Source organism: Paracoccus sigandri (assembly GCF_003709565.1).
GTDB classification, from domain to species: domain Bacteria; phylum Pseudomonadota; class Alphaproteobacteria; order Rhodobacterales; family Rhodobacteraceae; genus Paracoccus; species Paracoccus siganidrum.
In genome coordinates, this window is sequence record NZ_QNRC01000007.1 from 56,484 (window position 1) to 166,757 (window position 110,274).

Annotated in this window: 110 protein-coding genes (2 of these 110 running past the window's edge); 58 read left to right on the forward strand and 52 right to left on the reverse strand. The window is 68.1% G+C overall.

Annotation, left to right across the window (positions count from 1 at the left end):
- Both gyrB and C9E82_RS08175 read left to right on the forward strand, forming a co-directional pair.
- Positions 1–368, forward strand: the final stretch of a protein-coding gene (gene gyrB / locus C9E82_RS08170; RefSeq protein WP_119898804.1) for a DNA topoisomerase (ATP-hydrolyzing) subunit B. 2,071 nt of this gene lie to the left of the window's left edge; 368 of the gene's 2,439 nt are visible here — the last part of the coding sequence; its start codon lies off the left edge, out of view; it ends in the stop codon at positions 366–368.
- Between the two features lie 201 nt (positions 369–569).
- Entirely contained in the window at positions 570–1,262 is a 693-nt protein-coding gene (locus tag C9E82_RS08175) for an outer membrane protein (RefSeq protein WP_119898805.1), read from the forward strand.
- A gap of 181 nt (positions 1,263–1,443) precedes the next feature.
- Here C9E82_RS08175 and C9E82_RS08180 read toward each other — a convergent pair whose 3' ends face one another.
- Positions 1,444–2,154, reverse strand: a complete 711-nt coding sequence (locus C9E82_RS08180; protein ID WP_119898806.1) for a helix-turn-helix transcriptional regulator — start codon at positions 2,152–2,154, stop codon at positions 1,444–1,446.
- A gap of 64 nt (positions 2,155–2,218) precedes the next feature.
- Between C9E82_RS08180 and C9E82_RS08185 the strand changes: the two genes are divergently transcribed.
- Entirely contained in the window at positions 2,219–2,839 is a 621-nt protein-coding gene (locus C9E82_RS08185; RefSeq protein WP_119898807.1) for a glutathione S-transferase family protein, read from the forward strand.
- Here C9E82_RS08185 and C9E82_RS08190 read toward each other — a convergent pair.
- The 3 genes from C9E82_RS08190 to C9E82_RS08200 form a co-directional block, all read right to left on the reverse strand.
- Positions 2,817–3,713 carry a DMT family transporter gene (locus C9E82_RS08190; protein ID WP_119898808.1) on the reverse strand — a complete coding sequence of 299 codons (897 nt, stop codon included), beginning with the start codon at positions 3,711–3,713 and terminating at the stop codon, positions 2,817–2,819. The genes C9E82_RS08185 and C9E82_RS08190 overlap by 23 nt on opposite strands.
- 134 nt (positions 3,714–3,847) lie before the next feature.
- The gene (locus C9E82_RS08195; RefSeq protein ID WP_119898809.1) at positions 3,848–4,147 is read right to left on the reverse strand and encodes an HU family DNA-binding protein; all 300 of its coding nucleotides are present in this window, start codon (positions 4,145–4,147) and stop codon (positions 3,848–3,850) included.
- Between the two features lie 157 nt (positions 4,148–4,304).
- Positions 4,305–5,789, reverse strand: a complete 1,485-nt coding sequence (locus tag C9E82_RS08200; RefSeq protein ID WP_119898810.1) for an AMP nucleosidase — start codon at positions 5,787–5,789, stop codon at positions 4,305–4,307.
- 94 nt (positions 5,790–5,883) lie between these two features.
- On the opposite strand from C9E82_RS08200, the gene C9E82_RS08205 reads away from it, so the two are divergent.
- The 6 genes from C9E82_RS08205 (at position 5,884) to C9E82_RS08230 (ending at position 11,779) form a co-directional block, all read left to right on the forward strand.
- Complete coding sequence (locus C9E82_RS08205; RefSeq protein ID WP_119898811.1) at positions 5,884–6,762, forward strand: SDR family oxidoreductase; 879 nt, start codon at positions 5,884–5,886, stop codon at positions 6,760–6,762.
- Positions 6,763–6,863: 101 nt separating this feature from the next.
- Positions 6,864–8,087: an FAD-dependent monooxygenase gene (locus C9E82_RS08210; RefSeq protein ID WP_119898821.1), complete on the forward strand. Its 1,224-nt coding sequence runs from the start codon at positions 6,864–6,866 to the stop codon at positions 8,085–8,087.
- A 102-nt stretch (positions 8,088–8,189) separates the two neighbouring features.
- A complete protein-coding gene (locus tag C9E82_RS08215; protein WP_119898822.1) occupies positions 8,190–8,783 on the forward strand; it encodes a LolA family protein in 594 nt (197 codons plus the stop codon).
- A gap of 129 nt (positions 8,784–8,912) precedes the next feature.
- Complete coding sequence (locus C9E82_RS08220) at positions 8,913–10,154, forward strand: MFS transporter (protein WP_119898812.1); 1,242 nt, start codon at positions 8,913–8,915, stop codon at positions 10,152–10,154.
- Between the two features lie 82 nt (positions 10,155–10,236).
- Positions 10,237–11,019 carry a 5'-nucleotidase, lipoprotein e(P4) family gene (locus tag C9E82_RS08225; protein ID WP_183154055.1) on the forward strand — a complete coding sequence of 261 codons (783 nt, stop codon included), beginning with the start codon at positions 10,237–10,239 and terminating at the stop codon, positions 11,017–11,019.
- 64 nt (positions 11,020–11,083) lie between these two features.
- The gene (locus tag C9E82_RS08230; protein WP_170162105.1) at positions 11,084–11,779 is read left to right on the forward strand and encodes a 5'-nucleotidase, lipoprotein e(P4) family; all 696 of its coding nucleotides are present in this window, start codon (positions 11,084–11,086) and stop codon (positions 11,777–11,779) included.
- Between the two features lie 6 nt (positions 11,780–11,785).
- Here C9E82_RS08230 and C9E82_RS08235 read toward each other — a convergent pair whose 3' ends face one another.
- The 3 genes from C9E82_RS08235 to C9E82_RS08245 all read right to left on the reverse strand — a co-directional run bounded on the left by C9E82_RS08235 (position 11,786) and on the right by C9E82_RS08245 (position 15,496).
- Complete coding sequence (locus C9E82_RS08235; RefSeq protein WP_119898814.1) at positions 11,786–12,694, reverse strand: glycosyltransferase family 2 protein; 909 nt, start codon at positions 12,692–12,694, stop codon at positions 11,786–11,788.
- Between the two features lies 1 nt (position 12,695).
- Entirely contained in the window at positions 12,696–14,318 is a 1,623-nt protein-coding gene (locus C9E82_RS08240; protein ID WP_119898815.1) for a glycosyltransferase, read from the reverse strand.
- Positions 14,319–14,407: 89 nt separating this feature from the next.
- Entirely contained in the window at positions 14,408–15,496 is a 1,089-nt protein-coding gene (locus tag C9E82_RS08245; RefSeq protein WP_147393104.1) for a hypothetical protein, read from the reverse strand.
- Between the two features lie 316 nt (positions 15,497–15,812).
- Between C9E82_RS08245 and C9E82_RS08250 the strand changes: the two genes are divergently transcribed.
- From C9E82_RS08250 to glf, 4 genes are all read left to right on the forward strand, one after another.
- Positions 15,813–16,637 carry a hypothetical protein gene (locus C9E82_RS08250; RefSeq protein WP_122449241.1) on the forward strand — a complete coding sequence of 275 codons (825 nt, stop codon included), beginning with the start codon at positions 15,813–15,815 and terminating at the stop codon, positions 16,635–16,637.
- Between the two features lie 60 nt (positions 16,638–16,697).
- Positions 16,698–17,924 (forward strand): polysaccharide pyruvyl transferase family protein, encoded by a 1,227-nt coding sequence (locus C9E82_RS08255; protein WP_170162106.1) that lies wholly within the window; start codon positions 16,698–16,700, stop codon positions 17,922–17,924.
- Positions 17,924–18,910: a glycosyltransferase gene (locus tag C9E82_RS08260; RefSeq protein WP_122449242.1), complete on the forward strand. Its 987-nt coding sequence runs from the start codon at positions 17,924–17,926 to the stop codon at positions 18,908–18,910. The genes C9E82_RS08255 and C9E82_RS08260 overlap by 1 nt, the downstream gene beginning before the upstream one ends.
- Before the next feature lie 106 nt (positions 18,911–19,016).
- Complete coding sequence (glf, locus tag C9E82_RS08265) at positions 19,017–20,162, forward strand: UDP-galactopyranose mutase (protein ID WP_119896478.1); 1,146 nt, start codon at positions 19,017–19,019, stop codon at positions 20,160–20,162.
- A gap of 61 nt (positions 20,163–20,223) precedes the next feature.
- Here the strand turns inward: glf and fghA are convergent, their stop codons facing one another.
- The 7 genes from fghA to hrcA all read right to left on the reverse strand — a co-directional run bounded on the left by fghA (position 20,224) and on the right by hrcA (position 25,803).
- The gene (gene fghA, locus C9E82_RS08270) at positions 20,224–21,063 is read right to left on the reverse strand and encodes an S-formylglutathione hydrolase (RefSeq protein ID WP_119896477.1); all 840 of its coding nucleotides are present in this window, start codon (positions 21,061–21,063) and stop codon (positions 20,224–20,226) included.
- Entirely contained in the window at positions 21,060–21,575 is a 516-nt protein-coding gene (locus C9E82_RS08275) for a GNAT family N-acetyltransferase (protein ID WP_119896476.1), read from the reverse strand. Before C9E82_RS08275 ends, fghA begins: the two co-directional genes overlap by 4 nt.
- On the reverse strand, positions 21,572–22,207 hold the full coding sequence (locus tag C9E82_RS08280) for an ATP-dependent Clp protease proteolytic subunit (protein WP_119896475.1): 636 nt from the start codon (positions 22,205–22,207) through the stop codon (positions 21,572–21,574). Before C9E82_RS08280 ends, C9E82_RS08275 begins: the two co-directional genes overlap by 4 nt.
- A 77-nt stretch (positions 22,208–22,284) precedes the next feature.
- Positions 22,285–23,412 carry an S-(hydroxymethyl)glutathione dehydrogenase/class III alcohol dehydrogenase gene (locus tag C9E82_RS08285; protein ID WP_119896474.1) on the reverse strand — a complete coding sequence of 376 codons (1,128 nt, stop codon included), beginning with the start codon at positions 23,410–23,412 and terminating at the stop codon, positions 22,285–22,287.
- 101 nt (positions 23,413–23,513) lie between these two features.
- Entirely contained in the window at positions 23,514–24,098 is a 585-nt protein-coding gene (gfa, locus tag C9E82_RS08290; RefSeq protein ID WP_119896473.1) for an S-(hydroxymethyl)glutathione synthase, read from the reverse strand.
- 112 nt (positions 24,099–24,210) lie between these two features.
- Positions 24,211–24,741 (reverse strand): nucleotide exchange factor GrpE, encoded by a 531-nt coding sequence (locus tag C9E82_RS08295; RefSeq protein WP_119896472.1) that lies wholly within the window; start codon positions 24,739–24,741, stop codon positions 24,211–24,213.
- 6 nt (positions 24,742–24,747) lie between these two features.
- Positions 24,748–25,803, reverse strand: a complete 1,056-nt coding sequence (gene hrcA, locus C9E82_RS08300; RefSeq protein WP_119896471.1) for a heat-inducible transcriptional repressor HrcA — start codon at positions 25,801–25,803, stop codon at positions 24,748–24,750.
- A gap of 72 nt (positions 25,804–25,875) precedes the next feature.
- On the opposite strand from hrcA, the gene rph reads away from it, so the two are divergent.
- Genes rph through C9E82_RS08325 form a run of 5 tightly spaced genes read left to right on the forward strand, consistent with a single transcriptional unit; the run spans position 25,876 to position 29,103 of the window.
- The gene (gene rph / locus C9E82_RS08305; protein WP_119896470.1) at positions 25,876–26,589 is read left to right on the forward strand and encodes a ribonuclease PH; all 714 of its coding nucleotides are present in this window, start codon (positions 25,876–25,878) and stop codon (positions 26,587–26,589) included.
- The gene (gene rdgB / locus C9E82_RS08310) at positions 26,586–27,197 is read left to right on the forward strand and encodes an RdgB/HAM1 family non-canonical purine NTP pyrophosphatase (RefSeq protein WP_119896469.1); all 612 of its coding nucleotides are present in this window, start codon (positions 26,586–26,588) and stop codon (positions 27,195–27,197) included. The genes rph and rdgB overlap by 4 nt, the downstream gene beginning before the upstream one ends.
- The gene (locus C9E82_RS08315) at positions 27,190–27,564 is read left to right on the forward strand and encodes a RidA family protein (RefSeq protein ID WP_119896468.1); all 375 of its coding nucleotides are present in this window, start codon (positions 27,190–27,192) and stop codon (positions 27,562–27,564) included. The genes rdgB and C9E82_RS08315 overlap by 8 nt, the downstream gene beginning before the upstream one ends.
- Positions 27,561–28,748 (forward strand): radical SAM family heme chaperone HemW, encoded by a 1,188-nt coding sequence (gene hemW, locus C9E82_RS08320; protein ID WP_119896467.1) that lies wholly within the window; start codon positions 27,561–27,563, stop codon positions 28,746–28,748. The genes C9E82_RS08315 and hemW overlap by 4 nt, the downstream gene beginning before the upstream one ends.
- 1 nt (position 28,749) lies before the next feature.
- Positions 28,750–29,103 (forward strand): YbaN family protein, encoded by a 354-nt coding sequence (locus tag C9E82_RS08325; RefSeq protein WP_119896466.1) that lies wholly within the window; start codon positions 28,750–28,752, stop codon positions 29,101–29,103.
- Between the two features lie 18 nt (positions 29,104–29,121).
- Here the strand turns inward: C9E82_RS08325 and C9E82_RS08330 are convergent, their stop codons facing one another.
- The 7 genes from C9E82_RS08330 to hemJ all read right to left on the reverse strand — a co-directional run bounded on the left by C9E82_RS08330 (position 29,122) and on the right by hemJ (position 36,357).
- Entirely contained in the window at positions 29,122–30,009 is an 888-nt protein-coding gene (locus tag C9E82_RS08330) for a ParB/RepB/Spo0J family partition protein (RefSeq protein ID WP_119896465.1), read from the reverse strand.
- Positions 30,009–30,794, reverse strand: coding sequence for a ParA family protein (locus tag C9E82_RS08335; RefSeq protein ID WP_119896464.1), 786 nt, complete (start codon positions 30,792–30,794; stop codon positions 30,009–30,011). The genes C9E82_RS08330 and C9E82_RS08335 overlap by 1 nt, the downstream gene beginning before the upstream one ends.
- Entirely contained in the window at positions 30,787–31,377 is a 591-nt protein-coding gene (gene rsmG, locus C9E82_RS08340) for a 16S rRNA (guanine(527)-N(7))-methyltransferase RsmG (protein ID WP_119896463.1), read from the reverse strand. Before rsmG ends, C9E82_RS08335 begins: the two co-directional genes overlap by 8 nt.
- On the reverse strand, positions 31,374–33,233 hold the full coding sequence (mnmG, locus tag C9E82_RS08345) for a tRNA uridine-5-carboxymethylaminomethyl(34) synthesis enzyme MnmG (protein ID WP_119896486.1): 1,860 nt from the start codon (positions 33,231–33,233) through the stop codon (positions 31,374–31,376). The genes rsmG and mnmG overlap by 4 nt, the downstream gene beginning before the upstream one ends.
- A 12-nt stretch (positions 33,234–33,245) precedes the next feature.
- Positions 33,246–34,511, reverse strand: a complete 1,266-nt coding sequence (gene mnmE, locus C9E82_RS08350) for a tRNA uridine-5-carboxymethylaminomethyl(34) synthesis GTPase MnmE (protein ID WP_119896462.1) — start codon at positions 34,509–34,511, stop codon at positions 33,246–33,248.
- 10 nt (positions 34,512–34,521) lie between these two features.
- Positions 34,522–35,793, reverse strand: a complete 1,272-nt coding sequence (gene rho, locus C9E82_RS08355) for a transcription termination factor Rho (RefSeq protein ID WP_119896485.1) — start codon at positions 35,791–35,793, stop codon at positions 34,522–34,524.
- 117 nt (positions 35,794–35,910) lie between these two features.
- Positions 35,911–36,357 (reverse strand): protoporphyrinogen oxidase HemJ, encoded by a 447-nt coding sequence (gene hemJ / locus C9E82_RS08360; RefSeq protein ID WP_119896461.1) that lies wholly within the window; start codon positions 36,355–36,357, stop codon positions 35,911–35,913.
- Between the two features lie 479 nt (positions 36,358–36,836).
- Here hemJ and C9E82_RS08365 point away from each other — a divergent pair, with 479 nt between their 5' ends.
- The 4 genes from C9E82_RS08365 to C9E82_RS08380 are packed head-to-tail and all read left to right on the forward strand — an operon-like array spanning position 36,837 to position 39,882.
- Positions 36,837–37,682 carry a shikimate dehydrogenase gene (locus C9E82_RS08365; protein WP_119896460.1) on the forward strand — a complete coding sequence of 282 codons (846 nt, stop codon included), beginning with the start codon at positions 36,837–36,839 and terminating at the stop codon, positions 37,680–37,682.
- Entirely contained in the window at positions 37,679–38,266 is a 588-nt protein-coding gene (coaE, locus tag C9E82_RS08370) for a dephospho-CoA kinase (protein WP_119896459.1), read from the forward strand. Before C9E82_RS08365 ends, coaE begins: the two co-directional genes overlap by 4 nt.
- On the forward strand, positions 38,259–38,963 hold the full coding sequence (gene dnaQ / locus C9E82_RS08375) for a DNA polymerase III subunit epsilon (RefSeq protein WP_119896458.1): 705 nt from the start codon (positions 38,259–38,261) through the stop codon (positions 38,961–38,963). The genes coaE and dnaQ overlap by 8 nt, the downstream gene beginning before the upstream one ends.
- A 40-nt stretch (positions 38,964–39,003) precedes the next feature.
- On the forward strand, positions 39,004–39,882 hold the full coding sequence (locus C9E82_RS08380) for a YihY/virulence factor BrkB family protein (protein WP_119896457.1): 879 nt from the start codon (positions 39,004–39,006) through the stop codon (positions 39,880–39,882).
- On the opposite strand, the gene C9E82_RS08385 is transcribed toward C9E82_RS08380, so the two are convergent.
- Positions 39,879–40,682 carry a response regulator gene (locus tag C9E82_RS08385; protein ID WP_119896456.1) on the reverse strand — a complete coding sequence of 268 codons (804 nt, stop codon included), beginning with the start codon at positions 40,680–40,682 and terminating at the stop codon, positions 39,879–39,881. The genes C9E82_RS08380 and C9E82_RS08385 overlap by 4 nt on opposite strands.
- 95 nt (positions 40,683–40,777) lie before the next feature.
- Here C9E82_RS08385 and C9E82_RS08390 point away from each other — a divergent pair, with 95 nt between their 5' ends.
- From C9E82_RS08390 to C9E82_RS08420, 7 genes are read left to right on the forward strand one after another with little or no spacing between them, the layout of a single operon-like run.
- Complete coding sequence (locus C9E82_RS08390; protein ID WP_119896455.1) at positions 40,778–40,924, forward strand: NepR family anti-sigma factor; 147 nt, start codon at positions 40,778–40,780, stop codon at positions 40,922–40,924.
- Positions 40,925–40,928: 4 nt separating this feature from the next.
- Positions 40,929–41,528, forward strand: coding sequence for an RNA polymerase sigma factor (locus C9E82_RS08395; protein WP_119896454.1), 600 nt, complete (start codon positions 40,929–40,931; stop codon positions 41,526–41,528).
- A 30-nt stretch (positions 41,529–41,558) separates the two neighbouring features.
- A complete protein-coding gene (locus C9E82_RS08400; RefSeq protein WP_119896453.1) occupies positions 41,559–43,352 on the forward strand; it encodes a sensor histidine kinase in 1,794 nt (597 codons plus the stop codon).
- A gap of 60 nt (positions 43,353–43,412) precedes the next feature.
- A complete protein-coding gene (locus C9E82_RS08405; RefSeq protein ID WP_119896484.1) occupies positions 43,413–44,090 on the forward strand; it encodes a paraquat-inducible protein A in 678 nt (225 codons plus the stop codon).
- Complete coding sequence (locus C9E82_RS08410) at positions 44,087–44,764, forward strand: paraquat-inducible protein A (protein WP_240643397.1); 678 nt, start codon at positions 44,087–44,089, stop codon at positions 44,762–44,764. The genes C9E82_RS08405 and C9E82_RS08410 overlap by 4 nt, the downstream gene beginning before the upstream one ends.
- A 49-nt stretch (positions 44,765–44,813) precedes the next feature.
- Positions 44,814–46,865 carry a PqiB family protein gene (locus tag C9E82_RS08415; RefSeq protein WP_119896451.1) on the forward strand — a complete coding sequence of 684 codons (2,052 nt, stop codon included), beginning with the start codon at positions 44,814–44,816 and terminating at the stop codon, positions 46,863–46,865.
- Positions 46,866–46,868: 3 nt separating this feature from the next.
- Entirely contained in the window at positions 46,869–47,504 is a 636-nt protein-coding gene (locus C9E82_RS08420; RefSeq protein WP_119896450.1) for a PqiC family protein, read from the forward strand.
- A gap of 73 nt (positions 47,505–47,577) precedes the next feature.
- Here the strand turns inward: C9E82_RS08420 and C9E82_RS08425 are convergent, their stop codons facing one another.
- The 4 genes from C9E82_RS08425 to C9E82_RS08440 form a co-directional block, all read right to left on the reverse strand.
- A complete protein-coding gene (locus tag C9E82_RS08425) occupies positions 47,578–48,030 on the reverse strand; it encodes a hypothetical protein (protein ID WP_147393027.1) in 453 nt (150 codons plus the stop codon).
- 174 nt (positions 48,031–48,204) lie between these two features.
- Positions 48,205–48,987: an inositol monophosphatase family protein gene (locus tag C9E82_RS08430; RefSeq protein ID WP_119896448.1), complete on the reverse strand. Its 783-nt coding sequence runs from the start codon at positions 48,985–48,987 to the stop codon at positions 48,205–48,207.
- On the reverse strand, positions 48,974–50,347 hold the full coding sequence (locus C9E82_RS08435) for a TldD/PmbA family protein (RefSeq protein ID WP_119896447.1): 1,374 nt from the start codon (positions 50,345–50,347) through the stop codon (positions 48,974–48,976). The genes C9E82_RS08430 and C9E82_RS08435 overlap by 14 nt, the downstream gene beginning before the upstream one ends.
- A gap of 99 nt (positions 50,348–50,446) precedes the next feature.
- On the reverse strand, positions 50,447–51,997 hold the full coding sequence (locus tag C9E82_RS08440) for a DUF2125 domain-containing protein (RefSeq protein WP_119896446.1): 1,551 nt from the start codon (positions 51,995–51,997) through the stop codon (positions 50,447–50,449).
- 76 nt (positions 51,998–52,073) lie between these two features.
- Between C9E82_RS08440 and C9E82_RS08445 the strand changes: the two genes are divergently transcribed.
- Positions 52,074–52,700 carry an enoyl-CoA hydratase/isomerase family protein gene (locus C9E82_RS08445; RefSeq protein WP_119896445.1) on the forward strand — a complete coding sequence of 209 codons (627 nt, stop codon included), beginning with the start codon at positions 52,074–52,076 and terminating at the stop codon, positions 52,698–52,700.
- Between the two features lie 15 nt (positions 52,701–52,715).
- Here C9E82_RS08445 and C9E82_RS08450 read toward each other — a convergent pair whose 3' ends face one another.
- The 4 genes from C9E82_RS08450 to C9E82_RS08465 form a co-directional block, all read right to left on the reverse strand.
- Positions 52,716–53,057 carry a DUF2853 family protein gene (locus C9E82_RS08450; RefSeq protein WP_119896444.1) on the reverse strand — a complete coding sequence of 114 codons (342 nt, stop codon included), beginning with the start codon at positions 53,055–53,057 and terminating at the stop codon, positions 52,716–52,718.
- A 120-nt stretch (positions 53,058–53,177) separates the two neighbouring features.
- Positions 53,178–54,377, reverse strand: coding sequence for a 3-oxoadipyl-CoA thiolase (pcaF, locus tag C9E82_RS08455; RefSeq protein ID WP_119896443.1), 1,200 nt, complete (start codon positions 54,375–54,377; stop codon positions 53,178–53,180).
- Between the two features lies 1 nt (position 54,378).
- Positions 54,379–55,050, reverse strand: coding sequence for a CoA transferase subunit B (locus tag C9E82_RS08460; RefSeq protein ID WP_119896442.1), 672 nt, complete (start codon positions 55,048–55,050; stop codon positions 54,379–54,381).
- Positions 55,047–55,781, reverse strand: coding sequence for a 3-oxoacid CoA-transferase subunit A (locus C9E82_RS08465; RefSeq protein ID WP_119896441.1), 735 nt, complete (start codon positions 55,779–55,781; stop codon positions 55,047–55,049). Before C9E82_RS08465 ends, C9E82_RS08460 begins: the two co-directional genes overlap by 4 nt.
- Before the next feature lie 151 nt (positions 55,782–55,932).
- Here C9E82_RS08465 and C9E82_RS08470 point away from each other — a divergent pair, with 151 nt between their 5' ends.
- Positions 55,933–56,670 carry an IclR family transcriptional regulator gene (locus tag C9E82_RS08470; protein ID WP_119896483.1) on the forward strand — a complete coding sequence of 246 codons (738 nt, stop codon included), beginning with the start codon at positions 55,933–55,935 and terminating at the stop codon, positions 56,668–56,670.
- Between the two features lie 6 nt (positions 56,671–56,676).
- Here C9E82_RS08470 and C9E82_RS08475 read toward each other — a convergent pair whose 3' ends face one another.
- From C9E82_RS08475 to pcaD, 6 genes are all read right to left on the reverse strand, one after another.
- Positions 56,677–57,990, reverse strand: a complete 1,314-nt coding sequence (locus C9E82_RS08475; RefSeq protein WP_119896440.1) for a class-II fumarase/aspartase family protein — start codon at positions 57,988–57,990, stop codon at positions 56,677–56,679.
- A gap of 122 nt (positions 57,991–58,112) precedes the next feature.
- The gene (locus C9E82_RS08480) at positions 58,113–58,946 is read right to left on the reverse strand and encodes a 3-oxoadipate:acetyl-CoA acetyltransferase (protein ID WP_119896439.1); all 834 of its coding nucleotides are present in this window, start codon (positions 58,944–58,946) and stop codon (positions 58,113–58,115) included.
- Positions 58,947–58,953: 7 nt separating this feature from the next.
- Positions 58,954–59,559 (reverse strand): protocatechuate 3,4-dioxygenase subunit alpha, encoded by a 606-nt coding sequence (pcaG, locus tag C9E82_RS08485; RefSeq protein WP_119896438.1) that lies wholly within the window; start codon positions 59,557–59,559, stop codon positions 58,954–58,956.
- Complete coding sequence (gene pcaH, locus C9E82_RS08490) at positions 59,559–60,311, reverse strand: protocatechuate 3,4-dioxygenase subunit beta (protein ID WP_119896437.1); 753 nt, start codon at positions 60,309–60,311, stop codon at positions 59,559–59,561. The genes pcaG and pcaH overlap by 1 nt, the downstream gene beginning before the upstream one ends.
- Positions 60,308–60,688, reverse strand: coding sequence for a 4-carboxymuconolactone decarboxylase (pcaC, locus tag C9E82_RS08495; protein WP_119896436.1), 381 nt, complete (start codon positions 60,686–60,688; stop codon positions 60,308–60,310). The genes pcaH and pcaC overlap by 4 nt, the downstream gene beginning before the upstream one ends.
- Positions 60,685–61,464 (reverse strand): 3-oxoadipate enol-lactonase, encoded by a 780-nt coding sequence (gene pcaD, locus C9E82_RS08500; protein ID WP_119896482.1) that lies wholly within the window; start codon positions 61,462–61,464, stop codon positions 60,685–60,687. The genes pcaC and pcaD overlap by 4 nt, the downstream gene beginning before the upstream one ends.
- Positions 61,465–61,530: 66 nt before the next feature.
- Between pcaD and C9E82_RS08505 the strand changes: the two genes are divergently transcribed.
- Complete coding sequence (locus C9E82_RS08505) at positions 61,531–62,484, forward strand: LysR substrate-binding domain-containing protein (protein ID WP_170161968.1); 954 nt, start codon at positions 61,531–61,533, stop codon at positions 62,482–62,484.
- Here the strand turns inward: C9E82_RS08505 and C9E82_RS08510 are convergent.
- Entirely contained in the window at positions 62,460–62,891 is a 432-nt protein-coding gene (locus C9E82_RS08510) for a hypothetical protein (RefSeq protein WP_119896434.1), read from the reverse strand. The two genes, C9E82_RS08505 and C9E82_RS08510, sit on opposite strands and share 25 nt — an antisense overlap.
- A 166-nt stretch (positions 62,892–63,057) precedes the next feature.
- Here C9E82_RS08510 and C9E82_RS08515 point away from each other — a divergent pair, with 166 nt between their 5' ends.
- From C9E82_RS08515 to C9E82_RS08525, 3 genes are all read left to right on the forward strand, one after another.
- Positions 63,058–63,984 (forward strand): glucokinase, encoded by a 927-nt coding sequence (locus C9E82_RS08515; protein ID WP_119896433.1) that lies wholly within the window; start codon positions 63,058–63,060, stop codon positions 63,982–63,984.
- Between the two features lie 118 nt (positions 63,985–64,102).
- Complete coding sequence (locus C9E82_RS08520) at positions 64,103–65,959, forward strand: autotransporter assembly complex protein TamA (protein WP_119896432.1); 1,857 nt, start codon at positions 64,103–64,105, stop codon at positions 65,957–65,959.
- The gene (locus C9E82_RS08525; protein ID WP_119896431.1) at positions 65,959–70,434 is read left to right on the forward strand and encodes a translocation/assembly module TamB domain-containing protein; all 4,476 of its coding nucleotides are present in this window, start codon (positions 65,959–65,961) and stop codon (positions 70,432–70,434) included. The genes C9E82_RS08520 and C9E82_RS08525 overlap by 1 nt, the downstream gene beginning before the upstream one ends.
- Positions 70,435–70,492: 58 nt before the next feature.
- Here C9E82_RS08525 and C9E82_RS08530 read toward each other — a convergent pair whose 3' ends face one another.
- Entirely contained in the window at positions 70,493–72,094 is a 1,602-nt protein-coding gene (locus C9E82_RS08530; protein WP_240643396.1) for a PAS-domain containing protein, read from the reverse strand.
- Positions 72,095–72,167: 73 nt separating this feature from the next.
- Positions 72,168–73,490: an ActS/PrrB/RegB family redox-sensitive histidine kinase gene (locus tag C9E82_RS08535; protein ID WP_240643395.1), complete on the reverse strand. Its 1,323-nt coding sequence runs from the start codon at positions 73,488–73,490 to the stop codon at positions 72,168–72,170.
- An 88-nt stretch (positions 73,491–73,578) separates the two neighbouring features.
- Between C9E82_RS08535 and C9E82_RS08540 the strand changes: the two genes are divergently transcribed.
- From C9E82_RS08540 to C9E82_RS08550, 3 genes are all read left to right on the forward strand, one after another.
- Entirely contained in the window at positions 73,579–74,208 is a 630-nt protein-coding gene (locus C9E82_RS08540; protein WP_119896429.1) for an SCO family protein, read from the forward strand.
- Positions 74,209–74,262: 54 nt separating this feature from the next.
- Positions 74,263–74,817, forward strand: a complete 555-nt coding sequence (locus C9E82_RS08545; protein WP_119896428.1) for an ActR/PrrA/RegA family redox response regulator transcription factor — start codon at positions 74,263–74,265, stop codon at positions 74,815–74,817.
- Between the two features lie 80 nt (positions 74,818–74,897).
- Positions 74,898–75,209 (forward strand): H-NS histone family protein, encoded by a 312-nt coding sequence (locus C9E82_RS08550; protein ID WP_119896427.1) that lies wholly within the window; start codon positions 74,898–74,900, stop codon positions 75,207–75,209.
- A gap of 56 nt (positions 75,210–75,265) precedes the next feature.
- Here C9E82_RS08550 and C9E82_RS08555 read toward each other — a convergent pair whose 3' ends face one another.
- Genes C9E82_RS08555 through C9E82_RS08565 form a run of 3 tightly spaced genes read right to left on the reverse strand, consistent with a single transcriptional unit; the run spans position 75,266 to position 77,020 of the window.
- The gene (locus C9E82_RS08555; protein ID WP_119896426.1) at positions 75,266–75,877 is read right to left on the reverse strand and encodes an HD domain-containing protein; all 612 of its coding nucleotides are present in this window, start codon (positions 75,875–75,877) and stop codon (positions 75,266–75,268) included.
- A gap of 9 nt (positions 75,878–75,886) precedes the next feature.
- On the reverse strand, positions 75,887–76,420 hold the full coding sequence (secB, locus tag C9E82_RS08560) for a protein-export chaperone SecB (RefSeq protein ID WP_119896425.1): 534 nt from the start codon (positions 76,418–76,420) through the stop codon (positions 75,887–75,889).
- A gap of 57 nt (positions 76,421–76,477) precedes the next feature.
- Positions 76,478–77,020: an FxsA family protein gene (locus C9E82_RS08565; protein WP_119896424.1), complete on the reverse strand. Its 543-nt coding sequence runs from the start codon at positions 77,018–77,020 to the stop codon at positions 76,478–76,480.
- Between the two features lie 111 nt (positions 77,021–77,131).
- On the opposite strand from C9E82_RS08565, the gene C9E82_RS08570 reads away from it, so the two are divergent.
- A complete protein-coding gene (locus C9E82_RS08570; RefSeq protein WP_119896423.1) occupies positions 77,132–77,788 on the forward strand; it encodes a Tim44/TimA family putative adaptor protein in 657 nt (218 codons plus the stop codon).
- Positions 77,788–78,381 carry a Smr/MutS family protein gene (locus C9E82_RS08575; RefSeq protein ID WP_119896422.1) on the forward strand — a complete coding sequence of 198 codons (594 nt, stop codon included), beginning with the start codon at positions 77,788–77,790 and terminating at the stop codon, positions 78,379–78,381. The genes C9E82_RS08570 and C9E82_RS08575 overlap by 1 nt, the downstream gene beginning before the upstream one ends.
- A 4-nt stretch (positions 78,382–78,385) precedes the next feature.
- Here the strand turns inward: C9E82_RS08575 and C9E82_RS08580 are convergent, their stop codons facing one another.
- The 3 genes from C9E82_RS08580 to hslV all read right to left on the reverse strand — a co-directional run bounded on the left by C9E82_RS08580 (position 78,386) and on the right by hslV (position 80,581).
- The gene (locus C9E82_RS08580; RefSeq protein ID WP_119896421.1) at positions 78,386–78,565 is read right to left on the reverse strand and encodes a PLD nuclease N-terminal domain-containing protein; all 180 of its coding nucleotides are present in this window, start codon (positions 78,563–78,565) and stop codon (positions 78,386–78,388) included.
- Positions 78,566–78,619: 54 nt separating this feature from the next.
- Positions 78,620–79,927 carry an ATP-dependent protease ATPase subunit HslU gene (gene hslU / locus C9E82_RS08585; RefSeq protein ID WP_119896420.1) on the reverse strand — a complete coding sequence of 436 codons (1,308 nt, stop codon included), beginning with the start codon at positions 79,925–79,927 and terminating at the stop codon, positions 78,620–78,622.
- Between the two features lie 81 nt (positions 79,928–80,008).
- Positions 80,009–80,581 carry an ATP-dependent protease subunit HslV gene (gene hslV / locus C9E82_RS08590; protein WP_119896480.1) on the reverse strand — a complete coding sequence of 191 codons (573 nt, stop codon included), beginning with the start codon at positions 80,579–80,581 and terminating at the stop codon, positions 80,009–80,011.
- 90 nt (positions 80,582–80,671) lie between these two features.
- On the opposite strand from hslV, the gene C9E82_RS08595 reads away from it, so the two are divergent.
- The gene (locus C9E82_RS08595; protein WP_119896419.1) at positions 80,672–81,574 is read left to right on the forward strand and encodes a hypothetical protein; all 903 of its coding nucleotides are present in this window, start codon (positions 80,672–80,674) and stop codon (positions 81,572–81,574) included.
- A 33-nt stretch (positions 81,575–81,607) separates the two neighbouring features.
- Here the strand turns inward: C9E82_RS08595 and trxA are convergent, their stop codons facing one another.
- From trxA to tsaE, 5 genes are all read right to left on the reverse strand, one after another.
- Entirely contained in the window at positions 81,608–81,928 is a 321-nt protein-coding gene (gene trxA, locus C9E82_RS08600; RefSeq protein WP_119896418.1) for a thioredoxin, read from the reverse strand.
- A 62-nt stretch (positions 81,929–81,990) separates the two neighbouring features.
- On the reverse strand, positions 81,991–85,371 hold the full coding sequence (gene addA, locus C9E82_RS08605; protein WP_119896417.1) for a double-strand break repair helicase AddA: 3,381 nt from the start codon (positions 85,369–85,371) through the stop codon (positions 81,991–81,993).
- Positions 85,364–88,327, reverse strand: coding sequence for a double-strand break repair protein AddB (gene addB / locus C9E82_RS08610; RefSeq protein WP_244936006.1), 2,964 nt, complete (start codon positions 88,325–88,327; stop codon positions 85,364–85,366). The genes addA and addB overlap by 8 nt, the downstream gene beginning before the upstream one ends.
- Complete coding sequence (locus tag C9E82_RS08615; RefSeq protein WP_119898501.1) at positions 88,320–88,994, reverse strand: nucleotidyltransferase family protein; 675 nt, start codon at positions 88,992–88,994, stop codon at positions 88,320–88,322. The genes addB and C9E82_RS08615 overlap by 8 nt, the downstream gene beginning before the upstream one ends.
- Complete coding sequence (gene tsaE, locus C9E82_RS08620; RefSeq protein WP_119898495.1) at positions 88,994–90,454, reverse strand: tRNA (adenosine(37)-N6)-threonylcarbamoyltransferase complex ATPase subunit type 1 TsaE; 1,461 nt, start codon at positions 90,452–90,454, stop codon at positions 88,994–88,996. Before tsaE ends, C9E82_RS08615 begins: the two co-directional genes overlap by 1 nt.
- 109 nt (positions 90,455–90,563) lie before the next feature.
- Between tsaE and C9E82_RS08625 the strand changes: the two genes are divergently transcribed.
- Entirely contained in the window at positions 90,564–91,163 is a 600-nt protein-coding gene (locus C9E82_RS08625) for a COG3650 family protein (protein ID WP_119898494.1), read from the forward strand.
- A 3-nt stretch (positions 91,164–91,166) separates the two neighbouring features.
- Here C9E82_RS08625 and C9E82_RS08630 read toward each other — a convergent pair whose 3' ends face one another.
- Positions 91,167–91,958 carry an IclR family transcriptional regulator gene (locus C9E82_RS08630; protein ID WP_119898493.1) on the reverse strand — a complete coding sequence of 264 codons (792 nt, stop codon included), beginning with the start codon at positions 91,956–91,958 and terminating at the stop codon, positions 91,167–91,169.
- 80 nt (positions 91,959–92,038) lie between these two features.
- Here C9E82_RS08630 and C9E82_RS08635 point away from each other — a divergent pair, with 80 nt between their 5' ends.
- The 13 genes from C9E82_RS08635 to C9E82_RS08695 all read left to right on the forward strand — a co-directional run bounded on the left by C9E82_RS08635 (position 92,039) and on the right by C9E82_RS08695 (position 107,670).
- Positions 92,039–93,577: a M81 family metallopeptidase gene (locus C9E82_RS08635; RefSeq protein WP_119898492.1), complete on the forward strand. Its 1,539-nt coding sequence runs from the start codon at positions 92,039–92,041 to the stop codon at positions 93,575–93,577.
- Between the two features lie 42 nt (positions 93,578–93,619).
- Entirely contained in the window at positions 93,620–95,185 is a 1,566-nt protein-coding gene (locus tag C9E82_RS08640; RefSeq protein WP_119898491.1) for an ABC transporter substrate-binding protein, read from the forward strand.
- A 67-nt stretch (positions 95,186–95,252) separates the two neighbouring features.
- Positions 95,253–96,194, forward strand: a complete 942-nt coding sequence (locus C9E82_RS08645) for an ABC transporter permease (protein ID WP_119898490.1) — start codon at positions 95,253–95,255, stop codon at positions 96,192–96,194.
- The gene (locus tag C9E82_RS08650) at positions 96,194–97,069 is read left to right on the forward strand and encodes an ABC transporter permease (RefSeq protein WP_119898489.1); all 876 of its coding nucleotides are present in this window, start codon (positions 96,194–96,196) and stop codon (positions 97,067–97,069) included. Before C9E82_RS08645 ends, C9E82_RS08650 begins: the two co-directional genes overlap by 1 nt.
- A gap of 4 nt (positions 97,070–97,073) precedes the next feature.
- Positions 97,074–98,747, forward strand: a complete 1,674-nt coding sequence (locus C9E82_RS08655; protein WP_119898488.1) for an ABC transporter ATP-binding protein — start codon at positions 97,074–97,076, stop codon at positions 98,745–98,747.
- Complete coding sequence (locus C9E82_RS08660) at positions 98,731–99,903, forward strand: M20 aminoacylase family protein (RefSeq protein ID WP_119898487.1); 1,173 nt, start codon at positions 98,731–98,733, stop codon at positions 99,901–99,903. Before C9E82_RS08655 ends, C9E82_RS08660 begins: the two co-directional genes overlap by 17 nt.
- On the forward strand, positions 99,900–101,030 hold the full coding sequence (locus tag C9E82_RS08665; RefSeq protein ID WP_119898486.1) for a M20/M25/M40 family metallo-hydrolase: 1,131 nt from the start codon (positions 99,900–99,902) through the stop codon (positions 101,028–101,030). The genes C9E82_RS08660 and C9E82_RS08665 overlap by 4 nt, the downstream gene beginning before the upstream one ends.
- Positions 101,031–101,569: 539 nt before the next feature.
- Entirely contained in the window at positions 101,570–102,871 is a 1,302-nt protein-coding gene (gene exbB / locus C9E82_RS08670; RefSeq protein ID WP_119898485.1) for a tonB-system energizer ExbB, read from the forward strand.
- A gap of 6 nt (positions 102,872–102,877) precedes the next feature.
- A complete protein-coding gene (exbD, locus tag C9E82_RS08675) occupies positions 102,878–103,369 on the forward strand; it encodes a TonB system transport protein ExbD (protein ID WP_119898484.1) in 492 nt (163 codons plus the stop codon).
- Complete coding sequence (locus tag C9E82_RS08680) at positions 103,366–104,292, forward strand: energy transducer TonB (RefSeq protein WP_119898483.1); 927 nt, start codon at positions 103,366–103,368, stop codon at positions 104,290–104,292. The genes exbD and C9E82_RS08680 overlap by 4 nt, the downstream gene beginning before the upstream one ends.
- Positions 104,293–104,546: 254 nt before the next feature.
- Entirely contained in the window at positions 104,547–105,560 is a 1,014-nt protein-coding gene (locus C9E82_RS08685) for a TerC family protein (protein WP_119898482.1), read from the forward strand.
- A gap of 115 nt (positions 105,561–105,675) precedes the next feature.
- Positions 105,676–106,335, forward strand: a complete 660-nt coding sequence (locus C9E82_RS08690; protein ID WP_119898481.1) for an exopolysaccharide biosynthesis protein — start codon at positions 105,676–105,678, stop codon at positions 106,333–106,335.
- Positions 106,336–106,380: 45 nt separating this feature from the next.
- Positions 106,381–107,670 (forward strand): hemolysin family protein, encoded by a 1,290-nt coding sequence (locus tag C9E82_RS08695; RefSeq protein ID WP_119898480.1) that lies wholly within the window; start codon positions 106,381–106,383, stop codon positions 107,668–107,670.
- 34 nt (positions 107,671–107,704) lie between these two features.
- On the opposite strand, the gene dapB is transcribed toward C9E82_RS08695, so the two are convergent.
- The gene (dapB, locus tag C9E82_RS08700; RefSeq protein ID WP_420849831.1) at positions 107,705–108,517 is read right to left on the reverse strand and encodes a 4-hydroxy-tetrahydrodipicolinate reductase; all 813 of its coding nucleotides are present in this window, start codon (positions 108,515–108,517) and stop codon (positions 107,705–107,707) included.
- A gap of 95 nt (positions 108,518–108,612) precedes the next feature.
- On the opposite strand from dapB, the gene rbfA reads away from it, so the two are divergent.
- The 3 genes from rbfA to truB all read left to right on the forward strand — a co-directional run.
- On the forward strand, positions 108,613–109,029 hold the full coding sequence (rbfA, locus tag C9E82_RS08705) for a 30S ribosome-binding factor RbfA (protein ID WP_119898479.1): 417 nt from the start codon (positions 108,613–108,615) through the stop codon (positions 109,027–109,029).
- Positions 109,019–109,777 carry a phosphodiester glycosidase family protein gene (locus C9E82_RS08710; protein WP_119898478.1) on the forward strand — a complete coding sequence of 253 codons (759 nt, stop codon included), beginning with the start codon at positions 109,019–109,021 and terminating at the stop codon, positions 109,775–109,777. Before rbfA ends, C9E82_RS08710 begins: the two co-directional genes overlap by 11 nt.
- Before the next feature lie 91 nt (positions 109,778–109,868).
- On the forward strand, positions 109,869–110,274 hold the 5' end (the start) of the coding sequence (gene truB / locus C9E82_RS08715) for a tRNA pseudouridine(55) synthase TruB (protein WP_119898499.1). The gene runs 488 nt beyond the window's last position; only the first 406 of its 894 coding nucleotides appear in the window; the start codon lies at positions 109,869–109,871; its stop codon lies off the right edge, out of view.

Sequence of the window (110,274 nt, forward strand, 5' to 3'; positions counted from 1 at the left end):
GCAGCGGCGAAAGCCGCCGCCTGGGCGAGATGACCGCCTCGCTGCAAGAGGTTTATGGCAGCCCCGCCCGGCTGGTCCGCAAGGACCGCGAGGTCCCGATCTACGGCCCGCTGAGCCTGCTGGCGGCGATCTTCCTGGAGGGCGAGAAGGGCCTGTCGCTGCAACGCTACAAGGGCCTGGGCGAGATGAATCCCGAACAGCTGTGGGAAACCACGCTGGACCCGGTGGCGCGCACCATGCTGCAGGTCCGCATCGAGGACGTGGCCGAGGCCGAGGACCTGTTCACCAAGCTGATGGGCGACGTGGTCGAGCCGCGCCGCGAATTCATCCAGCAGAACGCGCTGAGCGTCGAGAACCTGGACATCTGACCGGACTGAACCGCTTGTGAATCCGCTGTTGTAGATTTGCCGCTATTCCGGCTGGAAATGGTGTAGTGTCAATGCTATCTGATGCTGCGCGTTGCCTGATTGACGCGAAAAGTTTAATTAGTCTACATCATGTTACATGTCGGGCTCTGGGTGATTCTGGGAGGAATGCCGGGCCGGGACATCGATCCCAAGGAGTGACACATGCCGTTCACGAAAACCCTCACCGCTTCCGCCGCAGCCATTGTCGCCATGGCCGGTGCCTCCTTCGCAGGCGGCTTTGTCGCTCCGGTCACCGAACCGCCGGTGATCGTCGCCCCCGAAGCCCCCGTGGCCAACTGGGCGGGCGGCTATGTCGGCGGCTCGGTCGGCTATGCCTTCGGCGGCGATGACGAGATCGGGCTGAACGATTCCTCCGCCCTGGGCCAGGTCGATGTGAAGGGCGTCAATGCCGGCCTGCACGCCGGCTATCGCTGGCAGCGCAACAACTGGGTCTTCGGTCCCGAACTGTGGGTCGAGGGCGGCAGCGTCGACGCCACTGATACCGTCACCTTCGCTGGCGCAAGCCGCGAAGTCGCGTCCGAGGTCAACTATCTCGTCGGCCTGCAGCTCAAGACCGGCTATATCGTGAACCCGCAGACGATGGTCTACGGCACCGCCGGCTTCGTGCGCGGCGACTTCGACTATTCGCTGGACGACGACACCCAGGGCTATAGCGATAACGGCTATTCGCTAGGTCTGGGCGTCGAGCGCAAGCTGCGCGAGAACCTGGCGCTGTTCGCCGAATGGCAGTATCGCAACTTCGGCAAGACCGACATCACCTTCGGCGACGGCACGACCACCCGCGCCACGCCCGAGCATCACAACATCAAGGTCGGTGTGAACTTCAGCTTCTGATCTTCGGATCCACGCCAGACCGGGCCGGCCGCCTCGCGCGCGCCGGCCTTTTTGCTGTGCCGCTGCATCCCTGCGCTGCGGGCGGCGGCCGGTTCCGAGGCGACCGGCCGCAGGGCCGGGTCCCACCGTCGTCGCAGATGTTGTTTTCTATGCACCGCACCTAAACAAGATCTTGTGGCAATCACCGCAGCCGGGGCTCATGGAGTTCCTGGTGCCGCCGCGACTGCGCATATTCGCGCACCAGCGGCACGCGATGCGGCCGGAAGCTATCGCCGGTCCGCTCCAGCGCCTCGATCCGGTTGACGTGAAAGACCCGGAAATCCATCCGCAGCCGGCAATGGGCCAGCAGCATCAGCGTATGTTCGGAATAGGACAGGCCCAGGGGCCAGATCACCCGTCGCGTGCGCGCGCCCTTCAGGTCGTGATAGTCGATCCGCAGCGCCTCCTCGTCCCAGCAGGCCTGCCGGATCGCGCCCAGGTCCACGCGCGGCGGCGCCCGGTCCGGTCCCAGCTGGAAGCTGCGCATGATGGCGTGCAGCGCCTGGCGCGACTGCCGTTCCGGCAGCGTCGCCACGATCCGCGCCAGCGCGTCGCGCCCGGCCTCGGTCAGTTCGTCGTCGCCGATCCGCCCCAGCGCCTCGACCGCCAGCCGCAGCGCCTCAATCTCCAGGCGCGAGAAGCTCTGCGGCGGCAGGGCCGGATCCTCGGTCAGCGTATAGCCCAGCCCGGCCTCGCCATCGATCAGCGCCCCGCCCGCCCGCAGCGTGGCGATGTCGCGGTAGAGCTGGCGCTGCGAGACGCCGGTTTCCTCGGCCAGCCGGGCGGCGGTGACCGGGGCGGGCAGGCGGCGCATCGCGTCCATCAGGCGCATCAGGCGGTCGGTGCGGGACATGCTGTCTCTTTCTGTCAGCAGGCTGGCGCTAGACCTTGGCCATCCGCAGCCAAGGAGGCAAGCCATGCTGACGCTTTACCACGCACCGATGAGCCGCTCGACCACGGTGGCGCAACTGATCGAGGAAATGGGAATCGGCGACAAGGTCGAGATCGTCGAGGTCCAGATCCCCCGGCAGGACGGGTCGGGCGGCCGCGATCCCCGCAACCCGCATCCCGAGGGCAAGGTGCCCTACCTGGTCGATGGCGATGACCTGGTCCGCGAACGCGGCGCGATCATCCTCTATCTGACCGATCGCTTCCCCGAAAGCGGGCTGGGCCGCCCGGTCGGCGATCCGCAGCGCGGACGCTATCTGTCCTGGCTGTCCTGGTACCAGGGCGTGTTCGAGCCGGTGGCGATCCTCGGCTGGGCGCAGGTCGATCATCCCGCCATCCAGGCCTCGCTGCGCGACTACGACACCGCGATCCAGCGCCTGGACGAGGTGCTGCGCCGGCAGCCCTATCTGCTGGGCGACACGTTCAGCGCCGCCGACCTGCTGTGTTCCAGCCCCTTCGCCTGGTTCGGCGACCAGCTGCCCGCGACCGAGGCCATCAAGGCATGGGTGGCGCGCTGCCAGGATCGCGAGGCCGTGCGCAAGCTGCACGCCGCCGAACAGCGGCAGCTCAGCTCGGCGGCGGACGCTTGACCGGCGCGGCGGGGGCCTTGGACAGCTGCACCGCAAGGATCCCCGCCATGATGATGCCGACCCCGATCACGTCGCCGGCGCCAAGCCGTTCGCCCAGCAGCAACGCGCCGGTGGCGACGCCGAAGAACGGTGTCAGGAAGTGGAAGGTCGCGGCCCGGACCGCGCCGATGCGGCCGACCAGCAGGAACCAGACCCAGGTCGCCGCGATCCCCGGCACCAGCACCGTATAGAGGAAGGCCCAGAAAAGGCGCGGGCTGGGCGTGACCTGCCAGGTTTCCAGGAAGGGCGCGACGATGCCGAGGGTCAGCGAGCCGACCAGCATCTGCAGCCCGACCACCATCATGACGTTTCCGCCCGAACTGGCCCCGCGCACGGTCAGCGTCGCGACCGCCAAGGCCAGCGCTGCGACGAAGCACAGCGCGATGCCCAGGGGATCGCTGCCGCCCTGCAGCCGCGCGCCCATGATGATGGCGACGCCGACAAGGCCCAGGAACAGTCCCGCGACGCCCATGCGGCGCAGCCTTTCGCCCATGAAGATCCAGCCCAGGAAGGCCACCATCAGCGGCATGGTCGCGGCGATGATCGAGGCCAGCCCGGCCTCGATCCACTGCATCGCGACCCAGTTCAGCCCCAGGTAAAGCGCGTTCTGGCACAGGCCCAGCATGACCACCGCGCGCCACTGGCTGCTGGTCAGGTTGCGCCATGTCTGGCCCATGGCCAGCGCGATGGCCACCCCGATCCCGCCCGACAGCGCGAAGCGCAGCGCCAGCGACATCAGCGGCGGCGCCTCGGTCACGATCATCCGCGTCGAGGTGAAGGCCGAGGCCCACATGACCGCGAAAAGCAGCCCCATCAGGATCGCGCGAATATCCATGCCCCGGCCCCAGATTGCAGAGAATGCAAGACGGCTAGCAGAGCCGTGCCGCGGCGAAAAGCGCCTTGCGCGCGGTTTCAGCAAAAAGGCCGCACCCGAGGGCGCGGCCTTTCATGCCCGAGGAACCTCGGGGATCAGCTGTTGACGCTGTCCTTCAGTGCCTTGGCAACGGTCACCTTGACCTGCTTGTCGGCAGGCTTGGTCATCATTTCCTGGGTTTGCGGGTTGCGCACCTGACGCTCGGGGCGCGCGCGGCAGGCGATCTTGCCGATGCCGGGCAGGGTCACCGCGCCGCCATTGGCGACTTCGCGGGTGACGACGGCGGCGATCGCATCCAGAGCCGCAGAGGCCGATTTCTTGTCCGAGCCCAGTTCTTCGGCCAGCGTGGCGACGAGTTGGGTCTTGGTCATCGGTTTGGCGGAAGCCGTAGCCATGTTCTGTCTCCTCTTGCCCTTATCCTTGGGGCCCACAAATTGCGCCTTTTGCGGCATAACGCCTGCTACACACGGTTTTGACCGACGAATCAAGCCTTTTTCGCGGATTGCGCGAAAACCGGCATCACCGGGGCGGTTGACGTAGGGTTAAATGGGGTCAAAGGAAGGCCGTTTCGCTGAAAGAACGCAGTTTTCGCGAGTGAATCCGCTCCAGCGGCATCTCGCGCAGCTTCTCCATCGCGCGGATGCCGATCAGCAGGTGATTGGCGACCTGCGTGCGATAGAAATCCGTCGCCATGCCGGGCAGCTTCAATTCGCCGTGCAGCGGCTTGTCGGACACGCACAGAAGCGTGCCATAGGGCACCCGGAAGCGGAAACCGTTGGCGGCGATGGTGGCGCTTTCCATGTCCAGCGCGACGGCGCGCGACAGCGACAGGCGATGCACCGGGCCGGACTGGTCGCGCAATTCCCAGTTGCGGTTGTCGATGGTGGCGACGGTGCCGGTGCGCATGATCCGCTTCAGCTCGTAGCCGTCCAGCTGCGTGACCTCGGCCACGGCCTCCTGCAGGGCCACCTGGACCTCGGCCAGCGGCGGGATCGGCACCCAGACCGGCAGGTCGTCGTCCAGGACGTGATCCTCGCGCAGATAGGCATGCGCCAGGACGAAATCGCCAAGGCTCTGGCTGTTTCTCAGCCCCGCGCAATGGCCGACCATCAGCCAGGCATGGGGGCGCAGCACCGCGATATGGTCGGTCGCCGTCTTCGCGTTCGAGGGCCCGACGCCGATATTGACCAGCGTGATCCCCTGCCCGTTGGCGCGTTTCAGGTGATAGGCGGGCATCTGCGGCATCTTCGACAGCGCCACGATCCGGCCGTCCGAGGTGGTGATCTCCTGGTTGCCGGGCGCCACGAAAGAGCTGTAGCCCAGGGCCGGCTCGGCCAGCGCGCGGCGGGCGAAGGCCTCGAACTCGTCGACATAGAACTGATAGTTGGTGAACAGGACGAAATTCTGGAAATGCTCGGCGGCGGTGGCGGTGTAATGGGCCAGCCGCGCCAGCGAGTAATCGATGCGCTGCGCCGTGAAGGCCGCCAGGTGCTGCGTGCCGTCGGGCAGCGGCACGGCCATGCCGTTGACGATGTCGTCGTTCACCGTGTTCAGGTCCGGCACGTCGAAGACGTCGCGCAGCGAGAAATCCAGCACGCCTTCCTGCGGCACGGCCAGGTCGCTTTGCGCGGCGACGGCGAAATGCACCGGCATCGGGGTTTCGCTGACCCCCACCGTCAGCGGCACGCCGTGGTTCTTCACCAGAAGGCCGATCTGCTCGATCAGGTAATTCTCGAACAGGTCGGGCCGGGTGATGGTCGCGGCATAGCTGCCGGGGCTGGCCACATGGCCGAAGGACAGGCGCGAATCGATCTTGGTATGGCTGGCGATGGTCAGCCGCAGCTCGGGGTAGAAGGCGCGATAGCGCGCGCGCGGCTTTTCCCCCTTCAGCAGCCGGGTGAAATGATGCAGCAGGAAATCCGCCGCCTCGTCATAGAGGCTGCGCAGCCGGGCCACGGCCTCGGCGGGATCGGTGAACTGCTCCCTTGCCGCCGTCGGGGGCGATTCGACCGGCAGGAAGCGGGAATGTTGGGTCATGCTGTGGTCCTTGTTCGTCGATCCGAAAGTGGCACCCCGCCGCAGATCAGGCAAGCGTCTGGCATGTCCGCGCGGGCGCGACTAGGTTGCCCGCATGGAGATGCTTGTTTTCGGTCATGGCTATTCCGCCGGCTGGCTGACGCCCCTGTTGCGGGCCGAGGGCTGGCGCGTCACCGGCACCACCCGCGACCATCCCGACCGGGTCCGCGCGGCCGGGGCCACGCCGCTGATCTGGCCGGGCGAGGAGGATCGCGTCCGCCAGGCCATCGCGCGGGCGGATGCGATCCTGGTCTCGGTCGCGCCGGACGCATCGGGCGATCCGGTGCTGGCCGCCTTCGCCGAGGATATCGGCCGGGCCGCGCCGCGCTGGCTGGGCTATCTGTCCACGACCGGGATCTATGGCGACCGCCAGGGCGGCTGGGTGGACGAGGACAGCCCGCTGGACCCCTCGACCCGGCGCGGCCAGGCGCGGGTCGCCGCCGAGGCCGCCTGGCAGGCGCTGGCGGAGGCGCGGGACCTGCCCCTGCACATCTTCCGGCTGGCCGGGATCTATGGCCCCGGCCGCGGCCCCTTCCGCAAGCTGCGCGAGGGCAGCGCGCGGCGGATCGTCAAGCCGGGCCAGGTCTTCTCGCGCATCCATGTCGAGGATATCGCCCAGGCGCTTCTGGCCTCGATCGACGCGCCCAAGCCGGGGGCGATCTACAACCTGTGCGACAACGAACCGGCGCCGCCGCAGGACGTGATCGCGCTGGCCGCCCGGATGCTGGGCGTGCCCGCCCCGCCGGTCGAGGATTTCGACCAGGCAGAGATGACCCCGATGGCCCGGTCCTTCTATGCCGACAGCAAGCGGGTCTCGAACCGGCGGATGCTCCGGGATCTGGGCGTGACCCTGCGCCATCCCGACCTGCAGAGCGGGCTGGCGGCGATCCTTGCCGCCGAGATTGCCGCCGAGATCGCCGACCGCGACCGCTGAGGCCGCGCGCCGCATTGCCTTTGGCGCGCCCCCCCGGCATGATCGCGGCCATGACCAGCCAGGAAGCCAATCAGGAAGCCAGCCATGAAGGACGGGGGCCGATGAAACCGGATGTCGATGTCCTGATCGCGGGCGGCGGGCTAAACGGCCCCACGCTGGCCCTGGCGCTGGCCGGTGCCGGGTTGTCGGTGGCCGTCGCCGATGCCCAGCCCGCCCGGACGCGCGCGGGCGACGATTTCGACGGCCGCGCCTATGCGCTGGCGCTGGCCTCGCAGCGGCTGCTGAAAGCGCTGGGGCTGTGGGAGGAGCTGGCCCCCGAAAGCCAGCCGATCCTGGAGGTCAAGGCCTCGCAGGGGCGGCCCGGCGAAGGCGCCGCGCCCTGTTTCCTGCATTTCGACAGCGCCGAGATCGAGGAAGGCCCGGTCGGCTGGATGCTGGAGGACCGTTTCCTCTATCGGGCGCTGCTGGCGGCGATGGCCGACCGGGTGCGGCATCTGCCGGGGCTGGCGGTGACGGCGCAGGAACCGGGGCCGGCGGGCATCACCGCGACCCTCTCCGACGGCCAGCGGATCACCGCGCGGCTGCTGGTCGGCGCGGACGGGCGCGGGTCGGGTGTGGCGGCGCGGGCGGGGATCGAGCGGCGCGGCTGGGATTACGGCCAGACGGCGCTGGTCGCCTCGATCGACCACGACCTGCCGCATCACGGCATCGCGCATCAGTATTTCATGGCCACCGGCCCGCTGGCGATCCTGCCCCTGCGCGGCAATCGCAGCAATATCGTCTGGTCCGAGACCCATGACAACGCCCAGGCCATCGCCGCCCTGGACGACGCCGCCTTCCTCGAGGTGCTGCGCCCCCGCTTCGGCGATTTCCTGGGCGGGATCCGGCTGGCCGGCCCGCGCTTCTCCTATCCGCTGTCGCTGAGCCTGGCCGAAAGCTATGTCGCGCCGCGCGTGGCGCTGGTGGGCGACGCGGCGCATGGGGTGCATCCGATCGCGGGCCAGGGGCTGAACCTGGGGCTGCGCGACGTGGCCGCGCTGGCCGAGGTTCTGGTCGAGGCCGCCCGCCGGGGCGAGGATATCGGTTCCGATCTGGTGCTGGAACGCTATCAGATCTGGCGGCGCTTCGATTCGACCAGCCTGGCCCTGGGAATGGACACGGTGAACCGGCTTTTCGCCAGCGACAATCCGCTGCTGGCCGGTGCGCGCGGCCTGGGCATGGGCATCGTCAGCGCCATCCCGGCGCTGCGGCGCGGCTTCATGCGGCAGGCGGCGGGACTGTCGCTGGACCCGATGCCGCGGCTGCTGGCGGGCCGGCCGCTGTAACGTCACGTCGCCGGAACCGTCACGGCAATGCGAGCGTTGGCCGCCCTGATCGTCCGCTGCTTGTGATGTGCATGACGGCATGAAACCGCTATGATCGGAGCCATGAACATACGCTCTCTCGCCCTTGCGCCCGCCCTGCTCATCAGCCTCGCCCTGCCGGCGCTGGCCGAAAAGATCTCGCTGAACGAGATCTCGCGCTATCTCAACAGCCTGACCACCGTCACCTCGGCCTTCACGCAGGTGAACCCGGACGGCACGATCTCGACCGGGACGGTCTATATCCAGCGGCCCGGACGGGTCCGCTTCGAATATGCCAACGACAATACGCTGGTCATGGCCTCGGGCGGCAATGTCGCCATCTTCGACGGCAAGTCCAGCGGCGGGCCGCAGCAATATCCGCTGTCGCAGACGCCGCTGTCGATCATCCTGGCCCCCAATGTCGACCTGGGCCGCGCCAACATGGTCACCGCCCATACCGAGACGCAGAACGCCACCGTCGTGACCGCGCAGGACCCGCAGCATCCCGAATACGGCAATATCCAGATGGTCTTCACCTCGCCGACGGAACTGCGGCAATGGGTCGTGACCGACGACAGCGGCCAGAAGACGACCGTGATCCTGGGCGAGATGCAGAAGGGCGGCTCGATCCCCTCGTCGCGCTTCTCGATCAACAACGAGATCTCGCGCCGCAACTGATCGCGGGGACTGAAGGAAGCCCCGCCTTCCATCAACGCGGCTGATGCGTTCCATCACCAGAACCGGGCTTGATCCCCAGGCCCGGCCTTGCCAATGCTGGCGGCGAGATATTTCCGCACAGGTCCCGCCATGCAGTCCCATGCCCGCCTCTTCACCCCGATCCTGATCGGGGGCTCTCTGATCCTGCTGATCAATTTCGCGCTGCGGGCCAGCTTTGGCGTGTTCCAGATCCCGATCGCCCAGGAATTCGGCTGGCCGCGGGCCGAGTTCAGCCTGGCCATCGCGATCCAGAACCTTGCTTGGGGCATCGGCCAGCCGATCTTCGGCGCCCTGGCGGAACGCTGGGGCGACAGGTGGGCGATCATCCTGGGGGCGATCCTCTATTCCGCCGGGCTGGTCCTGACCGCCTTCGCCACCAGCCCGGCCACGATGCAACTCTTGGAGGTGATGGTCGGCTTCGGCATCGCCGGGACCGGCTTCGGCGTCATCCTGGCCGTGGTCGGCCGCGCCGCCAGCGACGAGAACCGCAGCCTGGCCTTGGGGATCGCCACCGCCGCCGGTTCCGCCGGGCAGGTCTTCGGCGCCCCCCTGGCCGAGATCCTGCTGGGCTTCTACAGCTGGCAGGCGGTGTTCATCATCTTCGGCGTGATCGTGCTGGCCTGCCTGGCCTTCCTGCCGATGCTGGGCTCGGGCAAGCCGGTCCGCCCCAGCGTGCTGGAGGAAAGCATGGGCAGCGTGTTGTCGCGCGCCTTCCGCGATCCGTCCTTCATGATGATCTTCATGGGCTTCTTTTCCTGCGGCTATCAGCTGGGTTTCATCACCGCGCATTTCCCCGCGATGATCACCGAGATGTGCGGCCCGATCAATCCGGTGGGCACCCTGGCCGCGCTGGGGATCACCACGACCTCGGCGCTGGGGGCGGTCGCGATATCGCTGATCGGGCTGGCCAATATCGCCGGGTCGATCCTCGCGGGCTGGCTGGGCAAGCGCTATACCAAGAAATACCTGCTGGCCGGGATCTATACGCTGCGCACCGTCGCCTCGGCCGCCTTCATCCTGATGCCGATCACCCCGGCCTCGGTGGTGGTCTTCTCGCTGGTGATGGGCGGGCTGTGGCTGGCCACGGTGCCGCTGACCTCGGGGCTGGTCGCCTATATCTACGGGCTGCGCTACATGGGCACGCTTTACGGCTTCGTCTTCCTGTCGCACCAGATCGGCTCTTTCCTGGGCGTCTGGCTGGGCGGCAGGCTGTATGACGCGCATGGCGACTACATGCTGGTCTGGTGGGTCGGCGTGGGCGTCGGCGCCTTCAGCGCCTTGATCCACCTGCCGGTGCGCGAGGCGCCGTCGCGGCTGCCGGTGGCGGCCTGATTTTGTTTGACGGATCAATCAACCCTTTCTAGCCTCGGCAGGCGGGCGCCAATCCGCCAATCCGCAGAACAGGGAGAATTCCATGACAAGATGTCTTCGTCCCGGCCCGGTCCTGCTGGGGCTTGCCGCCTCGGCGATGATCGCGCCGGCCGCGCTGGCGCAGGAGGCCGAGGCCGCCACCGACTGCCCGGTGGCCGAATTCGCCATGGGCCTGCGCTTCCAGCAGCAATCGGCCGAGATCCGGGCGCTGCAATTGCAGGCCTACAACATCGCCACCGAGAAGCTGGATGCCGCCGTCGCGGCGGCCGAGGATCCCTCGAAACTGGCCGTCGTCACCGACCTGGACGAGACGGTGATCGACAACACCGCCCTGCTGGCGCGCGACCTGGCCAATTGCCATGTCTATGACGCCTGGGACACCTGGCTTCCGTGGGAACGCGACGGCAAGCCCGCGCTGATCCCCGGCGCGAAGGAATTCCTGGACCACGCCGACAGCCTTGGCGTGGCGATCCGCTATGTCTCGGACCGGGCGGACGAACAGAAGGATCACACGCTGGCCACGCTGACCGATCTGGGCCTGCCGCAGGTCAGCCCGGAAACCGTGTTGCTGCTGGGCCCGCCCAAGGTCGAACGGCGCGAGATCGTCGCTGCCGACCACCAGATCGTCCTGCTGCTGGGCGATACGCTGCATGATTTCGACGGCCGTTTCCGCAACACCCCGCTGGACGACCAGAAGGCCACCGTCGCCGAGGAAGCCGCGAAATGGGGCACCGAATGGATCGTCTTCCCCAATGCCAGCTACGGCACCTGGTCCGAGGCGCCGCTGACCGCCTGGGATGCCGAAACCGTCATCGAGGAATGGTGATCCCGCCCGTTTGACCTTGCCCCGCGCGGGCCCTAGCTTGCGGCCTGCGCGAAGGGGAAAATCCATGACCGACCAGAACAGCCGCAACCGGGAACATGCGGTGGCGATCCGTTACCAGCAACGCTCGGCCGAGGTGGGCGCGCTGCAGCGTCAATGCTATGCGCTGGCCACGCTGCGGCTGCGCGACGCGGTCAAGGTCAATGGCGGCGGAGAGGGGCTGGCAGTGGTCTCGGACATCGACGAGACGATCCTGGACAATACCGCGATCATGGCCCATGTGATGGCGGAAGGTCATGATTTCACGGATATTTCCCACTGGAAACGCTGGGAACGCGAAGGCGAGCCGGGCCTGATCCCCGGCGCCGTGGATTTCTTCACGCTGGCCGACCGGCTGGGGGTGACGATCTTCTACGTCTCGGACCGCTTCGACGAGAACAAGTTCGCCACCATCGCCACCTTGTCGCGGCTGGGCCTGCCGCAGGTCGTTGCCGACCAGGTGATGCTGTTCGGCCCGCCCAAGGCCGAGCGCCGCGCCGCCATCGCCAGCCGCTTCCGCATCATCCTGCAACTGGGCGACACGCTGCACGATTTCGACGGCGCCTTCGCCGGCCAGTCGCTGGAAAACCAGCACCGGCTGGCCGCCGACCATGCGGACCGCTTCGGCGAGGACTGGATCGTCTTTCCCAACGCCGCCCACGGCACCTGGCTGCAGGCGGACCTGCGCCCCTGGCAGCTGCCGCTGACCGCCGACCGGATCTAGCCCCCCTCAGCCGGCCGGGGCCTTCGGGATGGCGGGGCGGAAGCTCCAGCCGCGCAGGATCGCCTGGTAGATCTGGCGGCGGATCGACCAGGGGACGTTGCCGGCCTTCATCTGCGCGCGCACCCCCCAGGCGAAGCTCAGCACGCCCACCAGCCCCTGTTCGCGGCTGCGGAACGAGGTCTCGTTGCGGGCGCCATACTTGAACTTCCACAGGCTTTTCGAGGTCACGAGGCTGTAGTTCACGCCCTTGTTTTCCGGCGTGTCGTGGATGACGCGGCTTTCGGGCACGAAGATGCCGGGATAGGACTTCGCCAGCCGCCGCGTATATTCGGCATCGTCGAACCAGATGAAGTAATCCGAGATCGGCAGCCCGTGCTTCTCGATCGCCCATCGCGGCACCAGCACCGAGACGAAGGAACAGGAATCGACCAGCGCCCAGGCCTTTCCGGGCTGCACGAACCGCGCCCAGTCCCAGACCGGGCGGGGGGTGTTCATCTCGCATAGCGAGCCGTCGATCCATTCCACCCGCGAACAGGCGAAGCTGGGGCGCCAGACGTTCTCGGCCTCGAATTGCTGGATCGCGTCCAGCAGCCGCTCCAGCGCGTCGGGCTGCGGATAGGCGTCGTCGTCCGAGATCCACAGATAGTTCGCCCCCGCCGCATAGGCGACCTTCATGCCCTCGTGGAACCCCCCGGCCCCGCCGACATTCTTCGGCAGCCGCACATAGCGCAGGCTGGGCATCTGCGCCGCGCGGGTCTGGACCAGCGCCTGCGTGTCGTCGGTCGAGGCATTGTCGACCACGAAGACCAGGTCGGGTTTCTGCGTCTGCTGGTCCAGCGCGTCCAGGACGCGCATCAGCTTGTCCGAGCGGTTGAAGGTGACAATGACCGCGGCAGTCGTCGTAAGGGCAGTCATGTCAGGCGGTCTCGCCTTCGGCAGCGGCGCGATAGATCGGCATCAGGATGTCCTCGGCAGTCGGATCGGAAGCGATGTGTCGGAACCGTTCATGCAATTCCGTCTGCTGACGTGCAAGGAAGCCGGGGTCGCGCCACAGGCGGTCGACCGCCGAAACCGCATCCCGGACCGAGCCGAAGGGCTCCAGCCTCAGCAGCAGGTCGGGGGGCACGAGTTCCGCCTGAGAGCCCACATCGGTCGACAGCGGGATGCAGCCATGCTGGATCGCCTCGTAGCAGACCAGCGCCAGGCCCTCATTGTTCGAGGGCAGAAGCAGGATGTCGGAATTTCCCAGCAGCCCCGGAATGTCGGCATTGGCGGCTTCCAGCGTGACCTGGTCGGCAAGGCCGCGGCGCTTGACCAGCCCGGCCACGGTGTCGGCGAAGGGCCCCTCGCCCACCACGGTCGCCTTGAACTCGATCCCGTTGCGGCCCGCCCAGCGGGCCAGGGCGCGCAGCGTCTCGACCATCACGACCGGGCGCTTCTGGTAATACATCCGGCCGATGAAGGCCACGCGCAGCTGCTTCTGGCCGGGCTTCATGTTCAGCGCCGGCAGTTCCAACTGGTCCGCGCGCGGCAGCATCCGGCCCAGTACGACCTTGTGCATGACGTGGAACACGTCGCGATAATAGTCCACCAGTTCGCGGCTGATGACGTGGTGATGGTCGATATAGTTCGACCAGACCCCCGAGACGCGCGGATAGCCGCCATCGGGATGTTCGACGATATGGGTCGAATCCACGACCTTCAGCCAGGGCGCCGTCACCCGCAGATGCGCCAGCGCGGCATAGAGCGGCACGCAATGATGGACGTGGATCAGGCGGATGTTTTCGGCCCGCGCCAGCCGCTCGATGAATTGCGGCCACAGGTCATGCGCCAGATAGCGGTCCAGCCGGATGAAGCTGACGTCGGGATGATCCGGCAGCCGGTCGGCCAGCCGCTGCAGCGAGGGCACCGAGGCCACGACGATCACCCGCAGCCCGGCGGCCAGCGCCCAGTCCACGCAGTCGAAGGCCAGCTTCTCGGCGCCGCCGACCTCCAGCCAGTGAAAGCCGATCAGGATCGCCGGGCGCCTGGAGGTATCGGGGCCGCCCTCGTCGGGCGGCGGCAGCGCGACCGACCCCGCGCCGCGCGCCAGCGACTGGTGGCTGTGGCGCTGGCGGCACAGCCGCTTGCGCCGCATCTCCGCCTGGTAGCGGATATGTTCATAGGCCATCGGCCAGGCGTTGAACAGCGGCCCCAGCCTGCGCACCGGCTGCCAGGGCGCGTCGGCATTCCTGACCTCGCCCGGCGTCGGCGCCCGCGGGATCGAGATGTTGATCGTGCGGAACCGCGCCCCCGCCTGCCCCGAGGAAAGGCGCAGCCTGCCCAGGTATTCGGGCGACAGGTGATGGGGATGGAAGGTCATCCGTCCGTCGCGGACCGATGGCGCCGACCAGACCGGACTGTCGCATTGCCAGAACACGATCTCCAGGTCGTCGTCGGGAAACAGGCGGCGATAGATCGAGACGATCTCTGCCTGCTCGCGTTCCAGCCGCTTGATTTCCGTCTCGGCGACCGGACGGGCGGATGCGGGTGCTGTCATGACCGATGTCATCCTCGAGTCAGATAAACAATACAAATACGTCCAACCACGGCAACCAGCTACCACTGAAATTCAACGTCGGCACGGGGTTACGGGTTCACCCCCAGCTTCGCGCGATATTCCTCGAGCCGCGCCTTGATCCGCTTGCCGTCGGGCCGCAGCATATGCGCGGTTTCCATCAGTTCCCGCGCCAGCAGGGGATCGCGCTCTTCCACAGCGAAGGCCATGTCGCGCAGGTTGTCCACCTCCTTCTGGTTCACGCGGCCGTCGGGCAGCAGCGGCGCCAGCAGGCGGGCATAATGCGCGATCACCGCGGCAGAGGTCAGCTTGCTGCGAACCGCAAGGCCCGCCCTGCCCGCGACCTCGTCGAAATCGCGCGAGATCCGCGCGGCCTTTTCCTGAAACGCCCCGATATCCTTGATGTGGGAAAAGCTGGCCATGCCGAAATCCACCGCCGCCTTGGCCAGCCGGCGTCTTTCCAGCGTCTCGATGGGCTGGGCAGCCTGCACCAGTTCCTGCGGCTGGGCTGGCTCATGCGCACAGCCGACGGCTTTCAGAAAGCCCTCGATATGGGCCAGGCCGACCTCGCCATAGGACAGGGTAATCATGTTCTCGTGACCGAAGACATCGGCAAACCGCGTCCAGATCGCCTGCTGCGACAGGAAATTCTCATTCATCCCATTGAAGAAGCTTGGAAAGTTCCGCGTGCCGACCGGCCCCTTGTTGACCTCGTTATACCAGGATTTCAGCAGCGACAGCGGCTCGCGCAGGTAGAAGACGATCCGCGTGTCCCAGGCCGACAACCGCCGCGCAAGATCGCCAATCGCGGCGGCGGGGTCCTTGCGAAGGGCAAGCTGGACGAATTCCTCGCTGGAGATGACGATCTTCGTCTCGGGCGCGGCCTCGATCTCGGCGGCAAGCGCGGCATAGGCGTCGTCGGCCGCGACATCCTCGCCATACCAGGGCGGGGGCACGAAACCGTGCTGCCGCGCGACCGACAGCGACAGGTGCCCGTGATTGGTCGGATTGCGCAAGGGCCTGCCAGCGTCGGGATACAGATAGCCCTGCTGCCGCAGATCGTCGGCATGGCGGCTGCAATAGTCCTGAAGCGCGGATGAGCCGGTCTTGTAATGGCCGATATGCAGATAGAGGGTCTTCGTCGCGTCCAAGTCAGCCACCGGCACAGTCAGGAAATCCCGCCTCGTCTAGCGCGGGCTGGTCGGGGGCGTCAAGCGAGGGGTCCATCCAGACGAGCCATGAGTGGCAACTGGCCAAGATCGAAGCTTTGGGCTAGGTACGGGCATCACGAGAAGTTCTCGATACCGACCAGCATTTTGTCCATCTACGCAATGTGAGCGCATGAAAACATGCTATCTTCATCTGGGAATGCCTAAGACTGGGTCAAGCTCGATCCAGGAGGCGTTCCAAGGATATGAGGCGCCAAGCCTCGCCTATGCAAAGCTGCGGAGCAGTAATCATGGACCCGCCCTGTGCATGGCCTTTTCGAACAGCCCCGAGTCCCTGCCTGAATTGAAATGGCGCAACAAGAAGAAAAGGTTACTGCAACACGACCCGATCTCGCAAGCCAAGCGGCAAGTCAGCAAGGCGCTGGCCTGCAACAGCAGCCTGATACTGTCGGGCGAGATCATGATCGATCGCCTGAATGAGGCGGAGTTCGCTCAGATGGTTGCTGCGCTGCGAGACACCTTCGACCGTGTCGTCGCCATCGCCTATGTCCGTCCCCTCGCCTCGCTGGCCGCAAGCCAGTTCCAGCAACGCATCAAGACCGGGCAGCGACGCTTCGTGATTCCTGCGCCGGACTATCGCAAGCGGTTCGAAAAGGTCCGGAACCTGTTCGGGCCCGAGGATATCGTCTGGCGGCGCTTCGATCGCAAAGATCTGAAAAACGGGGATATCGTATCAGATTTCGCCGCTGTCCTAGGCGTCGACAGGCCAGGGCGGCCGGTCAAGATGAAGAATGAGTCGCTGACCGCAGAAGTACTTGCTGCAGTCTACGCCTTCAATCGCTTCACTGCACCGTTGCTGCCCCCGGCCATGCAGCATCGTATGCGGGCTGAACTTCTTACGAAGCTGCAGGGCAAGGGCGACACGAAGTTCGGATTTTCCCCGGAGTTGATCGAGCGGCATCTGGAACGCCATGAAGAGGATATCGACTGGATGGAATCGATTTGCGGTTTTGATGTGCGCGGCAACGTCGGGAAGGTCGCGACTCCGATTGCCGACCAGAAGCAGCTACTGGATCTGGCAGGCAAGATCGGCGATAGGGCGCAGACTGCCACAATAAGTGGCTCAGCCTGACATCTTCCGAAATCAAGAAGTGCTATGGGCGCTCACACTCCATGTCAAAGGTCTCAACTCATGCAATCAGATCTGCCAAAGCAGAACACGCGGATCCTTTTCCATGCGCCGGGGCTTGCGGCTCATCGGCCCGCGATGGATCTTCCGCATGTGCTTGGCGTTCAGCCAGCCACCATGCACAGCATCCAGGGCCTGTTGACTTCGCATGAGCTGACCGGAAACCGGGGCAACATCATCCATGCCGAGGCACCGGCCAAGCTGTTCAAACGCGATCCGCTGGGATCGGCCTATGGCAATATCGGAAAGCTTCACAAGCACTTGGGCGACGCCTTTGCCGATCGCATGGCCGAGCTGTTTGACATGATTGTCATCTCGATGGCGAATTTCATCCGGCCGGACCACAGTGTCGAGAATCTGGGGCACGCTCTTGTCGCCCTGGACGGGCGGGTTCCCTTCATCGTGCTGGGCGCCGGATTGCAGGGACGGCACGAACTGTCTGCGATCCGCAGAGGCAGTGTCGATACGATCGGCGTCATCAACGAGCGAGCCGCTCTCTTTGGTGTCCGCGGCGAGGAAACCTGCGGCTGGCTGCACAAGCACGGCTTCAAGAAGGCCGAGGTGCTGGGCTGCCCCAGCCTTTATGTCTATCCGCAATCCATCATGCTTCTCGACCCCACGGCCGCGCGCCAAAAGGGTGCTAATGCCAGCGTGATGACTGCGGGTCATCTTGCCATCAAGCAAGGCAATATCGTGCGCCGCGGCACAGATCTGGTGAGGGCCCTCGCCGGCACGGACGCATCCTACGTGATGCAGGATGAGTTCATCAGATACCCCGGCTTGAGGCATAGACCCTGCATCTACAGCGACGGAAATTCGCAGTTCGACAGTGGGTTCATGAATGCGTGGCTTACAGAACGCTACAAGAGGCCTGTGTCGTTCCGCAACTATTATTATTTCAACGAATCTGGAGCCTGGAGGCAGAGCGCATTGCGCCACGATGTCTTTATCGGCGACCGTTTCCACGGGGGGGTTGCCGCATTGCAAGCAGGCCTTCCGACGATATTCCTGAAGGAAGACAATCGCGTAGGCGAATTGACCGATTATTTCGCACTTCCCGCATTATCGATCAGCCAGTTCACAGAACTCGGTCTGGCAAAAACGCTGGAAAAAATGCTGGATGACGGCAAGATCACCCTGATGAAAACCAGATATCGTCAACGCTTCCGGCATTTCCGCAAGAGGATGAAAGAACAGGGGCTGACTGTCGTGTCGCGCTTGCCTGACTAATGGCGGCCATTGCGCATGGTGATGACGATCTGCATATCGCTGCCATCGTCGTAACCCATAACCGGCTGGAGCAGCTGCGGCTGACGGTGGCCCGGCTTCTGGACGAGCCGGTCGATCACATCTTCGTTTTCGACAATGCCTCGGATGACGGCACGGCGGAATGGCTGTCGGCGCAGGCGGGGCCGCGCCTGTCCTTTCGCCGCAGCGCGCAGAACCTGGGCGGGGCGGGCGGGTTCTCCCATGCCCTGCAAGAGGTCGGCCAGCGGCTGGACCCCGACTGGATGGTGGTGATGGACGATGACGGCCGCCCGGCAACGGGCGCGCTGGCTGCTTTCCGGGCGATGGATCGCGCGGAATGGGACGCGGTGGGGGCGGCGGTCTTCACCCCCTCGGGTGAGATCTGCGAGATGAACCGCCCCTATCGCAACCCCTTCTGGCACCTGCGCGAATTCGCCCGCACGCTGCGCGGCAAGGGGCGGGGCGGCTTCCACCTGCAAGACCAGGCCTATCGCCCCGACGCGCCGGTGACCGAGGTGGACATGTCCTCTTTCGTCGGGCTGTTCCTGTCGCGGAAGGCGGTCCGCCGCGCCGGCCTGCCGGACGAGCGGCTGTTCATCTATGGCGACGACCAGCTCTATACGCTGACCATGCGGCGGCGGGGGCTGCGGATCGCCTTCGCGCCCAAGGTCCGGTTCGAACATGACACCCAGGCGCGGCAGGCGGCCGGCGGGCTGGTTCTGCGGCCGCTGTGGAAGGTCTATTACATGTATCGCAACGCGCTGATCGCCTATCGCGTCGCGGCGGGGCCGTGGTTCTGGCCGCTGGTGCCGCTGCTGCTGGTGAAATGGCGCCGCAAGGCGCGCGACTATGGCAGCGACGCGGCCCGGTTCCGCCACCTTCTGGACCTTGCCATCCGCGACGGCCTGGCGCGGCGGCTGGACCGGAGCCATGCGGAAGTGCTGAAAATCGCCGAAAACGGCCAATAGGGACCGGGCGGGCCGCCTTCGTCTTGTGCAAGTCGCAAGGCTGTGGCTAGGGTCCCGCGACAATGAGGACGGGGCCCGGCGGGCCGCAGATATCGGGCAGAAGCTGATGCAATTTCTCTTGGTGGGGGCCGGGCTTTCCGGCGCGGTAATCGGACGCAAGCTGGCCGAGGCGGGCCATCGCTGCCGCATCATCGACGCGCGCGACCATATCGGCGGCAATTGCCACACGCGGCGGGACGAGGAGACCGGCGTGATGATGCATGTCTATGGCCCGCATATCTTCCATACCGACGACGAGGAAGTCTGGTCCTATGTGAACGGTTTCACCGAGTTCCTGCCCTTCCAGAACCGCGTCAAGACCACGGCGCGGGGCGCGGTCTATTCGCTGCCCATCAACCTGCTGACGATCAACCAGTTCTTCGGCACGACCATGCGCCCCGACGAGGCCCGCGACTTCATCGCCGACCAGGCCGACACCAGCATCACCGACCCGCAAAGCTTCGAGGAGCAGGCGCTGCGCTTCGTCGGCCGCGATCTCTACGAGGCCTTCTTCAAGGGCTATACCGAGAAGCAATGGGGCTGTTCGCCCACCGAGCTGCCGGCCTCGATCCTGAAGCGGCTGCCGGTGCGCTTCAACTATGACGACAACTATTTCTTCCACCGGTTCCAGGGGATGCCGCGCGACGGCTATACCCCGATGATCGAGGCGATCCTGGACCATCCCGGCATCACGGTGGAGCTGAACACGCCCTATCGCCCCGAGATGCGCGAGGCCGCGGACCATGTCTTCTGGTCGGGCCCGCTGGACGGGTTCTTCGACTATCAGCTGGGCCGGCTGGGCTATCGCACGCTGGATTTCGAGCGTTTCACCTATGAGGGCGACTATCAGGGCTGCGCGGTGATGAATTACGGCGACCGCGACGTGCCCTGGACCCGCATCACCGAGCACAAGCATTTCAGCCCCTGGGAAGATCACGAGGACAGCGTCTGCTATCGCGAATACAGCCGCGAGGCGGGGCCGGACGACATCCCCTATTACCCGATCCGGCTGGTGCGCGAGAAGGCGCTGCTGGAGGACTATATCGCGCTGGCCGAGACGACCGAGGGCGTGACCTTCGTCGGCCGGCTGGGCACCTATCGCTATCTGGACATGGACGTGACCATCCGCGAGGCGCTGGACACGGCCGCGACCTTCCTGGGCTGCCTGGCCGAGGGCAAGCCGGTGCGCGCCTTCATCAAGTCGCCGCGCTGAGGCGCGGCGATTTTTCGGGTATTTGGGCAACGAAGAAGCCCGGTCGCGGGATGGGGGGCGGTCAGGCCAGCCGTTCGGCGTGCCACATCACATGGTCGCCCATGAAGGTCTGCACGAAGAAATAGCTGTGGTCATAGCCCGGCTGCATCCGGAACTGGCCGGGCTGGCGGCGCTCCATCATCGCATGGGCCAGCGATTCGGGCTTCAGCAGGTCCAGGAACTGGTCCTTGCTGCCCTGGTCGATCAGCACCTCGCCCGGATAGCCGCGTTCACGCATCAGCAGCGTCGAATCATGGGCCGTCCAGGCCGCGCGATCCTCGCCCAGATAGGCACCCAGCTGCTTGCGGCCCCAGTCCGATTCGCTGGGATGGGCGATCGGGGAAAAGGCCGAGACCGAGCGATAGCGCTCGGGGTGGGTCATGGCGATGGTCAGCGCGCCGTGGCCGCCCATCGAATGGCCGGTGATGCCCATCGCGTCGCGGTCGATGGCGAAATTGTCGCCGATCAGCTCGGGCAGTTCGTGGACGATATAGTGCCACATCTGGAAATGCGGCTTCCACGGGTCCTGCGTGGCATCGACATAGAAGCCGGCGCCCTGCCCCAGGTCATAGGCGTCGTCGTCGGCCACGCCCTCGCCGCGGGGCGAGGTGTCGGGGAAGACGATGGCGATGCCCGCCTCGGCGCACCATTCCTGCGCGCCGGCCTTGGTCATGGCGTTTTCATGCGTGCAGGTCAGGCCGGACAGATACCACAGCACCGGCACGCGGCCATGCTGCGCCGCTTCGGGCAGGAAGATCGCGAAGGTCATGTCGGTCCCCGTCGCCTGCGAGCGGTGGCGATAGACGCCCTGCGTGCCGCCGAAGCTGCGATTTTCGGAAACGGTTTCATAGCTTTGCGTCATTCGGAATCCCTCCTGGTCAGATCGGTAAACATGACCAGCGCATCGACCGGCCCGTGTTCGGGGTGATCAAAGGCAGCCGGCAGGCGGCCGACAATGGCAAATCCGGCTTTCTGCCACAAATGGACGGCATCCTCGTTGGTCGAGACGACGAAATTGAACTGCATCGCCCGGAAACCCTGGCCGCGCGCCCAGCTTTTCGCATGCTCGACCAGCGCCCGTGCCACGCCGCGCCCCCGCGCCTGCACATGGGTCGCGAAAGAGGCGTTGGCGACATGCGAGCCCCCCGCCGGGCGATTCGCGCCGACATGGCTGGTTCCCAGGACCCGGCCGCCGATCTCTGCCACGAACACCGTGAAGGGACGCGCGAACCAGTCCGCCAGGGCCTCGTCCCGCGTGATGTCGCGCGGGATGCAATAGGTCTGCCCCGCGCGATAGACCGGCTGGAGGATCTTCCAGATCGCGTCGTGATCACCGGCGGTCGCGGGGCGAATCACCACCCCGCCAGCCGTCATTTCAGCTCATCCACGGAGCGGATGACCTTGCCCAGCAGGCCGTAATCCAGGGCCTCTTGCGTATTCAGCCAGAAGTCGCGCTGGGTGTCCTGCTCGATCCGCTCGACCGTCTGGCCGGTGGCCTCGGCGAAGATCTGGTTCAGCCGGTCGCGCATCAGCCGCACCTGTTCCGCCTGGATCATCATGTCGGAGGAGGTGCCGCCGATCCCGCCCGAGGGCTGGTGGATCAGGAAGCGGGTATTGGGCAGGCAGAAGCGGTTCTCCTTCTCGGCGCCGATGAAGATCAGCGCGCCCGCCGAGGCCACCCAGCCCGAGCCGATGGTGCGCACGGTCGGGCGGATGAACTTGATCACGTCATGGATCATGTCGCCGGATTCGACATGGCCGCCGGGCGAGGAGATCAGCATGTTGATCGGCGCGTCGCTGTCCTCGGCCAGGGCCAGCAGATGGGCCACGGTGCGCTGCGCCAGCTTGTCGGTGATGGCGCCGGCGACGATCACCGTGCGCGACTTGAAATAGAGCTTGCCGATCTTGTCGCCTTCGGGAAGGCCCAGCCCGCCATCCTTGTCGCCCTTCTGCGGACGGTCGTCATCATCGTCGTCGTCATCGTCGTCCAGCCAGTGATGGCGCATGCCCTGCTCTCCTTCTTCTCATGGCGACGGCGGAGCCCGCGGCCCCGCCGTTCTTTTACCTAAGCAGCCATGAAGGATCAGTAAAGGACGACCGAGCGGATGGATTCGCCGTGATGCATCAGGTCGAACCCCTTGTTGATGTCGTCCAGGGGCATGGTGTGGGTGATCATCGGGTCGATCTCGATCTTGCCCTCCATGTACCAGTCGACGATCTTCGGAACGTCGGTGCGCCCGCGCGCGCCGCCGAAGGCGGTGCCCTTCCAGACCCGGCCGGTCACCAGCTGGAACGGGCGGGTGCTGATCTCGGCCCCCGCCGCCGCCACGCCGATGATCACCGACTGGCCCCAGCCGCGATGGGTGCATTCCAGCGCGTCGCGCATCACCTTGGTGCTGCCGGTCGCGTCGAAGCTGTAATCCGCGCCGCCGATCTGGTCGAAGGGGGTCTTCGTCATCTCGACGATTTCCTGGACGACATTCTCGACATTCTTCGGATTGATGAAATGGGTCATGCCGAAATGCTCGGCCATCGGCTTCTTGTCGTCGTTCAGGTCCACGCCGATGATCATGTCGGCGCCCGCCAGGCGCAGGCCCTGGATCACGTTCAGGCCGATCCCGCCCAGGCCGAAGACCACCGCCTTCGCGCCGATTTCCACCTTCGCGGTGTTGATGACGGCACCAATCCCTGTGGTCACGCCGCAGCCGATATAGCAGATCTTGTCGAAGGGCGCGTCCTCGCGGACCTTGGCCACGGCGATTTCCGGCAGCACGGTGAAGTTCGAGAACGTGGAGCAGCCCATGTAGTGATGGATCGGCGTGCCGTCGGGCAGGCTGAAGCGGCTGGTCCCGTCGGGCATCAGCCCGGCGCCTTGCGTGGCGCGGATCCGGGTGCAGAGATTGGTTTTGCCCGACAGGCAGGAGGCGCATTCGCGGCATTCCGGCGTATAGAGCGGGATCACGTGATCGCCCGGCTTGACGCTGGTGACGCCGGGGCCGACCTCGACCACCACGCCGGCGCCCTCATGGCCCAGGATCGCGGGGAACAGGCCCTCGGGATCGGCGCCCGAGCGGGTGAATTCGTCCGTGTGGCAGATGCCAGTGGCCTTGATCTCGACCATGACCTCGCCGGCCTTCGGGCCGTCAAGGTTGACCTCCATCACTTCCAGCGGTTTGCCGGCCTCGAGGGCCACGGCGGCGCGGGTTCTCATCGTTACTCTCCTGTCCTTCCGATCGGGCTTCAATGATGGCCGAAGGGGCCGAATTCAACGGCCCCCCGGCAGGTTCTTCAGCGTCAATACGCCGCCGCCCCTCAGGCGGCCAGCGCGCCGGATTTCTTCGCCACATGGGTGGCGATGGCATCCATCAGCGGTGGCGACAGGGCGTCATAGGGTTCCAGCCCAAGCTCGCGCAGGCGCGACCGGATACCGTCCATCCGCGACGGATCGACGCCGGATTCGATGATCGAGCTGACGAAGGCCGCGAATTCCGGCGCTGACCAGCCATCCTCGGACGACAGTTCGGTATGCACGAAATCCAGCCCGTAGAACGGATGGTCCTTGTTCTCGATCCGGCCGTACATATGCACGCCGCAGCCCGTGCAGCGATAGCGCTGGATCGGCGCCTCGCGGTTCACGATCTCCAGCTTGTCGCCATTTTCCAGCACCTCGATCGCGTCGCGGGACACGACAGCGACCTGGCTGAAGATGGCCCCATCGGGCTTCCAGCACTTGGTGCAGCCGCAGACATGGTTATGGGCGGTCTGGGCACCGACGCGAACCTTGACCGGATCCGACGCGCAATGACAGGTCAGGACCCCGCCGGTGAAACTCGGATTGCCCGCTTTGATGCCGTTATCGACGGCGGGGTGAATCTTCACCCCATCTGTATTCGCCATGGTCCCTTCCTCCGATAGACCGAACGGAAACAAGCGTCGCGCGGACGGGGCCGGGGAACAAGTCAGCGGAAGGTTGTAGCGCCCCGCCGGCACGGTGGGGCGCCGGGACGGCTCAGGCCGCCGGAGTCGAGGAAACGCCCACTTTTGCTGGGCGCAGCAGGCGGTCATGCAGGCGGAAGCCGTTCTCCATCACCTGGATGATTTCGCCCGCGACGGTGCCGGGAACGGCCGCTTCGAACATCGCCTCGTGGAATTGCGGATCGAACTTGTCGCCCTGCTGCGGCCGGATGACGGTGATTCCATGCTTGCCGAAGACGTTCGACAGCTCTCGCAGGGTCAGCTCGACCCCCTCGATCAGCGCGGCGGCGGTGGTGCGCTGCTCCTCTCCGGCGGCATCCAGGGCGCGGGTCAGCGCATCATGGACGGGCAGCAGGTCGCGGGCCAGGCGCGAGCCGCCATATTGCTCGGCGTCGCGGCGGTCCTTTTCGGCACGCTTGCGGGCGTTTTCGGCATCGGCCAGCGCGCGCATGAACTTGTCGCGAAACTCGTCGCGCTCGGCGCTGATGCGGGCGATCTCGTCCTCGGGATCCGCCAGCGGGTCCTCCAGGAATTCCTCGATCGGCTGTTCGTTCTGCTCGGTCATCTCAACTCATCCTTTCCGGCCGGACAGCACCCGCCCGACCAGCTGCGCCGTGTAGTCGACGATCGGCACGATCCGCCCATAGTTCAGGCGCGTCGGTCCGATGACGCCCACCGCGCCAACAATCTTCCGGTCGGCATTCATATAGGGTGAAACCACCAGAGCGGAACCCGAAAGTGAAAAAAGCTTGTTTTCGGAACCGATAAAGATCCGCACGCCCTCGCCCTGCTCGGCCAGTTCCAGGAATTCGACGATGTCGCGCTTGCGTTCCAGGTCGTCGAACAGCACGCGGATGCGGTCCAGGTCGGCGGCCTCGCTGTCCAGAAGGTTCGCCCGCCCGCGCACGATCAGGCGCGGATCGGTCTGGCCGTCGTCCCACAGCGCCAGCCCGGATTCGACCAGGTCGGCGGCCAGCGCGTCCAGCTCGGCCCGGCGGGCGGCCATCTCGCGGCTGATATGGCCGCGCAGCTCGGCCAGGGTGCGGCCCTCGGCCATGGCGTTGAGGAAGTTCCCCGCCTCGCGCATCGAGGAAGGCGTCTGGCCCGGCGGCGGGGTGAACAGGCGATTCTCGACATGGCCATCGGCGAAGACCAGCACCACCAGCGCCCGGTCGGGGGCAAGGCTGACGAATTCGATATGGCGCACGGGCGCCTCGTGCTTGGGCATCAGCACCAGCGAGGCGCCATGCGTGATCGAACTGAGCGCGGTGCTGATCCGGTCCAGAAGCGCGCTCGTGTCGCGGCTGTCATTGCCGACGGTCTGGTCGATCATCTCGCGGTCGGTGGGCGCGACCGCGTCGATCTCCATCATCCCGTCCACGAACAGCCGCAGCCCCAGCTGCGAGGGCAGCCGCCCGGCCGAGATATGCGGGCTGTCCAGAAGCCCCATGAATTCGAGGTCCTGCATCACGTTGCGCACGGTGGCCGCGCTGACGCGTTCCGAGAGCGCCCGCGTCAGGGTCCGCGAGCCGACAGGCTCTCCGGTTTCCAGATAGGTTTCGACGACGCGGCGAAAGACTTCGCGGGATCGGTCGTTCAGCTCTGACAGCAGCGATTCCTGGCTCATGTCCCTCGCGGGGTTGCGTGTTGGGGCGGCGGGCCTGTATTTGGCAGCCAATCTTCAGCGAAAGGATCGACCATGCGCCCTTCAGGCAGGAATTTAAGCCAAATGCGCCCGATTTCAATTGAAACCGGGGTGATGGGCCATGCGGAAGGCTCTTGCCTGATCCGTTGCGGCAACACCCATGTGCTGTGCAGCGCCACCATCGAGGAAAACCCGCCGCGCTTCCTGAAGGGAACCGGGCTGGGCTGGGTCACGGCGGAATACGGAATGCTGCCGCGCGCCACCAATACCCGCAACCGGCGCGAGGCCGCGCAGGGTCGCCAGTCGGGCCGCACCCAGGAAATCCAGCGCCTGATCGGCCGCAGCCTGCGCGCCGGCGTCGACCGGGTGGCCCTGGGCGAGCGGCAGATCACCATCGATTGCGACGTGATCCAGGCCGATGGCGGCACGCGCTGCGCGGCGATCACCGGCGGCTGGGTGGCGCTGCGCCTGGCCGTCGGCAAGCTGCTGAAGGCGGGCATCGTGACCAGCGACCCGATCCTGGATCACGTCGCGGCGGTCAGCTGCGGCATCTATGCCGGCCAGCCTGTGCTGGACCTGGACTATGCCGAGGACAGCGAGGCCGGCACCGACGGGAACTTCGTCCTGACCGGCGCCGGGCGGCTGATCGAGGTGCAGATGTCGGCCGAGGGCGCGACCTTCTCGCGCGAGGAGATGGCGAAGCTGCTGGACCTGGCCGAGGCGGGCATGGCCGAGCTGGTCGCCGCGCAGAAGGCGGCCGTGGCATGAGGCGGCGCTTTGCCGACAAGCGGCTGCTGGTCGCCACCCATAACGCCGGCAAGCTGTCCGAGATGCGCGCCCTGCTGGCCCCTTATGGCGTCGATGTGATCGGCGCCGCCGAGGCCGGATTGGCGGAACCCGTTGAAACGGAAGACAACTTCCTTGGAAATGCGCGGATCAAGGCGCGCGCCGCGGTGGCCGCGACGGGCCTGCCGGTGCTGGCCGATGACAGCGGCATCTCGGTCGATGCGCTGGGTGGCGCGCCGGGCGTCTATACCGCCGACTGGGCCGAGACCGGCAATGGCCGCGATTTCGGCATGGCGATGGAGCGCACCTGGCGCGAGCTGGAGGAACGGGCCGCGCCCGAGCCGCGCAGCGCCCAGTTCCGCTGCACGCTGGTGCTGATGTGGCCCGACGGCCATGACGAGGTCTTCGAGGGCGTGCTGCCCGGCCGCGTCGTCTGGCCTCCGCGCGGGGCGGAAGGCCATGGCTACGACCCGATCTTCATGCCCGACGGCCATCAGCTGACGCTGGGCGAAATGCCGGCCGCGATGAAGAACTCGCTCAGCCACCGGGCGCTGGCCGTGGCGAAACTGATCGAGGGCTGCTTTGCGTAGGATATCGACCGGATCGCCCTTCGAGGCGGCGATGGGCTATAGCCGGGCCGTGGTGAAGGGCAACTGGTGCTTCGTCTCGGGCGTGACCGGCTATGACTATGCCAGCATGACCATGCCCGAGGACGTGGCCCGGCAGGCGCGGAACTGTTTCGCGACGATCTTCGCGGTGCTGGATCAGGCCGGCTTCGGGCCTGACGACATCGTGCGGGTGCAATATACCGTCACCGACCCCATCTATGTCGAGGCGATCACCCCGGTTCTGGGCGAGGCGCTGGGAGAGGTCAGGCCCGCCGCGACGATGGTGGTGGCCGGGCTGATCCGCCCCGAGATGAAGGTCGAGATCGAAGTCACAGCGATGCGGGAATGACCGGCACCAATCTGGCAATCGAGGACGTGGCGGCGGACTGGCGCCAGGGCGGCTTCGGGCTTTACGTCCATTGGCCGTTCTGCGCGGCCAAATGCCCCTATTGCGACTTCAACAGCCATGTGGTCGCCACGGTGGACCAGCCGCGTTGGGCCGCCGCGCTGAGCGCCGAGATCGCCCGGCTGGGCGCGGAACTGCCCGGCCGCCACCTGGGCAGCATCTTCTTCGGCGGCGGCACCCCGTCGCTGATGGCGCCCGAGACGGTGGACCAGGTCCTGCGCGCGGCGCGGGCGGCCTGGGGCTTTGCGAATGACATCGAGATCACGCTGGAGGCGAACCCGACCAGCGTCGAACAGGGCCGGTTTCGCGCCTATGCCGATGCCGGGATCAACCGGCTGTCGATGGGCGTGCAGGCGCTGAAGGACGAGGACCTGCGGCGGCTGGGACGGATGCATTCCGTGGCCGAGGCGCGGGCGGCATTCGACGTGGCGCGCAGTTGTTTCGACCGCGTCAGCTTCGACCTGATCTATGCGCGCCAGGGGCAAACGGCCGGCGACTGGCGCAATGAGCTGCGCGAGGCCCTGAACATGGCGGTCGATCACCTGTCGCTCTACCAGCTGACGATCGAGCCGGAGACGGCCTTCGGCGCCCGCGCCGCCGCCGGCAAGCTGCGCGACCTGCCGGACGAAGATGTCTCTGCGGATATGTATCTGGAAACACAGGATATTTGTGCCGGTTTCGGAATGGCGGGCTATGAGATCTCGAACCACGCGCGGCCGGGAAGCGAGAGCCGCCACAACCTGGTCTATTGGCGCCAGGGGGATTGGACGGCGGTCGGTCCCGGCGCCCATGGGCGCATGACCCTGCCGGAAGGCCGCGTCGCGACCGAAGCATATCGCGCGCCCGGCGCCTGGCTGGAGGCGGTCGAGCGCAAGGGAAGCGGCGAATCGCTGCGCGACGTCCTAGCGCAGGACGAGATGGCGACGGAATATCTGCTGATGTCGATGCGGCTGAGCGAGGGCATGGACGAGGCGCGCTATGCACGGCTGGCGGGCCTGGGACCGGACCGAGAAAAAATGACGGAACTTGAAGAACTTGGCATGATCCGGCGCCGCGACGGGCGCATTATCGCCACCGACAGCGGCCGCCCGCTGCTGAATGCCATCCTGCGCGAGCTGGCGGCCTGACATGCGGCTTGTCCTTTATCTTGTCGGCTCCGCCTCGCTTGTCCTTGGCATCATCGGTGCCTTCCTGCCGGTCATGCCCACGGTCCCCTTCCTGCTGGTCGCGGCCTGGGCCTTCGCGCGCTCTTCCCCGCAACTGCGGCAGAGGATCCTGGATCACCCGGTCTATGGCCATCACGTCCGCGAATGGCAGGAACGCGGCGCGGTCAGCCGCCTGGCGAAGGTCTGGGCCGTCAGTGCCATGAGCGTTGGCGTCGCCCTGGCCCTGTGGCTTGGCATCGCCCCGTGGATCGTGGCCGTGCAGGCCGGGATCTGCGCCGCCGTCGCCGTCTTCCTGGTCACCCGGCCCGAGACCTGAGCGCCCTGCCCGGTGCCCTCAGCGGTCGCCGCCGAGGATCTGGCACAGCCGGTCCAGCTGATCCAGGTCCTTGTAGGTGATCGTCAGGTGGCCGCCATCGGTCCCGACATGGCTGATGCTGACCTTCATCCGCAGATGGGCCGAAAGGTCGGCCTCCAATGCCCGCGTATCGGCATCCTTCTCGCTGCTGCGGCTGCTGGATTTCGGCCGCGCGGCTTCCGGCTGCGCCTGCTTGCGCACCATGTCCTCGGTCTCGCGAACCGACATGCCCTTGTCGATGACCCGGCGCGCCAGCTGCGCGGCATTGGGCGCGGTGATCAGCGCCCGCGCGTGACCGGCGGTCAGCCTGCCCTCCTTCACCCAGTCCTGCACCTGGTCGGGCAGCGACAGAAGCCGCAGCAGGTTGGCGATATGGCTGCGGCTCTTGTTCAGGGCCTCGGCCAAGCGTTCCTGGGTATGGCCGAACTTGTCCATCAGCTGGCGGAACGAGGCGGCCTCCTCGATCGCGTTCAGGTCGGCGCGCTGGATGTTCTCGATGATCGCGACTTCCAGGACCTCGGTATCGTCCAGTTCGCGGATGATGACCGGAAGCTCGTGCAGCTGCGCCATCTGCGCGGCACGCCAGCGCCGCTCGCCCGCGACGATCTGGTAGAGCCCGTCGTCCCGCGGATGCGGACGGACGATCAGCGGCTGCAGCACGCCGCGATTCTTCAGCGAATCGGCCAGTTCCTGAAGCGCCGCCGGATCGAAGCTGCGGCGCGGCTGGTCGGGATTGGCGGTGATCTGCTCGATCGGGATCATGGTCCGGTCGCGGCTGCTGGGCGTCGGCGTCGCCAGGTCGACATCGGCCATGAGCGCGGAAAGGCCACGGCCGAGGCCGCGTTTTGCAATCTTGTTGTCGGACATCAGGCGGCCTCCGGGATCAGTTTCAGTCGGGCGGCAAATTCGGTCGCGAATTGCCGATATGCCGCGCTGCCCTTCGAGCTGGGATCGTAATTCAGCACCGGCTGGGCATGAGACGGCGCCTCGGACACCCGAACATTGCGTGGAATTACAGTCGGATAGACAAGATCGCCCAGGGTGGCGCGGGCATCGGCCTCGACCTGCTGCGACAATGTCGTCCGGGCGTCGGCCATGGTCAGCAGAACGCCATTGACCCGAAGATCCGGGTTGGCCGTCTGGCGAACCTGGCGCACGGTGGTCAGAAGCTGGGAAAGCCCCTCCAGCGCCAGAAATTCCGCCTGAAGCGGCACCAGGACACTGTCCGCGGCGACCATGGCATTCACCGTCAGCAGGCCCAGGGCCGGCGGGCAATCGATCAGGATGATCGTTCCCGGCACGGTCTTCCGAAGCTTCTTGCGCAACAGCCGGACGCGGTCGGCGACCTGCGAAAGCTCGATCTCGGCGGAGGAGAGATCGGATGTCGCGGGCACGATCCGCAGGTTCGGCACATCGGTATCGATCGCGACATCCTCGAGATCTTCCGATCCCGCCAGAAGATCGAAGGTGGTCTTGACCCGCTGATCGGCGTCGATGCCCAGGCCGGTCGAGGCGTTGCCCTGCGCGTCGAGATCGACCAGCACCGTCGGATGACCCGCCTGGGCCAGTGCGGCGCCAAGGTTGATCGCTGTCGTCGTCTTGCCAACGCCACCCTTCTGGTTGGCAATGGCCACGATATGGAGGTCACTCATGCGAAAGCCTGCTAATCCTGAGTATCGCCGCGCCGTGCTGCGTTTCGCTGGGATAGCTGAAAAGGTCGAATTTCCAGTGGCGGCGGGCTTCTTCGACCTCGCTTTGCCATTGTGCGCCCTTCAGCAACCAAGCCTGCCCGTCCGCCGCCAGATGATGATCCAGATATGCCATGAGGCGAGGAAGCGGGGCAAGTGCCCGCGCGCTGACATAAGCGGCATTCAGCGATTTGATGCCTTCGATACGCGCGCAAAGAACGCTTGCGCGTGGCAGGTCCAGTTCCCGGATCACGGTGCGCAGGAAGGCAGCCTTGCGCTGGTCGCTTTCGACGAGCTTGACGGTGACGGGGCGATCCGCGCAGGCAATGGCCACGACCAGGCCCGGCAACCCGCCGCCGCTGCCGAGATCGACCCATTCCCCGCCTTGAGGATCGGCCAATCGCACCAGTTGAAGGCAGTCATCGATATGACGGGTGCGCAGATCTGGTAGAGTCGCAGGCGAAACGAGGTTTATCTTGGGGTTCCAGCGCCTCAGCAATGTTTCGTACAGGGTAAAACGCTCTGCTGTTTCACGTGAAACATTCATGCCCTTTTCCGCTTTCCACCGCGCGACATGGCCAGGATCAGCGTCAGCGCTGCGGGGGTCATCCCCTCGATTCGAGCCGCTGCAGCCAATGTCGATGGCTTCGCCGCAGAAAGTTTGCCGCGCAGCTCTCCGGAAAGGCCGGATATGGAGCCATAATCGAGATCTGCGGGCAATTCGATGGCTTCATCCAATCGCAGAAGTTCCGCATCCCGCTTCTGCCTGTCGGCATACTGGTCATAGAGGGCATCATTCGCGACCTGCTGGAACGTTTCGGGATCAATCGCCTCAAGTTCCGGGGTCAAGGCGATTGCCAGCTGGCGATCGAAATTCTGGATTCCCATCAGCGCAAAGACGCTGCGACGCTGGCCGTCCTGCCGCACCGGGATACCTGCGCGCTGCAGTTCCGTCGGGGTAAAATCGATGGAATCCACTAGTTGGCGCGCCCTGTCGTAGCGCTCCATCTTCACTTCGAATGCCTCTCGCCTGCGATCACCGACGCAACCAAGATCGATGCCCAGCTGTGTAAGACGTCGATCGGCATTATCCGCCCTCAGGGTCAAACGAAATTCCGCTCGAGAGGTGAACATGCGATATGGTTCCGTGACGCCGCGCGAGGTCAGATCATCGATCATCACCCCAATATAGCTGCTGGTCCTGCTGAACTGAAATGCCGGCCGCCCCTGGGCCATAAGCGCCGCATTGACCCCGGCCACCAGGCCTTGCGCACCGGCTTCCTCGTAACCCGTGGTGCCGTTGATCTGTCCGGCAAGAAAAAGCCCGTCGACATTCCTGACCTTCAGGCTGGAATCCAGCGCGCGCGGATCCACATAATCATATTCAACCGCATAACCAGGTTGCGTGATCACCGCCTGTTCCAGGCCAGAAATGGACCGAACATACTCAAGCTGCACCTCCTCGGGCAATGAGGTCGATATGCCGTTCGGATATACCGTGTTGTCCTCAAGCCCTTCAGGTTCAAGGAAAATCTGGTGGGACTCCTTCTCGGCAAAACGCACGACCTTGTCCTCGATCGAAGGACAGTAGCGTGGTCCGCGTCCGGAAATATGTCCGCCATACATTGCGGATCGATGTATGTTCTTCGTGATTATGTCATGCGTCGTTGCATTCGTATACGCAATCCCGCAGGAAATCTGGGGCGTGGTCACCGAACGGGTCAGATAGGAAAACAGAACCGGTTCCGCGTCTCCCGGCTGCGATTCGAGCCTGTCCCAGGCAATGGTGCGCCCATCCAGTCGCGGGGGGGTTCCGGTCTTCAATCGCCCCAACGGCAAGTCGAACCGCATCAGCGAATCAGCCAGCTGCGTCGAGGCGTTGTCTCCCCAGCGCCCCGCCTTCCGACTGACATCGCCGATATGTATGACCCCATTCAGGAAGGTGCCAGTGGTCAGGACAATCGACGAGGCCTGGATCTCTTGCCCGTCGGAAAGCACGACCCCATCCACCCAGGATGCCCCGCCTTTCAGCTGACAAACCTCTCCGAACAGCAGATGAAGATTCTTCGTCTCGGAAGCATGTTTGTAAGCTTCTCGCCGATAGAGGCTGCGATCCATCTGCGCACGGGGTCCCTGAACCGCCGGGCCTTTCCTGCGATTCAGAAGCCTGAACTGGATCCCGGCCCGATCCGCAATGCGCCCCATCACGCCATCCAGGGCGTCGATCTCTCGGACCAGATGGCCCTTCCCAAGACCGCCGATCGCAGGATTGCAGGAAAGCGTGCCGATATCCTCTCGCCGCATGGTTATCAGCGCAGTGGAAGCACCCATGCGAGCGGCGGCCGTGGCCGCTTCAAGACCAGCATGTCCGCCGCCAATGACGACCACATCGAAATGTTTCACGTGAAACACTCCCTATTTCCCAATGCAGAATGAGCCAAAGATCACCTCCAGATACTCTTCCGCACCGATTCTGCCAAGCAATCTGTCCAGTGAAACCGCGGCCTGCCTGATCGCTTCAGCCAGTATCTCGGGCGGCAGCCCATCAGGACTTTCCAGGGAATCCCGCGCATCCGTGATGGCCCGAAGCTGCCGTTCATGACTGATCAACCCGGCACCGGCGATACGCTGCGACAGCCGTCCATACAGCGCCTGCAGCAGAAGATCGATTCCCTCGCCGGTCAGCGATGAAACCGCCATGCCGGCTTCCCTGGCCCCAAGATCGGCCTTGGTGCCGACGGATATGTCTCCATCCACCCAAAGAGAGCTATCGATCTCGCCAACGGGCGACACATGAAGCCGCAGATCGGCCTCAATCGCCCTCTGGCGTGCCCGGTTGATGCCCATGGCTTCAATCCGGTCGCTCGCATCCCGCAGACCGGCGGTGTCCAGAAAGGTCACGGCGATGCCGTTCAGGTCGATCCGCAACTCGATCACATCCCGCGTCGTGCCGGCGATCTCCGACACAAGCGCGACCTCGCGCCTGGCAATCCGGTTGATCAGGCTGGATTTCCCGGCATTTGGCGGTCCGATGACGGCGACCTCGAACCCCTTCCGCAGACGCTCGGCCGCCGGAAATCCGCCGATTTCGCCGTCCAGTTCCTCGCGAAGCTGCGCAAGAATCTGATAGACCTCATCGGGAATGTCCTCGGGAACCTCTTCATCGGCGAAATCGACGCTGACTTCCACCAATGCGCCTGCGCGAATCAGCAATTCGCGCCATCGCTCGGCCTTCTTGCCCAGGGCGCCGCTGGCATTTTTCAGCGCGAGTTTCCTCTGTGCCTCGGTCTCGGCTTCCAGCAGATCGCCAAGACCCTCTACCTCCGCAAGATCCATGCGCCCGTTCATATAGGCCCGGCGCGTGAACTCTCCGGCTTCGGCCATCCGGCATCCGGCAGCTTCCAGCGCCGTCTTCACCCGCCGCACGATCACCGGCGCGCCATGAAGCTGCAGTTCGGCCACTTCCTCGCCCGTAAAACTGCGGCCGGCGTCGAACCAGATCACCAGCGCCTGGTCCAGTTCCTCGGCACCGTCCCGCAGCACACGCAACACCGCCCGACGCGGCTGGGGAACATTCCCCGCAAACCGCTCCAGCATTGCCCGAGCGCCCTCACCGCTCAGCCTGATGACGGAAACGCCCCCCCGCCCGGGCGGGGAGGCTTCCGCGAAGATAAGGTCCATGACAGCCCCGTCAGGCGTTCATCGAGTCGAAGAACTCGGAATTCGTCTTCGTCTGCTTCAGTTTCGAGATCAGGAACTCGATCGCATCTGTCGTTCCCATCGGATTCAGGATCCGGCGCAGCAGGTAGGTCTTCTGCAGATCGCGAGATTCCACCAGAAGTTCTTCCTTCCGGGTGCCGGACTTCAGGATATCCATCGCCGGGAAGACGCGCTTGTCCGCGACCTTCCGGTCCAAGACGATCTCGCTGTTGCCGGTGCCCTTGAATTCCTCGAAGATCACCTCGTCCATGCGCGAGCCGGTATCGATCAGCGCCGTCGCGATGATGGTCAGCGACCCGCCCTCCTCGATGTTCCGCGCCGCGCCGAAGAACCGCTTCGGACGCTGCAATGCATTCGCATCGACACCACCCGTCAGCACCTTGCCCGAGCTTGGCACCACGGTATTGAAGGCCCTACCAAGTCTGGTGATCGAATCCAGAAGTATAACTACATCTCGTTTATGCTCGACCAGGCGCTTGGCCTTCTCGATCACCATCTCGCTGACCGCGACGTGTCGGCTGGCCGGCTCGTCGAAGGTCGAGGAGATCACCTCGCCGCGCACGCTGCGCTGCATGTCGGTGACTTCCTCGGGCCGCTCGTCGATCAGCAGCACGATCAGATAGCATTCCGGATGGTTCTTCTCGATCGAATGGGCGATGTTCTGCAGCAGCACGGTCTTGCCGGTCCGCGGCGGCGCCACGATCAGCGACCGCTGGCCCTTGCCGATCGGCGCCACCAGGTCGATGATCCGGGCCGAGCGGTCCTTGATCGTCGGATCCTCGATCTCCATCTTCAGCCGCTCGTTCGGGTAAAGCGGCGTCAGGTTGTCGAAGGCAACCTTGTGGCGGGCCTTCTCGGGCTCCTCGAAATTGATCCGCTCGACCTTGGTCAGCGCGAAGTAACGCTCGTTCTCGCCCGGCGCGCGGATCACGCCCTCGACCGTGTCGCCGGTGCGCAGGGAATGCTGGCGGATCATGTCGGGGCTGACATAGATGTCGTCGGGACCGGGCAGATAGTTCGCCTCGGTCGAGCGCAGGAAGCCGAAACCGTCCTGGACCACTTCCAGCACGCCCTCGCCGCCGATATCCCAGCCCTCTTCGGCATGTTCCTTCAGGATCGAGAACATCATCTCGCCCTTGCGCATGGTCGAGGCGTTCTCGATCTCCCATTCCTCGGCCATGGACAGCAGGTCTGCCGGGCTCTTGGCCTTGAGTTCGGACAGGTTAAGGCGCTCTTCGCTCATTTCGTCACCGATCGGCCGCTGATGGCGGCACAAATGTCATGTCATGGAGAATCCCGCACCGGACGGCCGGGTTTGCAGGCCAGATAGGCATGAATCCGGCCCGAGTCAATCTTTCCGTCAGAATTTGACGATCACCGCCAGGACGATGCCGACCATCAGCAGGGTCGGCACCTCGTTCATCATCCGATAGCGCCGTCCGCTAAGCGACCGTCCCGCCGCCAATGCGCGCCGCTGCGCCGCACACCAGCCATGGAAGCCGCTCATCGCGATCACGCATGCCGCCTTCACCCAGGGCCAGGTCATCGACCAGTCGACGATCCCCGGCGTCAGGACCAGCATCAGCCCGCTGATCCAGGTCGCGATCATCGCCGGGCGCATGATGATGCGCAGCAGTTTTTCCTCCATGACCGCAAAGCTGTCGGTGGGCTCGCCGCCCGCCATGCCGCGTTCGGCGTGATAGACGAACAGCCGCGGCAGATAGAACAGCCCCGCCATCCAGGACAGGACGGCCATCACATGAAAGGCCTTCACGTAAAGATAGATCGTCGCCAGCAGGTCGGTCATCGCAGGATCTCCAGTCCCGCTGCTTCTAAAATAAAGATAGATAGAAAGGAATGTTGTTGCAGTAGGGCCTGTGGACAAAGGGATTACCGGGCTTTCCCGATTTCGATCCCCAGTCCGGGCTGCTGTGGACAAGATCGGGATTAACCGAGGTTAACAAGCAAAAATCATTTAATATCAATGATGTGATTTGTGGATAACTCTGTGGAAATTCTGTACCGACCGGTTCTGTCCACAGATGCGCGATCTCCGGCAGCCCGGCTGTGCACCTGTGGACGACCCGCTGCCGTTCACGGCCCGTTCCGGGCCTATCCGCGCACTCTGCCGCCCGGCGCCGGCTTACCCACGGATTCGCCCTCGCAGTTGTCCCCGGACTCATCCACAGGGCCGGAAATAGCGTAAAACCCGGCCTGATGGCTTTCCTCTGCCCGGCAGCCGTCCTAGTCTGCAGTCTCAGGGAAATTCAGCAGAAACAGACGCAGATGTCCGACGAAACGCCTCAGCCCTCGATCCCGCTGGCCGGAGTGATCGGGATGCCCATCGCGCACAGCCGCTCGCCCCTCATCCATGGCTTCTGGTTGCGGCGCTATGGCATCAAGGGTCATTACGTCCCGATCCCGGTGATGCCCGAACATCTGGCCGAGGTCCTGCGGGCCCTGCCCCGGATGGGTTTCGTCGGCGTGAACGTCACCATTCCGCACAAGGAAGCCGCGCTGACGCTGGCCGATATCGTCACCGACCGCGCGGCGCTGATCGGGGCGGCGAACACGCTGATCTTCCGGCCGGACGGCAAGATTCATGCCGACAATACCGACGGTTACGGCTTCATCGCCAATCTGCGCCAGCACGCGCCCGACTGGCAGCCCCAGGCCGGTCCAGCGGCGGTGATCGGTGCTGGCGGGGCGGCGCGGGCCGTGGTGGCCTCGCTTCTGGACGGCGGCGTGCCGGAACTGCGCATCACCAACCGCACCAAGATCCGGTCCGAGCAGATCCGGTCGGAATTCGGCGCCCGCGTCGTGGTCTATGACTGGGCCCAGGCCGGCAACATGCTGGAAGGCGCGGCGACCGTGGTCAACGCGACCTCGATGGGGATGGAAGGCAAGCAGCCGCTGCGGGTGCCGCTGGACGCGCTGTCCTCGGGCGCGCTTGTCACCGACCTGGTCTATACGCCGCTGACGACCCCCTTCCTGGCCGAGGCGCAGCAGCGCGGCTGCCATGTCGTGGACGGGCTGGGCATGCTGCTGCATCAGGCCGCGCCGGGATTCGAGCGCTGGTTCGGCCAGCGGCCCGAGGTCGATGACGATACCCGGAAGGCCGCATTGGCATGAGCTATCGGCTGGGCCTCACCGGCAGCATCGGCATGGGCAAGTCGACCACGGCGGCGATGTTTCGCGATCTGGGCCATCCGGTCTGGGATGCCGACGAGGCCGTCCATCGCCTCTACGCGCCCGGCGGCGCCGCGGTCGGGCCGGTGGGGGACGCCTTCCCGCAGGCGCTGAAAGGTGGCGGCATCGACCGTGCGGCGTTGAAGGCCGCGCTAGCCGGGAACCCTCAGGCGCTGTCGCGGCTGGAGGCCATCGTCCACCCGCTTGTCGCGCGGGACCGCGCGGCTTTCGCCCAGTGCCACCGCGACCGGCCCCTGCTGGTCTTCGACATCCCGCTGCTGTTCGAGGCGGGCGGCGCGGATGAGATGGACGGCGTCGCAGTGGTCTCGACCGATGCCCGGACCCAGCGCGCGCGGGTGCTGGCGCGGCCGGGCATGACGCCGGAGACGCTGCAGATGATCCTGTCGCGGCAGATGCCGGATGCAGAAAAGCGCGCCCGCGCCGACTGGATCATCCCGACCGACAGTCTTGATATCGCCCGCGCCGCCGTCGCGCGGATCTGCCAGGAGGTGACGAAACATGCGTGAGATCGTTCTGGACACCGAAACCACCGGCTTCGACGCCGAAAAGGACGACCGCATCGTCGAGATCGGCGCGTTGGAGCTGATGAACCACCTGCCCACCGGCCGGACCTTCCACGTCTACATCAACCCCGAACGCCCGATGCCGCAGGAGGCTTTCGAGGTTCACGGCCTTGGCGACGATTTCCTGCGCGACAAGCCGAAATTCGCCCAGATCGTGCAGGATTTCGTGGATTTCATCGCCGATGACGCCCGGCTGGTGATCCATAATGCCAGCTTCGACATGAAATTCCTCAATGCCGAATTGAAGCGCGCGGGCTATCCGGTGCTGCCCTGGTCGCGCGCCCTGGACACGCTGGCGCTTGCGCGCGAGAAATTCCCCGGCGCGCCGGCGTCGCTGGACGCGCTCTGCCGCCGTTTCGGCGTCGACAATTCGGGGCGCGAGCTTCACGGTGCGCTCCTGGACAGCGAGCTTCTGGCCGAGGTCTATCTGGAACTGATCGGCGGCCGCCAGCCGGATCTGGTTCTGGACCAGCCGGGCCAGGACGGCACTGCCGGTCCTGCGCGCAGCACGGGGCACGCCCCCCGCGGCGCCCGCCCCGCGCCGCTGCCGCCGCGCCTGACCGAGGCCGAGGCCGCCGCCCATGCCGAATTCGTCGCCAAGCTGGGCGAGGAATCGGTCTGGGCGCGGTATCGCGCATGAGATCGGCGCGCCCCACCGCCTCGGACGGGAAGACGGCGCGATGCTGACCTATTTCCGCGATCTGTGGAGCTTCTGGGCCTCGGTCTTCGAGCGGCTGGACAAGACCCACATGACGCTGATTGCTGCGGGCGTGGCCTTCTATGCCATGTTCGCGGTCTTTCCGGGACTGGCGGCGATCATTGCGCTGTGGAGCCTGTGGTTCGATCCGCAGGTCATCATGGCCTATGTCCAGGTCGCGCATGAATTCCTGCCGCAGGGCGCGGCCGAGATCATCGACCGGCAGATCGACGACCTGACCTCGGCCGGGCGCACCTCGATCGGCTGGGCCTCCTTCGTGTCCTTCATGATCGCCACCATCGCCGCGCGGGCCGGGGTCGAGGCGCTGATCCGCGGGCTGAACGCCGCCCACGGGGTCCGGGCGCATTCGACCATCTTCGGCTTCGTGCTGGCCTATCTGCTGACGCTGGCCATCGTCGGCGTGTCGCTGGCCGGGCTGGCGACCATCGTGCTGGTGCCGCTGGCGCTGAACTTCATGGTGATCGGCCCGGTGCGCGCCTGGCTGCTGGCGGGCCTGCCCTGGGCGGGGATGTTCCTGCTGGTGATCGTCGGCATCGGCATCCTCTACCGCTATGGGCCGAACGTGAAGGCGCCGCGCACCCCGGTCTTCACCTGGGGATCGCTGTTCGCGGCGCTCTTGTGGGCGGCGGGGTCGCTGGCCTTCTCGGCCTATCTCAGCAGCTTCAACAGCTATAACCGCATCTACGGGTCCATCGGCGCGGTCGTGGCGCTGCTGATGTGGTTCTACATGGGCGGGTTTTCGGTGCTGCTGGGGGCGCTGGTCAATGTGGAACTGGCGCGCCGCAAGCGCATCGCCGCCGCGCGCAAGGCGCGGCAGGCGGTTGGCGGATCGAAGGCCTAGGCTTCCAGCCCCTCGGTCGAGGCGAAGAACATCGCCTGCGACACGGCCGAGCGGACCTGCTCCTCGTTATAGGGCTTCGAGATCAGGAAGGCCGGCTCCGGGCGGTCGCCGGTCAGCAGGCGCTCGGGGAAGGCGGTGATGAAGATCACCGGCACGTCGCCCAGCTCGCGCAGCAACTCGTTGACCGCATCGATGCCCGACGAGCCGTCGGCAAGCTGGATATCGGCCAGGATCAGGTCGGGGCGCGCCTTGCCCGCCAGCTCGATCGCCTGGCTATGGGTGCGCGCGACGCCGGTGACCTCGTGGCCCATCGCCTGCACGATGCCCTTCAGGTCCATGGCGATGATCATCTCGTCCTCGATCACCATGATCTTGCCGCGCAGGGCGGCGCCCATCTCGGCCAGGGCGATCTGCACCAGTTCCTCGGCCTCGGCCTGGTCCAGCTGCATCACGCGGGCGATCTGGTCGTAGCGCAGCTCCTCAATGGTGCGCAGCAGCAGCGCCTCGCGCGAATTCGGGGTCAGCGCGCGCAGGTGGTCCTGGGCACGCTTCTCGCGCGTGCTCAGCTCGCCCTGCTCGACCGGCTGGCCCGAGCTTTGCCAGATGGCGTGGAAGGTGCGGAACAGGCCGATGCGCGTCTCGTCCTCGGCGTCCAGGACCGAACGGTCGGACAAGATCGCCTCCAGCGTGGCGGCGGCATAGTTGTCGCCCGCGCTCTGGCTGCCGGTCAGCGCGCGCGCGTAGCGGCGCAGGAAGGGAAGCTCGCGGCCGATGGAAGTGGCCAAATCGGCGGTTGCCATGATCAAGTCCTCGAATTTCGCATATTGCGTGGAACCATATCCAACCCCTACAGGTTGGTCCGCGTGCGCACAAGATTGCCGGGACTAACAAAAGTATGACCACAAAGCGGGATGACCGTCGAAAGGCGGCGATAGAAAAGCAGATCGACGAGAATCTGAAGCGCGTCTACGAGCAGGACGCAACCAGCGAGATTCCGGACCGCTTTCTCGAATTGCTCGACAAGCTGAAGAAGCAGGACTGAGTGTATGAAGCAGGCTGCCAAGCGCCATGCCGACCAGCCCCCGGCTGCGGATGACCGTGAACCGCGCGACCAGCTGGTGGATCACCTGCCGGCCCTGCGCGCCTTTGCGCTGTCGCTGACCCGCGAGGGCGCCTCGGCCGACGACCTGGTGCAGGACACCATCGTCAAGGCCTGGACGAACATGGATAAATTCCAGGCGGGCACCAATCTGCGGGCCTGGCTGTTCACCATCCTGCGCAACACCTTCTATTCCGCGCGGCGCAAGACCAAGCGCGAGGTGGCCGATACCGACGGCATCCATGCCTCGCGCCAGGCGACGCGGCCCGACCATGACGGCCGCCTTGCCCTGAAGGATTTCCGCGCCGCCTTCGAGCAGCTGCCGGACGAGCAGCGCGAGGCGCTGATTTTGGTCGGCGCGTCGGGCTTTTCCTACGAGCAGGCGGCCGAGATGACCGGCGTCGCGGTCGGCACGGTCAAGTCCCGCGCCAATCGCGGCCGGCGGAAACTGGCTGAACTGCTTGATCTTTCCGGTGCCGACGATCTGGACATGACCGACCAGGCCACGCTAGCTGTGATGTCGGCAAGCCAGACGGTCATGCGCTAGGCGGGCCCGAACGCCGTCCAAGAGGGTTTCATGCTGCGCAGGCTGGGCGACAGGCTGGACTTCACCAAGGGCCTTGGCTTCCGCCTGGCTGCGCTTCTGTCGGTGGCGATCCTGCCCATCGGGATGATCTCGCTGATCCAGAACCTGAACCTGTCGCAAGAGGCCGAACGCAGCGCCGAGATCGCGCTGCTGGGCCGGACCGCCTCGGCCGCCGCGGGCGAACGCGCGCTGCTGCAAAGCGCGCTGGGATCGGCGGATGCGCTGGGTCCCGCGGTGCTGGAGGCGCTTGACGACCCGCGCGCCTGTTCCGACCTGATGCGCAACTTCATCGAACGCAGCGCCACCTATGTCGCCGCGCTCTTCGTCCCCTCGGACGGGCTTGCCACCTGCACCTCCAGCCGCAACGGGCAGGAGGTGGTGGATGTGCGCACATCGCCCGCCTACGAGGCGTTCAGCGCCTCGCCCGGCACGCTGGTCACCTCGATCGATCGCGGGCTGATCAGCCGCCGGCCGGTCGTGTCGGTGATCCAGCCGCTCTATCGCGACCGCGAATTGCTGGGCTATGTCGCGATTTCGCTGACCCAGGAGCTGCTGCGCTCGACCCATGCGATGTATCAGGGCACCGATGGCGCGCGCATCGTCACCTTCAGCCATCGCGGCGAGATCGTGACCTCGGACGCGGAATCCGCCGAGGAAGCCAGCGCCTTCCTGCCGCGCGGGGCGGAACTGTCCAGCCTGCTGTCGCGAACCGAGACCACCTTCCGCGATAGCTCGAACAACGGCGAATCGCGCGTCTTCGCGGTGGTGCCGGTGGTGCCCGGCCTGGTCTATGCCATCGGCAGCTGGAGCCCGCGGACGGTGGGCTTCGGCGGCTTGCAACTGTCGCGCTTCGGCGCCTTCCTCTTGCCCATCGCGCTGTGGCTGGTGTCCCTGGCCGTGGCCTATTTCGCGGTCTTTCGCCTGGTTCTGCGCCATATCCGCGAATTGCGCGGCCAGATGCGCCGCTTCGCCATCGGCAGCCGCGCCAGCCCGCCCCCGGTGCTGGAAGGCGCCCCGACCGAGATCGCCGATGTCAGCCAGACCTTCCACAACATGGCCCGGATCCTGATCCGCGACGAAGAAGCGATGGAGGCCGCCGTCGCCGAAAAGACCGTGCTGCTGAAAGAGGTCCATCACCGGGTCAAGAACAACCTGCAGCTGATCGCCTCGATCATCAACATGCAAAGCCGGGTGATCGACGATCCCGATGCCAAGCGGGTGCTGCGCTCGGTCCAGGACCGGGTGGCGGCGCTGGCGACGATCTATCGCAACCTCTACCAGGCCGAGCATCTGGACGCGGTGCAGGCCGACCGGCTGATCGGCGACATCATCAACCAGATGGCCAATGCCTCGCTGGGGCCGGGCGCGGGGCTGCGCATCGACACGCAGCTTCAGCCGCTGACGCTGCTGCCCGACCAGGCGGTGCCCTTGTCGCTGCTGGCGACCGAGGCCTTCACCAATGCGCTGAAATATGCCGGGATCGCGCCGGGCGACGATCAGCCCTGGGTGCGGGTGTCCCTGAAATCGACCGAGCCGGGCCGCGCCGTGCTGGAGATCGTCAATTCGCTTGGCGCCTGCGAGCAGCAATCCGAGGGCACCGGGCTTGGCAGCCAGCTGATCGAGGCCTTTTCCACGCAGCTGGAAGGCGACGCCTTCTCGGGGGTCGAGGGCGACACCTTCGTGCTGCGCCTGCCCTTCCGGGTCGAGGCCGCCCAGAGTGCGGCGCCGGGCGATGTGCGCAACGTGGTGCTGACCTCGGCCGCGCGGGGCGGCGCCCGGCACTAGGCCCGTCCTGGCCGCAGCTGCGCGCTTGCCAGCCCCGAAAAGCCGCATATGGTGCGAATGATGATGCGCGAAGGCCAATATGATCTGGATTCCGGCGCCGGGCTGATCGCCTGCCCGCGCTGCGATGCGCTGCATGTCGAGCTGGAGCTGACCTCAGGCGAGACCGCGCGCTGCATCCGCTGCGGCTCGGTCCTGGCCAAGCCGCGCGCCGGGGCCTTCGTGCAGCTGATCGCGCTGTCCTTCACCTCGATGGTGCTGATGGTGGGGGCGATCTTCTTTCCCTTCCTGGAAATCTCGCGCATGGGCTTCGGCAACGCCACCTCGCTTTTCGGCGTCGCGCTGGCCTTCGCCGACGGCGTGCTTCTGCCGCTGGTGCTGGCGGTGCTGGTGATGATCGTCGGGCTGCCGGTGCTGCGGGCCTTCCTGATGGTCTATACGCTGGTGCCGCTGGCGCAGGGGCGCCGGCCCTATCGCCATGCCGCCGATGCCTTCCGCCTGTCCGAGCAGCTGCGCCCCTGGTCCATGGCCGAGATCTTCGTGATCGGCACCTCGGTCGCGCTGGTCAAGGTGGCGGGCCTGGCGACGATCAGCCTTGGCCCGGCCTTCTGGGCCTTCTGCGGGCTGATCCTGGTCAACCTCGCCTCGCGCGGGTTCATGTGCCAGACGACGATCTGGGACGCGATAGAGGACGCGGGCCTGCCGACCGACGGCCGCGAGATGGTCGAGGGGCGGGCATGAGCGCGCCCCTCGACGCCGCGCCTGACGAGGGGACGCATGACGGGCCGGTGATGACCGCCCATCGCGCCGGGCTGATCGGCTGCCGCAGCTGCGGCCGCGTCTGGCCCGAGGATCAGCACCGCTGCAGCCGCTGCCACGCCCGGCTGGTGCCGCCCGACCGGCGCGGATTGCAGGCGGTCTGGGCGTGGTGGTTCGCCGGGCTGATCATGTATATCCCCGCCAATGTCTTCCCGATGATGCGGACCGAGACCTTCGCCGGGCTGATGGGCAGCGCCGAGGCGACGATCATGGAAGGCGTGATCGACCTGATCAAGCATGGCAGCTACGACATCGCGGCGATCGTCTTCGTCGCCTCGGTCATCGTGCCGGTCGGCAAGTTCATCGCCATCGCCTGGCTGGCGATGGTGGCGGGGCGGCCGGCGACGGTGGATCAGGCGCATACCCGGCTGAAGGTCTACGAGGTGGTCGAATTCATCGGCCGCTGGTCGATGATCGACGTCTTCGTGGTGGCGATCCTGTCGGCGCTGGTGCAGCTGGGCTTCGTCGCCTCGATCCATCCCGGCCCGGCGGCGGTTTCCTTCGCGCTGTCGGTTGCCTTCACCATGCTTTCCGCGCAAAGTTTCGATCCAAGACTGATCTGGCGCGGCCTGCCGCTTCGGCGGCGGGTCAAGTGAACGGCGCGAAGCCGGTGCCGGGACAACGGGCAGGGAACGCTGAACGACGATGAGTGATACGCCGCCGCCGCCGATGAAACCGGCCAGCCCCGTGCGCAAGACCGCCGTCCGGGCGGCGCAGGCCGGGGTCAACCTGATCTGGCTGGTGCCGATCATCGCCCTGATCGTGACGCTGGGCATCGCCTGGAACGCCTATACCGGGCGCGGCGCGCTGATCGAGGTCGAATTCGCCGATGCCACCGGCATCAATCCCGGCGAAACCGTGCTGCGCTTCCGCGAGATCTCGGTCGGCCGGGTCGAGGCCGTCCGCTTCACCAGCGACCTGTCCCGCGTGGTGGTCGAGATGCGCGTGGACAAGGATGTCGCGCAATATATCGACGAGGAGGCCAGCTTCTGGATCGTCCGCCCGCAGGTCAGCGCGCAGGGCGTGACCCGGCTGGACACGGTGCTGACCGGCGCCTTCGTCGAGGGCTATTGGGACGCCGAGGTCAGCCAGCCGCAGCGGCATTTCGTCGGGCTGAACCGCCCGCCGCTGATCCGCAGCGACGCGCCGGGCACCTGGGTGCGGCTGTCGATGGAAACCGGCGACGGGCTGTCCGAGGGCGCGCCGATCCTGCATCGCGGCGTGCAGGTGGGCCGGATCGAGAATATCCGCATCTCGGACCAGGACGACCGGGTGCTGGCCGATGCCTTCATCGAGGCGCCTCACGACGGCAAGCTGACCACCGCCACGGCCTTCTGGGACACGTCGGGCTTTTCGCTGTCGCTGGGGGCGCAGGGCCTGTCCTTCAACGTGAACTCGCTGGCCTCGGTGCTGCAGGGCGGGATCGCCTTCGAGACGCTGGTCAGCGGCGGCAGCCCGCTGCAGCCGGGCCATGAATTCACTGTCCAGCCCGACGAGGCCAGCGCGCGCAACAACATCTTCCCCTCGGACGAGGGCGAGCCCCTGCGGATGAGCCTGCTGATCGGCGATTCCGTGCGCGGCCTGGCCAAGGGCGCCGACGTGCAATACCAGGGCCTGCGCGTGGGCCAGGTCACCGACCTGTCGGTCTCCATCGACGACCAGGCCGACGACCCGGTGTTGCAGCAGCGCGTGACCATCGCCATCTCGCCCGAGCGGCTTGGCCTGCCCGCCGGATCGACGCCCGAGGACGCGCTGCGCTTTCTCGAACAGGCGGTTGCGGACGGGGTGCGGGCGCGGGTCGCCTCGGCCGGCTTCCTGGGCACCTCGCTGATGATCGAGATGGTCAATATCCCCGATGCCGATCCCGCCGCCATCCAGACGCCGCCCGACGCGCTGCCGGTGATGCCGACCGTGCCCGGCGATGTCGAGGATTTCCGGGCCACCGCGCAGGGCTTCATCGGCCGTATCGGCAGCCTGCCCATCGAGGAGGCGCTGCAATCGGCGACCGACATGATGAACAGCATCACCGCCCTGGCCGGCTCTCAGGAAACCCAGGCCCTGCCCGGCAAGATCAGCGAGACCATCGACGAGGCGCGGGTGGCGATCTCCGATGTCGGCGCCATGACGACCGAGCTGCGCGAGGCCGGGACCGCCGCCAATATCGGCCGCATGGTCGACGAGGCCGCCGCCGCCGCCGAGGCGGTGCGCCTGGCCGCCGCCGACGTGCCCGAGATGGTCGAGGAAATCGACGCCGCCGCCGCCCGCGTGAACGAGGTCGATTTCGCCGCCATCAGCACCCAGGCCGAGGGCATCCTGACCGACCTGCGCGCCATGCTGGGCAGCGAGGATGCCGAACAGCTGCCGCGCAACCTGTCGGACACGCTGCAGGCGGCCTCGGGCCTGCTGAACGACCTGCGCGACGGCAATGCGGCGGGCAGCCTGAACAACGCGCTGGATTCGGCCAGCACCGCCGCCGATGAGATCGCGAGATCGGTGCAGGAGCTGCCGCAGCTGATCCAGCGGCTGCAGGCCACCGCCGCGCGTGCCGATGCGGTCCTGGCGGCCTATGGCGACCGTTCGGCCTTCAATGCCGAAACCATCAACATGATGCGCGAATTGCGCCGCGCCAGCGAGGCGTTCGGGTCGCTGGCCCGGATGATCGAACGCAACCCCCGCGCCTTCATCCTGGGACGATAAGCCATGACGACGATTGCCCGATACCTTGTGGCCCCGCTTGTGCTGCTGGCGATGGCCGCTTGTTCCAATCCCGAAAAGACCGGCCGCTTCCTGATCGACCCGCCCGCCTCGGGGGCGCAGGTGCCGAACCGGCTTGGCACGGCAGAGCTGAAGGACGTGTCGTTGCCCGAATATGCCTCGGGGCAGGAGGTCGCCTGGCAGACCGCGGATGGCGCGGTCAGGTCCAATCCCGACAACCTGTGGGCCGACAACCCGCAGCGCGGCTTCACCCTGGCCCTTGCGCGGGCGATTTCAGACATCTCCGGCGCCACCGTGATCGGAGAGCCCTGGCCGCTGGCCGAGCCGCCGCAGCGGCGGCTGGAGGTGCGGGTGGAAAAGGCCCTGGCGCAGGCCGACGGGGTGTTCCGGCTGACCGGGCGCTATTTCGTCTCGGATGAAGGCTACGGCACCGGCGGGGCGAACCATGCGCGCAGCTTCGACATCTCGGTGCCGCTGGCCTCGGACCAGCCGGGCGCGGTGGCGCAGGCGCTGTCGCAGGCGATCGGCCAGCTGGCCGGGCAGATCGCGACGCTGTCGGGTCCGGGCCAGACCATCGCCACCCGCAACCGCGCCCCCGCCGACCCCTTCGCGCTGTTCTAGGCCGAAAAAAAGGCGGATGGCCAAGGGACCACCCGCCCGAGGAAGCCCGTCACCGGGCAGGGAGGAAACGCATCTACTGGGAACCGGCGGCGCGCTGCTGCGCCGCCCTGACGATCGTGTCGGACTGCCAGCCGTCATTCAGCAGCCGCATGACGACCGGCAGCACGAAATGATCGAAGCCGGCGCGGTCGGGGGGAAAGGCGCCGGGCCGGCCGGTGCCGCAGCAATCCTCGCAATCGGCGATGGTGCCCCAGCAGTTCGGGCAGGCCCCCAGCGCCGAGGCGAGGGCTTCGGCATGGCCGATCAGCAGTTCGTTTTCCCGCTCCAGCCGCCGGAAGGCGGCCAGGGTCGGGCGGTCCTCGGCCGAGGGGGGAACCCCGGCCTCCGACCGCCCTTCGGACACCTGCCCCGAGGGCTTGAGGTTGCGAAGGACCGTCTCTTTCTGGACACCCCACGGTCCCGCAGCCGAAAGTCCAAGGGCGGCGATGACATCCTGGCCTGGCCTGGCCTTGTGCTGTTTCGACACGGTATGGCTCCTTTTTTTCCTGTCGGCTTTCCGCGTCGGAGTGACAGGCTGGCCTGTTTTCCGTGCCGCTGGAATCGGTTATCCCGCCCTGGCGTGAAAACAGCGTGAATCGGTCCCGGCCGCCGGATGCGGCAGACATATCGCATGTCGTGAATGTAAAGCCAAGCCGCCGGCTCAGGGCTCCAGCGCGTCCAGCAATTGCCGGTGCAGATGCGAGCCCGCGACGATCAGCCCGTCGATCATCGCGCGCGGGCCGTTGAAGCGCATCCGCCCGCCGCGCCGGTCCGAGACCACCGCGCCGGCGCGTTCCGCGATCAGGCTGCCCGCCGCGATGTCCCATTCCCAGACCGCCCGCAGCGACAGCGCCGCGTCGAACCGGCCCTGCGCGGCCAGGCACAGCCGCCAGGCAAGCGAGGGGCGGAAATCGCGCTGGAAGGGCGGCAGCCGGCCGCCGCGCCAATGGCCGGGCTCGGTCGCGGCGCGATAGGTCAGCACGCGGGCGCCGTCGATATCGGCGCCGCTTGGCGCGATGGGCTGGCCGTTCATCAGCGCGGGGCCGTCGGCGGAGGCGGTATAGCACAGGTCGCGCGCCGGCAGATAGACCGCCGCCGCGACGATCCGGTCGCCCTCGGCCACGGCCAGCGAATGCGAGAAATGGTCCTGCCCGTCGATGAAGGCGCGGGTGCCGTCGATCGGGTCGATGATGAAGCAGCGCCGCGCATCCAGCCGCGAGGGATCGGCCTCGCTTTCTTCGGACAGCCAGCCGTAATCGGGCCGCGCACCCATCAGCTGCGCCTGCAGCGCCTCGTTCACGGCCAGGTCGGCCTCGCTGACCGGGCCGGCGCCGTCGCCCTTGTCCCAGGCGCGGGGGGCGTGGCGCCAGTATTTCAGCGCGATCCGGCCGGCTTTGCGGGCGGCATCCTCCAGCAGTTGCAGATCGGCCTCAGGCGCCGGCAACGGTCATTCCCTCGACCAGCAGGCTGGGCACCTCGGCCGCGCGCCAGGGCAGCGCGTCATCGGCGGCGCGCAGCGTCATCAGCATGTCGCGCAGGTTGCCGGCGATGGTGCATTCGTTGACCGGATAGGCGATCTGGCCGTTTTCCACCCAGAACCCGGCGGCGCCGCGCGAATAATCCCCGGTCGTGTCGTTGATCGAGGCGCCCAGCATCGAGGTCACGACCAGCCCGCGCCCCATGTCGGCGATGATCTGGTCGCGGCTTTGCGCCCCCGGCGTCAGCACGACATTGCTGGTCGTGGGCGAGGGCGCCGAGGCCAGCCCTCGCGCCGCCGATGCGGTACTGTCCATGCCCAGCTTGCGTCCCGTCGCGAGGTCCAGCGTCCAGCCCTGCAGCACGCCGTCCTTGACGATGGCCCGGCGGCGGGTCTGCAGCCCCTCGGCGTCGAAGGGGCGCGACGAGGGGTAGCGCGGCTTCAGCGGGTCCTCGATCAGGTCCATGCCGGCGGGCAGCACGGGTTCCCCCAGCGCCTTGCGCAGCCAGCTTGCGCCGCGCGCCACGGCCGCGCCGTTCACCGCGCCCAGAAGATGGCCGATCAGCGAGGCCGAGACGCGGCGGTCGAACAGGATCGGGAAGGCCCCGGTGGGCGGCTTGCGCGATCCGGCGCGGGCCAGGGTGCGGTCGGCGGCCAGCAGGCCGATCTCCTCGGGGTACGGCAGGTCCTCGGCCCAGACGCGGGCCTCGGCGGCATAGTCGCGCTCCATCCCCAGCCCCTCGCCGGTGATCGCCACGGCCGAGATCACATGCGTGGTGCGCCCGTAGCCGCCGGAAAACCCGTTCGAGGCCGCCAGCCACAGATGGCGGCGACTGAAGGCGGCATTGGCGGCTTCGACCTGCGAGATGCCGGGGCGCGACAGCGCGGCGGCCTCGGCCCTCAGCGCCAGGTCCTGCAGCGCGGCGGGGGCCGGGTCGGGCAGGTCGTCGGCGATGTCCAGCCCCGCGGCATCGCGCAGCGGGCCCAGCTGGTCGGGCTCGGCCAGCCCCAGCGCGTCGTCCACCGGCGCCTCGCGCGCCATGGCGACGGCGCGGGCGGCCATTTCGCCGATGGTGCGGATGCTGTGGTCGCTGGCCGAAACGCAGGCCTGCCGCCCGCCGATCAGCACGCGCAGCCCGATCTCGATCCCCTCGGCGCTGTCGGCCTGTTCCAGCCCGCCCGCCCGCACGTCGATGCTGACCGAATGGCCGCGCATCGCCAGCGCGTCGGCCTGGTCGGCCCCCGCCCGCCGCGCGGCCGAGACCAGCGCCTCGGCCAGGGATTGCAGATTGTCGGCCTTGTCCGTCACGTGATTGCCGCCGTCCATGGCTTGCCCTTCGAACTTCGCGCCATGGTAGAAACTTCCACGCGCGGCGCAAATGAAAAGGGCCGGGAAATCCCCCGGCCCCGGCCTTGCCGTCGGGCCTTACTTGACCTGCTGGCCGTTGGCGAAGATCGAGCCGCCTTCGCGGAATTCCAGCTTGGTTTCCAGCCGGTCGGGATCGCCGTCAACCGGCTTGGCGAACATGGCCAGCATCATGCGCACGCCCATCGCCTGTTCCTGCGGCACCAGACCCATGGCGATCAGCTTGTCCAAGAGGCCGTTGACGCCCGAGAAGCTGCCGTTGATCTCGCCCACGGGTTCCTGCGGATTGTCGGACAGGTCCAGCTGGCCGGTGACATCGGCCGTGGCGCCGACCGCATCCAGCGCGACACGGTTGATCTTCACGTTCTGCGGCAGGAAGGGCATGTCCTCGTCCGCCATGGCCGCATCCTCGCCCTCTGCGGCCATCTGGCCGAAGGCAGGGTCGAACAGGTCCTGGCTGACCAGCGCCTCGCCCTCCAGGTCGATGGCCAGCATGGCCGGGTCGCGCGGCAGCTGCCCGCCCTCGTCGAACAGGTCCCAGATGCCGTCGGCCAGGGTCAGGCCGGCGATCTCATAGGCGAACTTGAAGGGCTGCGGCTGATCCGATTTCGCGACCGGGAAGCTTACCGCGCCCGAGGCGCCGTCCAGCGCATAGCTGATCGGGAAGGGCAGGTCGGCGACGGTCATCTCGGCCTCGGTGCGGCCGCTCTTGCCCTCGTAGGAGACGCCCTCCTTCGACATGGCCACCACCAGCTCGCCGTTCTCGGCGCTGAAGGTGCCGGCGCCGTTGCGCGGACCGCCGGCCTCGTCGGTGGCGGTGAAGTCGAAAGTGCCGGTCATCGGGCCCATGACGAACTTGCCATCCGTCACCATGCCGGCATTCAGCGCCCCGGCGATGTCGTTGGTCAGGTCCATCTCGCCTTCGGGCGTGGTCATGCTGCCGCTCATCACCAGGTCGGCGATGTCGAAGGCGGCGGTCATCCTGCCGTCGCGCGGCGTGCCGTCCTCGGCCGCGGGCTCGTTCATCGCCATGGCGACGGCCAGGCTGGCGGCGGTCATATCATAGACCGATTCGGTCCCGTCCGAGACCTTGGTGGTCTGGGTGCCCTTGATGTCGGTCATGGTCACGGTGACCGGCGCGGTGTCCCCGTCGGTTTCGGCCTGCGGCAGGTTCAGCGCCATGACCATGCTGGGATAGTTGAATTCGTGCAGCAGGTCCTCGGGCGTGCCCGAAGTCACCATCTCGTTGCCGGGCATCGAGATGGTCATGTCGAAGTCGATATCCTCGCCCTCGGGGACCGCGGTGGTGAAATCGACGTCGATATCGCCGTCGAAGACGGTGCGGACCTTCGCGTCGCCGGTGCGGCTCAGCGTGATCTTCGGCATGTTGACGCTGACCGTGTAATCCTCGCTTTCGGGGGATTTCACCACGACATCGCCAAGGGTCAGGGTATCCCCGCCATCCTCTTGCGTGCCGACGACGACCTCATAGCCGATCTTGTCGTAATAACTTGTAAGGTTTTCCCAGACTTGCGCCGGCGTCACCTCGGCGAAAAGAGGGGCGGCACCGGCAATCAGCGCCACGGTCGAGGTTGCAAGGGTTCTGAACATGCCGGATACCTTTCGGAATTCGCTCAAATAGGAACTCTTCTCGCATAATGGCCCGACAAGTGAAAGGTACGACCCCGTGATCGATGTGCGAATTCATGCTCACCTGGCCCAGCTGGTGCTGAACCGTCCCGACAAGGCGAATTCGCTGACCGAGGCGATGCTGCGCGAGCTGACCGGACAGCTGGACGACCTGGCCGGGCGCGAGGATCTGAAGGCGGTGATCCTGACCGGCGCGGGCAAGGTGTTTTCGGCCGGGGCCGACCTGGCCGAGGCGCAGGCGGGGCTGGCAACCTCGCCGGAATGGGAGCGGCTGTCGGCGCGGGTCGCGACCATGCCCTGCCTGACCATCGCGGCGCTGAACGGCACGCTGGCCGGGGGCGCCTTCGGCATGGTGCTGGCCTGCGACCTGCGGCTGGCGGTGCCCGAGGCGAATTTCTTCTATCCGGTGATGAAGCTGGGCTTTCTGCCCCAACCCAGCGATCCGCGCCGGCTGACGCAGCTGGTCGGCGCGGCGCGGGCGAAGATGATCCTGATGGCGGGCCAGAAGATCCCGGCGACCGAGGCGCTGGCCTGGGGGCTGGTGGACCGCCTGGTTCCCGCGCCCGCGCTGCTGGCGGCGGCGCAGGAACTGGCCGGCGATTGCCTGGCCGCCGATGCCGGCCATGTCATGGCCATCAAGGCCATGATCGGCCAGCGTCAATAGGCTGGCTGGCGGCGCTTAGGAATAGGCGGCTTCCTTGCCGAAATGGCGGCAGAGCAGGTAATAGACCACGGCGCGATACTTGTTGCGGTTCGAGCGGCCGTATTTCTCGACCACCGCGTCGATGGCCTGGGCCAGTTCCGGCCCGTCGCCAAGGCCCAGCTTCCTGACCAGGTAATTGCTGCGGATCCGGTCCAGCTCGGCCTGGTCGGACGAGGCCACGGTTTCGGCGTCGGCGCTGTAGATCGAGGGGCCGCAGCCGATGGTGACCTTGGTCAGCAGGTCCATGTCGGGCTCCTCGCCCAGCTTGTCCCTGATGTCGGCGGCATATTTGGCGATCAGGTCGTCGCGCTTGCTCATCGTCCCTCTCCTTGTCATGTGACGCATCCCCGTGGGGGCAGGATGCGGCCGCGAGGGCGGGCGATCAAGCCTTGAATCCGTGACCCTGCCGGCGCCGCGCGATGCGGCGCCGGTCCGGCGTCAGACCCGTTCCAGCGCGATGGCGATGCCCTGGCCGACGCCGATGCACATCATCGCCAGCGCGCGGCTGCCGCCGTTCAGCGCCATCTCCAGCGCCGCGGTGCCGGTGATGCGCGCGCCCGACATGCCAAGCGGATGGCCAAGCGCGATGGCGCCGCCATTGGGGTTCACGCGCGGATCGTCGTCGGCGATGCCAAGCGCGCGCAGCGTGGCCAGGCCCTGGCTGGCAAAGGCCTCGTTCAGCTCGATCACGTCGAAATCGGACTGCGCCAGCCTCAGCCGCGCCATCAGCTTGCGGGCCGCCGGCGCCGGGCCGAAGCCCATGATTCGCGGCTCGACCCCCGCCGTCGCGCCGCCCAGGACGCGGGCGATGGGCGTCAACCCATGGGCCTTCGCCGCCGCTTCCGAGGCCAGGACCAGCGCCGCCGCCCCGTCATTGACGCCCGAGGCATTGCCCGCCGTGACCGAGCCGTTCGCGAATAGCGGGCGCAGCTTGGCCAGCGCCTCCGGGGTGGTGGCGCGGGGATGTTCGTCGGTATCCACGATCAGCGGATCGCCCCGGCGCTGGGGGACGGAAACCGGGGTGATTTCCCGCGCCAGGCGGCCATTGGCAATCGCCGCCGCGGCCTTCTGCTGGCTGTCCAGCGCCATCGCGTCCTGCGCCTCGCGCGAGATGCCGAAGTCGTCCGCCACGTTCTGCCCGGTCTGCGGCATGGAATCCGTGCCGTAAGCCTTGTGCATCGCCGGGTTCACGAAGCGCCAGCCGATGGTGGTGTCGTGGATCTCGGCATGGCGGGAAAACGCGGTTTCCGCCTTGGGCATCACGAAGGGCGCGCGCGACATGCTCTCGACGCCGCCGGCGATCATCAGTTCGGCCTCGCCCGCCCGGATCGCGCGGGCGGCCATGATGACCGCATCCATGCCCGAGCCGCAGAGCCGGTTCACCGTCGTGCCGGTCACGCCGACCGGCAGCCCGGCCAGCAGCGCCGACATGCGCGCGACGTTGCGGTTGTCCTCGCCGGCCTGGTTGGCGCAGCCATAGATCACGTCGTCGACGGCCTCCCAGTCGGTGCTGGCATTGCGGGCCATCAGCGCGCGCAGCGGCACCGCGCCCAGGTCGTCGGTCCGCACCGCGGACAGCGCGCCGCCGAAACGGCCGATGGGGGTGCGGATATAGTCGCAGATGAAGACGTCGGTCATGTCACAGCTCCGGGACGACAAGATCGGCGATGGCGCCGGGCACCACCAGTTCGGCGCCGGTCAGCGCCTGCAATTCCTCAAGCGAGACCGAGGGCAGTTTCTCGCGCAGCACGAAGCGGCCGCCCTCGATGTCGATCACCGCCAGCGAGGTATAGACCCGCGTCACGCAGCCCACCCCGGTCAGCGGCAGGCTGCAGCGTTTCACCAGCTTGGGCCGGCCGTCCTTGGTCACATGGTCGGTGATCACGGCCACCCTTTTCGCGCCATGCACCAGGTCCATCGCGCCGCCCACGGCGGGCACGCCCCTGGGGCCGGTGGACCAGTTCGCCAGGTCGCCGTTCTCGGCCACCTCGTAGGCGCCCAGGATCGCCACGTCCAGATGGCCGCCGCGCACCATGGCGAAGCTGTCGGCATGGTGGAAGAAGGCCGCGCCGGGCTTCAGCGTCACCGCCTTCTTGCCGGCATTGATCAGGTCCCAGTCCTCGGATCCCGGCGCGGGGGATTCGCCGAAATCCAGGATGCCGTTCTCGGTATGGAAGATCGCCTGCCGGCCGGGCGGCTGGTATTGGGCGACCTTCTCGGGAAAGCCGATGCCGAGGTTCACATAGGCGCCGTCGGCGATGTCCTGCGCCGCGCGCCAGGCGATCTGGTTGTTGGTCAGTTTCAGGCTCATGCTGCGACCTCCGGGTAGCTGGCGTTGGCGCGGTTCAGGTCCTCTTCCTGCGCCGGGTTGGCGACCCGCACGACCTTCTGGACGAAGATGCCGGGGGTGACGACCTGTTCGGGATCGATCGCGCCCGCCTCGACCACATGGCTGGCCTGCACGATGGTTTCCGTCGCCGCCATGCACATCAGCGGATTGAAGTTCCGCGCCGCCGCCCGATAGGTCAGGTTGCCGTGCCGGTCCGCCCGTTCGGCCTTGACCAGCGCCACATCGGCCTTCAGCCAGCGTTCCTGCACATAGCTGCGCCCGTCGAATTCCGCGACCGCCTTGCCCCTGGCCAGATCGGTGCCGAAGCCGGTCGGCGTATAGAAGGCCGGGATCCCCGCCCCGCCCGCGCGGATGCGCTCGGCCAGCGTGCCTTGCGGGACCAGCTCCAGCTCGATCTCTCCGGCCAGGTAGCGTTCGGTGAAGACCACCGGATCGGCCGAGCGCGGGAACGAGCAGATCAGCTTCGCGACCATCCCCGTCTCGATCAGCGCGGCCAGCCCGACATGGCCGTTGCCGGCATTGTTGTTGATGACGGTCAGGTTCCTGGGATGGCCGGTGGCCAGGTGGCGGTCGATCAGGGCGTGGACCAGCTCGATGGGCGAGCCCGCGCCGCCGAAGCCGCCGATCATCACGCTCATGCCGTCCTCGATCCCCGCCACGGCGGTGGCGAGGTCTGCGACTGTCTTGTCCATGTGACTATCCTCTTGCTGCCGGGAATCCCGCCCGGCCCGGCAAGGGATAGGCGGGGAAAGGGCTTCACGCAACGCGGATTGTGCGATAAGATAACTTTGTTGACATATCGCACAACAAGGGGGCGGCGTGGGGATCGGCGAACGCGACATCATGGGCGGATTGGCCAAGGGGCTGGCGGTGATCGAGAGCTTCGGCGCCGACAGCCCGCGCCAGTCGATTTCCGAGGTGTCGGCGGCCTCCGGGCTGGACCGGGCGACGGCGCGGCGCTGCCTGCTGACGCTGGCGCATCTGGGCTATGCCGATTACGACGGCAAGTTCTTCACCCTGACGCCCCGCGTCTTGCGGCTGGGCACGGCCTGCCTGGCCGGGATGCCGCTGCCGCAGCTTGTCCAGCCCTCGCTGGACCTGCTGTCCGAACGGATCGGCGAAAGCTCGTCGGTCTCGATCCTCGACGGGGCCGAGATCGTCTATGTCGCGCGGGCGGCGCAGCGGAAGGTCATGTCGATCTCGCTGATGCCGGGATCGCGGCTGCCGGCCTTCTGCACCTCGATGGGCCGCGTGCTGCTGGCCGCCCTGCCCGAGGCCGAGGCCCGCGCGGTGATCGGCCCCGGCCCCCTGCCGGCGCGCACGCCGATGACCCTGACCGATCCCGAGGCGGTCATGGCGGAACTGGCGCGGGTGCGGGCCCAGGGCCATGCGCTGATCGACCAGGAGGTCGAGCAGGGCCTGCGATCCATCGCGGTGCCGCTGGCCGATGCGCGCGGCCGGGTGGTCGCGGCGCTGAACGTGGGCGTTTCGGCGCGGCAGAAGGCGGTCGAGGACCTGGTGCCGATGTTCCTGCCGGAATTGCAGCGGGTGGCGGCAGAAATCCGCGCGATGCTGCGCTGAGCCGGCTCAGGCGTCCGCGGCATCGGCGAAGGCGCGGGCCTCGGCCGGGGCGGTGCCCAGCCCGGCGGCAAGGCCGGGGTCCAGGTCGGGGAAGTCGCGCGCGACCAGGTCGGGCAGCGTCGCGCCGCCCTGCTGCGCCTCGGCGCAGAGCGCCTTGATCCTGGCCTGGGCCTCGGGGCGCGGCATGTGGCGGGCCAGCGCGAAGGACAGCGCCTCGGCATGGATCAGCCCGCCGCCGTCCTGCAGCCCCCGCGCCATGGCCCGCGCGTCGGGCGCGATCCGGCCGGCCAGGTCCAGCGCCAGGTCCAGCGCCCGCCCGGTCGAGATGCAGAGCTGCGGCAGGGTCAGCCATTCGGTGAACCATGCCGCCCCGTCGCGCTGCTGGCGTTGAAGCCCCGCGCCCTGCATCAGCTGCGCCAGTGCCCCGGCCTGGCGGGCCAGCGCGACCAGCACCGAGGGGCCGACCGGGTTCTGCTTCTGCGGCATGGTCGAGGATCCGCCCGCGCCCTCGATGCGGATCTCGTTGATGCCCGATTGCGCCATCAGGATCAGGTCCTCGGCCATCTTGCCCAGGGTCGCGGCCAGTCCCGCCATCCACGAGGCGAAGGCGCCGATGCGGTCGCGTTCGGCATGCCAGCTGCCGCCGGGATCGCCAAGGTCCAGCGCCTGCGCCAGCGCGGCGCGGATCGCCGGCCCCTCGGGACCCATGGCCGACAGCGTGCCCGCCGCGCCGCCAAGCGAGACGGTCGCCAGGTCAGCGGCGACGGGCGCCAGTCGCGCGCGGTGGCGCAGCACCGGCTGGCCCCAGCCCGCCACCACCGCCCCGAAGCTGGTCGGCGTCGCCGCCTGGCCATAGCTGCGCGCGGCCATCGGCAGTTCGGCATGTTGCCGGGCCAGCGTCCCCAGCGCGCGGGCCAGGGCCTGCAGCCGGTCGTCCCAGATCTGCGTGACGCGGCGCAGGCGCAGGGCCAGGCCGGTATCCATGATGTCCTGGCTGGTCGCGCCCCAATGCAGGTATTGCGCATGGTCGGGCGCCTGCATCGCCTTGCGGAAGGCGGCCAGAAGCGCGGGGACGGGGACGCCGTTGCGGGCGGTCTCGGGCGCCAGGGCGGCGGGGTCGATCTGCACCTCGCGGCTGGCGCGGTCGATATGGGCGGCGGCGGTTTCGGGGATCAGCCCGGCCTGGCCCTGCACCTGCGCCAGCGCGCCCTCGACCAGCAGCATGGCGCGGATCTCGGCGCTGTCGGTGAACAGCGCGGCGGTTTCGTCATCGCCGAAAAGGCTGCGATAGAGGGCGCTGTCGGCGGGGGCTGCGGGCATGTCGGGCCTTTGGTCTGGTGGCGGGGCCGGGGGCGGTTCGCCCCCATTGCCAGCCCGGCTTGAACCAATGGCGCCGGGCTGGCAATCCCCTCGGGTATTTGAGCAACGAAGAAGCGGCGCGGTCAGGCGGGTCTCAGGCCGAGGATGTCGCGGGCCTGTTGCCAGGTGGCGACGGGGCGGTCGTATTTGCGGCAGAGTTCGGCCGTGCGTCCGACCAGCGCCGCATTCGAGGCGGCGAGCGTGTCGCGGTCGAGGCGGACGTTGTCCTCCAGCCCGGTGCGGGCGTGGCCGCCCGCCGAGATCGCCCAGTCGTTCAGGACGATCTGGTTCGGGCCGATGCCGGCCGCGCACCAGGGCGCGTCCTCGCCGAACAGGCGATGCACGGTCTTGACGTAATAGTCGAAGACCTCGCGGTCGGCGGGCATGGCGTTCTTCACGCCCATCACGAATTGCACATAGGGCCGGTCCTCGATCTGGCCGGCCTGCCACATCTGATGCGCCTTGAGGATATGCGACAGATCGAACGCCTCGATTTCCGGCTTGACGCCATGGGTCAGCATTTCGGATGCCAGCCAGTCCACCAGGTCGGGCGGGCTCTCGTAGACCCGCGTCGGGAAGTTGTTCGAGCCGACCGAGAGCGAGGCCATGTCCGGCGCCAGCCCCAGCATCCCGCCGCGTTCGCGCCCCGCACCCGAGCGCCCGCCGGTCGACAGCTGCACGATCATGCCGGGGCAGTGTTTCTCCAGCCCCTCCTTCAGCCGCGCGAAGCGGTCGGGGTCCGAGGTCGGCCTGCCCTCGTCGTCGCGGACATGGCAATGGGCGATGGTCGCGCCGGCCTCGAAGGCCTCTTGCGTGGATTCGATCTGCTCGGCGATGGTGATCGGCACCGCCGGGTTGTTCGCCTTGGTCGGAAGCGAGCCGGTGATCGCGACGCAGATGATGCAGGGGGTGGTCATCGGGTCCTCACAGGTCGAAGAAGACGGTTTCGTTCTCGCCCTGCAGGACGATGTCGAAGCGGTATTCGCCGTCGCCGGTCCTTTTGGCGATCAGGGTCCGGACGCGGTCGCGATGTTCGATTCGCTGCAGGACGGGGCAGGACTCGTTGTCCTCGCCCTCGAAATAGATGCGGGTCTGCAGGCCCAGGTTGATGCCGCGCGCCACCACCCAGAGCGAGACATGCGGCGCCATCGGGCGGCCGTCATGGAAGGGGACGCGGCCGGGCATGATCGTCTTCAGCATCCATTCGCCGCTGTCGAAATCGGCGATGATGCGCGCCCAGCCCGAGACATTCGGATCGGCCTTCCCGCGCGGGTCGTGGCCGGGGAAGATGCCGTCCGCGTCGGCCTGCCAGCTTTCGATCAGCGCGTCGCGCAGGATCATGCCGGCGCCGTCGCGCACCGTGCCGATGATGGTGATCGGCCTGCCCTTTGCCCCGTCGGAGACGGGGCTTTCGCCCAGGTCGACCGGATAGATGCCGTCATTGCCCAGCTTGTTCGGGGTCAGGCCGATATGGACATAGGGACCCGCCGTCTGCGAGGGCGATTCCTTGAGGTAGTCGAGGCGCTGCATCACATCCCCTCCTTGCGGTTCTCGAAGAAGCTCTGGCGGCGGCCGCGCAGGACGATGTCGAACCTGTAGGCCAGGCAATCCATCGGGATCGCGCGGTTCATGTCAAGCGGCGCGACCAGCGCCTCGATCGCCTTCTGCTGGCCGATGGTGTTCACGATCGGGCATTTGGCGATCAGCGGGTCGCCCTCGAAATACATCTGGGTGATCAGGCGCTGGCCGAAGCCGGTGCCGAAGACCGAGACATGGATATGCATCGGCCGCCAGTTGTTGACATGGTTCGGCCAGGGATAGGCGCCGGGACGCACGGTCAGGAATTCGTAGGACCCGTCCGGGCCCGAGATCGTCCGCCCGCAGCCGCCGAAATTCGGGTCCAGCGGCGCCAGGTAGCCGTCCTTCTTGTGGCGATAGCGGCCGCCGGCATTGGCCTGCCAGATCTCGACCAGCACGTCGGGGATGCCGCGGCCGTTCTCGTCCAGCACGCGGCCGTGCATGATGATCCGTTCGCCGATGGCGGGCTGGCCGGTGAAGTTCACGATCAGGTTGTTGTCGCGTTCCCCGATCATGTCATGGCCGAAGGCGGGGCCGGTCTGCTCGGACAGCGTCGAGGACAGCGCCACCAGGGCGCGGTGCGGCGCGCGCGTCATCGAGGTCTTGTAGCCCGGCGTATAGGCGGCCGGGTGCCAGTCCCGGTCGCGGAAGAACAGCGGGCCGCTGTCATGGCTGTTGCCGTCCAGGGTCTTGCTGGGGGTCATCGCTCTGCCTCCATCTCGGCGAATGTTTCCTTGGCGATCCTGATCGCGTGATTGGCGCGCGGCACGCCGGCATAGATCGCGACATGCAACAGCGCCTCCAGCACGTCGTCGGGCGTGGCGCCGGTATGGGCGGTGGCGCGGACATGCATGGCCAGTTCGTGGTCGTTGCCCAGGCCCGCCAGCAGCGCGATGGTCAGCATCGAGCGTTCCCGCGCGCTGATCGTGTCGCGCGACCAGACATGGCCCCAGGCGGCCTCGGTGATCAGGTCCTGGAAGGGCGCGTCGAAATCGGTCTTGGCGGCCTCGGCCCGGTCGACATGGGCATCGCCGAGGACCCGGCGGCGGGTGGCCATGCCCTGTGCGTGGCGGTCGGTCATCTTGCATGTTCCTTCAGGAAGGGGACCAGGATGGCGGCATATCCGGCCGGGTCCTCGACGCAGGGCAGATGGCCCGTGCCGGGAAGCAGCCGGAATTCGGCGCCGGGGATCAGGTTCGCGGTCGCCCTGACCTGCTCGGGCGGGGAAGCTCCGTCCAGGTCGCCGCCGATGGCCAGCGTGGGCAGGCGCAGGGTCGCGGTCGTGGCGGCCAGGTCGGCCTGCGCGATGGCCTCGCAGGCGGCGGCATAGCCATGCGCGTCGCTGCGGGCCAGCATGTTGCGCCACAGGCGCAGCGCGTGGGTGGCGCGGAAGGCGGGGCCGAACCAGCGTTCCATCACTGCATCGGCGATGGCCGCGCAGCCGCCCGCGCGCACGGCGGCGATGCGGTCGCGCCAGGCATCAGGCGTGCCCATCTTCGCGGCGGTGTTCGACAGGACCAGCGCGCGCAGCAGCTCGGGGCGGCGCGCGGCGAGGCTCTGGCCGATCATGCCGCCGATGGACAGGCCGACGAAGACCACGGGGCCCCTGCCCTCGGCCTCGATCAGCGCCGCGGCGTCCTCGGCCAGGTCCTCGATCCGCAGCGTGTCGGTGCCGTCGGACAACCCGTGGCCGCGCTTGTCGAAGCGGATCGCGCGAAAGCCCGGCAGATGCGCCAGAAGCGCGTCCCACAGCCGCAGATCGGTACCCAGCGAATTGGCGAAAACCACGGTCGGCGCCTGCTCTGGCCCGTCGATGCGGTAATGCATGGCCCCCCAGGGCCGCGTCAGAACTTGCATGATGATCCCCCTCGGCTCATAATCTGCCACAGATGGATCATGGCGAATAATGCAAAATGGGCGCAAATGAATAACCGTGCGGTTATACATCCGGCCGTCAAGCTGCGTCATATCCGTGCCTTCCTGGATATCGCGACGCAGGGCAGCCTGTCCGGCGTGGCGCGGGCGCAGGGCATCACCCAGCCCGCCCTGTCGCGCACCCTGGCCGAGCTGGAGACGCTGCTGGGCCAGCCGCTGTTCCTGCGCCAGGGGCGGCGGCTGGTCCTGACCGAGCAGGGCGCGCTGTTCCGCCGCCATGCCGAGGCCGCCCTGCAATCGCTGGAGGCGGGGGCGGCGGCGCTGCGGCCGGGCAGCGGCGGCACGATCCGCGTCGGCGCCCTGCCGACGGTGGCCACGCGCTTCTTTCCGCGCGTCGTCCTGCGGTTTCGCGAATTGCGCCCGCAGACGCTGCTGGCGGTCGAGACCGGGCCGCATTTCTACCTGATGCGGCTTCTGCGCGAAGGGGCGATCGACCTGATGATCGGCCGCCTGCCCGGCGCCTCGGAAATGGCGGGGCTGAGCTTCGATCACCTCTACGAGGAAGACATCGTGCTGGTCGCCCGCGCCGGCCATCCCCTGGCCGGGCGGCCCCTGCCCCGGATGCTGGCCGAATCGCCGGTGATCCTGCCCCCGGCGACGGCGCTGATCCGCCCGCAGGTCGAGGAATACCTGGCCTCGATCGGGCTTGCCGGCCTGCGCCCGGCCATCGAGACGGTCTCGCTGGCGCTGGGCCGGGGGATCTGCCTGACCTCGGATGCGCTGTGGTTCATCTCTCGCGGTGTCGTCGCGGACGAGCTGGATCGCGGATTGCTGGCGGAACTGCCGATCGGGGCGCGTTTCCTGTCGGGCGCGGTCGGCATGACCCGGCGGCAGGAAACCGCGACCCCCGGCCTGCCGGCGCTGGAAGAGGTCGCGCGCGACATCGCCCGGCAAGCGCCGGGGTCATGGCGCCCGGATCAGTCCAGCCCGGCCGAGGCGTAGTAGAGCCGGGTATCGCGCGCCTCGTCGAAGCCGATGCCCGAGGCGATGATGCAGCTTGTGCCGTCCTCGCGTGGGGCGACCATGGTCCAGGTGCCCATGCTGTCGGATCCCCACAGCTCGGTCCCGGCCTGGGCGTCGGTCTCGATCCGGTTTTCGTCGAAATCATGTTCCAGCGTGTAATGGATCTCGGCATTGGCCGCGCAATAGGGCTGGTCCTCGACCGCCAGGTCGGAAACCGGCAGATCCTGAGCCTGCCGCAGCAGCGTGCGGGCATCGGTGCCGTCCATGGCCGACCAGCTTTGCACCGGCTGGTCCGCGCGCGAGGCGGCCAGCGCGGGTGCCGCGCCGCCCAGGATGAATGTGCCTGCGGCAAGGGCCGCGGCAAGGGTTTTCGCGTTGATCGACATCTGTCAGACCTTTCGCTTGCGTTCCTGGGGGAAAAACGCGCATTCGCGGGTCGGGTTCCGAAAATGCGCCCCCGGCGGCCGCGCACCCCTCGAAACGCGGCGCCAGGGGCGCTATGGATGACAGCGACCGAACAGGGCGACCACAGCGATTGCGGGAGGGGTTTTCATGGCGATGTTGCTGGCCGATGTGGGGGGCACCAATGCCCGGCTTGCGATCGCGCGAAACCAGGCGATCGACGCGCAGACCGTGACCCGGTTCCGCGGCGACGATTTCGCCAGTTTCGACGATGTGGTGCGCCAGTATCTGCAGGAACAGGACCAGCCGCGCATCAGCTCGGTCTGCATCGCGGTGGCAGGGCCGGTCAGCGGCGGCAAGGCCGAACTGACCAACCGCGACTGGGATTTCGACGAGGACCGGCTGGCGCGGCTGACCGATGCCGACCGGGTGCGGCTGATCAACGACCTGACCGCGCTGGGTTACGCCACCCCTGCCCTGCATGGCGACGGGGTGTCGGTGCTGCGCCGCGTGCCCGACGATCGCCCGCATAACGGCCAGGCGCTGGTCGTGGGGCTGGGCACCGGCTTCAACGTCTGCGCCGTCCGCGTGCTGCCCGGCGGCACGATCACCGCCCTGGAGGCCGAGGAGGGCCACACCTTCCTGCCCTCGAACATCCATGCGCGGCTGCAGGCGGCGGTGGGCGCAGAGGCGATGGCCGGCTTCTTCTCGACCGAGGAGACCTTCGCCGGGCGCGGCCTGTCGCGACTGCACGCGGCGCTGACCGGCACCGACCCGATCCCCGGCGAACAGGTCGCGACCGCCGCCGCGGCGGGCGATTCCGCCGCCGTCGCCACCTATGATCTTTTCGCCGAGCTGGTCGGGCTTCTGTGCCGGGAACTGGCGCTGCGCTTCATGCCGCTGGAGGGGATGTTCCTGGCCGGCAGCGTCGGCCGCAGCATCGCCGACCGGATGGAGCGCTTCGAAGCGGGCTTCCTGGCCGAGCCCTATATGCGGCAGATCCCTGAAAACACGCCGATCTTTCTGATCCGCGACGACATGGCCGCGCTGCATGGCTGCCTGGCGGCGCTGTCCTGAGGGCAACAGGTGATCGGCATTCCGTCGCGGGTGCCGTGAAAAGCCGGATCAATTGCTGGATTCCTGACCCTGATCCTGCTCTTATTGGCGCAAACCAAGAATGTCAGGGCAGGACTTCATGCGGACCTATCTGCGGGCGATATGTGTGGCGACGATCGCGCTTGGCGGGGCCGGCACGGCCCTAGCGCAATCCTCGTGGCCCTTTTCGGGTCTGTTCGGCGGCGACAGGGCCGACAGCCCGGTCGACCTGGAATTCCGCATCGCCGGCGACGATGGCGGGCTTGAGCGCCAGATCCGCAACGGATCGCTGCTGACCAGCGCCCTGGACGAGGACCGCACGACGGGCCAGGACCTGCTGGCCGCGGCGCGCGGCGACTATGCCCGGATCCTGGGCACGCTCTATGACCAGGGATATTACTCGGCGCTGATCAATATCGCGCTGGACGGGGTCGAGGCCGCCGAGGTCGCGCCGCTGGACGCGCCCGACGTGGTGCGCAGGGTCGTGGTCAGCGTCGATCCGGGGCCGCAGTTCCGCTTCTCGCGCGCGGCCATCGCGCCGGTGGCACCGGAAACCGACCTGCCCTCGGGCTATGCCGCGGGCGAGGTCGCCGGGACCGGCACGATCCGCTCGGCCGCCGTGGCCGGGGTGGATGGCTGGCGCGATCACGGCCATGCCAAGGCGGAGGTGGCCGGCCAGCAGATCACCGCTGACCACCGCCAGAACGCCGTGGACAGCCAGATCGCGCTGGATCCCGGCCCCGCCGTCACCTTCGGCAGGCTGCATATCTCGGGGCAAGAGCGGCTCAGCCTGCGCCGGCTGGAAAAGATCGCCGGCTTCCCCGAGGGCGAGCGCTTCGACCCCGAGAAGGTCGAGGACGTCCGCAAGCGCCTGCGCCGCAGCGGGGTCTTTTCCGCGATCACGCTGGAGGAATCCGACACCCTGGGCCCCGGCAACGTCATGGACATGAGCCTGACCGTGGTGGAACAGAAGCCCCGCCGTCTGGGCGCGGGCTTCGAGATCTCGACCACCGACGGGGCGATGGTCTCGGCCTACTGGATGCATCGCAACCTGCTGCGCGGCGGCGAAAGGCTGCGCATCGAGGGCCGGATCAAGGACATGGGCGCCGACAACAGCGGCCGGGACGAGCGGATCAGCCTGCGCATCGACCGCCCGGCGACCATCACCCCCGACACGACCGCCTATCTGCTGCTGGAGGCCGAGCGCGAGCGGGAAGAGGATTACGATGCCGACACCGCCGGCCTGTCCCTGGGCTTCAACCACATCTTCAGCGACGAGCTGGTCGCCGACATCGCCGTGCAATATCGCTTCTCTCGGGTGACGGACGCCAATGGCCGGACCGACTTCAAGGTCCTGGCCCTGCCGATGGACGTCACCTGGGACAAGCGGGACGAGCCCAACAACGCCAAGCGCGGCTTCTATTTGTCCGGCGACCTGGTGCCCTTCAAGGGCTTCGGGGAAACCGGCAGCGGCGCGCAGGTGCTGGGCGAGGGTCGCGCCTATTACTCGCTGGGTCAGGACGACCGCTTCACGCTGGCGGGCCGGGCGCAGCTGGGCACGGTGCTGGGAACCGAGATCCAGGAAACCCCGCGCGACTACCTGTTCTATTCCGGCGGCGGCGGGACCGTGCGCGGCCAGCCCTACCAGTCGCTGGGTGCCGAGGCGATCCCCGGCCCCGACGGCCCGATCAAGACCGGCGGCATGAGCATCGCGACGCTGAACGCCGAATTGCGGATGCAGGTGCGCGAGCGGATCGGCGTGGTGCTGTTCGCCGATTTCGGCCAGGTCTGGGACGACGGCAGCTGGTCGGGGACCAGCGCCAACCATTCCGGCGCCGGGATCGGGGTGCGCTATGACACGCCCATCGGCCCGCTGCGCTTCGACGTGGCCGGCCCGGTCGGCGGCGATACCGGCGACGGCGTGCAGCTTTACCTTGGGCTGGGGCAGGCATTCTGATGCGCAAGTTCTGGATCTGTCTTTTCCTGCTTTTCCTGCCCGTAGCGGTCTGGGCGCAGACCGCGGCCGAGATCTCGGAACAGGTCGATGACGACCGCGGCTTCCTGACCCGGCTGCTGGAGCGCAACCTGTCGGGCGCGGGCCGCGAGGTGGTGATCGAGGGTTTCCAGGGGGCGCTTTCCTCGCGCGCGACCTTCCGGCAGATCACCATCGCCGACGAGGACGGCGTCTGGCTGACGCTGCGCGACGGCGCGATCCAGTGGACCCGCTCGGCCCTGCTGCGCGGCCGCATCGAGATCGCCGAGCTTTCCGCCAACGAGATCCTCGTCCCGCGCCTGCCTGCGACCGAGGATGCCGGCCCGCAGGCCGAGACGCGCGAATTCGCCCTGCCCGACCTGCCGGTGGCGGTGAATATCGAACGCATCGACGCCGCCCGCGTGGACCTGGGCGAGCCGGTGATCGGCCTGCCCGCCTCGATCAGCCTCGGCGGCAGCATGAACCTCGATGGCGGCGAGGGCCATGCGCAGCTGACCATCCAGCGGGTCGACGGGCCACGGGGGGAATTCGTCCTCGACACGTCTTATTCCAACGAAACCAGGGTGTTGGACCTGAACCTGACGCTGGACGAGGCGGCGGACGGGCTGCTGGTCAACCTGATCGACCTCTATGACAAGCCCGCCGTTTCCGCCGAGATCACCGGCGAGGGTCCGCTGAACGGCTTTGCCGCCGACATCCGGCTGGCGACCGACGGCCAGCCCCGCATCACTGGCAGCGTCAGCGCCACCGCCGAGGCCGATGCCTCGGGCGCGCCGGGCACCGCCTTCAGGCTGGAGATCGGCGGCGACGTCGCCTCGCTTCTGCCGCCCGACGACCGCGCCTTCTTCGGCAGCCAGACCAGCCTGCGCGCCGAGGGCTGGCGCGGCGAGACCGGGCGGCTGGAGGTGCCGGTCCTGCAACTGACCACCGATGCCCTGTCGATCGAGGGCGAGTTCGCCACCAACGACCGCAACGCCCCGCAACGCGCGCAGCTGCTGATGACGCTTGGCCGCGACGCGGGCGCGACCCAGGTGCCGGTCCCCCTGCCCTTTGGCGAGGACACGACCGTCGAAAGCGGCCGTCTTGAACTGCAATATGATGCGGCGCAGGGTCAGGGCTGGACCCTGGCCGGCCGGATCGGCGAGCTGGACCAGGGCGACCTGTCCTTCGGCGAGCTGATCCTGGACGGCGCCGGCGAGGTCGCGCTGACCGAGGGCGCGCTGGACAGCGTGACCGGGCAGATCGAGTTCGGCACGCGCGGGATGGAATTCGCCGATCCCGGCATGGCCCAGGCCGTGGGCGAGGCGATCACCGGCGTGACGCGGTTCAATTTCACCCCCGGCAATGCGCTGGAGCTGTCCGAAGTGACCGTCGACGGCTCGGATTACGGGATGTCGGGCTATGTGCTGATGTCGGGCCTGTCGGGCGGCATCACCGTCTCGGCCTATATGGATGCGCGCTACGAGGACCTGACGCGCCTGTCCACGCTGGCCGACCGTCCCGTGACCGGCCGCGCCGATGCCGAGCTGACGGGCTATTACGTTGTTCTCAGCCGCGAATTCGACGTCGATCTGCAGGTGAACGGCACCGACATCTCGGTCGGGCAGGAACAGCTGGACGGGCTGCTGGCCGGGCAATCGACGATCCGGCTGGATGCGCGGCGCGATTCGACCGGCATCGAGCTGACCGAGCTGGCGGTCGATGGCGAAAGGCTGGATCTGCAGGCCGAGGGCTATCTGAACAGCAATGCCAGCGACGTGACGGCGCGGGTCGCGCTGACCGATCTGGCCGATGCGGGCGAGGATTTCGGCGGCGCGCTTAGCGCCAATGCCCATCTGACCGGCCCCAGCGGCAGCCGCCGGCTGGAAGTGACGGGCGAGGCCACCGACCTGCAGATCGGCATCGCCGAGGTCGACGGCGCGCTTCAGGGCCAGACCCGCCTGCGCGCGGTCGCGAACGAGACCCCCGACGGCTATGCGCTGGAAACCTTCTCGCTGGCCAATCCGCAGCTGAACGCCGCGGGCCAGGGCAGTTTCGCGCCCGGCGCGCTGGATGCGCAGGCGCAGCTGTCGGTCCCGGACCTGGGCGTGCTGGGGCGCGGCTGGTCGGGCGGCTTCCAGGCCCAGGCGGCGCTGACCGAACGGGACGGGACCCGCTTCATCGACCTGACCGGCAGCGGCCAGGACCTGTCGCTGGGGCAGCAGAACGTGGACGGCGCATTGACCGGCACGACCCAGCTGAAGCTCTTGGCCGAGGAACGGCAGGGCGTGATCACATTGCGCGACGCGCGGCTGACCAACGACCAGGTCGATGCCGTGGCCGAGGGCACCTATGGCGAGGGCGTCACCGACGTGATCGCGCGGCTGGACATCCGCTCGCTGGCCTCTTTCGGGCCGGGCTGGCGCGGCTCGCTGGATGCCGACGCCGCGTTCCGCGAGACCGGCGACGGCAGCCGGCGGCTGGAGGTGACCGGGCTGGGCCGCGACCTCTCCTTCGGGCAGGCGCAGGTCGACGGCGCGCTGGTCGGCGAGACCCGGCTGGCCGTTCGCGGGATCGAGCGCGACGGCGTCTTCACCATCGAGCAGGCGCAGGTCGAGAACCCGCGCCTGACGGCCGAGGCGACCGGCACCGTCGGCCCGGCGGCGACCGATCTGTCGGCCAGGCTGGACGCGGGCGACCTGCGTTTCCTGGGCAACGGCATTCGCGGGGCGCTGAACGCGCAGGCGACGGTGGTGGACGAGGGCGGCCAGCGCCGCATCACCGCCACTGGCAGCGCCAGCGGGCTGTCGGTCGGCCAGCCGCGCGTCGATCCGCTGCTGGGCGGCCAGACCAGCTTCGACCTGGCGGCCAGCCAGTCGCAGGCCGGGATCTCGGTCCAGCGGCTGCAGGTGAACAACCCGCAGCTGCAGGTCTCGGCGCAGGGCGATCCGGCATCGGGCGTGAATGTCGATGCGCGGCTGGCAGATCTGCGGCTGCTGCTGCCGGAATTTCCCGGCGCCGCGACCGTCACCGGCACGCTGCGCGAAAGCGGGCCGAATTTCGTGATCGACCTGAACGGCAATGCGCCGGGGCCGACGCAGCTGTCGGTTTCCGGGACCGCCGCGCGGAATTTCTCGACCGCCGACCTGGCGATCACCGGCAGCACCGATGCGCGGATCGCCAATCCCTTCCTGCGCACCCGCAGCATCGAGGGTCCGGTGACGCTGGACCTGCGGCTGAACGGCGCGCCCTCGCTGGAGGCGCTTTCGGGCCAGGTGCGGCTGCAGAATGGCGGGCTGGCCGAGCCGGGCCTGGGCATCCGCATGGAGCAGCTGGACGTGACCGCCGGCCTGCAGGGCGGGCGCATCCAGCTGGACGGCAGCGCCAACATCTCGGCGGGCGGGCGGATGACGATCAGCGGGCCGGTCGACCTGAACGCCCGGACGCTGGATATCGGCGTGGTGCTGGACAATGTCGTGGCGCGCGACCCGAACCTGTATGAAACGCTGATTTCCGGGCAGGTGCGGCTGGCGGGCGCCATGGCCGGGGGCCCGCTGCTGTCGGGCCGCATCGACCTGGGCGAGACCGAGTTCCGCATCCCCTCGACCGGGCTTGGCGGGGCGAAGGCGATCCCCGACATCAACCATGTGGGCGATACCAGGCCGGTGCGGGCGACGCGGGCCAAGGCCGGGCTGGAGCCCTATCCCAGCGAGGCGTCGCGCGACGCGGGGATGGCGGCGCCGCCCTCGACCCCGCCGGCCGCGCCGCCGCGGCTGGACCTGCAGATCAACGCGCCGAACCGGATCTTCATCCGCGGTCGGGGCGTCGATGCGGAAATGGGCGGCAGCCTGCAGGTCCAGGGCACGACGCGGAACGTGATTCCCATCGGCCATTTCGAACTGATCCGCGGCCGGGTGGACCTGCTTGGCAAGCGCTTCGACCTGACCGAGGGGCTGGTCGAGCTTCAGGGCAGCATGATCCCGGTGGTCCGCCTGGTTGCCGAGACCGACCAGGACGGCATCACCACGCGGATCATCATCGACGGCGAGATCCGCGACCCCGAGATCACCTTCGAATCCTCGCCCGAACTGCCGCAGGAAGAGGTCCTGTCGCAGCTGCTGTTCCGGCGCGGGCTGGACAATATCAGCCCGCTTCAGGCGGCGCAGCTGGCCAACGCGATCGCGGTCCTGGCCGGGCGCGGCGGCGAGGGAATCGTCGGCAACCTGCGCAACCAGGTCGGGCTGGACGATCTGGACGTGGGCACCGACGATGACGGCAATGTCCAGGTCCGGGCGGGCAAGTACCTGTCCGAGAACCTCTATACCGATGTCGCGGTCGGCGATGACGGCAAGAGCACGATCAACCTGAACCTGGATGTCACCGATACCCTGCGCGCGCGCGGATCGGTGGGCAGCGACGGCAACAGCACGCTCGGCATCTATTTCGAGCGCGACTACTGACGCCGCGCCGGCGGTGACGCGCGGCGGTCCGGCAGGGGATCGCTCGGCCGCGGGTGGGTCACTTCTGGCCGGCCACCGCAAGATCGGCGCGGGCTTCGGCCGGCGCATGGCCGTTCCCGGCCGCTTCCGCCTCGCGCTCCTGCCGCAGCTCGGGGGCGCGGAATCGCACCATCCGCCGCCCGCCGCCAAGCCGCGTCACGGTCCAGCCCAGCAGGCGCCCGTCGGGTCCCGACATCGCCCCCTGGTCCTGCGGCTCGCCCTCGGGCAGCGACAGCGCCTGCCCCAGCGCGGCAAAGCCCGGACCCGGTTCGATCCGGCTGCGCCACAGCTGCAGCGCCTCCGGCAGGCTGGCGCTCTTCTCGCCCCAGAGCCGGTCATAGGCCTCGTTGCTGATCGCAAGCTGGCCGCCGGTTCCAAAGACGGCCAGCGCGTCCTCGATGCCGTTCAGCACATGCGTGCCCAGCAGCAGCTCGGCCCGGAACTTGCGGGTCAGCGAGATTTCCGAGGTGATGTCCTCGAACAGGAAGGCCACCGCCCCGTCGGGATGCGGCCGGCCGGTCACGCGATAGGTCTGCCCGCCCGGCAGCGACCAGGTCTCGACATGGTGGCCGGTGGCGGCGGCGGATTCCAGGTTGTTCATCTGCTGGCGCCAGCTGCGGAAATCCCTGGGCTCGGGCACCATGCGCATCTCGCGCAGCCTGTCCAGGAAGTCGAACAGCGTCGGGCGTGCGGTCAGGAAACCCGTCGGCAGGCCGGTCAGGTCGATCAGCGCCGGGTTGAACAGCTGCAGGTTGCGCTGCCGGTCGAAGATCGCCAGGCCGATGGGCAGGTCGGCGAAGGTCTTGGTCAGGGTCTGGACGAATTCGCGCAGGCTGCGTTCGGCGCGGACGGCGGCATCGGCGGGCAGGGCGAACATCATCACCTGATCGCCGGCCGCATGGCTGTGACAATCATACCACGAGACGACGCCATCGGATTCCAGCGGCGCGCGGCGGGTGCTGGTCCCGGCGCCGGGAACGGGCTTGGGACTGTCCAGCAGCCGTGGCAGCGGCCAGCCCAGCTCGCCCTCCGACAGGGTCTCGGCCCGGCGCAGATAGGCGGCATTGGCCCAGGTGATCCGGTCCTGCGCATCCTGCCGCCAGACCAGCATCGGCGTCTGGTCCAGGGCGCGGCGCAGCAGTTCCAGCTCCTCCTCCATCGCCTGCTGGGACAGGGAATCGACGACGATGCCGGCATGGTCGGCCTCGGGGTCGGTCAGGGTGATGCGCAGCACCCCCTCGCCCAGGTCCTCGGCCAGAAGCCGCAGGCGGGCGCTGCCGGCGCCGGTTTCGCCCTCGACCTCGATACGGGTTTCGGCGGCGACGCGACCGACAAGGTCCAGGCCCGGAAAGCGCGGACCGATCCAGCCGGCCAGCCGCGCCCAGTCGCTGTCGGGCGCGCCGATCCGTTCCAGAAGGTGCCGGGCCGGGGCGGTGGCGTCCAGCAGCCTGCGGTCGCGAAACAGGAAGATCATCGGCTGCAGCGGCGATTCCAGCAGCCGCGCGCCCGGCCGGGGGCGGCGCCAGCGATCCCAGAGCCGGATCAGGGCGATGGCCAGAAGAACCGATGCCGTGCCGGCCAGCAGCGCGAGCGCCGCAACATAGAACCCCTGATGATCCACCGGGACAACCCTTCTACCATTTACGCCACCATAAGAGCGGAAGATTTAAAAGAAGGTTAAGCGAATTCGACAATCAGGGGTCGTGATGCGGGTTTTCCCCCAGGGCGGCGCGGCTGTCGGCCAGGATCCGCTCCAGCGGCCAGCAGACCTCGACCACGGCGCCGGGCTGGGCATTGCTGAAGGCCAGCACCGCGCCCGAGCGTTCCAGGAGCGTCTTGGCGATGAACAGGCCCAGCCCCATGCCTTCATAGCCGCCCCGCGCTTCGCTGCCGCGGCGGCCGGTCAGGTAGGGGTCGCCGATCCGCGCCAGCAGCGCCGGCGGATAGCCCGGCCCGTCGTCGCGGATGGTCACGCGCAGGTGCGTTGCGTCGGCCACGGCCTCGATCACCACGCGAGAGCCGGCGAAATCCACCGCGTTCTGGATCAGGTTGCGCAGGGCGTGGATCACCGCCGGGTCGCGGTGGATGTCCAGGTCGGGGGCGATGATGCGGACATCGCGGCCGCGCCCGGCATGGGGCTCGGCCGCGTCCTCCAGCACGACGCGCAGCGGCGCCACGCGCAGCAGCAGGTCGTCCTTGCCCGCCCGGCCCATGGATTTCAGGATCGCGCCGCAGCGCTCGGCCGAGCCGCGCAGGTCGGCCAGGTCCTGCTGCAGGTCCGGGCGGTCCGCCAACTCGTCCGCCAGCTCGGCCGCGATCAGCTTGATGGTGGCAAGCGGCGTGCCCAGCTCGTGCGCGGCGGCGGCGACCACGCCGCCCAGGTGCTGCAGCCGCTGTTCGCGCGCCAGCGCCATCTGCGTGGCGAAGAGCGCGTTCGAGGTCGCCGCAAGCTCTCCGGTGACGCGATGGGCATAGCCGGCGAAGAACATCACCCCGATCATCAGCGCCACCCAATGCCCCAGCGCCAGGATCGGCGCCAGCGACAGCTCGGTCCCGCTGGCATCGTGCAGCGGCAGCGCGAAGATGCCCGCCAGGGTGATCAGCGCCATCGTCGCCAGCCCCAGCGCCAGCGTCTGGCGCACGTTCAGCGAGGTCGCGGCGATCGTCACCGGCGCCAGCACCAGCAGCGCGAAGGGATTGGCAAGGCCGCCGGTCAGCGCCATCAGCGCCGAGATCTGCGCCAGATCGAAGCCCAGCTGGATCAGCGCCTGCCGGGGCGAGGTCCGCGAGGGCGGCTGCAAGAACAGCCACAGGTTCATCGCCGCCGCCGCCGCGATCAGCGCCAGCACCGGCGCCATCGCGAAGCTGATGCCCATGCTCCAGGCGACGGTCACCGCCGCCAGCTGCCCGGCGATGGCGAACCAGCGCAGCAGCGCCAGGGTGCGGATCCGGATCGGCTCGGCCTGCGGGGTCTCGGACAGGCTGACGGCGCGGGGTGGCGCGGGGGACGGGGTCATTCGCGCCTCATCTGCTTGCGACATTGCCGCCTTGATACCGCCGGGGCGATGCGCGATCAATTCGCCGGTTCACGGAAGGAAGACCAGGATGGCCGAGCGGCGGATACTGATGATGGGCAGCCTTGCGGCGGTCGCGGTGCTGGCGGCGGGCGGCGCCTTCCTGGCGCTGAGATCGGCGGGCGACGAATTCGCCCAGTGCCGCGGCAGCAGCGCCGGCGGCGGGATGGAGGCCTTCGGCACCGCCTTCACCCTGACCGACCAGGAAAACCGGCGCGTGACCGACGGCCAGGTCTTCGACAAGCCGTCCCTGCTTTATTTCGGCTATACTTTCTGCCCGGATGTCTGCCCGATGGATGTCGCCCGCAATGACCTGGCCGTCGAGATACTGAAAGATCAGGGGCTGGAGACGCAATCGGTGATGATTACCGTCGATCCGCGCCGGGATACGCCCGAGGTGATGGCCGATTTTACCGCCCAGTTCGGCGAGGGAATGGTCGGCCTGACCGGCAGCGAGGAAGAGATCGCCGCCGTGAACAGGGGCTGGCGCAATTATTACAAGGCCCATGACGAGGAGGATAAGGAATATTACCTGGTGGATCACATGACCAATACGTTCCTTGTCATGCCGGGAAACCGGACCGTCGAATATTTTCCCAATGCCATGTCGCTCGAGGATATGGCCGATCGCGCGGGCTGTTTCCTCCGCGCGGCATCCTGAGCGCATTTGACCCGCTGGCGGTTTCCGCCTAGACCGGCATGATGAGGGCATATCATGGCTGAAAACTACGCAGAACAGATCGGACCCGACGCTTCGCTGCTGCTGGTGGACGATGACGAGATCTTCGTGACGCGGCTGGCGCGGGCGATGGAGAAACGCGGCTTCCAGCCGCAGACGGTGCTGAGCGTCGCCGAGGCGATGCGCCACATCGCCCAGACGCCGCCCGCCTATGCGGTGATCGATTTGCGGCTGGAGGATGGCAGCGGGCTGGACGTGGTCGAGGCGTTGCGCGAGGCGCGGGCGGATGCGCGGATCATCGTGCTGACCGGATACGGCGCCATCGCGACGGCGGTCGCGGCGGTGAAAATGGGCGCGACCGATTATCTTTCCAAACCCGCCGACGCAAATGACGTCACGTCAGCCCTTCTCTCCAGCAGTGAGCTTCTGCCGCCGCCGCCGGAAAAGCCGATGTCGGCCGACCGGGTAAGATGGGAACATATTCAACGGGTTTATGAGCAATGCGACCGCAATGTCAGCGAAACCGCGCGGCGTTTGCATATGCATCGCAGAACCCTCCAGCGAATTCTTGCCAAGCGCGGTCCCAAGTAAACAAAACGGCAGGTTGAAATTCAGGAATGGTGATAATATTTTTCCGTTACCAATACCCCAGAATGTGATGGAATGGAAAAATGCCACTCGACTTTGACAAGATGTCGCTGAAGGAAATGCGCGACCTGCGCGCCAAGCTGGATCGCGCCATCAATTCCTATGAGGACCGCAAGCGTCGCGAAGCCCTTGCCGCCGTGGAAGAGGCGGCGCGCGTTCACGGCTTCAACCTGGCCGACCTGACCGGCGGCAAGACGCGCCGCGCGGGCACCGTCGCGCCGAAATACGCCAATCCCGACGATCCGACCATGACCTGGACCGGCCGCGGCCGCAAACCGCGCTGGATCGTCGAGAACCTGGAAAACGGCAAGCAGCTGGAAGACATGCTGATCTGACCGGCTAAGGGGGCCGTCGCATCGATGGCCCCTTGTTCCAGCCCGCCGGGCAGGGCTCAGCGGGCGGTTTCGTCCATGCGTGCGATCAATTCCGCGTGACGATGCAGGAAGGCCGCGCGCACCTCGGCAGGGGGCCGCAGGCGGATTTCAAGATCCGACAGGATATGCTCGTTCGGGATCGGGAACAGGCGGCGCGCCTCGGTTTCCGTGAAGCCGGCGATCTGCACCGCCTCCAGCCGGGCCGAGATCCGGTCGGCGGTCTTGATGCGTTTCCTGACCGCCACGGGCAGCGCGGCGGGCAGGCCGAAGCGGCGATGGATCGCCGCCGCCAGGCGCTCGTCCATGGCGCCGTATTCCTGCCCCAGCGCCGCCTTCACCGGCGAGATCATGTCGCCGATGACATATTCCGGCGCATCGTGCAGCAGCGCCGCCAATTGCCATTGCGGGCCGGCGGCGGGTTCGATCCGGGAAAAGATGCTCTCGACCAGCAGCGCGTGTTCGGCCACGGAATAGGGCCAGTCGCCCTGGGTCTGGCCGTTCCAGCGGGCGACGAAGGCCAGCCCGTGGGCTATGTCGCCGATCTCGATATCGAGTGGCGTGGGATCGAGAAGATCGAGCCGGCGGCCCGACAGCATCCGCTGCCAGGCGCGCCTTGGTCTGGCGGCCATCGGCGGCCGTCAGGACAGTTTCTGGTCGGCCGGCACCTGCGCCGCCGCCGCCTGGGCCTGGGCGCGGCGCGCCAGTTCCTGGCGATACAGCGCCACGAAGTCGATCGGATCCATGTTGAAGGGCGGGAAGCCGCCGTCGCGGGTCAGATCGGCGATGATGCGGCGCACGAAGGGGAACAGCATCCGGGGGCATTCGATCATCAGGAAGGGGTGCAGCTGGTCTTCCGGCACGCCCTCGACATGGAAGACCCCGCCATAGTCCAGCTCGGCCAGGAACAGCGTCTGCTCGTCGGCCTTGTTCTTCGAGGTGACGCGGAATTTCGAGATCACCTCATATTGATGCTCGGTCCCGCGCTTGCGGGCGTCCAGGCTGACCTGGACCGAGACTTCCGGTGCGACCTCGCCCGTGGGCGCGCCCTTCTGCGCGACCGCGTTCTCGAAGGACAGGTCGCGGATATATTGCGCCAGGATCTGCATCCGGACGGGCTGCGGTTGGGCCTCTGCCGTGGCGGCGGTGCCGTTGGTCTGGCTGTCTTCGGCCATGTTCTTCCCTTTTGAATGCGATTTCGCTTGGTGTTGTATCAGGCCGGGCAGGGCGCCTCAATGCCGTGTCCAGCCCGAACCGCCCCGGCGCGGCGGCGGCAATGGAGCATCGGGTGGGGGCGGCTGGTCCCCGGCCTCCTGCCGCTCGCGCAATTCGTCCTCGTCGACATAGTCGCCGTCGATCACCCCGTCCGCGAAGGGCGGGCGATAGGGATCCTGCTTGTATGTGCCCGATTGCATCGAGACATGGCTGACCCGGACCCGCGCGGCAATACGCCGCATGATCAGCTCTCGCACCGGTGGAATCAGCAGCAGAAGCCCGACCGCATCGGTGAAGAAGCCGGGAATCAGCAGCAGAAGCCCGCCCAGCATGATCAGCGCGCCATGCGCCATCGGCCGGGCCGGATCGCGCAGCTCGTTCATGCTGCGCTGAAGCTCGGCCACCGCATGGGCGCCCTGCGCGCGCATCACCGCAAGGCCAAGGACGGCCGCGATCAGCACCAGCGCCAGGGTGGGCCACAGCCCGATCGCTCCGCCGACCTGGATGAACAGCGCGATCTCGATGATGGGCAGGGCAAGAAACAGCCAGAAAAGCCACATGAGAATTCCCCTTCCTGTCGGGACTGCAACTGGACTTGGCCCGACCCAGACCCTACATAATGGACCAGTCCGAATATACCAGCAGACGCGCATAGAATTGAGGTTGCCCGAATGTCCAACGCGTTGATCCAGTTGCTCGTCCTGGCGGGGATCGCGATCTTCCTGATCCTGCGCCTGCGCAACGTGCTGGGCACGCGCGACGGGTACGAGCCGCCCAAGGTCGACGCGCCCGAGCCGAACCGCCGCCGTTTCGAGGTGATCGACGGTTCCGCCGAGGAAGGCGATCCCGACATCACCGACCATGCCGAGCCCGGCAGCCCGCAGGCCGAGGCGCTGGCCGCGATGAAGCGCGCCGAGCCCTCTTTCGGGGTGCGCGATTTCCTGACCGGCTCGAAATCCGCCTATGAAATGATCCTGATGGCCTTCGAGCGGGGCGACCTGTCCGAGGTCCGGCCCTTCCTGGCCGAGCCCGTGGCCGAGGCCTTCCAGTCGGTGATCGACCAGCGCGCCGCCAAGGGCCACAAGGTCGAGGCGCAATATCTGGGCACCCGCGAAACCTCGCTGGCCAATGCCGAATTCGACCCCTCGACCGGCATGGCCGAGATCTCGGTCCGCTTCCTGGGCGAACTGATCGCCGCCACCCGCGATGCCGAGGGCAACGTGATCGAGGGCGATCCGCGCGTCCCCACCAAGCAGCGCGACACCTGGACCTTCGCCCGCCGCATGGGCCAGGACGATCCCAACTGGCAGCTTGTCGCGACCGGCTGATGGCCCGGAAGCGCGGGCTTTCCGACGAGGAGAAAGAGCTCTGGTCCCGCGTTGCACGCAGCGCGGTGCCGCTGCATCCGCAGGGCCGGTCCGACCCGCCGCCCGAACCCGCGCCGAAACGCAAGCCCGCCGCCGCGCCGGCCCCGCGCTTCGCCGCCGATCTGCCGCCCGCCTTCCACATCGGCCAGACCGCCTTGCCGCCCGGCCCGGCCCCAGGCCGCGCGCCCACCCCGGCCGAGCGCCTGGCCGAGGCGCCGCTGCGCATGGATCACAAGACCCACAAGCGGATGCGCCAGGGCAGGCTGCGCCCCGAGGCCCGGCTGGACCTGCATGGCATGACGCTGGCCGCCGCCCATCCGGAACTGATCCGCTTCATCCTGTCCTGCCAGGGGGCGGGCCTGCGGCTGGTGCTGGTCATCACCGGCAAGGGCAGGGGCGATCACGGCCCCCTGCCGACCCGCCCCGGCGCGCTGCGCCACCAGGTGCCGCACTGGTTGCATGTGCCGCCCCTGTCGGGCGTCGTCCAGCAGGTCAGCGCCGCCCATTACCGCCACGGGGGCGAGGGCGCCTATTACGTCTATCTGCGGAGATAGCCGGTCAGGACGAATAATTCGCCTTCGGCCCCATGAAATACCAGATGATCAGCCCCAGCACCGGCAGGATCGCGATCAGCGCGATCCACAGGATCTTGGTGCCCGTGGTCTCGTTGGTATTGATGACCGAGGCGATCGCCCAGACATCCAGGACGAAGATGATGATCCCGAAGACGTAACCCATGATGGCCCTCCTGCTGACGCGAGGGATCAACACGCCAGCAGGGCCGCGGTTCCCTTAAAGGACGTAGCGCGACAGGTCGGTCGAGCGCGCCAGGTCGCCCAGCCGCTCCTCGACATAGGCGGCATCGACGCTGACCGCCTCACCGCCCTTGTCGGGGGCGCTGAAGGACAGTTCCTCGAAGACCCGCTCGATCACCGTGTACAGGCGCCGCGCGCCGATATTCTCGACCGCGCCGTTCACCTCGGCGGCGATCCGGGCCAGGGCGGCGATGCCGTCCTCGGTAAAGCCGACCTCGACCTTCTCGGTCGCCATCAGCGCGGTATACTGGCGCGTCAGGGCATTGTCGGTCTCGGTCAGGATGCGGATGAAATCCTCCTCGGTCAGGGCGCGCAGCTCGACCCGGATCGGCAGCCGGCCCTGCAGTTCCGGCAACAGGTCGCTGGGTTTCGCGACATGGAACGCGCCCGAGGCGATGAACAGGATATGGTCGGTCCTGACCGGCCCGTATTTGGTCGAGACCGTGGTGCCCTCGATCAGCGGCAGAAGGTCGCGCTGCACCCCCTCGCGGCTGACATCGCCGCCGCGGGCTTCGGCGCGGGCGCAGACCTTGTCGATCTCGTCGATGAAGACGATGCCGTTCTCCTGCACCGAATCCAGCGCGGCGGCCTTCACCGCCTCGTCGTCCAGCAGCTTGTCGGCCTCCTCGGCGATCAGCAGCTCATAGCTTTCCGCGACCGTCACCTTGCGCCGCACCCGCCGGCCGCCGAAGGCCTTCATCAGCCCCGACAGGTCCATCATGCCGCCCATGGCGCCGCCGGGCTGGCCCGGAATCTCCATCATGCCGAAGGGATTGGAATTGTCCTGCACCTCCAGCTCGATCACCGTGTCGTCCAGTTCGCCGCGCTTCAGCTTGTCGCGGAACATCTGGCGGGTGCCCTCGCGCGCATCCGTCCCGGCCAGGGCCTCGATCACCCGCTCCTCGGCCGATTTATGCGCGCGGGCCTTGACCTCCTCGCGCATCCGCTCGCGCGTCTCGACGATGGCGGCGTCGGTCAGGTCGCGGATGATCTGTTCCACGTCGCGGCCGACATAGCCCACCTCGGTGAACTTGGTCGCCTCGACCTTGATGAAGGGCGCATTGGCCAGCTTGGCCAGCCGCCGGCTGATCTCGGTCTTGCCGACGCCGGTCGGCCCGATCATCAGGATGTTCTTGGGATAGACCTCGTCGCGCAGATCGTCGCCCAGCTGCTTCCTGCGCCAGCGGTTGCGCAAGGCCACGGCCACGGCGCGCTTCGCGTCCTTCTGCCCGATGATGAAGCGATCCAGTTCGGAAACGATCTCGCGCGGGGTCAAATCGGTCATTCTTCTGCCTCGACTGGCTTTCTCTGTTGCACAAATACCTCGGGGGTGAGGCCCGGCACGGGCCGAGGGGGCAGCGCCCCCTTACCCTTCCGCCCCCTTGGCCTCCAGCGTCTCGACCGTCAGCTTGCCATTGGTATAGACGCAGATATCGGCGGCGATCGCCATCGCCTTGCGCGCCACCGCCTCCGCATCCAGCCCGCTTTCCAGCAATCCCCGCGCCGCGGCCAGCGCGAAATTCCCGCCCGAGCCGATGGCGGCCACGTCATGCTCGGGCTCCAGCACGTCGCCGGCGCCGGTCACGACCAGCAGGTCGCGCCCGTCGGTGACGATCAGCATGGCCTCCAGGTTGCGCAGATACTTGTCCATGCGCCAGTCCTTGGCCAGGTCGACGCAGGCGCGCTGCAGCTGGCCCGGCGCGGCCTCCAGCTTCTTCTCCAGCCGCTCCAGCAGGGTGAAGGCATCGGCGGTCGATCCGGCGAAGCCCACCACCACGTCGCGCCCGCCGGGCGTCAGGCGGCGCACCTTGCGCGCCGTGCCCTTCATCACCGTCTGCCCGACGCTGACCTGTCCGTCGCCCGCGACCACCACCTTGCCGCCGCGCCGCACCGCCAGGATCGTCGTTCCGTGCCAGCCGGGAAATCTGTCTTCCGCCATCAGGGCCTCCATTCCTTGCGCCCAGATATGAAGGCCGGCGCCGCTCTGCAACCCGTTGAACCGCGAAGCCCGCCGTCCTAGCCTGCCGCCATGCGCCAGCCCGTGCCCCTGAACATCTACCTGCATGACCCGATGCTGCAAACCGCGCGGGCCGGAAAGCTGAAATTCCTCAACCTGTTGCGCGACCTGGTCGAGGCACGGGGCTGGCAGGTGGCGATCCACCGCTCGGGCGACGCGGCGCGGGCCGAGGCCCCCGGCCGGCCCGGCCACGCGCTCTATCACATGGAAAAGCCCAGCCATGCCGCGGCGCTGACCTTCCGGCTGGCCTATCACTATCCCTTCTGGCGGCTGGAGCGGGTGGCCGAACGCTGGCGCTGGCCGGTGGCGAAGGCGCGTTTCGACCCCGGCGCCATCGACCCGGCCGGGGCCGAGGATTTCGCCCTGCGCCTGCGGGGCCGCGTGCTGCCGGGGCCCGATCCGCAGCGGGGCGCGCATGTGCTGATCCCGCTGCAGGGCCGGATCCGCAAGCAGCGCAGCTTCCAGGCCATGAGCCCTGTCGCGATGGTCGAGGCCGTGGCCCGCACCGGCCGCCCCTGCGTCGCGACCCTGCATCCGAAGGAAAGCTACGACGCCCAGGACATGGCCGCGCTGGACCGCCTTGCTGCGCGCCACCCGAACCTGACCCTGGGCGGCGACACGATGCGGCTGTTGCGCGACTGCGCCTTCGTGGCCACCCAGAACAGCGCGGTGGCGCTGGACGGCTTCATCCTGGGCAAGCCCGCGGTGCTGTTCGGGCAGGTCGATTTCCACCATATCGCGCTGAACGTGGCAGAGCTGGGCGCGGAACAGGCCCTGGCCCGCGCCCCCGGCCACCGCCCCGATTTCGCCGCCTATCTGGACTGGTTCCTGCGCCGCAGCAGCATCGACATGATGGCGCCGGACGCGCCGCAGCGGATGCTGGCGGCCATGAGAAGGGGCGGCTGGCCCGTCTAGGCAGCCGCCCCCGCATTTCCTTTCAGGCCGCGATCAGACCGATTCGTCGATCCAGCTTTTCAGCGCCGCCTTGGGCGCGGCGCCCATGCGGTTCGAGACCACCTCGCCGTCCTTGAACATGAAAAGCGCCGGAATCCCGCGCACGCCCAGGGCGGCGGCCTGTTCCGGGTTCTCGTCGACATTGATCTTCACGATCTTGACCTTGCCGGCATATTCGTCCGAAAGCTCTTCCAGGGCGGGGCCGATCTGCTTGCAGGGGCCGCACCATTCGGCCCAGAAATCCACGATCACGGGGGTGTCGGCCTGACGCACTTCGGCGTCGAATTCGCTGTCACTGACGGGCACGGTAGCCATGCTGATGCTCCTATGAAGAAAGGCGGAAGGCCGCGGTTCGGCGGGAAGACTGTCTCCAACAGCTATGAAGCCGGGGCGCCTGGGTCAAGGGCGGCCAGCGCCGCGTCGAGGATCGCGTCGGGCAGCTCCATCAGGCTGCGGCTGGCCGTCCACAGCACCGCGACCCTGACCGGGCGGCCGGGCCAGATGCCGCGCAGCGCCGCGCGATAGGCGGCCATCTGGCGCAGGATGCCCTCGGGCACCTGTTCGGGACGGGCGGGGACCTGCATGTTCGACTTGTAGTCCACCGCAAGGATGCCGTCATCGCCGATGACCAGCCGGTCGATCGTGCCGTGCAGGATGCCGATGCCGGGCAGCGGGGCGGTCAGCGCCACCTCGCGCAGCACCTGCGCGCCGGCGGGCGGGTCCATGACGGCGGCCAGGTCGGGGGCCTCGATCACCTCGCGCGCCTCGGCCAGCAGGGCGGCCAGTTCGGGCGCGTCGGGCAGCCCGCCCTCGGCCCCGGCAAGGGCGGCGCGGGCGGCCTCGGGCCAGTCGGCGGCGGGCAGGCCGGGCAGATGTTCCAAGAGCAGATGCAGCCGCGTGCCGCGCAGCATGGCGGCGGCGGGATCGGCATCGACGCCCTCGGGCAGGGCAGCACCCAGCGCCTTCGCGCCGCCAAGCGCCGTCGCGGCCACGCTGCGCGGCATCTCCGGGGCAGGGCGCGCGGGCCGGCGCGCCCAGTCGGGCAGGGCGGTCGCGTCAGCCGGGGCGGTCTCGGCCTGCACCGCCGTCTCCGGCCAGTCGCCGAAGCCCAGCCGCAGCGCCTCGCCGATGCCCGGCACCTCGAACCTGTCGCCGTCAAGCCCGGCCCGCGTCGCGCCCTCGGCGATCATGCCATGCCAGCTGTCCAGCGGGTCGTCGCCGGTCTCGCCGGCCGCCGCCGCGATCAGCCAGCTTTCCGCCCGCGTCAGCGCGACATAGAGCAGCCGCCGCCGTTCCTCTGCCTGCCGCGCGTCATGGGCGGCGACGGCCTCGGCCACCGGATCGGGGCGGGTGGCGGCCGCGCCGCGCCAGACCGGCCGGTCGTCCAGCCGCACGGTGCGGGCGCGGTTGTCGGGGCGGCGCTTGCGGGTCTCGGGCAGGATCACCACCGGGCTTTCCAGCCCCTTCGAGCCATGCACGGTCATCACCCGGATCAGCTCGCCGGCGCCGCCGGGCAGCTGGCGCTTGACCTGAACCTCGTCCGAGGACAGCCAGACCAGGAAGCCGGTCAATGAGGGCGTCTCCACCGTCTCATAGGCCAGGGCCTGCGACAGAAGCTCGTCGATGCCGTCCTCGGCCTCGGGGCCCAGCCGCGCCAGCAGCGCCGCCCGCCCGCCATGCCGGGTCAGCAGCCGCGAGATCAGGTCGTAGGGCCGCATGAAATCGGCCTGCCGCGCCAGGTCGTTGAGGATCGCGCGCGCACCGCCGTGATCCGAGGCGCGAAGCCGCCGGATCAGGAATTCCCGCTTCCTGCGGCCATGGGCCAGGCGGAACAGATCGTCCTCGGACAGCCCGAACAGGGGCGAGCGCAGCGCGGCGGCCAGCGACAGGTCGTCCTCGGGCGTGGCCAGCACCGACAGCGTGGCCAGGATGTCGCGCACCGCCAGTTCGGCGGCCAGCTTCAGCCGGTCGGCCCCGGCGACGGGCAGGCCCGTCGCCTTGCAGGCGCGGATCAGCTCCTCGAACAGCACGCCGCGCCGCTGCACCAGGATCAGGACGTCGCCCGCCGTGATCGACCGGACATGGCCGGATTTCGCGTCCAGGAAGGGCGTGCCGATCATCGCCGCGATCTGCGCCGCCACCGCCTCGGCCAGCAGCCTGTCGGCGGCGTTTTCGGCCGGGGCATCGACCGGGCGGGTCCAGTCGCCGCGCTCGGGCTTGTCGGGCTCTTGCAGCGCCGGCCAGATGTCGATCCGGCCGGGCAGGGCGTCGCGAAAGGCCAGGTGGCGCGGCGGATCGCCCAGCCCCTGCGCGGCCGCGCCCTGGAAGACCGCATCGACCAGCCGCAGGATCGCCGGAGAGGAGCGGAAGCTGTGCGCCAGCCCGCGCTGCTGCATCGGGCGCTGCACGGCGTCGAAATCCTGGCCGAAGCGGGCCCGCATCTCCTCGAAGACCGCAATGTCGGCGCCCTGGAAGGAATAGATCGATTGCTTGGGATCGCCGACCACGAACAGCGTGCGGGTCCGGTCGCTTTCGCCGCTGGTGAATTCGTCGGTCAGCCGGCGGATGACGCGCCATTGTTCCGGGCTGGTATCCTGCGCCTCGTCGACAAGGATATGGTCGATGCCGCCGTCCAGACGCCACAGCACCCATTGCGCCATGCTGGATTCCTCCAGCAGGCGGGCGGTGAACAGGATCAGGTCGTCGAAATCCAGCCAGCCATGCGCGGCCTTGCGCTGCGTCAGCCGCGCGCAGAAGGCATGGCCGAAGCGGTGCAGGGCCAGCGTGGCTTGCACCGATTCCAGCGCCAGCATCAAGGGACGGGTGTCCTGGACGCGCAGCATCAGGTCTTCCAGGTCGGCCATGAAGGGCTGGGCCGCGCCCGCACGCAGATCCTTGGTCGGCAGGCTGCCGATCTTGGCCGAGAAGGGTTCCTTGGCGGTGGCGCCGGTCAGCAGCGCCCCCGTCAGCAGCCGCAATTCCGCCAGCCCCGGATCGCGCCAGTCGCCCTGCCGCAGGGTTTGCGCCAGTTTCGCGTCCGTGCTCTTGCCCGCCTCCAGCAGCGGGATCAGCGCGTCGAACAGGTCGGCTTCGTCGCCGGTAAAGACCTGCGCCAGCAGCCGGTCGCGATCCATCCCGGCGGGCAGGCCAAGCGCCGCGCCGATCGCCGCCGCATCGGGCGGGACGGCGAAATCGGCGGGCTTCAGCGCGGCAAGGAAGCCGTCCAGGTCGTCGCCCGAATGCAGCAGCGTCAGGTCGGCGATGGCCGGATCGCCGGCTTCGGCCATTTCCTCGACGATCTCGGCGCGCAAGGCGCGCGCGCTGCGGTCGTCCAGTTCGGCGAATCCCATCGGCACTCCGGCCTCCAGCGGGAAACGCCGCAGAAGCGCCGCGCAGAAGCTGTGGATGGTCTGCACCTTCAGCCCGCCCGGCGCCTCGATGGCGCGCGCGAACAGCCGCCGCGCTTCGGCCAGGTCGGCGCCGCCCGGCTCGCCCAGGGCCGCCAGCGCCGCGCGCAGCGCCGCTTCTGGCAGCATCGCCCATTCGCCAAGCCGCTTCAGCAGCCGGTTCTGCATCTCGGTCGCGGCGGCCTTGGTATAGGTCAGGCACAGGATGCGCTCGGGCGGGGTTCCCGCCAGCAGCAGCCGCGCCACCCGGTCGGTCAGCACCCGCGTCTTGCCCGAGCCCGCATTCGCCGTCAGCCAGGTCGAGCGCGCCGGGTCCGCCGCCGCGATCTGGTTCCGCGTCGCCTCATCCATGGTCGCCGACCTTTTCGGGCTGGGTGTCGTCGGCCAGCGACCATTCGCCGAAGCGCGACAGATGCGCGTAATCGCCTTCATAGCGGATCAGTTCCGGGGCACGGAAGGCGGTAAAGCCCGCCTCGCCCGACAGATAGCTGCGGATCAGGCGCAGGAACCCGTCCCAGTTCTCCTGCTCCAGTTGCGGGGAATAGTCGCGCTCATGCGTGCGCCCCTCGCCGCCAAGCTGGATATAGCGGATCGCGGCCACGTCGGCGGGGCCGATCTTGTCGAACCCGCCGCGCCGGGCCATCGCGGCCTCCAGCACAAGCTGCTTGTCGAGGCTGGCGATCTGCTTGTCGGTGGGCGGCGCGCCGGACTTGTAGTCGTAGATCACCGCCCGCCCGTCATGCAGCAGGTCGATCCGGTCGGGCTTGGCGGTCAGCCGGAAATCCATTCCCGGCAGGGCCAGCCTGCCGCGTTCCTCGACCACCTGCGGGCGGCCCTCGGCCAGGCGGGCCAGCTCGTCGGCGACGATCCGGTCGGCGATCCGCTCCATCCGCGCCTGCCAGAAGGCGCGGGCCGAGGGCCAGGGCACCTGATCCGCCAGCACCTGGGCGGTGATGCGCAGGAAGGTGGCGCGCAGCGCCTCGGGCGGGGTCGCGGCATCGGGGTTGGTCTTCAGAAGCGCCTCGACGATGGCGTGCAGCGTCATGCCGCGCAGGGCGGCGTCGGGCTGGGGGCGCAGCGGCGCGAGCGGGCGCAGGCCCAGGACGCGCTTGGCATAGACGGCATAGGGGTCGCGGATCAGCAGCGAGACATCGGTGACCGGCAGTTCCGCGAAGGGCGGCGCGGGCGGGATGGGCGAGGGGCGGCGCGCGGGGGCCATGGGGGCCTCGGGCCGGGCCAGGGCCTCGGCCATTGCCAGCCAGTCGCGGCCGCGCTTGCGCATCCCCTCCAGCGCATCGGGGCCGTTGCGCTCGGGCAGGCCGGCCATCAGGTTGGTCAGCCGGTTCAGCCAGCGCGAGGGGATCGTCTCGGCCTCGGCATTGCGTTTCGCGCGGGTCAGCACCACGCGGCGCGCAGCGATGCCCTGCTGGAAGTCATGCGCGGCCAGCCCGATCACCCGTTCCGGCAGGGTCAGCCCGGCCGCCAGCCGCATCTGCCGCGACAGCCAGGGGTCGGGGGTCAGCGCCTGCGGCCAGCCGCCCTCGTTCAGCCCCGACAGGATGACATGGCCGTGGCAGAAGATCCGCGCCTCGCGCGGGCCGCGGATGCGCAGCAGCGGATGGGCGTCGGCATCGCCGCGAATGGCCTGCGCGCCCAGCTCGTCCAGCAGCAGGGCGGCGAAATCGCCGGGATCCATCGCCGGGCCCTCGGCGGCATGGGCCGCCAGATGCTCGATCACCGCCAGCGCCATGCGGCCGGGCTTCTCGCGCCACAGTTCCGAGTCCTCGGGGCTGCCGCCCGGCCCGGCGGCCAGCGCCTCGGCCAGGGCGCGCAGATCGGCCAGCCGGTCGGGCAGGGGGCGGGGGGCGGTGTCAGAGGCGAATGCGGCGATGCGGTCCAGAAGGCCCGCCACCCATTCCGCCCAGGGCTTGCGCATGGCGTCACCGCGCGTGCCCCAATCGCGCAAAGCCGCGCCGTCGGGGAAGGCCGGGCCATGGGCGCGCAGGCGCAGCTCCAGTTCGCGGGCCTGAAGCCGGGCGTTGTTGCGCGTCTCGTCCCCCGCGCCGGTCGCGGTCAGCGGGTGCTTGAGCAGGATCAGCAGCTTGTCGATGGTCAGCGGCTGGCCGAACAGCCCGGCGATCTGGCGCAGGAACAGCCCCGGCGCGGTCAGCGGCAGGGGACGGCCAGCGCTGTCGTCGGGGCGGATGTGCCAGCGGTCCAGCGCCGCCACCACGCGGCGGATCAGCGCGCTGTCGGCGGCGATCAGGGTAATCTCCTCGTCGTTTTCGGCCGCCTTGCGCATGACCAGGGCGATGGCCTCGGCCTCCTGCCCCGGCTGGTCGGCCTCGATCAGGGTCAAGCCCGCCGCCGCTGCGTGCAGGTCGGGCAGGCTGGGTCCCTCGGCGATCCACTGGTCGGTGACGGGCGCGGGGCGCAGGGCCAGCGACACCAGGGCATTGCGCGCGGGCGAGGGCGCCTGCGCCGCCGTCCAGGGTCGCGGAGCACCTGCCGCCCGGATCAGCGGCGCGAAACGCGATTGCGGGTGATCCTGCGCGGCCTCGTCCAGCCCGTCCCAGATGGCCTGCGGCTGGTCCCAGTCGAAGCCCGGCAGCACCACCGCGCCATTGGGCAGACCGGCCACCGCCTGCATGAACATCCGCGTCGCGCCATGCGAGCCGGTCGAGCCCGCGACGATCACCGGATCTGCGGGCAGGTTCCGCCCCTGCGACCAGTCCGCGACCAGGGTTTCGGCATCGGCGCGCTGGCGGGCGGCGCGGTCCAGAAGCGGGCCGGACAGGTGAAAGTCGGCGGCGATGCGCAGGAAGTCCAGCGCGTTCTGCCAGTGGCGGGCATGATCGCCGGTATCGATGCGCTCAAGGGCCTGCGCGTCCAGCCCCTCGGTCTGCATCTCGGTCATCAGGTCGGCCAGCGAATGGGCCAGGGCCGGGACCGAATGCCCGGCGGCCAGGTCGGGCCGGGTCTCCAGCAGGCGCGCGATCAGTCGGGCCAGCTGCAGCCGGCGCGCCAGCGGCGCGGCCAGCGGGCCGCGCGCGCCCTGCGTGCCCAGGTCGGTGACGATGCGCATCCGCGGCAGCAGCATTCCGGTCTTCGCCTGCGCATCGAAGGCCGCCTGCATCGCGGTCAGGGTGCGGCTGGCATTGGCATAGATGGTGACGCGGGCGACGGCCTCGGGCGGCCGGCCGCGCATCCGTTCCAGAAAGCCCGCGACGAATTCGCCGGCGAAATCCACGCCGGGGGGCAAGGCGTAAAGGCCGGGCTGCCAGTCGGGAATGGAGTTCTCAGGCATGGGCTTCGGTCAGCAGCGTTTCGGCCTCGGCGATGGCCTCGGGGCGGCCGACATCGCACCAGCCGCCGGAATGGACCATGCCGAAGGCGCTGCCCCGCGCGATCATCAGGTCCCACAGCCGGTTCAGCGAGAACGCCCGGTCGGGGATGTTCGCCAGCAGCTGGGGGCGGATGATCTGCGCGCCGGCATAGACGAAATCGCCCTTGCGGCTGATCCGGCCCCGCGCGTCCAGGCTGAAATCGCCCGCGCCGACCCGCGCCCGCGCCCGGTCCAGCGGGACCAGCGCCAGCAGCGCGTCCATGTCGTCGCGCCAGGCCGCCTGCAGCGCCGCCAGCGGGTTCGGCCCGGTCCAGACCACGTCCGGGTTCAGCGTCATCACCGGCCCCGAAGGCGATTCCGGCCCCAGCAGCGGCAGCGCCTTGCGCAGCCCGCCGCCGGTATCCAGCAGGTCGGGCTCGTCGCTGATGGCCACCTGGCTGCCCGCCAGGTGATCGGCGATCTGGGCGCCCAGGTAATGCGTGTTGACCACGATGCGGCTGGCGCCCGCCTGCCGGCCCATGTCCAGCGCCCGGTCCAGCAGGGTCCGGCCCGCCACCGGGATCAGCGGTTTCGGGCATCTGTCGGTCAGCGGCGCCATGCGCGTGCCCAGCCCGGCGGCGAAGATCATCAGGGGCGGCATTGGCGGCGGATCCTTTCGATGACGGCCGGGCCGGGGGCGGGCAGGGCCTGGACGATCGCGGCCAGCGGCGCAAGCGCGGGATGGGCCAGGTCGCGCGCAAGGCAGCCCCAGACGCGGGGCATGAAGTCCAGATAGCGCGGCTTGCCGTCGCGGAGGCACAGCCGGGTGAAGATGCCGATGATGCGCAGGTTCCGCTGCGCGCCCATCAGCGCATAGGCGGCGCGGAAGCGGTCGGCCTCCAGCCCGGTCGCGGCCAGGTAGCGGGCGATGCAATCGGCCTCGATCTGCGGGGCGACGTCGCGGCGGGCATCCTGCAGGGCCGAGACCAGGTCATAGGCCGGATGGCAGGAAACCGCGTCCTGATAGTCGATCACGCCCAGGGGGTCCTCGCCGCGCCAGATCAGGTTCTCGGCATGGAAATCGCGCAGCGACAGGACCGGGGGCTGGTCCGCGGCCAGATCCGCATGAAGCCGGGCGACCAGCGGCGCGATGGCGGCGGCGTCACCGGCTGCGGCGGCCCCTGCGCCGGCCGCCTGCGGATACCATTCGGCGAACAGCCCGACCTGCTGGGCCATGGCCGACCCGTCCAGCGGCGCCACGAAATCCGGTACCGGCTGGCGGTGCAGCTGGACAAGGAAATCGGTGATCCGGGCATAGATCGCCGGGGCCTGCGCGGGCTGGCGCTCCAGCACGCGGGCGACCAGATCGTCGCCCAGGTCCTGGACCAGCAGCAACCCGGCCTGCGCGTCCTGCGCCAGGATCTCCGGCGCGCCGAAGCCGTGGCCGCGCAGCCAGTCGGTCATCGCAAGGAAGGGCGCGGTGCCGCCGCCCCCATCGCCCCCCTGGTCGTCCATCAGCACCGCGCTGCCCTGCGCGCCCTGCAGGCGGAAATAGCGCCGGGCCGAGGCATCGCCGGCCAGCGGCAGCACCCGCGCCGCGCCCCAGCCTGCCCCCGCGACGAATTCCGCGCGCCGCAGCAGGCGGGGCAGGTCGGGCCATTCCTGCGCCCGGCCCGACAGGGTGATCCGCCGCAGGCCCGGATCGGGCAGGGGCGACAGCGCGACGGTCAGGGCGCCCTCGGGCAGCGCCTCCAGCCGGTCGGGCCATTCGATCAGGCAGATGGCGCCCTCCTGCGCCTCGTCCAGGCCCAGCTCGTCCAGCTCGGACGGGTCGGTCAGGCGATAGAGGTCGGCATGCCAGATCTCGGTCCCCATCGGGTCGTCATAGGTCTGGACCAAGGTGAAGGTCGGGCTGGGCACGTCCTCGGCCGCCTCGCCCTGGCGGGCGCGGATCAGGGCGCGGGCGAAATGGGTCTTGCCCGCGCCGACCGGGCCGTCCAGCAGCACCGTCTGGCCGGGCCGCAGGATCGCGGCCAGCATCCGCGCCAGCGCGGCGGTCAGGTCTTCGTCGGCGCTCAGGCTGACTGACAGGGGGGCGGTCTGGGTCATGCCACGCTTCTAGCCCGGCGGATGCGGGATGGGAAAGGCCCACGCCGACGTGTGATGCATCCGCCCGCCCGCCGCGCTAGTCTGGCCCGATGTGAATGACGGAGAAGACATGCGCCCCCTTGCCCTGCCGATCCTTGCCGCGCTGCTGGCCGGTCCCGCCCATGCCACGCAGGAATACCATTTGCCGACGCTGTTCGACGTCGCCGATGTGGCCATGGACGACGTGCTGAACATCCGCCAGCAGCCCGATGCCGGCGCGCCCGTGATCGGCACGCTGCCTCCCGACGCGAAGGGCGTCGAGGTGGTCGAGGAGACGCGCGGCTGGGGCCGGGTGAACAGCGGCGAGGGGTCGGGCTGGGTTTCCATGCGCTACCTGACCTATCGCGTCGACGTCTGGGAGCCGGGCGAGCTGCCCGAGCATTTCCGCTGCATCGGGACCGAGCCCTTCTGGAGCGTCAAGGCCGAGGGCGGCGAGGTCGTCTATGACACGCCCGAGGGGGCCGAGCGCCAGCAGCTGCGCGCCATCCTGGACACCGGCATCTTCCGCTATCCGACCCGCGCCGTGCTGGGCGAGACGCTGACGCTGGTGGCCACGCCGCAGATCTGTTCGGACGGGATGTCGGACCGGACCTATGGGCTGAGCGCGACGCTGATCCGCGACGGCGAACAGCCGCAGATGCTGAACGGCTGCTGCCTGATCCAGGAATGAGCCTCAGGCGCTGATGATCGCGCGGGCGGTTTCCGAGGCCAGCGGCGCGACGCGGCGGCGGAATTCCTCGGGCTCCCACTCGGCCAGCGACCCGGCGACGTGGATCGCCGCGACGGGGCGTCCCTCGGCGTCGGGGATCGCCACGCCAAGCGCGATCTCGCCCATCAGGATCTGCTCCAGCGCCAGGGCGTGGCCGGTCTCGCGCGCCAGCCGGACCTGCTGGCGGATCGCGTCGGGATCGGTCAGGGTGCGCGGCGTCAGCGGGCGCAGGTCGGCCTGGGCCAGCAGGTGGTCCACCTGGTCGTCGGGCAGCATCGCCATCACCGCCCAGCCGCCCGAGGTGCAGAAGGTGGGCACCGTGTTGCCGACCAGCGTGGCGAAATACATCTCTCGCTTGGACTGCATCCGGGCGGCATAGACCATGCGCTGGCCGTCGAACAGCGACAGGTCCACCCGTTCGCGGACATTGCGGCGCAGCTCCAGCAGGGCCGGGCTGGCGCGGCGCAGCAGCGGGTTCAGCCGCAGATAGTCATAGGTCAGGTCCAGGATCTTCAGGTCGGGCAAAAAGCCGCGGCCCTCCGCGGTGCTGCGCAGATAGCCCATCCGGCGCAGCGTATGGACCACGCGCTGCGCGGCGCTGCGGGTGATTCCGGCCCGCGCCGCGATCTCGGCCAGCGACAGCGGCCGGTCCGAGCCCGAGAATGCCTGCATGACCTGCATTCCCCGGCCGATTGCCTGCACGAAAAGCGGATCGTGATCGGGCGGCAGTTCCGGCCGGGGGTTTGCTGAGGACATGTGATGCACCCTGTTGACAGGTCGAAAATTGCACGCCTAAACTCGATTATCAATGCAACTGTATCGGCACGCAATACAAAATGGCAGGTGAGTCGCTGGAAATCGCAGGAAGGGGGCTGCGCGTCGCGCTGGCCGGCTTCGTGCATGAAAGCAACTCTTTCGCGCCCAGCCCGGCGGACCTGGCGGCCTTCGCCCATGGCGGCGGCTATCTGCCCCTGTCGCGCGGCGACCAGATCATGGCGCGCGCCCGCGACGTGAACCTGCCCATCGCCGGGGCCATCGCGCATGGCCGCGCAGCGGGCTGGCGGATGGAGCCGCTGCTCTGGGCGGGGGCGGTGCCCTCGGCCCCGGTGACGGCGGAATGCTACGGTGCGATCACGGACGAGATCATCGACAGGCTGCGCGCGGCGGGTCCGCTGGACGGGGTGTTCCTGGACCTGCATGGCGCAATGGTGGCGGAAGGCGCGCCGGATGGCGAGGGCCCGCTGATCGCCCGCGTCCGGCAGGTGGTCGGCCCCGGTGTGCCCATCGTCGCGGCGCTGGACCTGCACGGCAACATCACGCCCTTGATGGTGGAACAGGCCGATGCGCTGGTGGGTTTCCTGACCTATCCGCATGTGGACATGGCCGAGACGGGCCAGCGCGCCGCTGCCCAGCTGGACCGGCTGATGGCCGGAGAGCCCTGTTTCAAGGCGTTCCGGCAGCTGGATTTCCTGATCCCGATCGCCTGGCAGTCCACCCTCGGCCAGCCGGGCGCGCGGCTTTACGCGCTGGCGGCCGAGCCCGCGCCGGATTTGCAGACGGCATCGCTGTTCATGGGCTTCCCTGCCGCCGATTTCGCCGATTGCGGGCCCTCGGTCGTGGCTTATGGGCGCAGGCAGCAGGCCGCCGATGCCGCCGCCGACCGGATCGCCGCCGCCGTCACCGCGGCCGAGCCCGAATTCGCCGGCCGCAGCTTCCTGCCCGAGGAGGGCGTGCGCGAGGCGATGCGGCTGGCCGGGACCGCCGGCGGACCGGTGATCCTGGCCGATACGCAGGACAATCCCGGCGCGGGCGGCAATTCCGACACCACCGGCATGTTGCGCGCGCTGGTGGCCTGCGACGCGCAACGCGCCGCCATCGGGCTGATCGCCGACCCGCAGGCCGCCGCTGCCGCCCATGCGGCGGGCGCGGGCGCGGAAATCGAGATTGCGCTTGGCGGCAGGTCCGGCATTCCGGGCGACGCGCCCTTCCGCGCCCGCTTCACCGTCGAGACGCTGTCAGACGGCGCCTGCCATGCGACCGGCGGCTATTACGGCGGCGCGCATCTGCGGCTGGGCCCCTCGGCCTGCCTGCGCATCGGCGGGGTGCGGATCGCGGTCACCTCGGAAAAGGCGCAGATGGCGGATCGCCAGATGTTCGGCTTTTTGGGCATCCGGCCCGAGGAACAGGCGATCCTGGTGGTGAAAAGCTCGGTTCATTTCCGCGCCGATTTCAGCGATATTGCCCAAACGATCCTGACCTGCCTGGCGCCGGGACCGATGCCGGTCAGCCCGGCAGGCCTGCCCTGGAGACATCTTCGCCCCGGCATCCGGCTTCAGCCGGGCGGCCCGCCCTTCAACCCCACCCCGCAGAACTGACGCCAAGATCGGACTGCGAGACCTACCGACAGAGAGGAAACCATGTTCAACAGACTTACGGCGACGCTTCTTGCCTCGACCATGCTGGCCGGCGCGGCCTGGGCCGAGACGACGGTGACCGCGGTCATGCATTCCGGGCTGCGGGTGCTGGACCCGATCATGACCACCGCCCATATCACCCGCAACCACGCCTACATGATCTATGACGTGCTGATCGCGCAGGACAGCGATTTCCAGCCGCAGCCGCAGATGGCCGACTGGGAGGTGTCCGAGGACCAGCAGACCTATACCTTCACCCTGCGCGACGGGCTGGTCTTCCATGACGGCGAACCGGTGACGGCGGCGGACGCGGTCGCCTCGCTGCAGCGTTGGGCGCAGAACGATGCCGGCGGGCAGGTGGTGATGGACCGCACCGAAAGCCTGGAGGCGACGGACGACAAGACCATCACCTGGGTGCTGAAGGAGCCCTTCGCGCCGATGCTGGACGTGCTGTCCAAGCAATCCGCGCTGCCGCCCTTCATCATGCCCGCGCGCGTGGCCGAAACCCCCGCCGACGAGGCGATCACCGACTATACCGGCTCGGGCCCCTTCATCTTCGTGCAGGAGGAGTTCCAGCCCGGCATCAGCGTCACCTATGCCAAGAACCCCGATTACGTGCCGCGCGACGAACCCGCCGACTGGATGGCGGGCGGCAAGGTCGTGAACGTGGACCAGGTGAAATGGGTGAACATGCCCGACATCCAGACCGCCGTGAACGCGCTGTCGGGTGGCGAGATCGACTATATCGAGCAGATGCAGGTCGACCTGGTGCCGCTGCTGGAGGGCGATCCGAATGTCGCGGTCGAGGTGCGCGAGCCGACGGGCATGCAGACCATGGTGCGCACGAACTTCCTGCACCCGCCCTTCGACGATCCGAAGATCCGCCAGGCGGCGCTGAAGGCGATCTCGCAAGAGCCGGTGCTGGCGGCGATGATCGGCAACCCGGAATTCTACCAGATCTGCGGCGCCGTGCTGGGCTGCGGCACGCCGCTTGGCAGCGAGACCGGGGCCGAGACGCTGGTGCAGGGCGGCGGCGCCGACGAGGCCCGCGCGCTGCTGGAGGAAGCCGGCTATGACGGCACGCCCGTCGTGCTGATGGCGCCCACCGACATGGTGGCGCTGGCCACGCAGCCGGTCGTCGTGTCGCAGGCGCTGCGCGAGGTGGGCTTCACCGTGGACATGCAGCCGATGGACTGGCAGACGCTGGTCACCCGCCGCGCCAGCCAGGGTGCGCCCGCCGACGGCGGCTGGAACATCTTCATCACCAACTGGATGGTGCCCGAGATCTCGAACCCGATCTCGAACCCGATGCTGAACGGGCGCGGCGACGATGCCTGGTTCGGCTGGCCCACCGACGAGACCATCGAGGCGCTGAAAGAGGAATATATCGCCGCCGCCGATGCCGATGCGCAGAAGGAAGTGGCCGAGAAGATCCAGGCCCACACGCTGGAAAACGTGCTGCTGGTGCCGCTGGGGCAGTATACGCTGCCGCAGGCGCGGCGGACCGCGATCACCGACATGATCGATTCGCCGGTGCCGGTCTTCTGGAACATGCAGAAGGCCGAGTGATCCCTGAACGGGGGCGGCCCCGCGCCGCCCCCGCCCGGCCCAGCCATTCCATCCCGAAGGAGGTCCGATGATCGGATACATCCTGCGCCGCATCCTCGCCGTGATCCCGGTGATGCTGCTTGTGGCGGTCTTCGTCTTCGCGCTGCTGCGCCTGACGCCCGGCGATCCGGCCGCGATCATCGCCGGCGACATGGCCACCCCCGCCCAGCTGGAACGCATCCGCGAGGCGATGGGCCTGAACCAGCCGCTGCATGTCCAGTTCGTCACCTGGGTCGGGCAGCTTTTGCGCGGCGACCTGGGGACCTCGCTGATCTCGAACACGCCGGTCACCAGCATGATCGGCGCCCGCATCGGGCCGACCCTGTCCATCGCCGTGCTGACCATCCTGATGTCGGTGGCGCTGGCCGTGCCGATGGGGGTGATCGCCGCCTGGAAGCATCGCAGCGGCGCCGATTACACGGTCATGGCCTTTTCGGTGCTGGGCTTCTCGGTGCCGGTCTTCGTGATCGGCTATGTCTTCATCCTGATCTTCTCGCTGAAGCTGGGCTGGTTCCCGGTGCAGGGCTTCACGCCGATCTCGCGCGGGATCGGGCCGTTCCTGTATAACGCCTTCCTGCCGGCGCTGACCCTGACCACGATCTATGTCGCGCTGATCGCGCGGATGACGCGGGCCAACATGCTGGAGGTGCTGGGCGAGGACTATATCCGCACCGCCCGCGCCAAGGGCGCGCCGGAACGCACCGTGCTGTTCCGCCACGCGCTGAAGAATGCCGCCGTGCCGATCCTGACCGTCATCGGCACCGGCTTCGCGCTGCTGATCGGCGGTGTGGTGGTGACGGAAACGGTCTTCAACATCCCCGGCATCGGCCGCCTGACGGTCGATGCGATCCTGGCGCGCGACTATCCGGTGATCCAGGCGATGATCCTGCTGACCAGCTTCCTTTACGTGCTGGTCAACCTGGTGATCGACCTGTCCTATACCTTCTTCGATCCGAGGATCCGCTACTGATGGCGCAGACACCCGAACCCCGCTCGGCCATGCAGCCGGTGCTCAGCGTGATCCGGCTGCCGCATTTCGGCATCGGCCCGAAGATCGCCGCCGTGGTGCTTCTGGCCATCGTGATCGTGACGCTGCTGGCCAACTGGCTGGCACCGCACGACCCGCTGACGATGAACCCCCTGATGCGGCTGCAAGGCCCGATCGAGGGCCACCCGCTTGGCACCGACAATTATGGCCGCGACATCCTGTCCCGCGTGCTGATCGGCGGGCGGCTGTCGCTGGCGATCGGCATCGCCACGGCCATCGTGGCGGTGGCGCTGGGGCTGGTCATCGGCATGGTCGCCGGCTTCTTCCGCACCGCCGATGCGATCATCATGCGGATGATGGACGCGCTGATGGCGATCCCCTCGATCCTGCTGGCCATCGCGCTGGTGGCGCTGAACGGGCCCTCGGTCGGCTCGGTCATCGCGGCGATCACCATCCCCGAGATCCCCCGCGTCGTGCGGCTGGTCCGCGCCGTGGTGCTGGCCGCGCGCGAGGAACCCTATGTCGAGGCCGCCATCGCGCTGGGGTCATCCATGCCCAAGATCCTGGTCCGGCACCTGGTCCCGAACACGCTGGCGCCGCTGATCGTGCAGGGCACCTATATCCTGGCCTCGGCGATCCTGACCGAGGCGATCCTGTCCTTCCTGGGCGCGGGGGTGTCCACCGAGACCCCCACCTGGGGCAATATCATGGCCGAGGGACGGCAGTATTTCCGCCTGAAGCCGGAACTGATCCTGTGGCCGGGGCTGATGCTGTCGCTGTGCATCCTGTCGATCAACCTTCTGGGCGATGCGGCGCGCGACATGCTGGACCCGCGGCTGAAGAAACGGGCGGGGTAGGGCGATGCTGTTCAAGACACGCAATTTCGATGCGGCCCCGGTCGCGCTGTCGGCCGAGGCCCTGACCGTGAACCTGCCCGATACGCCCGGCGTGCCGCAGGTGTTGAAGGGCATCGACGTCACCATCCGGCAGGGCGAGACGGTCTGCCTCGTGGGCGAATCCGGTTCGGGCAAATCCGTGACCTCGCTGGCGGTGATGGGCCTTCTGCCCGAGGCGCTGAAGGTCGCGGGGGGCAAGATCCTGCTGCAGGGCCAGAACCTGCTGCCGCTGTCGCAGGCCCAGATGCGCGAATTGCGCGCCGCCCGCGTCGCGATGATCTTCCAGGAGCCGATGACGGCGCTGAACCCGGTGCTGCGCGTCGGCGACCAGATCATGGAGGTGATGGAGCTTCACACCAGGCTGTCGGCGGCCGAGCGCCGCAGGCGCGCCATCGACATCATGGAGCAGGTGCATCTGCCCGACGTGCCGCGGATCTTCCGCAGCTATCCGCACCAGCTGTCGGGCGGGCAGCGCCAGCGGATCATGATCGCCATGGCGCTGGTGCTGGAGCCCGTGCTGCTGATCGCGGACGAGCCCACGACGGCGCTGGACGTCACCACGCAGAAGCAGATCCTGCTGCTGATCGACGAATTGCAGCAGAAGCACGGCACCGCCGTGCTGTTCATCACCCATGACATGGGCGTCGTGGCCGAGATCGCCGACACGGTTTGCGTCATGAAACATGGCGAAATCGTCGAACATGGCCCGGTCGAGCAGATCCTGCGCCACCCGAAGGCCGACTATACGCGCAAGCTGCTGGCCTCGGTGCCCAGCCTGGCGCCGCGCGATCCGCGGGCGGAGACACAAGATATTGTTTTGCGAGTGTCGAAACTAAACAAGATATATGGCGGCGGCGGGATCTTCCGCAAGCTGCCGCAGGCCCATGCGGCGAAGGATGTCAGCTTCAGCCTGACCCGCGGGCGCACGCTGGGGATCGTGGGCGAATCCGGCAGCGGCAAATCCACCGTCGCGCGCTGCATCATGCGGCTGATCGACCCGACATCGGGGCGGATCGAGCTGGACGGGACCGACATCGCCACCCTGTCGCGCGGTGGGCTGAAGCCGCATCGCAAGCGGCTACAGGTGGTGTTCCAGGACCCGATGCGGTCGCTGAACCCGCGCTGGACCATCGCGCAGAGCCTGATCGAGGGGCCGCTGAACTATGGCACCCCGCGCCGCGAGGCGATGGCCGAGGCGGCGCGGCTGATGGGCGTGGTCGGCCTGCCCGAGGATTCGCTGCGCCGCTATCCGCACCAGTTCTCGGGCGGGCAGCGCCAGCGGATCGCCATTGCGCGGGCGGTGATGATGCGCCCCGACGTGCTGGTCGCGGACGAGGCGGTCTCGGCCCTGGACGTGTCGGTGCAGGCGCAGGTGCTGGAACTGCTGGACCAGCTGCAGCGCGACCTGGGCATCGCCATCGTCTTCATCACCCACGACCTGCGCGTCGCCGCCCAGATCTGCGACGAGGTGATCGTCATGCAGCGCGGCGAGGTGGTCGAGCACGGCCCCGCCGGCGAGGTGCTGGCCCATCCCGCCCATCCCTATACCCGCGCCCTGATCGAGGCCGCCCCCGGCCGCGACTGGGATTTCCAGAACTTCCGATCGATGAGTGAGAGCCAAGATGCCCATCCTGCCTGAAATCGAGGCCGCCCGGCCCCAGCTTGAAACCATCTTCCGCGACCTGCACGCCCATCCCGAGATCGGCTTTCAGGAACAGCGCACCGCCGGGATCGTCGCCGACAAGCTGCGCGAATGGGGCTTCGACGAGGTGCATGAGGGCGTGGCGAAGACCGGCGTGGTCGGCATCCTGAAGGGGCGCGGGCCCGGCAACCGCCGGGTCGGCCTGCGCGCCGACATGGACGCGCTGCCGATCCAGGAGACCTCGGGACTGGACTATGCCTCGCAGAATTCGGGGCGGATGCATGCCTGCGGCCATGACGGGCACACGACGATGCTGCTGGGCGCGGCGAAATACCTGGCCGCAAGCCGCAATTTCGACGGCACCGCCGTGTTCATCTTCCAGCCCGCCGAGGAGGGGCTGGGCGGCGCGCGCGGCATGATCGCCGAGGGGCTGTTCAAGCGCTTTCCGGTCGACGAGGTCTACGGGATGCACAACCAGCCCGACGGCCGGCCGAACCGGGCGACGATCTGCAAGGGCCCGGCGATGGCGGGCGCGTCCTTCTTCGACATCACCGTGACCGGCAAGGGCAGCCATGCCGCCATGCCGCAGCAGTCGCGCGACGCGCTGGTGGTGGCTGCGGCGCTGGTCGGGCAGTTCCAGACCATCCTGGGCCGCAACCTGCCCGCGCTGGAGCGGGGGGTGCTGTCGGTGACGCAGATCCATGCCGGCAGCGCCTATAACGTGGTGCCCGAGACCGCCGCTCTGGCCGGCACCATCCGCTTCTTCACGCCCGAGGCGCGCGACCTGATGCAGACCCGGATGCGCGAGATCTGCGCGGGTTTCGCCACAGGTTTCGGCGTCCAGATCGACGTGGAGTTCCGCGAGATCTTCGACGTGCTGCTGAACGACGCGGCGCTGTCGGACGAATGGATGGCCGCCGCCGCCGATGTGGTCGGCACTGATGGCGTGACCGACGACGTGCAGCCCTTCACCGGCTCCGAGGATTTCGCCGACATGCTGCAAGTCGTGCCCGGCGCCTATGGCAACCTGGGCCATGCGGGCACGGTGCCGCTGCACAATCCGGGCTTCGTGCTGGACCCGGAAATCCTGCCGGTGGGCGCCTCGATCTATGCCCGGCTTGTCGAACGCCGCCTGCCGCTGGAGGCCGCATGAACCCGCTGAACCTGCCCTTCGATTCCGATGCCATGCTGGAAGGGCTGCGCCCCTGGATCGAATGCGAAAGCCCGACCTGGGACGCCGGCGCGGTCAGCCGGATGATGGCGCTGGCCGCCCGCGACCTGGCGGATGCCGGCGCCGAGGTCGAGACGATTCCGGGCACGGGCGGCTTCGGGGATTCCCTCCGCGCCAGCTTTCCCCATCCCGACCGGGGCAGGCCGGGCATCCTGGTTTCGGGGCATATGGACACGGTCCATCCGGTCGGCACGCTGGAGAAGCTGCCCTTCCGGGTCGAGGACCGGCTGGCCTATGGCCCCGGCATCATGGACATGAAGGGCGGCAATTACGTCATGCTGGAGGCGATGCGGCAGATCCTGCGCGCCGGGTTGCAGACGCCGCTGCCCGTGACCTTCCTGTTCACCCCCGACGAAGAGGTCGGCACCCCCGCCACGCGCGGGCTGATCGAGGATGCCGCCCGCGGCCAGCGCGCCGTCCTGGTGCCCGAGCCGGCCTCGGCCGACGGCGGCGCGGTGATCGGGCGCTATGCCATCGCGCGGTTCGAGCTGCTGACCGAGGGCCGGCCCAGCCATGCCGGATGGGCGCTGAAGGACGGCCGCTCCGCCATCGCCGCGATGGCCCGCAAGATCCTGGAGATCGAGGCGATGACCACCGAGGACTGCACCTTCTCGGTCGGCGTGATCCATGCCGGGCAGTGGGTGAACTGCGTCAGCTCGGAATGCCGGGCCGAGGTGCTGAGCATGGCCAAGACCCAGGCCGACCTGGATCGCGGCGTGGCGGCGATGGAGGCCCTGCAGGGCGAGGCGGACGGCGTGGCCTTCACGGTCACGCGCGGCGTCACCCGCCCGGTATGGGAGCCGGGGCCGGGCACGATGCAGCTTTACGACCTGGCAAAGGGGCTGGCGGCGGATATCGGCTTCCAGCTGGGCTGCGGCAGCGCCGGCGGCGGCTCGGACGGGAATTTCACCGGGGCGATGGGCGTGCCGACGCTGGATTCCATCGGCGTGCGCGGCAAGGGGTTGCACACGCTGACCGAGCATATCGAGATCGACAGCCTGGCCGAACGCGCCCGGCTGGCCGCCGGGCTGCTGATGAACATCCGCTGAGGGGGGCCGCAATCATGGCGCGCATTTCTGCTGCTTTTGCAGCTGAAACGGGCATCCCTGGGTGATTCGTCGCGCGGCCCGTTGCCGCATTTCAGGCGTGCCGCGCCGCGCCCGGATGCCCGCTCCGGGGGCTGGCTGCATGAAAATGCGGCCGGGTCCCTTTCCGCCAAGCCGCATGATTTCCACGATAATCGGCCTGCGCGCCGCGACCCGGACCAGGCGCCCCGCCGTGCCGGGCCGCGTTAACGTGTTGCGTTGATTACCTATCGCGGCGGCTGGCCGCCGCCGGCCGGGCCTGCAGCCTCCGCGACCGGCCTCTGACCCGCTCGCCCGCGCCGTCTGCTGCCCTCTTGACGCCGGGGCGCGAGGGGTTGACAAAAACGCTCAAGAAAGAGATGTCCGGCCCGCTGATTAGCCAGTGCCACGATTTCGGTGATCCGTGGCGCAAGCCTGAAAGACAACGCTCTTCCATCTGATGGCGCGTGCGGCGCCGGTCGAAGATCGAGATGGAGCCGACACAAACAGAAAGATGTCGCATCATGCTCACTTGTCCCGCTGATCGGAAACCCGGCCGTTCGCTGTCGCCCAGGCCCCGCGCGCTGACCGCCCTGCCGCTGGCGGCGCTGCTTTTCGCCGCGGCCCCGCCGCTGGCGGCGCAGGCACAAGAGACCACGACCGAGGCCCCCGCCGCGACAGCCCCGGCCACGGAAGAAGCGCCGGCGACCGGCGCGCCCGTTGCCGAAACGCCTGCGACCGAAGCTCCCACGGCCCAGGCGCCCGCCGCCGAAGCTCCGGCGACCGAAACCCCGGCGCCCGCGGCTGAAACGCCCGCCGCCGAAGCCCCGGCTGCCGATGCGGCCAGCCCGGAGGCCCCGGCCGCCGAAACGCCCGCAACCGCGACTGGCGACACCGCCCCCGCCGCGACGGAAGATGCGGCGACCGATGGCCCCGCCGACACCACGCCCGCCGCCGTGGGCAGCGATGCCGCCGCTCCGGCAGCCGAAGCCGCGCCGGACGCGGCCCCCGCCGCCGAGCCTGTTGCCGCGCCCGCGCCCTCGATCTTCGAGGATCCGGCCGGCGCCATCACCCATATGCTGTCCCAGCCCGAGCGCCGCGACGACCTGCCCCACGACCTCTCGCCCTGGGGCATGTTCATGGCCGCCGATATCGTCGTGAAGGCGGTGATGCTGGGGCTGGCCTTCGCCTCGCTGGTCACATGGACGGTCTGGCTGGCCAAGACGCTGGAGATCGGCGGCGCCAAGGCGCGCGCTCGCCGGGTGCTGAAACTGGTCCGCTCGTCGCGCACCCTGAACGAAGCGGTCGAGGGCGCGGCCGGCAAGGGCGGTCCCGCCGCGCTGATGCTGCGCGCCGCGCAGGAAGAGGCCGCGATGTCGGATGCCGCCATCGGCCATGCCGGCGGCGACGGGCTGAAGGAACGCGTGTCCTCCGCCCTGAACCGGATCGAGGCCGCCGCCGGACGGCGCATCTCGAAGGGCACCGGGGTGCTGGCGACGATCGGCTCGACCGCGCCCTTCGTCGGGCTGTTCGGCACCGTCTGGGGCATCATGAACAGCTTCATCGGCATTTCCGAGGCGCAGACCACCAACCTGGCCGTCGTCGCCCCCGGCATCGCCGAGGCGCTGCTGGCCACCGCGCTTGGCCTGGTCGCCGCCATTCCGGCCGTGGTCATCTACAACGTCTTCGCCCGCTCGATCACCGGCTATCGCCAGATGCTGGGCGATGTCGCGGCCGGGGTCGAGCGGCTGATCAGCCGCGACCTGGATTTCCGCGACCTTTCCGCCGCGCAGGACCTGCGCGCCCATGCCAACGCTGCGGAGTAAGCGCCCATGGCCGGAGGCATCAGGGAAAATCTCGGCGACGACCTGGCCGAGAACCACGAGATCAACGTCACGCCCTTCATCGACGTGATGCTGGTCCTGCTGATCATCTTCATGGTGGCCGCGCCGCTGGCCACGGTGGATGTGAATGTCGATCTGCCCGCCTCGACCGCGCAACCGACCGAGCGGCCCGACACGCCGATGTATCTGACGCTGAAATCCGACCTGACGCTGGCGCTTGGCGACGATCCGGTCGCGCGCGAAGCGTTGGCCGCGCAGCTTGAGCAGCAGACCGGCGGCGACCGCGAGACGCGGATCTTCCTGCGCGCCGACAAGGGCGTCGATTACGGCGAGTTCATGGAGGTGATGAACCTGCTGCGCGGCGCCGGCTATCTGAAGATCGCGCTGGTCGGGCTGGAGACCATCTCTCAGCCGGCCGCCGCCGCCGATGGCGATGGCGAGACCCCGGCGCCGCAGCCCGCCGAGGGAACGGCGCCATGAGCGGCGGGCGCGAAGGCGGCCATTCATGGGCGCATGACCTGGCGCGCCCGCCCAGCCTTGGCCGCACCCTGCTGTGGGCCGGCGCTGCGGTCGCGGCCTTTGCCGCCCATGCCGGGGCGGTGGCGCTGGTGCTGCGCGAAACCCCGGTCGTGCCCGCCTCGGACGGGCCGCCCCCGGCGATCATGATCGAACTGGCGCCGCTGCCCGAAGTCACCAATGTTGACGAGACGCAGCTGGGCCAGCAGGAACAGAACGTCGAGGAGGTCGAGGAACAGCCCGAGCCGGAGCCCGACGAAATCGTCGAACCTGAACCGGAACCCGAGCCGGAGCCTGAACCCGAAGAGATCGTCGAGCCGGAACCCGAGCCCGAACCGGAGCCGGAGGAACCGCAGGAGGAGCTGGCCGAGGTCGAGGAAGCCGCCGTTCCCATCGCCGCCGCCCGCCCGCTGCCGCGTCCCAAGCGCGAGATCCGCCGCGAAGAGCCGCGCCGCGAGGTCCAGCGGGAGGAACCCCGCCGGGAGCGTCCGCGCCAGGAACAGCCGCAGCAACAGCAGACCCGCGCCGCCGCCGAGGCCCCGCAGGCGACGCGCAACGCCGCCCCGCAGGCAGGTGCCGGAAGAAGCGCGGCAACGGCCTCGCCCTCCGAGCTTGCCCGCTGGCAGGCGCGCGTCACCGCCCGGATCGAGCGCGGCAAGCGCATGCCGCGGGGCGCGCGGTCGCGGGGCGAACAGGGCACGGTCCACGTGAACTTCTCCATCGACGATCGCGGCAACGTGCTGGGCGTGTCGCTGGCGCGGTCCTCGGGCTTCCCGGAACTGGATCAGGCGGCGCTGCAGCAGGTGCAGCGCGCCTCGCCGGTGCCGGCACCCCCGCCCGGCGCGCCCAGGAACCTGACCCAGCCGCTGGTCTGGCAGATCCGCTGACGCCGCCGCACGGCGTTCCAGATGAAGGCCCGCGACGCGGATCGCGGGCCTTTCTGCCGTTTTTCCGGAATTTTTCCCCCCGGACTTCTTGAAATCGCCTCGGCTGCCCCTAGGTGAAGCAGGCGGCCCGGGCCCCTCTGGCGACGTGACCCGTCGTGATGTCGGACCGCATCGAGAGTGCTCGATGTCATGCCCGGAACGTTGTCCTTCCATTGACCTCTCGGCACGGAACTGATTTGCGAGGTCACGACATAATGGAATTCCTGCTTCTACCTATCCTGCACAAGCCGCTGTGGATGTGGCTGATGTTTTTGGCGCTGGTCATCGCGCTGCTGCTGTTCGACCTGGGCGTGCTGAACAAGGACGATCACGAGATCGGCGTCGCCGAAAGCCTGAAACTGTCGGCCATGTATATCGTGCTGGGGCTGGCCTTTTCCGGCTTCATCTGGTGGCAGATGGGTGCCGAGGCGACGGCGCAATACCTGACCGCCTTCGTGGTCGAGAAATCGCTGGCGATGGACAATATCTTCGTCTTCGCCCTGATCTTCAGCTTCTTCGCCATTCCCCGCCAATACCAGCACCGGGTGCTGTTCTGGGGGATCCTGGGCGCCATCGTGCTGCGCGGCATCATGATCGGGCTGGGCGCGACCATCGTGCAGAACTATCACTGGGTGCTGTATCTGTTCGCGGTCTTCCTGATCTTCACCGGCATCAAGATGCTGTTCTCGTCCTCGGATCACCAGCCGGACCTGAAGAACAACCGCCTGCTGAACTTCCTGCGCAACCGGCTGAGCGTCACCGACCGGATCGACGGCCATGCCTTCTTCGTCCGCGAGCCCGACCCCAAGACCGGCAGGCTGCGCCGCCATGCCACGCCGCTTCTGCTGGCGCTGGTGCTGATCGAATTCGCCGACGTGGTCTTCGCCGTCGATTCGGTGCCGGCGGTGTTCACGATCACCACCGATCCCTATATCGTCTATACCTCGAACATCTTCGCGATCCTGGGCCTTCGGGCGCTGTATTTCGCGCTGGCCGCGATCCTGCACCGCTTCGCCTATCTGAAATACGCGCTGTCGGTCCTGCTGATCTTCATCGGCTCGAAGCTGTTTGTCGCCGACGCCATGGGCTGGGAGAAGTTCCCGCCGGCATGGTCGCTGGGGATCACCTTCGCGATCCTGTCGGTCGGTGTCATCTATTCGATGTGGAAGACCGCTAGGACTGAAGATGAGCGCAGCGACGCCCAGCCGAGGCTGCAGGACAGGACATGACCATGCCGCGCCCGGAAGGGACGACCGAACCGCGACCCGTCCCCGCCCGCCCCAAGCGGGCGGGGATCGGCTGCGGGCGTCCCGCAGGGCGCGGCGGATCGCACGGGCCGGCGGCATGAGCGACGGCCCCGGCCAGGACGATGCGCCCGACCCGGCCGCCAATGGCAGCCAGCGTCGCCGCAAGCTTTCCGCCCTGCTGGTCGAGATCGCCGAGGACCCGGCGCGGGAACGGATTTCCGTCGCGGACATGCTGGAGCTGATGAAGGCGCGCGCCTTCGGGGCGATGCTCCTGATCTTCGCGGCGCCCAATATCGTGCCGAACATCCCCGGCACCTCGGCCCTGCTGGCGATCCCGCTGCTCTACCTGACCGCGCAGATGATGCTGGGCCGGCCGCCGCAACTGCCGCGCTTCATCGCCGAACGCTCGATCTCGCGCGCCGATTTCGGCCGGCTGATGATCCGCACCGCCCCCTATCTGGCGCGGGCCGAGCGACTGCTGGTGCCGCGCCTGCATGTCATGACCGGCCCCGCGGTGCAGCGCTGGGTCGGCGGGCTGTGCCTGGTGCTGTCGATCGTGCTGATCCTGCCGGTTCCGCTTGGCAATATGCTGCCGGGCCTTGCCATCAGCGTGATTGCGCTGGGAATCCTGGAACGGGACGGGTTATGGGTGCTGATCGGCATCGTCATCTCCCTCCTCTCGCTTGTCATCGTGTCGGGCGTGATCTGGGCGCTGATCAAGGCCGTCGCTTTTCTGCTTGCGAACGTATTCGCATAAGGAAAAGTTCGAACGAACCCTTTGTGACCTTACGGACACCCATCAATGCTGCTGGAAATTGCGATCGTTCTTGTCCTGACCCTGTTCAACGGGCTTCTGGCGATGTCGGAGCTGGCCATCGTCTCGGCGCGCCCGGCCCGGCTGCGGGTCATGGCCGACCAGGGCAGCCGCGGCGCGGGCACCGCCCTGCGCCTTGCGGCCGAGCCGGGGCGCTTCCTGTCCAGCGTGCAGATCGGCATCACCCTGGTCGGCATCCTGTCGGGCGCCTTTTCCGGGGCGACGCTGGGGGTGCGGCTGACCGCGGTGCTGATCGAGGCCGGGCTTTCGGCCCGCATGGCCCAGACGCTGGCGGTGGGCGGTGTCGTCGTCACCATCACCTACATGTCGCTGATCCTGGGCGAGCTGGTGCCCAAGCAGATCGCGCTGCGCCGTCCCGAGACCGTGGCCGCCCGCGTCGCGCCGCTGATCGCGGGCATCGCCACCATCGCCGCGCCGGTGGTGTGGTTCCTGGACCGCTCGGGCAGGCTGGTGCTGTCGCTGCTGGGCCAGACCGGCAGCGACGAGCGCGGGATCTCGGACGAGGAGATCCGCATGATCATTACCGAGGCGCAGGTGGCCGGGGTGATGGAACAGGCCGAGACGCAGATGATCGCCGGCGTCATGCGCATCGCCGACCGCAATGCGCGCGGGCTGATGACGCCGCGCCACGAGGTCGAGCTGGTCGAGGCCGACGACACCTTCGCCGATGTCGCCCGCCGCTTCCGCGAGACCGGCCGCGCGCGGCTTCCGGTGCGCGACGGCAGCGACGACGAGATCATCGGCGTGCTCAGCTGGCGCGACTTCCTGGACAGCGTCCCGGCCAGCGGCGACGAAGGCATCCGCGGGCAGATCATCGAGGCGCCGGTGGTGCGCGACGGGATGCCCGCGCTGGACGTGATCGAGCAGATGCGCAACACCCCCGCCCATATGGCGCTGGTCTATGACGAATACGGCCATTTCGAGGGGATCGTCACGCCGATGGACGTGCTGGAGGCGATCACCGGCGAATTCCTGGACGAGGACGACGAGGAACCGAAGCTGGTCACGCGCGAGGATGGCAGCATGTTGGTCGCGGGCTGGATGCCCGCCGACGAATTCGCCGACGTGACCGGCATCAGCCTGCGCCCGGATCCCGACTTCGCCTCGGTCGCGGGGATGGTGATCGACGCGGTCGGGATGCTGCCCGCCGTCGGCACCCATATCGAGATGCAGGGCTGGCGGATCGAGGTGGTCGATCTGGACGGCCGCCGCATCGACAAGCTGCTGGTCCAGAAACTGCCCGAGGGCGACGAGTAGGCCCCGCCGCCGGCCGCCGGCGCGGCGGCTGGGCTCAGTTCAGGCCCAGCACGTCGTGCATGTCATATTCGCCGGGGCCCTTGTCCTGCCCCCACAGCGCCGCGCGGATCGCGCCGCGGGCGAAGATCGCGCGGTCGGTGGCGACGTGGCGCAGCACCAGCCTTTCGCCCTGCCCGGCGAAGATCACGTCATGCTCGCCCACGATGTCGCCGCCGCGAATCGCCGCAAAGCCGATGCTGCCGGTCGAGCGCGCCTCGGTGATGCCGTCGCGGGCCGGGCTGCGCAATTCGCCAAGCGTGGCGCCCCGGCCTTCCGCCGCCGCCTCGCCCAGCATCAGCGCCGTGCCCGAAGGCGCGTCGACCTTATGGCGGTGATGGGCCTCGACCACCTCGATGTCCCATTCCTCGCCCAGGGCCGCCGCGACCTTGCGGGTCAGCCCGACCAGCAGGTTGACGCCAAGGCTCATGTTGCCGGCGCGGATGATCGGGGCATGGCGCGCGGCGGCGGTCAGCTGGTGCAGGTCTTCCTCGTCGAAGCCGGTGGTGCCGATCACATGGACGGCCCGCGCCTGCGCGGTCAGCTCGGCATAGGCCAGGGTCGCCACCGGGCTGGTGAAGTCGATCACCGCCTGCGCCGCCGCGATCACCGGGACCGGGTCGTCGCTGACCGCGACCCCCGCCGGCCGGCCGCCCATCGCCTCGCCGATATCCCTGCCGACCCAGCCATGGCCGGGCCGCTCCAGCGCGCCGACCAGCCGCGCCTCGTCGCTGTCCAGCAGCAGCCGGATCAGCATCTGCCCCATCCGCCCGGACGCGCCCGTCACGACGATGCCCGGTTTTTCCACCACTTCCGTCTGCGCCAAGTCACTCATCGCTCTTCCCCCTTGGTTTCCTGCCTCTTATCCCGTTGCGGCGCGGGCCGCGACCCCCTACATCGGGACGCATGGCACAGAACCGCTTCTCACATGGACAAGGCCCCTCGCAACGCCAGCTGCGCGTGGGCGAGCTGATCCGCCGCACGCTGTCGGACGTGCTTCTGCGCGGCGACGTCCATGACCCCGACCTGAACCGGCATTCGATCACCGTGGGCGAGGTGCGCACCTCGCCCGACCTGAAGGTGGCGACCGCCTTCGTGCTGCCGCTTGGCGGCCAGGGCGCCGAGGAGGCGCTGGCCGCCCTGCGCCGCAACGCCGCCGAACTGCGCCACCTGGTCGCCAAGGGGCTGACGCTGAAATACGCGCCGCAGCTGCGCTTCCAGCTGGACGAGACCTTCGACCGCATGGACGACACCCGCCGCATGTTCGCCGACGAACGCGTGCGCCGCGATGTCGATGCACCCGAGGACGACGATGAGGGCTAGGCTGCAGCGGCGGCTGGGCGTCGCGCTGGGAATGCTGGTCGCGATGGCGATCCCGGCCGCCGCCGACAGCTGCGGCCGGATGGAACATGACGGCCAGCGCTATGTGGTCTGCCAGGTCGAGGCTGAGGCGGAACCCGCCCTTCGCCTGTGGCAGGACGGCCCGGACGGCCGCCCCCTGAACAATTTCAACAATATCCGCCGCCAGCTGGCCCAGGGCGAGGCGCTGAGCTTCGCGATGAATGCCGGGATGTTCCATCCCGACTATCGCCCCGTCGGCCTGCTGGTCATCGACGGGGACGAGCTGTCGCCCATCGTCACCGGCGGCAGCAACGACAATTTCGGCATGTTGCCCAACGGCGTCTTCTGCACCGGCGGCGCGCGCCCCTTCCAGGTGATCGAGAGCCGCGCCTTCGCCCAGGCCCGCCCCGATTGCCGCCTGGCCACGCAATCGGGCCCGATGCTGGTGATCGACGGCGACCTGCATCCGCGCTTCCTGGTCGATTCCGACAGCCGCTATATCCGCAACGGCGTCGGCGTCTCGCCCGACGGGCAGACTGCATGGTTCGTGATCTCCGACCGGGCGGTGACCTTCCACGAATTCGGGCGGCTGTTCCGCGACGGGCTGGGCGTGCGCGACGCGCTCTATTTCGACGGCTCGATCTCGCGGCTCTATGCGCCCTCGGTCAACCGCGCCGATTTCGGCCGCAGCATGGGCCCGATCATCGGGCTGGTGGACAGCACCGGCTAGGCTTGCCGCGCGCCGGGAACGGTTGACGGGAACGGTTGACGGGCGGCGCCCCGCCCGCTATCCCGCCGCCTTCGATTTCTCAGAGGTTTTCATGGCACGCAAGAAGGGCCGCGACATCAACGGCTGGCTGATCGTGGACAAGCCGGCGGGCGTCACCTCGACCGCGGTGGTGGCCAAGGTGCGTTGGGCGCTGGACGCGAAAAAGGCCGGCCATGCCGGCACGCTGGACCCCGATGCGACCGGCGTGCTGGCCGTCGCTCTGGGCGAGGCGACCAAGACCGTCAGCCATATCGCCGACGCGCTGAAATGCTATGATTTCACCGTCAACTGGGGGGCCGAGACGACGACCGACGACGCCTCGGGCCAGGTGCTGCGCGAAAGCCCCGCCCGCCCCACGGCCGATCAGCTCCGCGCCGCGCTGCCGGGTTTCACCGGCCAGATCATGCAGGTCCCGCCGGCCTTTTCCGCCGTCAAGGTCGACGGCGAGCGCGCCTATG

Excerpts from the sequence above, each read along its gene's own strand:
- pcaG (WP_119896438.1), bottom strand. The coding sequence starts at position 59,559 with ATGCAGCGCCTCGACTACCTCAAGGAATCGCCCTCGCAGACGGCGGGT.
- pcaC (WP_119896436.1), bottom strand. The coding sequence starts at position 60,688 with ATGACCGACCGCCACGCACAGGGCATGGCCACCCGCCGCCGGGTCCTC.
- C9E82_RS08440 (WP_119896446.1), bottom strand. The coding sequence starts at position 51,997 with ATGTTCAGAACCCTTGCAACCTCGACCGTGGCGCTGATTGCCGGTGCC.
- C9E82_RS08465 (WP_119896441.1), bottom strand. The coding sequence starts at position 55,781 with ATGGACAAGACAGTCGCAGACCTCGCCACCGCCGTGGCGGGGATCGAG.
- C9E82_RS08230 (WP_170162105.1), top strand. The coding sequence starts at position 11,084 with ATGACCGACCAGAACAGCCGCAACCGGGAACATGCGGTGGCGATCCGT.
- C9E82_RS08240 (WP_119898815.1), bottom strand. The coding sequence starts at position 14,318 with ATGACAGCACCCGCATCCGCCCGTCCGGTCGCCGAGACGGAAATCAAG.
- secB (WP_119896425.1), bottom strand. The coding sequence starts at position 76,420 with ATGGCCGAAGACAGCCAGACCAACGGCACCGCCGCCACGGCAGAGGCC.
- C9E82_RS08250 (WP_122449241.1), top strand. The coding sequence starts at position 15,813 with ATGGCCTTTTCGAACAGCCCCGAGTCCCTGCCTGAATTGAAATGGCGC.
- C9E82_RS08400 (WP_119896453.1), top strand. The coding sequence starts at position 41,559 with ATGCTGCGCAGGCTGGGCGACAGGCTGGACTTCACCAAGGGCCTTGGC.
- C9E82_RS08385 (WP_119896456.1), bottom strand. The coding sequence starts at position 40,682 with ATGGCAACCGCCGATTTGGCCACTTCCATCGGCCGCGAGCTTCCCTTC.
- C9E82_RS08645 (WP_119898490.1), top strand. The coding sequence starts at position 95,253 with ATGATCGGATACATCCTGCGCCGCATCCTCGCCGTGATCCCGGTGATG.
- C9E82_RS08540 (WP_119896429.1), top strand. The coding sequence starts at position 73,579 with ATGGCCGAGCGGCGGATACTGATGATGGGCAGCCTTGCGGCGGTCGCG.
- C9E82_RS08690 (WP_119898481.1), top strand. The coding sequence starts at position 105,676 with ATGAGCGACGGCCCCGGCCAGGACGATGCGCCCGACCCGGCCGCCAAT.
- addB (WP_244936006.1), bottom strand. The coding sequence starts at position 88,327 with ATGCCTGAGAACTCCATTCCCGACTGGCAGCCCGGCCTTTACGCCTTG.
- C9E82_RS08215 (WP_119898822.1), top strand. The coding sequence starts at position 8,190 with ATGAACATACGCTCTCTCGCCCTTGCGCCCGCCCTGCTCATCAGCCTC.
- gfa (WP_119896473.1), bottom strand. The coding sequence starts at position 24,098 with ATGGCGAATACAGATGGGGTGAAGATTCACCCCGCCGTCGATAACGGC.
- C9E82_RS08435 (WP_119896447.1), bottom strand. The coding sequence starts at position 50,347 with ATGGACGGCGGCAATCACGTGACGGACAAGGCCGACAATCTGCAATCC.
- C9E82_RS08625 (WP_119898494.1), top strand. The coding sequence starts at position 90,564 with ATGCGCCCCCTTGCCCTGCCGATCCTTGCCGCGCTGCTGGCCGGTCCC.
- C9E82_RS08595 (WP_119896419.1), top strand. The coding sequence starts at position 80,672 with ATGCGCCAGCCCGTGCCCCTGAACATCTACCTGCATGACCCGATGCTG.
- C9E82_RS08550 (WP_119896427.1), top strand. The coding sequence starts at position 74,898 with ATGCCACTCGACTTTGACAAGATGTCGCTGAAGGAAATGCGCGACCTG.
- C9E82_RS08505 (WP_170161968.1), top strand. The coding sequence starts at position 61,531 with ATGAATAACCGTGCGGTTATACATCCGGCCGTCAAGCTGCGTCATATC.
- C9E82_RS08405 (WP_119896484.1), top strand. The coding sequence starts at position 43,413 with ATGATGCGCGAAGGCCAATATGATCTGGATTCCGGCGCCGGGCTGATC.
- C9E82_RS08570 (WP_119896423.1), top strand. The coding sequence starts at position 77,132 with ATGTCCAACGCGTTGATCCAGTTGCTCGTCCTGGCGGGGATCGCGATC.
- C9E82_RS08555 (WP_119896426.1), bottom strand. The coding sequence starts at position 75,877 with ATGGCCGCCAGACCAAGGCGCGCCTGGCAGCGGATGCTGTCGGGCCGC.
- C9E82_RS08255 (WP_170162106.1), top strand. The coding sequence starts at position 16,698 with ATGCAATCAGATCTGCCAAAGCAGAACACGCGGATCCTTTTCCATGCG.
- rph (WP_119896470.1), top strand. The coding sequence starts at position 25,876 with ATGCGCCCTTCAGGCAGGAATTTAAGCCAAATGCGCCCGATTTCAATT.
- C9E82_RS08295 (WP_119896472.1), bottom strand. The coding sequence starts at position 24,741 with ATGACCGAGCAGAACGAACAGCCGATCGAGGAATTCCTGGAGGACCCG.
- C9E82_RS08335 (WP_119896464.1), bottom strand. The coding sequence starts at position 30,794 with ATGAGTGACCTCCATATCGTGGCCATTGCCAACCAGAAGGGTGGCGTT.
- exbD (WP_119898484.1), top strand. The coding sequence starts at position 102,878 with ATGGCCGGAGGCATCAGGGAAAATCTCGGCGACGACCTGGCCGAGAAC.
- C9E82_RS08325 (WP_119896466.1), top strand. The coding sequence starts at position 28,750 with ATGCGGCTTGTCCTTTATCTTGTCGGCTCCGCCTCGCTTGTCCTTGGC.
- addA (WP_119896417.1), bottom strand. The coding sequence starts at position 85,371 with ATGGATGAGGCGACGCGGAACCAGATCGCGGCGGCGGACCCGGCGCGC.
- C9E82_RS08280 (WP_119896475.1), bottom strand. The coding sequence starts at position 22,207 with ATGCGCCATCACTGGCTGGACGACGATGACGACGACGATGATGACGAC.
- C9E82_RS08575 (WP_119896422.1), top strand. The coding sequence starts at position 77,788 with ATGGCCCGGAAGCGCGGGCTTTCCGACGAGGAGAAAGAGCTCTGGTCC.
- tsaE (WP_119898495.1), bottom strand. The coding sequence starts at position 90,454 with ATGACCCAGACCGCCCCCCTGTCAGTCAGCCTGAGCGCCGACGAAGAC.
- hslU (WP_119896420.1), bottom strand. The coding sequence starts at position 79,927 with ATGACCGATTTGACCCCGCGCGAGATCGTTTCCGAACTGGATCGCTTC.
- C9E82_RS08520 (WP_119896432.1), top strand. The coding sequence starts at position 64,103 with ATGCGGACCTATCTGCGGGCGATATGTGTGGCGACGATCGCGCTTGGC.
- C9E82_RS08660 (WP_119898487.1), top strand. The coding sequence starts at position 98,731 with ATGCCCATCCTGCCTGAAATCGAGGCCGCCCGGCCCCAGCTTGAAACC.
- C9E82_RS08680 (WP_119898483.1), top strand. The coding sequence starts at position 103,366 with ATGAGCGGCGGGCGCGAAGGCGGCCATTCATGGGCGCATGACCTGGCG.
- C9E82_RS08480 (WP_119896439.1), bottom strand. The coding sequence starts at position 58,946 with ATGACCACCCCCTGCATCATCTGCGTCGCGATCACCGGCTCGCTTCCG.
- mnmE (WP_119896462.1), bottom strand. The coding sequence starts at position 34,511 with ATGGACCTTATCTTCGCGGAAGCCTCCCCGCCCGGGCGGGGGGGCGTT.
- C9E82_RS08195 (WP_119898809.1), bottom strand. The coding sequence starts at position 4,147 with ATGGCTACGGCTTCCGCCAAACCGATGACCAAGACCCAACTCGTCGCC.
- C9E82_RS08330 (WP_119896465.1), bottom strand. The coding sequence starts at position 30,009 with ATGTCCGACAACAAGATTGCAAAACGCGGCCTCGGCCGTGGCCTTTCC.
- exbB (WP_119898485.1), top strand. The coding sequence starts at position 101,570 with ATGCTCACTTGTCCCGCTGATCGGAAACCCGGCCGTTCGCTGTCGCCC.
- rsmG (WP_119896463.1), bottom strand. The coding sequence starts at position 31,377 with ATGAATGTTTCACGTGAAACAGCAGAGCGTTTTACCCTGTACGAAACA.
- glf (WP_119896478.1), top strand. The coding sequence starts at position 19,017 with ATGCAATTTCTCTTGGTGGGGGCCGGGCTTTCCGGCGCGGTAATCGGA.
- C9E82_RS08395 (WP_119896454.1), top strand. The coding sequence starts at position 40,929 with ATGAAGCAGGCTGCCAAGCGCCATGCCGACCAGCCCCCGGCTGCGGAT.
- C9E82_RS08630 (WP_119898493.1), bottom strand. The coding sequence starts at position 91,958 with ATGTCCTCAGCAAACCCCCGGCCGGAACTGCCGCCCGATCACGATCCG.
- C9E82_RS08695 (WP_119898480.1), top strand. The coding sequence starts at position 106,381 with ATGCTGCTGGAAATTGCGATCGTTCTTGTCCTGACCCTGTTCAACGGG.
- C9E82_RS08535 (WP_240643395.1), bottom strand. The coding sequence starts at position 73,490 with ATGACCCCGTCCCCCGCGCCACCCCGCGCCGTCAGCCTGTCCGAGACC.
- C9E82_RS08635 (WP_119898492.1), top strand. The coding sequence starts at position 92,039 with ATGGCAGGTGAGTCGCTGGAAATCGCAGGAAGGGGGCTGCGCGTCGCG.
- C9E82_RS08175 (WP_119898805.1), top strand. The coding sequence starts at position 570 with ATGCCGTTCACGAAAACCCTCACCGCTTCCGCCGCAGCCATTGTCGCC.
- C9E82_RS08475 (WP_119896440.1), bottom strand. The coding sequence starts at position 57,990 with ATGCCCGCAGCCCCCGCCGACAGCGCCCTCTATCGCAGCCTTTTCGGC.
- C9E82_RS08545 (WP_119896428.1), top strand. The coding sequence starts at position 74,263 with ATGGCTGAAAACTACGCAGAACAGATCGGACCCGACGCTTCGCTGCTG.
- C9E82_RS08365 (WP_119896460.1), top strand. The coding sequence starts at position 36,837 with ATGTCCGACGAAACGCCTCAGCCCTCGATCCCGCTGGCCGGAGTGATC.
- C9E82_RS08390 (WP_119896455.1), top strand. The coding sequence starts at position 40,778 with ATGACCACAAAGCGGGATGACCGTCGAAAGGCGGCGATAGAAAAGCAG.
- C9E82_RS08460 (WP_119896442.1), bottom strand. The coding sequence starts at position 55,050 with ATGAGCCTGAAACTGACCAACAACCAGATCGCCTGGCGCGCGGCGCAG.
- C9E82_RS08710 (WP_119898478.1), top strand. The coding sequence starts at position 109,019 with ATGAGGGCTAGGCTGCAGCGGCGGCTGGGCGTCGCGCTGGGAATGCTG.
- coaE (WP_119896459.1), top strand. The coding sequence starts at position 37,679 with ATGAGCTATCGGCTGGGCCTCACCGGCAGCATCGGCATGGGCAAGTCG.
- C9E82_RS08515 (WP_119896433.1), top strand. The coding sequence starts at position 63,058 with ATGGCGATGTTGCTGGCCGATGTGGGGGGCACCAATGCCCGGCTTGCG.
- C9E82_RS08615 (WP_119898501.1), bottom strand. The coding sequence starts at position 88,994 with ATGATCTTCGCCGCCGGGCTGGGCACGCGCATGGCGCCGCTGACCGAC.
- C9E82_RS08640 (WP_119898491.1), top strand. The coding sequence starts at position 93,620 with ATGTTCAACAGACTTACGGCGACGCTTCTTGCCTCGACCATGCTGGCC.
- C9E82_RS08510 (WP_119896434.1), bottom strand. The coding sequence starts at position 62,891 with ATGTCGATCAACGCGAAAACCCTTGCCGCGGCCCTTGCCGCAGGCACA.
- C9E82_RS08190 (WP_119898808.1), bottom strand. The coding sequence starts at position 3,713 with ATGGATATTCGCGCGATCCTGATGGGGCTGCTTTTCGCGGTCATGTGG.
- C9E82_RS08205 (WP_119898811.1), top strand. The coding sequence starts at position 5,884 with ATGGAGATGCTTGTTTTCGGTCATGGCTATTCCGCCGGCTGGCTGACG.
- pcaD (WP_119896482.1), bottom strand. The coding sequence starts at position 61,464 with ATGCAAGTTCTGACGCGGCCCTGGGGGGCCATGCATTACCGCATCGAC.
- rbfA (WP_119898479.1), top strand. The coding sequence starts at position 108,613 with ATGGCACAGAACCGCTTCTCACATGGACAAGGCCCCTCGCAACGCCAG.
- pcaH (WP_119896437.1), bottom strand. The coding sequence starts at position 60,311 with ATGACCCCCAGCAAGACCCTGGACGGCAACAGCCATGACAGCGGCCCG.
- C9E82_RS08470 (WP_119896483.1), top strand. The coding sequence starts at position 55,933 with ATGGGCGGATTGGCCAAGGGGCTGGCGGTGATCGAGAGCTTCGGCGCC.
- pcaF (WP_119896443.1), bottom strand. The coding sequence starts at position 54,377 with ATGACCGACGTCTTCATCTGCGACTATATCCGCACCCCCATCGGCCGT.
- C9E82_RS08220 (WP_119898812.1), top strand. The coding sequence starts at position 8,913 with ATGCAGTCCCATGCCCGCCTCTTCACCCCGATCCTGATCGGGGGCTCT.
- C9E82_RS08565 (WP_119896424.1), bottom strand. The coding sequence starts at position 77,020 with ATGTGGCTTTTCTGGCTGTTTCTTGCCCTGCCCATCATCGAGATCGCG.
- C9E82_RS08380 (WP_119896457.1), top strand. The coding sequence starts at position 39,004 with ATGCTGACCTATTTCCGCGATCTGTGGAGCTTCTGGGCCTCGGTCTTC.
- dnaQ (WP_119896458.1), top strand. The coding sequence starts at position 38,259 with ATGCGTGAGATCGTTCTGGACACCGAAACCACCGGCTTCGACGCCGAA.
- C9E82_RS08450 (WP_119896444.1), bottom strand. The coding sequence starts at position 53,057 with ATGAGCAAGCGCGACGACCTGATCGCCAAATATGCCGCCGACATCAGG.
- C9E82_RS08285 (WP_119896474.1), bottom strand. The coding sequence starts at position 23,412 with ATGAGAACCCGCGCCGCCGTGGCCCTCGAGGCCGGCAAACCGCTGGAA.
- C9E82_RS08180 (WP_119898806.1), bottom strand. The coding sequence starts at position 2,154 with ATGTCCCGCACCGACCGCCTGATGCGCCTGATGGACGCGATGCGCCGC.
- C9E82_RS08650 (WP_119898489.1), top strand. The coding sequence starts at position 96,194 with ATGGCGCAGACACCCGAACCCCGCTCGGCCATGCAGCCGGTGCTCAGC.
- rdgB (WP_119896469.1), top strand. The coding sequence starts at position 26,586 with ATGAGGCGGCGCTTTGCCGACAAGCGGCTGCTGGTCGCCACCCATAAC.
- C9E82_RS08260 (WP_122449242.1), top strand. The coding sequence starts at position 17,924 with ATGGCGGCCATTGCGCATGGTGATGACGATCTGCATATCGCTGCCATC.
- C9E82_RS08210 (WP_119898821.1), top strand. The coding sequence starts at position 6,864 with ATGAAACCGGATGTCGATGTCCTGATCGCGGGCGGCGGGCTAAACGGC.
- hemW (WP_119896467.1), top strand. The coding sequence starts at position 27,561 with ATGACCGGCACCAATCTGGCAATCGAGGACGTGGCGGCGGACTGGCGC.
- C9E82_RS08655 (WP_119898488.1), top strand. The coding sequence starts at position 97,074 with ATGCTGTTCAAGACACGCAATTTCGATGCGGCCCCGGTCGCGCTGTCG.
- trxA (WP_119896418.1), bottom strand. The coding sequence starts at position 81,928 with ATGGCTACCGTGCCCGTCAGTGACAGCGAATTCGACGCCGAAGTGCGT.
- C9E82_RS08665 (WP_119898486.1), top strand. The coding sequence starts at position 99,900 with ATGAACCCGCTGAACCTGCCCTTCGATTCCGATGCCATGCTGGAAGGG.
- C9E82_RS08410 (WP_240643397.1), top strand. The coding sequence starts at position 44,087 with ATGAGCGCGCCCCTCGACGCCGCGCCTGACGAGGGGACGCATGACGGG.
- fghA (WP_119896477.1), bottom strand. The coding sequence starts at position 21,063 with ATGACGCAAAGCTATGAAACCGTTTCCGAAAATCGCAGCTTCGGCGGC.
- C9E82_RS08685 (WP_119898482.1), top strand. The coding sequence starts at position 104,547 with ATGGAATTCCTGCTTCTACCTATCCTGCACAAGCCGCTGTGGATGTGG.
- hemJ (WP_119896461.1), bottom strand. The coding sequence starts at position 36,357 with ATGACCGACCTGCTGGCGACGATCTATCTTTACGTGAAGGCCTTTCAT.
- C9E82_RS08275 (WP_119896476.1), bottom strand. The coding sequence starts at position 21,575 with ATGACGGCTGGCGGGGTGGTGATTCGCCCCGCGACCGCCGGTGATCAC.
- C9E82_RS08225 (WP_183154055.1), top strand. The coding sequence starts at position 10,237 with ATGACAAGATGTCTTCGTCCCGGCCCGGTCCTGCTGGGGCTTGCCGCC.
- hslV (WP_119896480.1), bottom strand. The coding sequence starts at position 80,581 with ATGGCGGAAGACAGATTTCCCGGCTGGCACGGAACGACGATCCTGGCG.
- C9E82_RS08580 (WP_119896421.1), bottom strand. The coding sequence starts at position 78,565 with ATGGGTTACGTCTTCGGGATCATCATCTTCGTCCTGGATGTCTGGGCG.
- hrcA (WP_119896471.1), bottom strand. The coding sequence starts at position 25,803 with ATGAGCCAGGAATCGCTGCTGTCAGAGCTGAACGACCGATCCCGCGAA.
- C9E82_RS08235 (WP_119898814.1), bottom strand. The coding sequence starts at position 12,694 with ATGACTGCCCTTACGACGACTGCCGCGGTCATTGTCACCTTCAACCGC.
- rho (WP_119896485.1), bottom strand. The coding sequence starts at position 35,793 with ATGAGCGAAGAGCGCCTTAACCTGTCCGAACTCAAGGCCAAGAGCCCG.
- C9E82_RS08525 (WP_119896431.1), top strand. The coding sequence starts at position 65,959 with ATGCGCAAGTTCTGGATCTGTCTTTTCCTGCTTTTCCTGCCCGTAGCG.
- C9E82_RS08415 (WP_119896451.1), top strand. The coding sequence starts at position 44,814 with ATGAGTGATACGCCGCCGCCGCCGATGAAACCGGCCAGCCCCGTGCGC.
- C9E82_RS08200 (WP_119898810.1), bottom strand. The coding sequence starts at position 5,789 with ATGACCCAACATTCCCGCTTCCTGCCGGTCGAATCGCCCCCGACGGCG.
- C9E82_RS08185 (WP_119898807.1), top strand. The coding sequence starts at position 2,219 with ATGCTGACGCTTTACCACGCACCGATGAGCCGCTCGACCACGGTGGCG.
- C9E82_RS08420 (WP_119896450.1), top strand. The coding sequence starts at position 46,869 with ATGACGACGATTGCCCGATACCTTGTGGCCCCGCTTGTGCTGCTGGCG.